The 112159-nt window shown below is 63.1% G+C and carries 112 protein-coding genes, 1 tRNA gene and 1 pseudogene (2 of these 114 running past the window's edge); 67 read left to right on the top strand and 47 right to left on the bottom strand.

Annotated elements, in window-relative coordinates; genetic code table 11:
- A protein-coding gene (locus NKI96_RS09995; RefSeq protein ID WP_023733350.1) for an AraC family transcriptional regulator crosses the window boundary here: on the bottom strand, positions 1–551 show its 5' portion. 322 nt of this gene lie to the left of the window's left edge; 551 of the gene's 873 nt are visible here — the first part of the coding sequence; the start codon lies at positions 549–551; its stop codon lies beyond the left edge, outside the window.
- Between the two features lie 203 nt (positions 552–754).
- Here NKI96_RS09995 and NKI96_RS10000 point away from each other — a divergent pair, with 203 nt between their 5' ends.
- Together NKI96_RS10000 and NKI96_RS10005 are read left to right on the top strand one after the other, a co-directional pair.
- Positions 755–1999 carry an MFS transporter gene (locus tag NKI96_RS10000; RefSeq protein WP_023744301.1) on the top strand — a complete coding sequence of 415 codons (1245 nt, stop codon included), beginning with the start codon at positions 755–757 and terminating at the stop codon, positions 1997–1999.
- 142 nt (positions 2000–2141) lie between these two features.
- Complete coding sequence (locus NKI96_RS10005) at positions 2142–3056, top strand: alpha/beta fold hydrolase (protein ID WP_023817450.1); 915 nt, start codon at positions 2142–2144, stop codon at positions 3054–3056.
- Between the two features lie 98 nt (positions 3057–3154).
- On the opposite strand, the gene NKI96_RS10010 is transcribed toward NKI96_RS10005, so the two are convergent.
- Positions 3155–3997 (bottom strand): alpha/beta fold hydrolase, encoded by an 843-nt coding sequence (locus NKI96_RS10010; protein WP_156933371.1) that lies wholly within the window; start codon positions 3995–3997, stop codon positions 3155–3157.
- A 150-nt stretch (positions 3998–4147) separates the two neighbouring features.
- Between NKI96_RS10010 and NKI96_RS10015 the strand changes: the two genes are divergently transcribed.
- A complete protein-coding gene (locus tag NKI96_RS10015) occupies positions 4148–4579 on the top strand; it encodes a MarR family winged helix-turn-helix transcriptional regulator (RefSeq protein WP_023670043.1) in 432 nt (143 codons plus the stop codon).
- A gap of 22 nt (positions 4580–4601) precedes the next feature.
- On the opposite strand, the gene NKI96_RS10020 is transcribed toward NKI96_RS10015, so the two are convergent.
- The 4 genes from NKI96_RS10020 to NKI96_RS10035 all read right to left on the bottom strand — a co-directional run bounded on the left by NKI96_RS10020 (position 4602) and on the right by NKI96_RS10035 (position 10137).
- The gene (locus tag NKI96_RS10020; protein ID WP_023701577.1) at positions 4602–5363 is read right to left on the bottom strand and encodes a glutamine amidotransferase; all 762 of its coding nucleotides are present in this window, start codon (positions 5361–5363) and stop codon (positions 4602–4604) included.
- A gap of 178 nt (positions 5364–5541) precedes the next feature.
- Positions 5542–6543: a rhamnose ABC transporter substrate-binding protein gene (locus NKI96_RS10025; RefSeq protein ID WP_352803967.1), complete on the bottom strand. Its 1002-nt coding sequence runs from the start codon at positions 6541–6543 to the stop codon at positions 5542–5544.
- 46 nt (positions 6544–6589) lie between these two features.
- Positions 6590–7579: an ABC transporter permease gene (locus NKI96_RS10030; protein WP_023724955.1), complete on the bottom strand. Its 990-nt coding sequence runs from the start codon at positions 7577–7579 to the stop codon at positions 6590–6592.
- Positions 7576–10137, bottom strand: a complete 2562-nt coding sequence (locus NKI96_RS10035; protein WP_352803970.1) for an ATP-binding cassette domain-containing protein — start codon at positions 10135–10137, stop codon at positions 7576–7578. Before NKI96_RS10035 ends, NKI96_RS10030 begins: the two co-directional genes overlap by 4 nt.
- 241 nt (positions 10138–10378) lie before the next feature.
- On the opposite strand from NKI96_RS10035, the gene NKI96_RS10040 reads away from it, so the two are divergent.
- The 7 genes from NKI96_RS10040 to NKI96_RS10070 all read left to right on the top strand — a co-directional run bounded on the left by NKI96_RS10040 (position 10379) and on the right by NKI96_RS10070 (position 16656).
- Complete coding sequence (locus tag NKI96_RS10040; protein WP_352536634.1) at positions 10379–11611, top strand: ROK family transcriptional regulator; 1233 nt, start codon at positions 10379–10381, stop codon at positions 11609–11611.
- Between the two features lie 262 nt (positions 11612–11873).
- Positions 11874–12518 (top strand): 50S ribosomal protein L25/general stress protein Ctc, encoded by a 645-nt coding sequence (locus NKI96_RS10045; protein ID WP_023686131.1) that lies wholly within the window; start codon positions 11874–11876, stop codon positions 12516–12518.
- Positions 12519–12539: 21 nt separating this feature from the next.
- Entirely contained in the window at positions 12540–13280 is a 741-nt protein-coding gene (pth, locus tag NKI96_RS10050) for an aminoacyl-tRNA hydrolase (protein ID WP_352803973.1), read from the top strand.
- A 95-nt stretch (positions 13281–13375) separates the two neighbouring features.
- Entirely contained in the window at positions 13376–14479 is a 1104-nt protein-coding gene (gene ychF, locus NKI96_RS10055; RefSeq protein WP_352803976.1) for a redox-regulated ATPase YchF, read from the top strand.
- Between the two features lie 202 nt (positions 14480–14681).
- On the top strand, positions 14682–15656 hold the full coding sequence (corA, locus tag NKI96_RS10060) for a magnesium/cobalt transporter CorA (RefSeq protein ID WP_023806004.1): 975 nt from the start codon (positions 14682–14684) through the stop codon (positions 15654–15656).
- Positions 15657–15733: 77 nt separating this feature from the next.
- Positions 15734–16195 carry a MaoC family dehydratase gene (locus NKI96_RS10065; RefSeq protein WP_023670033.1) on the top strand — a complete coding sequence of 154 codons (462 nt, stop codon included), beginning with the start codon at positions 15734–15736 and terminating at the stop codon, positions 16193–16195.
- Positions 16192–16656, top strand: coding sequence for a MaoC family dehydratase (locus tag NKI96_RS10070; RefSeq protein WP_023733357.1), 465 nt, complete (start codon positions 16192–16194; stop codon positions 16654–16656). Before NKI96_RS10065 ends, NKI96_RS10070 begins: the two co-directional genes overlap by 4 nt.
- A 115-nt stretch (positions 16657–16771) precedes the next feature.
- Here NKI96_RS10070 and NKI96_RS10075 read toward each other — a convergent pair whose 3' ends face one another.
- From NKI96_RS10075 to petA, 5 genes are all read right to left on the bottom strand, one after another.
- Positions 16772–17317 (bottom strand): adenine phosphoribosyltransferase, encoded by a 546-nt coding sequence (locus NKI96_RS10075; RefSeq protein WP_013529989.1) that lies wholly within the window; start codon positions 17315–17317, stop codon positions 16772–16774.
- A 9-nt stretch (positions 17318–17326) separates the two neighbouring features.
- A complete protein-coding gene (locus NKI96_RS10080) occupies positions 17327–18472 on the bottom strand; it encodes an alpha-hydroxy acid oxidase (protein ID WP_023686136.1) in 1146 nt (381 codons plus the stop codon).
- 186 nt (positions 18473–18658) lie between these two features.
- Positions 18659–19531 (bottom strand): cytochrome c1, encoded by an 873-nt coding sequence (locus NKI96_RS10085; protein WP_023670029.1) that lies wholly within the window; start codon positions 19529–19531, stop codon positions 18659–18661.
- A gap of 23 nt (positions 19532–19554) precedes the next feature.
- On the bottom strand, positions 19555–20898 hold the full coding sequence (locus tag NKI96_RS10090; RefSeq protein ID WP_023733359.1) for a cytochrome b: 1344 nt from the start codon (positions 20896–20898) through the stop codon (positions 19555–19557).
- 16 nt (positions 20899–20914) lie between these two features.
- Entirely contained in the window at positions 20915–21475 is a 561-nt protein-coding gene (gene petA / locus NKI96_RS10095) for a ubiquinol-cytochrome c reductase iron-sulfur subunit (protein ID WP_023733360.1), read from the bottom strand.
- Positions 21476–21734: 259 nt separating this feature from the next.
- Here petA and NKI96_RS10100 point away from each other — a divergent pair, with 259 nt between their 5' ends.
- From NKI96_RS10100 to NKI96_RS10110, 3 genes are read left to right on the top strand one after another with little or no spacing between them, the layout of a single operon-like run.
- Positions 21735–22010 carry a type II toxin-antitoxin system Phd/YefM family antitoxin gene (locus NKI96_RS10100; RefSeq protein WP_031199226.1) on the top strand — a complete coding sequence of 92 codons (276 nt, stop codon included), beginning with the start codon at positions 21735–21737 and terminating at the stop codon, positions 22008–22010.
- On the top strand, positions 22010–22432 hold the full coding sequence (locus tag NKI96_RS10105) for a type II toxin-antitoxin system VapC family toxin (protein WP_023670025.1): 423 nt from the start codon (positions 22010–22012) through the stop codon (positions 22430–22432). Before NKI96_RS10100 ends, NKI96_RS10105 begins: the two co-directional genes overlap by 1 nt.
- A gap of 5 nt (positions 22433–22437) precedes the next feature.
- A complete protein-coding gene (locus NKI96_RS10110; RefSeq protein ID WP_023683696.1) occupies positions 22438–22782 on the top strand; it encodes a cupin domain-containing protein in 345 nt (114 codons plus the stop codon).
- A 20-nt stretch (positions 22783–22802) separates the two neighbouring features.
- Here NKI96_RS10110 and NKI96_RS10115 read toward each other — a convergent pair whose 3' ends face one another.
- From NKI96_RS10115 to NKI96_RS10135, 5 genes are read right to left on the bottom strand one after another with little or no spacing between them, the layout of a single operon-like run.
- Positions 22803–23111, bottom strand: a complete 309-nt coding sequence (locus NKI96_RS10115; protein WP_023670023.1) for a DUF6665 family protein — start codon at positions 23109–23111, stop codon at positions 22803–22805.
- Position 23112: 1 nt separating this feature from the next.
- Positions 23113–23589 carry a GNAT family N-acetyltransferase gene (locus tag NKI96_RS10120; protein ID WP_023733361.1) on the bottom strand — a complete coding sequence of 159 codons (477 nt, stop codon included), beginning with the start codon at positions 23587–23589 and terminating at the stop codon, positions 23113–23115.
- Positions 23590–23592: 3 nt separating this feature from the next.
- Positions 23593–25476, bottom strand: coding sequence for an ABC transporter ATP-binding protein (locus NKI96_RS10125; protein WP_352803980.1), 1884 nt, complete (start codon positions 25474–25476; stop codon positions 23593–23595).
- Between the two features lie 10 nt (positions 25477–25486).
- The gene (locus NKI96_RS10130) at positions 25487–27382 is read right to left on the bottom strand and encodes an ABC transporter ATP-binding protein (protein ID WP_352803983.1); all 1896 of its coding nucleotides are present in this window, start codon (positions 27380–27382) and stop codon (positions 25487–25489) included.
- A 27-nt stretch (positions 27383–27409) separates the two neighbouring features.
- Complete coding sequence (locus NKI96_RS10135) at positions 27410–27817, bottom strand: hypothetical protein (RefSeq protein ID WP_023705916.1); 408 nt, start codon at positions 27815–27817, stop codon at positions 27410–27412.
- Between the two features lie 445 nt (positions 27818–28262).
- Here NKI96_RS10135 and NKI96_RS10140 point away from each other — a divergent pair, with 445 nt between their 5' ends.
- Together NKI96_RS10140 and soxR are read left to right on the top strand one after the other, a co-directional pair.
- Positions 28263–28721 (top strand): tRNA (cytidine(34)-2'-O)-methyltransferase, encoded by a 459-nt coding sequence (locus NKI96_RS10140; protein ID WP_023751254.1) that lies wholly within the window; start codon positions 28263–28265, stop codon positions 28719–28721.
- Positions 28722–28885: 164 nt separating this feature from the next.
- The gene (gene soxR, locus NKI96_RS10145; protein WP_023691595.1) at positions 28886–29332 is read left to right on the top strand and encodes a redox-sensitive transcriptional activator SoxR; all 447 of its coding nucleotides are present in this window, start codon (positions 28886–28888) and stop codon (positions 29330–29332) included.
- Here soxR and NKI96_RS10150 read toward each other — a convergent pair.
- Positions 29329–29586: a hypothetical protein gene (locus NKI96_RS10150; RefSeq protein WP_023683688.1), complete on the bottom strand. Its 258-nt coding sequence runs from the start codon at positions 29584–29586 to the stop codon at positions 29329–29331. The two genes, soxR and NKI96_RS10150, sit on opposite strands and share 4 nt — an antisense overlap.
- 275 nt (positions 29587–29861) lie before the next feature.
- Here NKI96_RS10150 and hemF point away from each other — a divergent pair, with 275 nt between their 5' ends.
- The 3 genes from hemF to NKI96_RS10165 all read left to right on the top strand — a co-directional run bounded on the left by hemF (position 29862) and on the right by NKI96_RS10165 (position 31692).
- A complete protein-coding gene (gene hemF, locus NKI96_RS10155) occupies positions 29862–30776 on the top strand; it encodes an oxygen-dependent coproporphyrinogen oxidase (protein WP_352594773.1) in 915 nt (304 codons plus the stop codon).
- Between the two features lie 238 nt (positions 30777–31014).
- On the top strand, positions 31015–31275 hold the full coding sequence (locus NKI96_RS10160) for a DUF1344 domain-containing protein (protein WP_023691597.1): 261 nt from the start codon (positions 31015–31017) through the stop codon (positions 31273–31275).
- A 231-nt stretch (positions 31276–31506) separates the two neighbouring features.
- A complete protein-coding gene (locus NKI96_RS10165) occupies positions 31507–31692 on the top strand; it encodes a DUF1059 domain-containing protein (protein WP_023670013.1) in 186 nt (61 codons plus the stop codon).
- A 6-nt stretch (positions 31693–31698) separates the two neighbouring features.
- On the opposite strand, the gene NKI96_RS10170 is transcribed toward NKI96_RS10165, so the two are convergent.
- The 3 genes from NKI96_RS10170 to NKI96_RS10180 are packed head-to-tail and all read right to left on the bottom strand — an operon-like array spanning position 31699 to position 34228.
- Positions 31699–32970, bottom strand: a complete 1272-nt coding sequence (locus tag NKI96_RS10170; RefSeq protein ID WP_023691598.1) for a CCA tRNA nucleotidyltransferase — start codon at positions 32968–32970, stop codon at positions 31699–31701.
- A complete protein-coding gene (locus NKI96_RS10175) occupies positions 32967–33599 on the bottom strand; it encodes a CoA pyrophosphatase (protein ID WP_023691599.1) in 633 nt (210 codons plus the stop codon). Before NKI96_RS10175 ends, NKI96_RS10170 begins: the two co-directional genes overlap by 4 nt.
- Positions 33599–34228, bottom strand: coding sequence for a DUF1285 domain-containing protein (locus tag NKI96_RS10180; protein ID WP_023670010.1), 630 nt, complete (start codon positions 34226–34228; stop codon positions 33599–33601). Before NKI96_RS10180 ends, NKI96_RS10175 begins: the two co-directional genes overlap by 1 nt.
- A gap of 144 nt (positions 34229–34372) precedes the next feature.
- Here NKI96_RS10180 and NKI96_RS10185 point away from each other — a divergent pair, with 144 nt between their 5' ends.
- The 4 genes from NKI96_RS10185 (at position 34373) to NKI96_RS10200 (ending at position 41405) form a co-directional block, all read left to right on the top strand.
- Positions 34373–35377 carry an AAA family ATPase gene (locus NKI96_RS10185; RefSeq protein WP_023670009.1) on the top strand — a complete coding sequence of 335 codons (1005 nt, stop codon included), beginning with the start codon at positions 34373–34375 and terminating at the stop codon, positions 35375–35377.
- Complete coding sequence (locus NKI96_RS10190) at positions 35377–36291, top strand: DUF58 domain-containing protein (protein ID WP_023683683.1); 915 nt, start codon at positions 35377–35379, stop codon at positions 36289–36291. Before NKI96_RS10185 ends, NKI96_RS10190 begins: the two co-directional genes overlap by 1 nt.
- Positions 36288–39113 carry a DUF4159 domain-containing protein gene (locus NKI96_RS10195; protein WP_352803987.1) on the top strand — a complete coding sequence of 942 codons (2826 nt, stop codon included), beginning with the start codon at positions 36288–36290 and terminating at the stop codon, positions 39111–39113. Before NKI96_RS10190 ends, NKI96_RS10195 begins: the two co-directional genes overlap by 4 nt.
- Before the next feature lie 207 nt (positions 39114–39320).
- A complete protein-coding gene (locus NKI96_RS10200; RefSeq protein WP_023748150.1) occupies positions 39321–41405 on the top strand; it encodes a membrane protein in 2085 nt (694 codons plus the stop codon).
- A gap of 22 nt (positions 41406–41427) precedes the next feature.
- Here the strand turns inward: NKI96_RS10200 and NKI96_RS10205 are convergent, their stop codons facing one another.
- The 5 genes from NKI96_RS10205 to NKI96_RS10225 form a co-directional block, all read right to left on the bottom strand.
- Positions 41428–41556 carry a hypothetical protein gene (locus tag NKI96_RS10205; RefSeq protein ID WP_280802373.1) on the bottom strand — a complete coding sequence of 43 codons (129 nt, stop codon included), beginning with the start codon at positions 41554–41556 and terminating at the stop codon, positions 41428–41430.
- Positions 41557–41593: 37 nt separating this feature from the next.
- On the bottom strand, positions 41594–41899 hold the full coding sequence (clpS, locus tag NKI96_RS10210; protein WP_023683679.1) for an ATP-dependent Clp protease adapter ClpS: 306 nt from the start codon (positions 41897–41899) through the stop codon (positions 41594–41596).
- A gap of 133 nt (positions 41900–42032) precedes the next feature.
- Positions 42033–42380, bottom strand: coding sequence for a hypothetical protein (locus tag NKI96_RS10215; protein ID WP_023705924.1), 348 nt, complete (start codon positions 42378–42380; stop codon positions 42033–42035).
- A gap of 153 nt (positions 42381–42533) precedes the next feature.
- Positions 42534–42764: a hypothetical protein gene (locus NKI96_RS10220; protein ID WP_352803990.1), complete on the bottom strand. Its 231-nt coding sequence runs from the start codon at positions 42762–42764 to the stop codon at positions 42534–42536.
- Positions 42765–42803: 39 nt separating this feature from the next.
- Entirely contained in the window at positions 42804–43106 is a 303-nt protein-coding gene (locus NKI96_RS10225; protein WP_023705925.1) for a hypothetical protein, read from the bottom strand.
- 258 nt (positions 43107–43364) lie between these two features.
- Between NKI96_RS10225 and NKI96_RS10230 the strand changes: the two genes are divergently transcribed.
- The 3 genes from NKI96_RS10230 (at position 43365) to NKI96_RS10240 (ending at position 45985) form a co-directional block, all read left to right on the top strand.
- Positions 43365–44081: a response regulator gene (locus tag NKI96_RS10230; RefSeq protein ID WP_023670002.1), complete on the top strand. Its 717-nt coding sequence runs from the start codon at positions 43365–43367 to the stop codon at positions 44079–44081.
- Positions 44078–45487: an ATP-binding protein gene (locus NKI96_RS10235; protein ID WP_023670001.1), complete on the top strand. Its 1410-nt coding sequence runs from the start codon at positions 44078–44080 to the stop codon at positions 45485–45487. The genes NKI96_RS10230 and NKI96_RS10235 overlap by 4 nt, the downstream gene beginning before the upstream one ends.
- A gap of 93 nt (positions 45488–45580) precedes the next feature.
- The gene (locus NKI96_RS10240; RefSeq protein WP_352803992.1) at positions 45581–45985 is read left to right on the top strand and encodes a YciI family protein; all 405 of its coding nucleotides are present in this window, start codon (positions 45581–45583) and stop codon (positions 45983–45985) included.
- Between the two features lie 27 nt (positions 45986–46012).
- On the opposite strand, the gene NKI96_RS10245 is transcribed toward NKI96_RS10240, so the two are convergent.
- Both NKI96_RS10245 and NKI96_RS10250 read right to left on the bottom strand, forming a co-directional pair.
- Positions 46013–47488, bottom strand: coding sequence for a pyridoxal phosphate-dependent decarboxylase family protein (locus NKI96_RS10245; protein WP_352803995.1), 1476 nt, complete (start codon positions 47486–47488; stop codon positions 46013–46015).
- A 19-nt stretch (positions 47489–47507) separates the two neighbouring features.
- Positions 47508–48593: a PLP-dependent cysteine synthase family protein gene (locus NKI96_RS10250; RefSeq protein ID WP_352803998.1), complete on the bottom strand. Its 1086-nt coding sequence runs from the start codon at positions 48591–48593 to the stop codon at positions 47508–47510.
- Between the two features lie 202 nt (positions 48594–48795).
- Here NKI96_RS10250 and NKI96_RS10255 point away from each other — a divergent pair.
- Positions 48796–50825 (top strand): annotated as a pseudogene (locus NKI96_RS10255) (transcriptional regulator).
- A 92-nt stretch (positions 50826–50917) separates the two neighbouring features.
- Here the strand turns inward: NKI96_RS10255 and choV are convergent.
- From choV to NKI96_RS10270, 3 genes are all read right to left on the bottom strand, one after another.
- Complete coding sequence (gene choV / locus NKI96_RS10260) at positions 50918–52099, bottom strand: choline ABC transporter ATP-binding protein (protein ID WP_023669996.1); 1182 nt, start codon at positions 52097–52099, stop codon at positions 50918–50920.
- A complete protein-coding gene (choW, locus tag NKI96_RS10265) occupies positions 52096–52950 on the bottom strand; it encodes a choline ABC transporter permease subunit (protein WP_023669995.1) in 855 nt (284 codons plus the stop codon). The genes choV and choW overlap by 4 nt, the downstream gene beginning before the upstream one ends.
- Before the next feature lie 137 nt (positions 52951–53087).
- A complete protein-coding gene (locus tag NKI96_RS10270; protein WP_023686157.1) occupies positions 53088–54023 on the bottom strand; it encodes a choline ABC transporter substrate-binding protein in 936 nt (311 codons plus the stop codon).
- Between the two features lie 237 nt (positions 54024–54260).
- Between NKI96_RS10270 and NKI96_RS10275 the strand changes: the two genes are divergently transcribed.
- The 10 genes from NKI96_RS10275 to NKI96_RS10320 all read left to right on the top strand — a co-directional run bounded on the left by NKI96_RS10275 (position 54261) and on the right by NKI96_RS10320 (position 66744).
- Positions 54261–54872, top strand: a complete 612-nt coding sequence (locus NKI96_RS10275; protein ID WP_023683669.1) for a thymidine kinase — start codon at positions 54261–54263, stop codon at positions 54870–54872.
- Positions 54873–54886: 14 nt separating this feature from the next.
- Entirely contained in the window at positions 54887–56065 is a 1179-nt protein-coding gene (locus NKI96_RS10280; protein ID WP_352804000.1) for a glycosyltransferase, read from the top strand.
- 84 nt (positions 56066–56149) lie between these two features.
- A complete protein-coding gene (locus NKI96_RS10285; protein ID WP_023669991.1) occupies positions 56150–56533 on the top strand; it encodes a c-type cytochrome in 384 nt (127 codons plus the stop codon).
- A 321-nt stretch (positions 56534–56854) separates the two neighbouring features.
- The gene (locus NKI96_RS10290; protein ID WP_023669990.1) at positions 56855–57943 is read left to right on the top strand and encodes a hypothetical protein; all 1089 of its coding nucleotides are present in this window, start codon (positions 56855–56857) and stop codon (positions 57941–57943) included.
- Between the two features lie 27 nt (positions 57944–57970).
- Complete coding sequence (locus NKI96_RS10295; protein WP_023823388.1) at positions 57971–59116, top strand: hypothetical protein; 1146 nt, start codon at positions 57971–57973, stop codon at positions 59114–59116.
- A gap of 59 nt (positions 59117–59175) precedes the next feature.
- A complete protein-coding gene (locus NKI96_RS10300; protein WP_155923211.1) occupies positions 59176–60042 on the top strand; it encodes a hypothetical protein in 867 nt (288 codons plus the stop codon).
- A 21-nt stretch (positions 60043–60063) separates the two neighbouring features.
- A complete protein-coding gene (locus tag NKI96_RS10305; protein WP_352804004.1) occupies positions 60064–61974 on the top strand; it encodes an ATP-binding protein in 1911 nt (636 codons plus the stop codon).
- 332 nt (positions 61975–62306) lie between these two features.
- Entirely contained in the window at positions 62307–63611 is a 1305-nt protein-coding gene (locus tag NKI96_RS10310) for a DUF6638 family protein (RefSeq protein WP_023823386.1), read from the top strand.
- 16 nt (positions 63612–63627) lie between these two features.
- Complete coding sequence (locus NKI96_RS10315; protein WP_023686165.1) at positions 63628–64752, top strand: DUF2333 family protein; 1125 nt, start codon at positions 63628–63630, stop codon at positions 64750–64752.
- A gap of 312 nt (positions 64753–65064) precedes the next feature.
- Positions 65065–66744 (top strand): formate--tetrahydrofolate ligase, encoded by a 1680-nt coding sequence (locus NKI96_RS10320; RefSeq protein WP_023669985.1) that lies wholly within the window; start codon positions 65065–65067, stop codon positions 66742–66744.
- Between the two features lie 74 nt (positions 66745–66818).
- Here the strand turns inward: NKI96_RS10320 and NKI96_RS10325 are convergent, their stop codons facing one another.
- The gene (locus tag NKI96_RS10325) at positions 66819–67457 is read right to left on the bottom strand and encodes a cysteine hydrolase family protein (protein ID WP_023823385.1); all 639 of its coding nucleotides are present in this window, start codon (positions 67455–67457) and stop codon (positions 66819–66821) included.
- 127 nt (positions 67458–67584) lie between these two features.
- Here NKI96_RS10325 and NKI96_RS10330 point away from each other — a divergent pair, with 127 nt between their 5' ends.
- On the top strand, positions 67585–68580 hold the full coding sequence (locus NKI96_RS10330; RefSeq protein ID WP_023823384.1) for a helix-turn-helix domain-containing protein: 996 nt from the start codon (positions 67585–67587) through the stop codon (positions 68578–68580).
- A gap of 15 nt (positions 68581–68595) precedes the next feature.
- On the opposite strand, the gene NKI96_RS10335 is transcribed toward NKI96_RS10330, so the two are convergent.
- A complete protein-coding gene (locus NKI96_RS10335; RefSeq protein WP_023669982.1) occupies positions 68596–69153 on the bottom strand; it encodes a sugar O-acetyltransferase in 558 nt (185 codons plus the stop codon).
- A gap of 154 nt (positions 69154–69307) precedes the next feature.
- On the opposite strand from NKI96_RS10335, the gene NKI96_RS10340 reads away from it, so the two are divergent.
- The 4 genes from NKI96_RS10340 (at position 69308) to NKI96_RS10355 (ending at position 73598) form a co-directional block, all read left to right on the top strand.
- Complete coding sequence (locus NKI96_RS10340) at positions 69308–69769, top strand: membrane protein (RefSeq protein WP_023669981.1); 462 nt, start codon at positions 69308–69310, stop codon at positions 69767–69769.
- Positions 69766–71157: an FAD-containing oxidoreductase gene (locus NKI96_RS10345; RefSeq protein WP_352804010.1), complete on the top strand. Its 1392-nt coding sequence runs from the start codon at positions 69766–69768 to the stop codon at positions 71155–71157. The genes NKI96_RS10340 and NKI96_RS10345 overlap by 4 nt, the downstream gene beginning before the upstream one ends.
- A gap of 115 nt (positions 71158–71272) precedes the next feature.
- Entirely contained in the window at positions 71273–72451 is a 1179-nt protein-coding gene (locus tag NKI96_RS10350) for an MFS transporter (protein ID WP_352804013.1), read from the top strand.
- A gap of 91 nt (positions 72452–72542) precedes the next feature.
- Positions 72543–73598 (top strand): M14 family metallopeptidase, encoded by a 1056-nt coding sequence (locus NKI96_RS10355; RefSeq protein WP_352804015.1) that lies wholly within the window; start codon positions 72543–72545, stop codon positions 73596–73598.
- 1 nt (position 73599) lies between these two features.
- On the opposite strand, the gene NKI96_RS10360 is transcribed toward NKI96_RS10355, so the two are convergent.
- The gene (locus NKI96_RS10360; protein WP_352804018.1) at positions 73600–74370 is read right to left on the bottom strand and encodes an isocitrate lyase/PEP mutase family protein; all 771 of its coding nucleotides are present in this window, start codon (positions 74368–74370) and stop codon (positions 73600–73602) included.
- 321 nt (positions 74371–74691) lie between these two features.
- On the opposite strand from NKI96_RS10360, the gene NKI96_RS10365 reads away from it, so the two are divergent.
- Together NKI96_RS10365 and NKI96_RS10370 are read left to right on the top strand one after the other, a co-directional pair.
- On the top strand, positions 74692–76881 hold the full coding sequence (locus NKI96_RS10365) for an anthranilate synthase (RefSeq protein ID WP_023741042.1): 2190 nt from the start codon (positions 74692–74694) through the stop codon (positions 76879–76881).
- Between the two features lie 23 nt (positions 76882–76904).
- Positions 76905–77834 carry a cation diffusion facilitator family transporter gene (locus tag NKI96_RS10370; RefSeq protein WP_196813681.1) on the top strand — a complete coding sequence of 310 codons (930 nt, stop codon included), beginning with the start codon at positions 76905–76907 and terminating at the stop codon, positions 77832–77834.
- Positions 77835–78093: 259 nt separating this feature from the next.
- On the opposite strand, the gene NKI96_RS10375 is transcribed toward NKI96_RS10370, so the two are convergent.
- Both NKI96_RS10375 and NKI96_RS10380 read right to left on the bottom strand, forming a co-directional pair.
- Positions 78094–78798 (bottom strand): DUF4272 domain-containing protein, encoded by a 705-nt coding sequence (locus tag NKI96_RS10375; RefSeq protein WP_352804020.1) that lies wholly within the window; start codon positions 78796–78798, stop codon positions 78094–78096.
- A gap of 28 nt (positions 78799–78826) precedes the next feature.
- Positions 78827–79921: a hypothetical protein gene (locus NKI96_RS10380; RefSeq protein WP_352804022.1), complete on the bottom strand. Its 1095-nt coding sequence runs from the start codon at positions 79919–79921 to the stop codon at positions 78827–78829.
- Positions 79922–80021: 100 nt separating this feature from the next.
- On the opposite strand from NKI96_RS10380, the gene NKI96_RS10385 reads away from it, so the two are divergent.
- The 5 genes from NKI96_RS10385 to NKI96_RS10405 all read left to right on the top strand — a co-directional run bounded on the left by NKI96_RS10385 (position 80022) and on the right by NKI96_RS10405 (position 83657).
- Positions 80022–80450 (top strand): DsrE family protein, encoded by a 429-nt coding sequence (locus NKI96_RS10385; protein ID WP_023686179.1) that lies wholly within the window; start codon positions 80022–80024, stop codon positions 80448–80450.
- A gap of 73 nt (positions 80451–80523) precedes the next feature.
- On the top strand, positions 80524–81303 hold the full coding sequence (locus NKI96_RS10390; RefSeq protein WP_352804025.1) for an SDR family NAD(P)-dependent oxidoreductase: 780 nt from the start codon (positions 80524–80526) through the stop codon (positions 81301–81303).
- Between the two features lie 78 nt (positions 81304–81381).
- Entirely contained in the window at positions 81382–81690 is a 309-nt protein-coding gene (locus NKI96_RS10395; protein WP_023686181.1) for a putative quinol monooxygenase, read from the top strand.
- Positions 81691–81770: 80 nt separating this feature from the next.
- A complete protein-coding gene (locus tag NKI96_RS10400) occupies positions 81771–82859 on the top strand; it encodes an AbrB family transcriptional regulator (RefSeq protein WP_023751272.1) in 1089 nt (362 codons plus the stop codon).
- Between the two features lie 45 nt (positions 82860–82904).
- Positions 82905–83657 (top strand): SDR family NAD(P)-dependent oxidoreductase, encoded by a 753-nt coding sequence (locus NKI96_RS10405; protein WP_023669968.1) that lies wholly within the window; start codon positions 82905–82907, stop codon positions 83655–83657.
- A 56-nt stretch (positions 83658–83713) separates the two neighbouring features.
- Here NKI96_RS10405 and NKI96_RS10410 read toward each other — a convergent pair whose 3' ends face one another.
- On the bottom strand, positions 83714–84610 hold the full coding sequence (locus tag NKI96_RS10410; protein ID WP_352804028.1) for a LysR family transcriptional regulator: 897 nt from the start codon (positions 84608–84610) through the stop codon (positions 83714–83716).
- A 146-nt stretch (positions 84611–84756) separates the two neighbouring features.
- Between NKI96_RS10410 and NKI96_RS10415 the strand changes: the two genes are divergently transcribed.
- A complete protein-coding gene (locus tag NKI96_RS10415) occupies positions 84757–86292 on the top strand; it encodes an MFS transporter (protein ID WP_023724998.1) in 1536 nt (511 codons plus the stop codon).
- Positions 86293–86302: 10 nt separating this feature from the next.
- On the opposite strand, the gene NKI96_RS10420 is transcribed toward NKI96_RS10415, so the two are convergent.
- Genes NKI96_RS10420 through NKI96_RS10430 form a run of 3 tightly spaced genes read right to left on the bottom strand, consistent with a single transcriptional unit; the run spans position 86303 to position 88565 of the window.
- On the bottom strand, positions 86303–86617 hold the full coding sequence (locus NKI96_RS10420) for a nuclear transport factor 2 family protein (protein WP_031192978.1): 315 nt from the start codon (positions 86615–86617) through the stop codon (positions 86303–86305).
- Entirely contained in the window at positions 86617–87393 is a 777-nt protein-coding gene (locus NKI96_RS10425) for an esterase family protein (protein WP_023724999.1), read from the bottom strand. Before NKI96_RS10425 ends, NKI96_RS10420 begins: the two co-directional genes overlap by 1 nt.
- Positions 87394–87398: 5 nt before the next feature.
- Entirely contained in the window at positions 87399–88565 is a 1167-nt protein-coding gene (locus NKI96_RS10430; RefSeq protein ID WP_023754961.1) for an ATP-grasp domain-containing protein, read from the bottom strand.
- 482 nt (positions 88566–89047) lie between these two features.
- On the opposite strand from NKI96_RS10430, the gene leuA reads away from it, so the two are divergent.
- From leuA to NKI96_RS10450, 4 genes are all read left to right on the top strand, one after another.
- Positions 89048–90724: a 2-isopropylmalate synthase gene (leuA, locus tag NKI96_RS10435; RefSeq protein ID WP_023725000.1), complete on the top strand. Its 1677-nt coding sequence runs from the start codon at positions 89048–89050 to the stop codon at positions 90722–90724.
- 191 nt (positions 90725–90915) lie between these two features.
- Positions 90916–92685, top strand: a complete 1770-nt coding sequence (locus NKI96_RS10440; RefSeq protein ID WP_023669961.1) for a tetratricopeptide repeat protein — start codon at positions 90916–90918, stop codon at positions 92683–92685.
- A gap of 103 nt (positions 92686–92788) precedes the next feature.
- Entirely contained in the window at positions 92789–93592 is an 804-nt protein-coding gene (locus NKI96_RS10445) for an alpha/beta fold hydrolase (protein WP_023686188.1), read from the top strand.
- An 84-nt stretch (positions 93593–93676) separates the two neighbouring features.
- Positions 93677–94294, top strand: coding sequence for a hypothetical protein (locus NKI96_RS10450; protein ID WP_023669959.1), 618 nt, complete (start codon positions 93677–93679; stop codon positions 94292–94294).
- On the opposite strand, the gene NKI96_RS10455 is transcribed toward NKI96_RS10450, so the two are convergent.
- The gene (locus NKI96_RS10455; protein ID WP_023683636.1) at positions 94295–95221 is read right to left on the bottom strand and encodes a metallophosphoesterase family protein; all 927 of its coding nucleotides are present in this window, start codon (positions 95219–95221) and stop codon (positions 94295–94297) included. It lies immediately after the preceding gene.
- Between the two features lie 71 nt (positions 95222–95292).
- Between NKI96_RS10455 and NKI96_RS10460 the strand changes: the two genes are divergently transcribed.
- Positions 95293–95793: an NUDIX domain-containing protein gene (locus tag NKI96_RS10460; protein ID WP_031195394.1), complete on the top strand. Its 501-nt coding sequence runs from the start codon at positions 95293–95295 to the stop codon at positions 95791–95793.
- Positions 95794–95809: 16 nt separating this feature from the next.
- Here the strand turns inward: NKI96_RS10460 and NKI96_RS10465 are convergent, their stop codons facing one another.
- Entirely contained in the window at positions 95810–96796 is a 987-nt protein-coding gene (locus tag NKI96_RS10465) for a glutathione S-transferase family protein (protein WP_023699707.1), read from the bottom strand.
- Positions 96797–97067: 271 nt separating this feature from the next.
- Between NKI96_RS10465 and NKI96_RS10470 the strand changes: the two genes are divergently transcribed.
- From NKI96_RS10470 to NKI96_RS10495, 6 genes are all read left to right on the top strand, one after another.
- Positions 97068–97604 (top strand): GNAT family N-acetyltransferase, encoded by a 537-nt coding sequence (locus NKI96_RS10470; RefSeq protein ID WP_023686191.1) that lies wholly within the window; start codon positions 97068–97070, stop codon positions 97602–97604.
- Between the two features lie 106 nt (positions 97605–97710).
- Entirely contained in the window at positions 97711–98472 is a 762-nt protein-coding gene (locus NKI96_RS10475; protein ID WP_023683632.1) for a 3-hydroxyacyl-CoA dehydrogenase, read from the top strand.
- A 121-nt stretch (positions 98473–98593) separates the two neighbouring features.
- Entirely contained in the window at positions 98594–99646 is a 1053-nt protein-coding gene (locus NKI96_RS10480; RefSeq protein WP_245271336.1) for a CaiB/BaiF CoA transferase family protein, read from the top strand.
- Between the two features lie 35 nt (positions 99647–99681).
- The gene (locus tag NKI96_RS10485; protein WP_023699709.1) at positions 99682–100452 is read left to right on the top strand and encodes a HugZ family pyridoxamine 5'-phosphate oxidase; all 771 of its coding nucleotides are present in this window, start codon (positions 99682–99684) and stop codon (positions 100450–100452) included.
- A gap of 153 nt (positions 100453–100605) precedes the next feature.
- The gene (locus tag NKI96_RS10490; RefSeq protein ID WP_023669951.1) at positions 100606–100944 is read left to right on the top strand and encodes an ArsR/SmtB family transcription factor; all 339 of its coding nucleotides are present in this window, start codon (positions 100606–100608) and stop codon (positions 100942–100944) included.
- A gap of 71 nt (positions 100945–101015) precedes the next feature.
- Complete coding sequence (locus NKI96_RS10495) at positions 101016–101810, top strand: TrmH family RNA methyltransferase (RefSeq protein WP_023669950.1); 795 nt, start codon at positions 101016–101018, stop codon at positions 101808–101810.
- Positions 101811–101848: 38 nt separating this feature from the next.
- Here the strand turns inward: NKI96_RS10495 and NKI96_RS10500 are convergent, their stop codons facing one another.
- Both NKI96_RS10500 and NKI96_RS10505 read right to left on the bottom strand, forming a co-directional pair.
- Complete coding sequence (locus NKI96_RS10500; RefSeq protein ID WP_023669949.1) at positions 101849–103009, bottom strand: coiled-coil domain-containing protein; 1161 nt, start codon at positions 103007–103009, stop codon at positions 101849–101851.
- A 155-nt stretch (positions 103010–103164) separates the two neighbouring features.
- Positions 103165–103701, bottom strand: coding sequence for a DUF1134 domain-containing protein (locus tag NKI96_RS10505; protein ID WP_245275028.1), 537 nt, complete (start codon positions 103699–103701; stop codon positions 103165–103167).
- A gap of 392 nt (positions 103702–104093) precedes the next feature.
- On the opposite strand from NKI96_RS10505, the gene chpT reads away from it, so the two are divergent.
- Positions 104094–104723: a histidine phosphotransferase ChpT gene (chpT, locus tag NKI96_RS10510; RefSeq protein ID WP_023669947.1), complete on the top strand. Its 630-nt coding sequence runs from the start codon at positions 104094–104096 to the stop codon at positions 104721–104723.
- Between the two features lie 243 nt (positions 104724–104966).
- Entirely contained in the window at positions 104967–105335 is a 369-nt protein-coding gene (locus NKI96_RS10515; protein ID WP_023669946.1) for a response regulator transcription factor, read from the top strand.
- A gap of 85 nt (positions 105336–105420) precedes the next feature.
- Here the strand turns inward: NKI96_RS10515 and ctrA are convergent, their stop codons facing one another.
- Positions 105421–106116, bottom strand: a complete 696-nt coding sequence (gene ctrA / locus NKI96_RS10520) for a response regulator transcription factor CtrA (protein WP_006203583.1) — start codon at positions 106114–106116, stop codon at positions 105421–105423.
- 449 nt (positions 106117–106565) lie between these two features.
- Between ctrA and NKI96_RS10525 the strand changes: the two genes are divergently transcribed.
- A complete protein-coding gene (locus tag NKI96_RS10525; RefSeq protein WP_023669945.1) occupies positions 106566–106943 on the top strand; it encodes a flagellar export protein FliJ in 378 nt (125 codons plus the stop codon).
- 108 nt (positions 106944–107051) lie between these two features.
- Here the strand turns inward: NKI96_RS10525 and NKI96_RS10530 are convergent, their stop codons facing one another.
- On the bottom strand, positions 107052–107453 hold the full coding sequence (locus NKI96_RS10530; RefSeq protein WP_023669944.1) for a winged helix-turn-helix transcriptional regulator: 402 nt from the start codon (positions 107451–107453) through the stop codon (positions 107052–107054).
- Between the two features lie 92 nt (positions 107454–107545).
- On the opposite strand from NKI96_RS10530, the gene NKI96_RS10535 reads away from it, so the two are divergent.
- On the top strand, positions 107546–108475 hold the full coding sequence (locus tag NKI96_RS10535; RefSeq protein WP_352804033.1) for an NADP-dependent oxidoreductase: 930 nt from the start codon (positions 107546–107548) through the stop codon (positions 108473–108475).
- 64 nt (positions 108476–108539) lie between these two features.
- Here the strand turns inward: NKI96_RS10535 and sciP are convergent, their stop codons facing one another.
- A complete protein-coding gene (gene sciP, locus NKI96_RS10540) occupies positions 108540–108815 on the bottom strand; it encodes a CtrA inhibitor SciP (RefSeq protein WP_013529904.1) in 276 nt (91 codons plus the stop codon).
- Between the two features lie 257 nt (positions 108816–109072).
- On the opposite strand from sciP, the gene mnmA reads away from it, so the two are divergent.
- A complete protein-coding gene (mnmA, locus tag NKI96_RS10545; protein ID WP_023683624.1) occupies positions 109073–110263 on the top strand; it encodes a tRNA 2-thiouridine(34) synthase MnmA in 1191 nt (396 codons plus the stop codon).
- A gap of 64 nt (positions 110264–110327) precedes the next feature.
- On the opposite strand, the gene NKI96_RS10550 is transcribed toward mnmA, so the two are convergent.
- The gene (locus NKI96_RS10550; protein ID WP_023669941.1) at positions 110328–111287 is read right to left on the bottom strand and encodes a Gfo/Idh/MocA family protein; all 960 of its coding nucleotides are present in this window, start codon (positions 111285–111287) and stop codon (positions 110328–110330) included.
- Between the two features lie 236 nt (positions 111288–111523).
- On the opposite strand from NKI96_RS10550, the gene NKI96_RS10555 reads away from it, so the two are divergent.
- Positions 111524–111600: transfer RNA gene (locus NKI96_RS10555), tRNA-Met, on the top strand.
- 104 nt (positions 111601–111704) lie between these two features.
- Positions 111705–112159, top strand: partial view of a tyrosine-type recombinase/integrase gene (locus NKI96_RS10560; RefSeq protein WP_352804292.1) — the start only. It continues 778 nt past the right edge of the window; only the first 455 of its 1233 coding nucleotides appear in the window; its start codon is at positions 111705–111707; the stop codon falls past the right edge of the window.

Below are 112159 nucleotides of genomic sequence, written 5' to 3' on the forward strand. Positions count from 1 at the left end.
GCCGCGACAAAGCGTCGGCAGAGCGCCGCCAGCTTCGGGTCGGACGGGAACGGCAGCCCGAGCGGCCGTTCCGGCAAGGTCGGGATCTCGTGCAGCAACAGGTTCATGATCAGCCCGCCGCGGCCTTCCAGTTCGCCGCCTTGCGGCAGCTTTTCCGATTCGACGATCAGGCTGTGCATCAGCTCGGTGATGCCGACGACGCGCAAACCTTCCGGCAGGCCGGGGATAGCGCCCGGCATGACATAGACCGAGCGCATCGAGACGTCGCCCAGCATTTCGACAGAATGCTCGGTGCCGGCCGGTATCCACATTGCGTGGTCGGGCGGCACCATCCAGCGCCCGTACCTGGTCGTCACCAGCACGACACCGACCAGCGCATGCAGCAGCTGGCTGCGGCTGTGGCGGTGTTGCGGCACGAGGTAACCGTCGGGATATTCGGTCGGCAAAGCCACCGCCGGCCCGGAAACCTCCTCCAGCCACTGCCAGCGGCTTTCGTGCAATCGGCCGAGATCGGCATTGCCGGCGCGGAAGATGTCCCTGCCATGTGGCATCGGCTATGGCCCACTTGCGAAACTATTGGACCAAACCACGAAAGAAGTCGCCTCGCAAGCGGCTTATAAGGCAGCCATCCCCAAGGCGCTCCGCAGGGGCGTCGCCCAAGCGCTTCAGACGAGCGTCCTTAAGGCGGTCCGCGGGAGCGGCCGCCAAGCCTGCCCGCGGGCAAACACCCGCCAAAAAGACCTCGGAGCCTGCCTTGACCGATACGACAGCCACCAGCATTGCACCGCAGCCAAGCGCCAGCCTTCCTTCAGCCCAGGCGACCGCCTTCACCGTCATCCTGGCGGTGAGCTTTTGCCACGGCATCAACGACATCATGCAATCGCTGCTGCCGGCGATCTATCCGCTGCTGAAAGAGAATTACGGTCTCGATTTCTGGCAGATCGGTCTTCTGACCTTCACCTTCCAGGTCACGGCGTCGCTGCTGCAGCCGGTCATCGGCATGATCACCGACAAGCGGCCAATGCCCTATTCGCTGCCCTACGGCATGGCGTCCTCGCTGATTGGCCTGATCGTTCTGGCCTATGCCGGCCACTATGCGCTGCTTCTGGTCGGCGCCTCGCTGATCGGAATCGGCTCGGCGATCTTCCATCCGGAATCCTCGCGCATTGCCCGCTTTGCCTCCGGCGGCCGCTTTGGCCTGGCGCAATCTTTGTTCCAGGTCGGCGGCAATTTCGGCCAGTCGATGGGGCCGCTGCTCGCTGCCTTCATCGTTGTGCCCTTCGGCCAGACCAGCATTTCATGGTTCGCCGTCGGGTCTCTGACCGGCATCATCGTTTTGTCGCGGGTCGGCGGCTGGTACAGCCGGATGCGCGCCGCGCAGGGCAATCGCAAGGCGGCAAGCTTCGTCTCCCCCTTCCCGCGCAAGAAGGTGATGGGAGCGCTGGCGGTGCTGACGCTGCTGGTGCTGACCAAGAACGCCTACATCGCCTCGCTCTCCAGCTACTACACCTTTTATTCCATCCATAAGTTCGGCGTGTCGGTGCAGATGAGCCAGGTCATGCTGTTCCTGTTCCTCGGCGCCTCGGCGCTGGGCATCCTGCTCGGCGGACCGTTCGGCGACCGCTACGGCCAGAAGGCGATGATCTGGTTCTCGATCGTCGGCGTGCTGCCGTTCACGCTGGCGCTGCCCTACGCCAATTTCGAATGGACGATGGTGCTGACGGTGCTGATCGGCCTGATCCTGTCCTCGGCCTTCTCCAACATCGTCGTGTTTGCGCAGGAGTTGGTGCCGGGACGTGTCGGCACCATCGCCGGGATCTTCTTCGGCTTCGCCTTCGGCATGGGCGGCATTGCAGCCGCCGTGCTCGGCGTCGTCGCCGACATGAAGGGCATCGATTTCGTCTTCCAGATCTGCTCGTATCTGCCGCTGCTCGGCCTGCTGACGGTGTTCCTGCCCAACATGAAGGAAGCCAGGAAGGCGCAAGCGGCGGCCAGATAAAAACCGGTCGATTTTGCGGATTTGAAGCAGGGCGCGGCATTGCTGCGCCCTCTGTGATTCTTTCACCATGCGCTGGTTGAAAAGCCTGCTAGAGATAGTCATCAACGAAGGCTTGGGGCCTTCGACGTCTCTGGGGGATGACATGCGCAAGATCGTATTGGCCGTATTGGGTGTGCTTCTTGTTACCTTGCCGGCGACGGCACGCATCGTTCCCTTTCCGCCGGGTTTCAAGACGCAGTCCGTCGAAACCAACGGCACCAAACTCTATGTGCGCGTTGGCGGCAAGGGTCCCGCCGTCGTGCTGCTGCACGGCTTTGCCGATACCGGAGACATGTGGGGCGCCGCGGCCATCGCCCTCGCAAAGGACCACACCGTCATCGTGCCGGACCTGCGCGGCATGGGTCTGTCGGCCCACCCGGAAGCGGGCTACGCCAAGAAGAACCAGGCCGTCGACATCGCCGGCGTGTTGGATGCCCTGAAGATCGACAAGGCAGATCTCGTCACCCACGACATCGGCAACATGGTCGGCTATGCGCTCGCCGCTCAGTATCCCAAGCGCATCACCAAATGGGTTATCATCGACGCGCCGCTGCCCGGCATAGGCGACTGGGAAAAGATCAAGCAAAGCCCGCTGCTTTGGCACTTCAACTTCCGCGGCCCTGATATGGAGCGGCTGGTCGCGGGGCGCGAGCGCATCTATCTCGACCGCTTCTACAACGAGTTGTCGGCTGACCCCAAGAAGATCGACGAGGCGACGCGCAGGCACTACGCCAAACTCTATGCCCGCCCGCATGCGATGCATGACGCCTTCGAGCAGTTCAAGGCGTTTGACCAGGACGCGATCGACAACCAGGCGATGCTTGCCGCCGGCGGCAAACTGACCATGCCGGTACTGGCTGTCGGCGGTGAAAAATCCGCTGGCACTACGCAGGCCGATCTCCTGCGGCTTGTTGCGACCGATGTCACGGGCGGCATCGTGCCCGCTTCCGGACACTGGATCATGGAGGAAAACCCCGACGACACCGTCAAACTGATCACTGGTTTTCTCGATAAATAGGCACTGTCCCGCTGACATTTCGACGAAAGCAAATGCACCCGCCCGGCGGCGGGTGCCTTGCCTATCCAACTGGACGATGTCTATTCAACTGAACGATTCTACGCCTTGAAGAACGCCAGCAGGTCGGCGTTGATCACATCGGCGTGGGTGGTCGCCATGCCGTGCGGAAAACCCTTGTAGACCTTGAGCTCGCCCTTCGTGAGGAGCTTGACAGCCAGCAGCGCGGAGTCGGTGATCGGAACGATCTGGTCGTCGTCGCCATGCATGACCAGCACCGGCACGTCGATGGCCTTCAGATCGTCGGTGAAGTCGGTTTCCGAGAACGCCTTGATGCAATCATAATGCGCCTTGGTGCCGCCCATCATGCCCTGGCGCCACCAATTCTCGACGACAGCCTGCGACACCTGGGCGCCGGGGCGATTGAAGCCGTAGAACGGGCCGGCCGCGACGTCGTGGAAAAACTGGGCGCGGTTGGCTGCCTGGGCGGAGCGGAAACCGTCGAACACCTCGATCGGCAGGCCGCCGGGATTGGACGCCGTCTTCAGCATGATCGGCGGCACCGCGCCGAGCAATGCGGCCTTGGCGACACGGCCGCCGGAGCCGTACTTCGCGACATAACGGGCCACTTCGCCGCCACCGGTGGAATGGCCGACATGGATGGCGTTCTTGAGGTCGAGATGCGCTGCAAGCTCCGCGACATCGGCGGCGTAGGTGTCCATCTCGTTGCCGGTATCGGTCTGGGTCGAGCGGCCATGGCCGCGCCGGTCATGGGCAATGACGCGGTAGCCCTTGGACAGGAAGAACAGCATCTGGGCGTCCCAGTCGTCGCTGCTCAGCGGCCAGCCGTGATGGAAGACGATGGGTTGTCCCGTTCCCCAATCCTTGTAGAAAATTTCGGTGCCGTCCTTGGTGGTGATCGTGCTGCTGCCGGGCTTGGTCATCTCGCTCTCCATTGATTGCTTCCGCGATAATCAATATCGCGATAACCATACGACTAGCGCAGGTCCAAATCCTTGTCTACAGAAAATATGTATCGCGATATCATTTTTCGTGGTACATATTGATGTGCTCAGTCGGCAAAGGAATGCCTCGTGCCTCTCCCGTTGGACAACCAGCTCTGCTTCACGCTTTACGCCACCAGCATGGCAATCAATCGCACCTACAAGCCCATGCTGGACGAGATGGGCATCACCTATCCGCAATATCTCGTGCTGAACGCACTTGCCGAAGCCGGCGGGATGTCGGTCGGCTCGATTGCGCACAGGCTCGCTTTGGAATCGAGCACCATCACGCCGCTGGTGAAGCGCATGGAACAGGCCGGTCTCGTCACCCGCCAGCGCAGCCAGACGGACGAGCGCCAAGTGCAGGTCGACCTGACGCCTGCCGGCCGCGCGCTGCTCGTCCAGTGCAACTGCCTCAACGAAACCCTGATCGAACGCTCGGGCATGACGATGGCTGATCTCGATGCCTTGAATCGGCGGATCCAGGCGCTGCGCGAAGCGTTGAGCAGCAAGCCGGACTAGCTGCCCTACAAACACGCCAGGCTTAATCCTTGCCGGCCAGCCAGCGCACGACGTTGCCCATCAGCTTGCCGTAGAGCGGCCAGCCGAGAAAGTCCTGCGACAGCCAGTGCGGGCCGATATCCGTCGCCCAGGCGACAGTGCGGCCACGGCCATGCTCACGAACCGCAAGCAGCGGCCAGTCCGTGCCGCGATACTGGCAAGTCGCCAGAAGCTGGGACGAGCCGTCGCGCCTGAAATCGAGTTTGTTCATGCCGAGGATCGGCGGCAACGGACCCGCGACACCGGCAAGGATCGGATGCGACGCCTGAAGGATCGACGGCTGCAGGCCTTGCGGCACTTCCAGCCCGTCCGAGAATGGCAGGCAGCGCACGGGCAGCACGTCCTCGACCGGGGTGTCGTGGAAACGCGCCGTGCCGAACATGCCTTGGAACCCCATATAGCCGCCGGCCAGCATCAGCCCGCCGCCGCCTTCGACATAGGCCTTGAGGACGTCGAGGCGGTTGACGCCGATGCGCCCGGCGCGGGCCTCCGGCGTGACCAGCAAGGTCAGCGCGCCGACATCGGAGATCACCACCGCCTGGTATTCGGCCAGCGCGTCGAGGTCATACGGAAATTCGGCCGCACAGCGATCGCCACCGATCTGCGTCACCGCTATGCCCTCTGCGGCAAGGGCGGCATTGAAGGCCGTCGCGCCATTCACCCATGTCGCACTTGTCAGAACGTCGCCGCCGGCAGCGACCGACGTCGTCGCCGCGAAGGTCTCGCCTGCCAGCAAAAGTTTCATCGTCGCCCTCACGCTTTTCGACTGAGGATTGAAAGGCGAGCGCCGGCTCGAGCCGGCGCCCGCAAAGCCTTGGGAGGCTTAGAGCAATTCCAGGAAAAGTGTGACCGGTTTTCCGTCCGGAATTGCGTAAAACAAAGGGATAGAGCGGTTCGCCGTTTCCGTGAAACGGTGAAACGCTCTAGAACTTAAACTCGGCCAGATTTTCCGGCGTCACGATCTTGGCCGGGCCGAGGATCAGTTCGCCGCTGGCCCCGATCGTGTATTCGCCGAGCCTGCCCGCCGTGAACTTCTCACCTTCCTTGCCGGTGATCTTGCACTGCGCCAGCGCCTGGGCCGCCTGATAGGTCAGGTAGCCGAGATCGGTGACATTCCACCAGATGTCCTGGGCGGCGCCGTCCTTGATGTATTTCGAAATCAGAGTGGCCGGCGCAAGGCCGGTCAGCTTGACCTTGCCGATCATGCCGGCTTCCTCGAGTGCGCGCGCGGCCGCCGGAAGGCCTATGCCTGCCGGCACGATGATCACCTTGAGATCCGGAAACGCCTGCACCAGCGCCAAGGCCTGCTGCTGGTTGACCTGCTCGCTCTCCTCGCCATAGGCGACCTGCACCAGTTTCATCTTGGCGTATTTCGGCTCTGCCGCCATCTTCGCCTTCATGAAGTCGATCCAGGCGTTCTGGTTGGTCGCCGTCGGCGTCGACGACAGGATGGCGAACTCGCCTTCGCCGCCGCTGAGGTTGAATGCGCTTTCCAGCATCATTTCGGCCAGACTGTCGCCCTTCACCTGGTTCACGAACACCGCGCGCGCATCGGCCGCGACGTCGGAATCGTACGATATCACCCGGACGCCTTGCTGAACGGCGCGCTTCAGCGCAGGCGCAACCGCATTGGCGTCGTTGCCGGCAATAGCGATGCCCCCGACCTTCTGCGACACAAGGCTGTTGATAAATTCGATCTGTGCCTCGGCCGTCGCCTGCGACGGGGCGACCTGGGTGGCGGTGCCGCCAATTTCCTTCGCAGCCTCCTCGGCGCCGCCGAAAGCCACCTTGAAGTAGGGATCGGTGTCGAGCTTGGGCAGGAAGCCGACCGTTACAGGTTCCTTGGCGCATTCCTGGCTGTATGCCAGCGAGGCCGGCGCAAGCAGAACCGCGGATGCGAGCAGGGCTATTCTAAACGCTTTCATTGTGTCTCCTCCGTCAGAATTCGGGCTTGAAGAAAGGGGCCCGAGATCACCCCTTGGTTTCGCGCAGGACGCGCGATCTTGACAGCCGCTCCTCCAGGGAGCGCCAGTAGTTGGAGACCAGCAGCGAGCCGATCAGGAGCAGGCCGATGATCATGCCTTGGGCGTCGCCGCCGATCTGGTTGAGCGCCAGCACGTTGCGGATGATGGCAATCAAGAGCAGCGCCAGCATGACGCCGGTGAGCCGCCCCTTGCCGCCAAAGACACTGACGCCGCCGAGCAGCACGATGGTGATGACGTCGAGCTCCATGCCGAGCGCATTGTTGGCGCGGGCATTGGAAAGGCGCGCGGTGTAGACGATGCCGGCGATGGCCGCGACGACACCGGAGACGACGAATAGCCTCAGCACCATCTTGCGCGTGTCGATGCCGGAATAGCGCGCCACTTCCGGACTGCCGCCGAGCGCGTAGATGCGCTTGCCGGTCGGCGTCTTCTGCAGCACCACCGCGAAGATCGGCGCCAGCAGCAGGAACGGCACGATGGTCCACGGGATTTGTGTGCCCGGCAGATTGCTGATGCCGAAATCGACAACCGCCGGCGGCAATATGTTGACCGAACCGGTGCCGAGCAGGATGTAGCCAATGCCCCGATACAGCGCCATGGTGCCGAGCGTCACCACCAGCGACTGCAACCCGAGGCCCGACACCAGATAGCCGTTGAAGGCGCCGAGCAGGCCGCCGAAGACGAGCGTCAGCGGAATGGCGGCCAGCGTCGGCACGCCAGCCTGGACAAGCAGGCCAAAAATCACGGATGTCAACGCCAGCACCGAGGCGATCGACAGGTCGATCTCGCGGGTGATGATGAGCAGCGTCATCGGCAGGATCAGCAACGCCTTTTCCGAGGCGCTTGCGGCCAATTGCGAGAGGTTGAAGCCGGAGACGAAATTCGGCACGAAGACCGCCGCATAGATAAAGACGGCGAGGCAGGCGGTCGCCAGCAGCAGATCCCAGAAGTCGATCGAGCGGATAAACTTTCTCATCTCGCCCTCGCCTGTCTTGCCTGTTCGGCACGCCGCACGATGAAGGTGTCGATGCCGATGGCAACCAGGATCACCAGGCCATAGACGCCCTGCAGCCAGAGCGGGTCGACACGCACCAGCGTCAGCCCGTTCTTGATGACCAAGAGAGTGAGCGCGCCAAGGATGATGCCGAGCAGCGTGCCCGAGCCGCCGCGGATGGCGACGCCGCCGACCACTGCCGAGGCGATCACCGTGAGTTCGAAGCCGAGCGCGACGCGGGCATCGATGGTGGCATAGCGCGATGCCCACAGCGCCCCGCACAGACCGCCGAGCAGGCCGGCCATGCCGAAGGCCAGCAGAATGCGCCGGTCGACCGGGATGCCGATCAGCCGTGCGCCGTCGGGGTTGGAGCCGGTGGCAAACAGCTCGCGCCCGGTTGCGGTGCGATAGAGCAGCACATAGCCGGCGCACAGGATGACAATAGCGATGATGACGATCAGCGGCACGCCTGCGATCTTCAGCCCGGTCATGTCGAGCCAGGCTTGCGTGACTTCGTCGGCGCTGACCTGGTCGCCCGCCGCCCAGATCGAGTTGAAACCGCGGAAGATCGACATCGAAGCCAGCGTAACGACGATGGCCGGGATCTTTCCCCAGGTAACGACAAGGCCGTTGAGCAGTCCGGCAAAGCCGCCGACCGCGCAGGCGGTGATCAGGCCGATGCCGATGTCCAATCCGGGATAGGCCTGAACCATGCTGGCCGCCATATAGGCGGAGAGGCCGATCACAGCTGCGATCGACAGGTCGATGTTGCGGGTGATCAGCACCAGCATCTGCGCCAGTGCGGCGACAATCAGCAAGGCCGCGTCCATCGACACAGCGGTGAGGTTCGCCGCGCTCACCATGCGCGGGTTGATGATGGTAACCGGGATGGCGACGGCGAGCATCGCGGCGAGCAGCCCGAACTCCCGCCGCTTCAGAAAATCGAACGGTCCTTTTGCCTTTTCCTCCCGGGCGGCGCGTTCTATCTGCGCTGCCTGGCCGGCGCGTTCATCGGTCCTGGTCGCCGCTTCCAGTACTTTTTCCTGCGTGGCTTGCCCGCGCGAAAACTCGGCAGTCTGGCGGCCTTCGCGCAGCACGACAATGCGGTCGCACATGCCGATCAGCTCGGGCATCTCTGACGAGATCAAAAGGATCGCCATGCCTTGCGCGGCAAGGTCCGCGATCATTGCATGCACTTCCGCCTTGGTGCCGACATCGATGCCTTGCGTCGGCTCGTCGAGGATGAGCACGCGCGGCTCGGTGCGCAGCCACTTGGCCAGCACCACCTTCTGCTGGTTGCCGCCGGATAACTCTTTCACCGGCTGCCCGTAGCCGGAAAAGCGCAGCTTCATGCGCTTCAGCCAGTCCGCCACCAGACCGATGGCGCGGTCGGTGCCGTAGAGACCGCGTTGTGCGGCCTTGTCGAGAACAGGTAGCACCGCATTGTCGAGGATGGAGAAATCCATCACCAGGCTCTGGCCCATGCGATCTTCCGACACATAGGCGATGCGCGCATCCATGGCGTCGCGCGCCGAGGCGAACTGCACGGGCTTGCCGTCGATCAGGATTTCGCCGGCGTCGGGCCGGTCGATACCGAACAGCACGCGCGCAATCTCGGTGCGTCCGCTGCCGACCAGGCCGCCAAGCCCCAGCAGCTCGCCGGCGTGAAGCTTGAGGTCGATACCGGTAAAGCCGCCGGCGCGCGAAAGTCCCTTCCCCTCCAGCACCAGCGCGCCTGAGGCATGGCGCCGTTCGGGATAGAGGTCGGTGACTTCACGCCCGACCATCATGCTGATGGCGGCAGCACGGCCAAGCTCGGCCTTCGGCTTGACGCCGATCAGGCGCCCGTCGCGCAGCACCGCGATGCGGTCGGCGATGCGGAAGACCTCGTCCATACGGTGGCCGACGAACATCATCGCCACGCCGTGCAGCCTGAGATCGGCAACGACGGAAAACAGCCGCTCGACCTCGCGCTGCGACAGCGCCGCCGTCGGTTCGTCCATGATCAGCACGCGCGCATCCAGCGATAGCGCCCGGGCTATTTCGACCAGTTGCTGTTCTGAGGTACGCAGGGTTCCCAGCCGCGTTGCCGCCGGCACGTCGAGGCCGACGGTCGCCAGCACCTTGCGGGCGCCGGCCAGCATGGCGGCATTGTCGATGCCGCCAAAGCGGTCGCGCGGCATGTGGCCGAGATAGATGTTCTCCGCCACCGACAGATCGGGAAACAGGCCAGGATGCTGGTGCATGACCGCAATGCCGGCCGCCTGCGCGTCATGCGGCGAATGGAAGACGGCTGATTTGCCGTCAACCTCGACATGACCGCTGGTGGGAGAATGCACACCGGCCAGAAGCTTCACGCAGGTGCTCTTGCCGGCGCCGTTTTCGCCAAGCAGCGCCAGCACCTCGCCGGAGCGCAATTCGAAGGAGGCGTCCTTGAGCGCAATCGTGCCGCCGAAAGCCTTCGTCGCCTGAACCAGGGCAACAGGAACAGCCCGCACCACCGCAGCGTCGGCTTCGCTTTGTGTGCTCGAGTGCAGCACGTCTCCTCCCTGATCAGTTATTTTTTCAATTTGCTATATTAAATAGCGCAAAGGCGCAACGGCAAAATTGACTTCCATGGTTCCGACGCGCACTGTCGCCGCCAACATAGGCACCGCAGGGTGCGCTCGGCCGCAGGTGGTTTGCGGGCTTCGCGCCGGGAACGGGACATTTGGGGAGTGTGCGGGTTTGTCAGGGAAAGGCAGCAATTCTGTCAAAGTTCGGCACTATAATGAGCGTTTCGTGCTCGACGCCATCCGTCGCCTCAAGGAAGCCTCCAAGTCCGATCTGGCGCGCGCGGCAAGCCTGACGCCGGCGGCCGTCGCTGCCATCGTCGACGGCCTGGAATCTTCCGGATTCGTAAAGCAAGTGGGAAAAAGGTTCGGGCAACGCGGATCGCCCTCCACGCTGTACCGGCTGACACCGGAACGCATCTACAGCGTCGGCATCAAGATCGGCCGGCGTGCGCTTGAAGCCGTTCTGGTCGACTTCGCCGGTGAAATCCGCGCAAGAGAGTCGCACGAATACCGCTTCCCCGATCCTGATCTGGTGCTGAAGGCCGGCAACATGGCGCTGGCCACCTTCGAAAAGCTGGTGGATGGGCTTGGCGATGCCAGCATCGTCGGCGTCGGCATTGCCTCACCCTATTTCCTCGGCGGCTGGAGCGAGGAACTCGGCTTTCCCGACGATCTCGGCAGCCGCTGGGAAGCGATCGACCTGACGACTTGCTTTGCCACGCCGGCGAAGACGCCGGTGTTCGTGGAAAACGACGCCACGTCGGCGGCGCTGGCCGAACTTGTCCAGGGCGCCGGCGCCCGCTTCCGCGATTTCATGCACATCTCGATCGACACTTTTGTCGGCGGCGGCCTGGTGCAAGGCGGCAGGGTCCACACCGGGCCGCATGGCAACAGCGCTGCCCTCGGACCCTTGCCGGTCTCGCCCTCAAGCCTCGATTCGGTGGCGGCGAAGCCTGCGCGCTACCAGAGCCTGCTGCATCGCGCCTCGATCTATGTGCTGGTCAATCACCTGAGGTCGCGCGGCGTGGTGATTAATCGTGTGCGGGAACTCGATCCGTTGCCAGCCGAAGCGCGCGTGCCGCTGTTCGAATGGATCGACGATTGTGCGAGCGCGCTGGTCGAGGCGATCATCGCCATCACCTCCATCATCGACATCGAGGCCATCGTTCTCGACTCGATCCTGCCCAGGCCGATCCATCTCGAACTGCTGGCAAGGGTGCAGGCCCAGTTCAACCAGGCCAGCGCCATCGGCATCGTGGCGCCGGAGATCGTGCCGGGGCAATTCGGCCCCGAAGCGTCCTCGATCGGCGCCGCCATGCTGCCGTTCTCGGCGCTGCTGGCGCCCGACAGCGGCGTGCTGATGATCGGCAAGGACCGGACTAAACTGCTGAGCGCGCTGTCCACGCTGGGTGGCGCCAAGGGAAACGGATCAAATCCGCCCGCCGACCTGCCGGCCTGAGCGCAATGCGGCGCCCAACGCAGGCATCGGCCGCCCTTGCCCGCCATGGCTTGCACCCTTTCCCGCCTTCCGCTATAGAGCCGCCACCGCGTAGACACCCTTGGAGGCAACGCGGCGGAAGGCTGCCTTCCCTTGTGATCCCGAACAAAGCTCCGCGTATGCGGTTTCTGGCATTCGGACATCCAGGCCTGGCGGCTTTCGACGTTTACGGTCCAGGCACACTGCCACCGCAAACGCTCCATAAAACGCGAAAGGAAATGCCATGAGCCACGATACTTACGAGCTCAAGGCCGAAGCGCGCGAACAGGTCGGTAAGGGGTCCGCCCGTGCAGTTCGCCGCAACGGTAAAGTGCCTGCAGTTATCTACGGCGACAGACAGCCTCCCCTGGCGATTGCGCTGAACTACAAGGACGTCTTCTACAAGATCCATGGCGGCGGGTTTTTGACCACGATCGCCACGATCGATGTCGACGGCAAGAAAATCCAGGTTCTGCCCAAGGATTTCCAGCTCGACCCGGTCAAGGATTTCCCGGTCCATGTCGACTTCCTGCGCATCGGCAAGGACACCGAGGTCAACGTCGACGTGCCTGTCCACTTCATCAATGAAGACAAGTCGCCCGGCATCAAGCGCGGCGGCGTGCTCAACATCGTGCGTCACGAAGTCGAGTTCCACTGCCCGGCCAATGCGATCCCGGAATTCATCACCGTCGATCTCACCGGCGCCGACATTGGCGATTCGATCCACATCTCGGCGGTTACCTTGCCGGCCGGCGTCAAGCCGGTGATCTCCGATCGCGACTTCACCATCGCGACCATTGCCGGTTCCTCGGCGATGAAGCCGGAGACGGAAGAGACGGCGGAAGCGGCAGCCCCCGAAGCAGCGGCTCCTGCTGCCGAAGAGAAGTAATTTTCGAGCCCGGAGCGCACGATGCTTGTCTTTGCAGGCCTCGGCAATCCGGGCGCGAAATACGCTGATAACCGGCACAATGTCGGCTTCATGGCGGCGGACGCAATTGCCCGCCGCCATTCGTTTTCGCCCTGGTCGAAGAAGTTCCAGGGCCTGATCGCCGAAGGCACGATTGCCGGCGAAAAGATTCTTCTGATCAAGCCGCAGACCTTCATGAACCTGTCGGGACAGCCGGTCGGCGAAGCCCTGCGCTTCTACAAGCTCGGCCCCGAGGCGCTGACCGTCTTTTACGACGAGATCGACCTGCCGGCCGGCAAATTGCGGGTCAAAGTCGGCGGCGGCGCCGGCGGCCACAACGGCATCCGCTCGCTCGACCAGCATGTCGGCAAGAATTTTCGACGCGTGCGCATCGGCGTCGGACACCCCGGCGTCCGGGAAATGGTGCAGTCCCATGTTCTCGGCGACTTCGCCAAGGCCGATCGCGAGTGGCTGGACGTGCTGCTCGACACCATCGCCGACGATGCCGGGCTGCTGGCCAAGGGCGACGACAGTTCCTTCATGAACCGCATTACTCTGGCCCTGCGTGACAAGCTGGTGCCGACCAGCGACGACGACCGGCCGCCGCCCAAGGCGCCGAAAACTGAAGGTCCAAAGGCTCAAAGCCACATCCGCCAGGCACGGCCACAGCAGGCGCCGGCCAAGCTGCCGGAAAGCGGCCCTATGGCCGCCATGCTGAAGAAACTGTTCGGCAAGAAGGACTGAGCGTCGATAGGATCGGGACCGCGGGGCTTGACGTTGCTCACCCCTATCGCCCATAGCCCTCATCAAATTTCTAGTTTCCCGATAGGACCGGACACATGGGTTTCAAATGCGGCATCGTTGGTTTGCCCAACGTCGGCAAGTCGACGCTTTTCAACGCGTTGACCAGGACGGCGGCGGCGCAGGCCGCCAACTATCCGTTCTGCACCATCGAACCGAACACCGGCGAGGTGGCGGTGCCTGATCCGCGGCTGCAGAAGATCGCCGCAATCGCCAAGTCTAAGGAGATCATCCCGACCCGCATCTCCTTCGTCGACATCGCCGGCCTGGTGCGCGGCGCCTCCAAGGGCGAAGGGCTGGGCAACCAGTTCCTCGCCAACATCCGTGAGGTCGACGCCATCGTGCATGTGCTGCGCTGTTTCGAGGATGACGACATCACCCATGTCGAGGGCAAGATCGACCCTGTCGCCGACGCCGATACGGTCGAGACCGAGCTGATGCTCGCCGACCTCGACAGCCTCGAGCGCCGCATCGTGCAGATCCGCAAGCGCGCCGGCAGCAAGGACAAGGAAGCAACCACCGTGCTGCCGATGATGGAGGCCGCACTCGAGCTCCTCCAGGCCGGCAAGCCGACCCGCATCCTGCTCAACGGCATTTCAGCGGAGGATTTGCGCATCCTGCAGGGACTGAACCTCTTGACCTCGCACCCCGTGCTCTATGTCTGCAACGTCGCCGAAGCCGACGCCGCCACCGGCAACGAGCACACCAAGGCCGTGGAAAAGATGGCGACAGCGCAGGGCGCCGGCACCGTCGTAATCTCGGCCGCGATCGAGGCCGAAGTCGCCCAGCTCTCGGACGAAGAAGAGATGGAGTTCCTGTCGTCGCTCGGTCTCGACGAACCCGGCCTCAACAAGGTCATCCGCGCCGGCTATGAACTGTTGCATCTCATCACCTATTTCACCGCCGGGCCGAAAGAGACGCGCGCCTGGACCATCCACAAGGGCGACAAGGCCCCGCAGGCCGCCGGCGTCATCCACACCGACTTCGAGCGCGGCTTCATCCGCGCCCAGACCATCGCCTATAACGACTACGTCACGCTGGGCGGCGAAGTGGCGGCCAAGGAGGCCGGCAAGGCGCGCGACGAAGGCAAGGAATATGTCGTCCAGGATGGCGATGTCCTGCTGTTCAAGTTCAACACCTGAGGCGCCGCGGCTGGCGCGCTGACCGCGGCCGATCACGGCTTCGTCAAGTGGAGAGCCGGCATGCCGCGTCGCTTGACTGCCCTTGGCACCGGGTCTATGGCCGTTTGCATGCGACTTGGCCGTCCCCGTGGGAGCGGCGGAGCGTGCAAGACCCATCGCTATCAAACGAAACCTCTTGGGCTCAACCAACGGAGATTCGGCGATGATCAAGGCCTTCGTCGTCGACAATGATCGCCTGCGCCTCGCCGACGATCTCGTGGCCAATGGCGATCACGTCGTCTGGGCCGACCTTCTCAACCCGACCAAGGAAGAAGAAACGACGATCGAGACCTGGCTCGGCGTTGCCATCCCGACGCGCGAGGAGATGGAGGAGATCGAGATTTCGAGCCGCCTCTACATCGAGGACGGCGCCTATTTCATGACCGCCACCCTGCCGGCGCAGACCGAAATCGATGATCCCTTGATGTCGCCGGTTACCTTTGTGCTTGCCGGCCCGAGACTGGTCACCATCCGCTATCATGAGCCGAAGGCGTTCAAGACCTTTCCGCTGCGCGCCGAGAAGGTGGCGACCGGCTGCACCACCGGCAACACCATCCTGATCGGCCTGCTGGAGGCGATCGTCGACCGGCTGGCCGACATTCTCGAACGCGCCGGCCGCGACATCGAGACGATCTCGCGCGATATCTTCGAAGCGCGCTCGACCAAGGTGAACAAGCGCAACCGCGATTTCCAGGAACTGCTCAAGGCCATCGGCCGCAAGGAGGACATCGCCTCCTCGATCCGCGACAGCCTGATCTCGTTGCAGCGCCTCACTGGCTTCCTCGCCCATGTCGCGACCCAGATCAAGATGAGCAAGGACATCCGCGCCCGCATCAAGACCGTGTCGCGCGACGTGCTGTCGCTCGCCGACCACGCCACCTTCCTGTCGCAGAAGATCTCGTTCCTTCTCGACGCCACGCTGGGCATGATCTCGATCGAGCAGAACGCCATCATCAAGATCTTCTCGGTCGCCGCCGTCATCTTCCTGCCGCCGACGCTGGTGGCCTCGATCTACGGCATGAATTTCGACATCATCCCGGAGCTGAAATGGGAGCTCGGCTATCCCTTCGCCATCGGCCTGATGATCCTGTCGGCGATCCTGCCGTTCTGGTATTTCCGCCGCCGCGGCTGGTTGTAGGCCCAATAGAATTCGCTTGACCAAACGCCGCCCGGACGGCATCCGGATGCCCGGTGATCGACAACCGGATTGGGATCATGACCGCAAAAAGCTGGGCCTACGAGGATTTCACCGAGGGCGCATCGATCGACCTCGGCGCCAAGCAGGTGAGTGCGGCCGAAATCATCGAATTCGCCACCGAATTCGACCCGCAGCCGATGCATCTCGACGAAGCCGCCGGCAAGGCCAGCATCCTTGGCGGCTTGGCCGCCTCCGGCTGGCACACCTGCGCGATCTTCATGCGCATGCTGTGCGACGCCTTCCTGCTCGACTCGACCGCGCAAGGCGCGCCCGGCATCGACCAGGTCAAATGGAAGAAGCCGGTGCTGGCCGGCGACACGCTGGCCGGCAGCACCAGCGTGCTCGCCAGGCGCCTGTCGAAATCCAGGCCTCAGCTCGGCCTCGTCACCTTGCGCAGCGAACTGTTCAACCAGCGCGGTGAAAGCGTCTTCGAACTTGAGAACACTGTCATGTTCTTGACCCGCGAGGCCGGCGCATGAGCCTCGACGCGTTCTTCCGCATCGGCGATACCATCAACCTCGGTTCGCACACATTCGAAGCCGAGGCGATCAAGGCGTTCGCCTGCAAATACGATCCACAGGTCTTTCATGTCGACGAGGAGGCGGCGAAGAAAAGCGTGTTCGGCCGCCTCTGCGCCTCAGGCTGGCACACCGCGGCCACGTGGATGAAGCTCAATCTCAAAAATCCTATGGACGCTTCTCAATGGACCGGACCCGGCCCGGTACCAGAATTCGGCCCCTCCCCCGGCTTCAGGAACCTGAAATGGCCAAAGCCGGTCTATGCCGGAGAAACCGTCACCTTCATGCGCACGGCCCTGTCCCACCGCCCGCTTGCCACCCGCCCCGGCTGGCGCCTGCTGGCGCTGCGCTCGGAAGGTTCCGATTCGGCAGGCGACAAGGTGCTGGAGTTCGACAGCGCGGTGCTGGTGAAGGCTGGGTAGGGCTAGGGTTTAGGCAGTAGGGATTAGGCAGCAGTGGGTGCTGCGCCTTGCACGGAATGCGGAGCTTCCCTCCCTACTCCCTACTCCCTACTCCCTACTCCCTTCTCCCTACTCTCTAATGCCCCTCAAACCCGATCAACGTCCGCACCGGCACGCCCAGCGCTTCGAGCTTCGCCCGTCCGCCGAGATCCGGCAGGTCGATGACGAAGCACGCGGCAAGAATATCGGCGCCGATCTGCCTCAGCAGCTTGACCGCCGCCTCCGCCGTGCCGCCGGTCGCGATCAGGTCGTCAACCAGGATCACCTTCTCGCCCGGCGCAACGCCGTCCTTGTGCATCTCCATCTCGTCCAGCCCGTATTCCAGGCTGTAGGCGACGCGTACCGTCTCGTAAGGCAGCTTGCCCTTCTTGCGGATCGGCACGAAGCCGGCCGAAAGCTGGTGCGCGACCGCACCGCCGAGGATGAAGCCGCGTGCCTCGATGCCGGCGATCTTGTCGATCTTCTGCCCGGCATAGGGATGCACCAGCTCGTCGATGGCGCGGCGAAAGGCGCGCGCATTGCCGAGCAAAGTGGTGATGTCGCGAAACAGGATGCCGGGCTTGGGGTAGTCCGGAATGGTGCGGATCGCGGCGAGCAGCGTGTCTTCGAGCGAGGATTTCATGGGTCGAGATTACCTGAAACGGAGGTTGTTGCGCGACAATTGTTCGATCGAACTGCAGCCCATCAGCTTCATGCCGCGCTCGATCTCGATCCGCATCTGCTCCAGCGCCCGCTCGACGCCCGGCTGTCCGGCCGCCGCCAGGGGGAACAGATAATAGCGGCCGACGCCAACAGCCTTGGCGCCGAGCGACAGCGCCTTCAGCACATGGGTGCCGCGCTGCACGCCGCCATCCATGATGATGTCTATTCTGTCGCCGACGGCATCTACGATCTCGGCCAGCTGGTCGAACGCCGCCCGCGAGCCGTCCAGCTGCCGGCCGCCGTGGTTGGACAGCACAATGCCGCTGCAGCCGATCTCGACGGCGCGCTTGGCATCCTCCACCGACATGACGCCCTTGAGGCAGAACGGACCTCCCCACAGTCTGACCATCTCGGCAACATCGTCCCAGGTCATCGACGGATCGAGCATCTCGGTGAAGTAGCGGCTGATCGACATCGTGCCGCCGCCCATGTCGACATGCTCGTCGAGCTGCGGCAGCTTGAATCCCTCATGGGTGAAATAGTTGATCGCCCAGCCCGGCTTCAGCGCGAACTGCAGCATGCCGGCAAGGTTGAGCTTGAAGGGGATGGCAAAGCCGGTGCGCTTGTCGCGCTCGCGGTTGCCTCCGGTGATGCTGTCGACGGTCAGCATCATCACTTCGACTCCAACCGCTTTCGCCCGCTGCATCATCGCCCGGTTGAGGCCGCGATCCCGGTGGAAATAGAACTGGTAGACCTGCGGGCTGCTGCTGATCTTGCGCGCTTCCTCAAGACTGACGGTGCCGAGCGAGGACACGCCAAACATCGTGCCGAATTTGGCCGAAGCCTTGGCCACCGCGCGCTCGCCTTGATGATGGAACAGCCGCTGCAAGGCGGTCGGCGAGCAATAGACGGGCATGGCCAGCTTCTGGCCCATCACCGTCACCGACATGTCGATCTCGCTTACCCCGCGCAGCACGTTGGGAACGAGGTCGCAGCGCTCGAAGCTCTCGGTGTTGCGGCGGTAGGTGACCTCGTCGTCGGCCGCGCCATCGATGTAGTTGAAGATTGGCCCCGGCAACCGCTGCTGGGCCATGCGCCGGAAATCGGAAAAGTTGTGACAGTCGCGTAGCCGCATCATCGATCCCAAATGCCCCTTTAGCCGGCGATCCGCCGGGCGCGCGTGCAATACCAATCGCATGGCGGCGTGCCAACGGACTTCTTACTGGACGGCTGCTGCGCCAAGATGCGAACCATGTCCGGTTTGGCAAGCAAAAAGGGCGTCCGAAGACGCCCTTTCCATTTCCGAGGAATAAGATGCGGCTTAGTGCGCCACGCCTTCCCACACCTTGCGCTTGGTCAGATACATCAGCGCCCCGAACAGAAGCAGAAACACCAGCACGCGGAAGCCGGTCTTCTTGCGGTCTTCCATATGCGGCTCGGCCGCCCACATCAGGAACGCCGAGACGTCGCGCGAATACTGGTCGATCGTCTGCGGCGAACCGTCATCGTAGGTCACCTGGCCGTCGGAGAGCGGCTTGGGCATCTTCAGCGACACGCCGGACATGAAGTATGGATTGTAGTGGGTGCCTTCGGGGATCACCATGCCGGCAGGTGGCGTCTCGTCGTAGCCTGTCAGCAGAGAATGGATGTAGTCCGGGCCGCCCTGCGCATATTGCGTGAAGATGTCGAAGACGAAGCGCGGGAAGCCGCGCTCGACGCCGCGCGCCTTGGCCAGCAGCGACATATCCGGTGGGGCAGCGCCGCCGTTGGAAGCGGCAGCCGCCTCCTCATTGGCGAACGGCGCCGGGAAATGGTCTGACGGCTTGCCCGGCCGGTCGAACATGTCGCCGGCATCGTTGGGTCCATCATGGATGGTGTACTCGGCCGACAGGGACTTGATCTGCGCTTCAGAATAGCCGAGGTCCTCCAGCGTGCGGAACGCCACCAGATTCATCGAGTGGCAGGCCGAGCAGACTTCCTTGTAGACCTTCAAGCCACGCTGCAGCTGCGCCTTGTCGTAGGTGCCGAACGGACCGGCAAAAGTCCAGTCCATCTCCTTCGGCTCGTGGATCGGGAAATGCGTCGGTGCCGCCGCGTTGTGCGCCTCTTCAGCGGCGATCGCCACACTGCCGACGGCTCCGATGCCAGCGGCAAACACGCCTAGCAGGGCGAGCGAGGTGAGAATCTTTTTCATGCCAAATCCCCTTAGATTCTCACTCAGCCTTTGGTTTCCGGCGCCGCGGTCGCACCGGCCGGATGTCCCCCTCCGGCACCCTTGTTCTTCTCCAGCACCGCCTCGGTGATCGAATTCGGCAGTCTGCGTGGCGTCTCGATCAGGCCAAGCACCGGCAGGATGACGAGGAAGAAGGCGAAGTAGAACAGTGTCGCCGCTTGAGCGTAGCCAACGTAGTTGCCCGAGACCTCACCTATCAGGAGGGTCAACAGACCGCCGCCTTCCGCCGGCTGCGAGCCAAGCCAGCCAAGCAGGACAGCGTCTGCGACGAACAGCCAGAAGAACAGCTTGTACCAGGGCCGGTAGACCGCCGAGCGCACCTTGGAGGTGTCGAGCCACGGCACCAGGAACAGCATGACGATGGCGCCGAACATGCACAGCACGCCACCGAGCTTGGAGTTGATCGGCCCGATGTTGAAGGTGATCGCGCGCAGGATCGCGTAGAACGGCAGGAAGTACCATTCCGGCACGATGTGGGCCGGCGTCTTCAGCGGGTTGGCGATCGTGTAATTGTCCGGATGGCCGAGAAAGTTCGGCAGGTAGAAGACGAAATAGGCGAAGAAGAACAGGAACACGATCATGCCGAATGCATCCTTGATGGTCGCATAGGGCGTAAAGGCAACGGTGTCGGTCTTCGATTTCACCTCGATGCCGGTCGGGTTCGACTGGCCGACCACGTGCAGCGCCCAGACGTGCAGCACGACGACGCCGGCAATCATGAACGGCAGCAAATAGTGCAGCGCAAAGAAGCGGTTGAGCGTCGGGTTGTCGACGGCGAAACCGCCGAGCAGCAGTTCCTGGATCCAGTTTCCGACCAGCGGAATGGCGCTGAAGAAGCCGGTGATGACGGTGGCGCCCCAGAAGCTCATCTGACCCCAGGGCAGCACATAGCCCATGAAGCCGGTCGCCATCATCAGCAGATAGATGATGCAGCCGAGGATCCACAGCAGCTCGCGCGGCGCCTTGTAGGAGCCGTAATAAAGCCCGCGGAAGATGTGGATGTAGACGGCGACGAAGAAGAACGAGGCGCCGTTGGAATGCATGTAGCGCAACAGCCAACCGGAATTGACGTCGCGCATGATCTTCTCGACCGAATTGAAGGCGAGATTGGTGTCGGCGGTATAGTGCATGGCGAGCACGATACCGGTCAGGATCTGCGCCACCAGCATGATCGTGAGGATGCCGCCGAAGGTCCACGCATAGTTGAGGTTGCGCGGCACCGGATAAGCGATGAAGCTGTCATAGAGCATGCGCGGCAGCGGCATGCGGGCGTCGAACCAGCGTTCGATACCGGTCTTGGGCGTATAGGTCGAGTGTCCCTCGCTCATCGAAATATCCCCTGCCTCAACCGATAAGGATTTTGGTATCGGAAATGAACTTGAATACCGGCACGGCCATGTTTTCCGGCGCCGGGCCTTTGCGGATGCGGCCGGCGGTATCGTACACCGAACCGTGGCACGGGCAGAACCAGCCGCCGAAATCCCCTTCCTGGCCAAGCGGAATGCAGCCCAGATGCGTGCAAACCTGCACCATCACCATCCAGGTTTCCTTGCCGGGCGTGGTGCGGTTGGCGTCGGTCGCCGGCGCATCGGCGGGCAGATTGGCGTTGCGGGCAATAGGATCCTTGAGGTCGGCAAGGTTCACGGCCTCGCCGTCCTTCATCTCCTGCTCGGTGCGGTTGCGCACCACGACCGGCTTGCCGCGCCATTTGACGATCAGCGACATGCCAGGCGTCAGCGAGGCGACGTCGACCTCGACCGAGGCCAGCGCCAGCGTCGAGGCATCGGGGCGCATCTGGTCGATGAAGGGCCAGGCAACGGCGCCTGCGCCAACCACTGCGGCCATGCCGGTGGCGACGTAGAGAAAATCACGACGGTTGGGATCCTGGGTGTCGGTTGCGCTCACGGGTGCCTGATCCTTTCGCCTCTTCCGAGCCGGCGGCCGAGCTTTGTCCCCGCTCCATCGCGCCGGCCCGACAGCGCATGGCGAACAAGCTAGCGAATTCCTCCGGCATTTGGATTTCGGTTTATGCGTGAAGCCCGTTTTTGTCCAGCGGGCTGAAGCCACAAGGGCAGATTGTCGCGGGCGTTCCGCACGAAGAGAAATTTGACGAGCTTGGCCGAATGTAGCAATATGTCTACATCTTCCGGATGGAGGTGTTGATATGAATATCTCGACGAAGACGATAACCATCATGTCGAGCCGTGAATTCAACCAGGACACGGCGCATGCCAAAAGGGCAGCCAAGAACGGGCCGGTCATCATTACCGACCGCGGCAAGCCCTCCCATGTGCTGATGTCGATGGAGGAATATGAGCGTTTAGGGAAGAAGCCGAGAAGCCTCGCGGACGCGATTGCCGATGATCGCCCCGAAGCAGATTTCGACTGGGAACCACCTCGCCTGGAAGGACCGTTTTTCAAGATTCCCGAACTCGACTGATGTTCATTCTTGACACCAATGTCGTTTCGAATCTGCGTCGTCGGGACAAGGCCGATCGCAACGTTTTGGCCTGGTCAGAGACCCACGACATCGCCAGCTTTTTCATGTCGGTCATTTCGATCCTGGAACTCGAAATCGGAACTTTGCTCTTGTCGAGGAAGGATACTCGCCAGGCCACCATGTACCGTGAGTGGTTGGATCAGACACTCATTCCACAGTTTGACGACCGGATATTGAGCATAGACACGGCTGTTGTCGTGCGTTGCGCAAACCTCCACGTTCCCGATCCAAAGCCGGAGCGCGACGCCCTCATAGCCGCTACCGCGCTCGTCAAAAACTTGACAGTCGTGACCCGCAACACCAAGGATTTTGAAGGCACCGGCGTGAAGCTTTTCAACCCCTGGATACCGACGAAGGGTTAGAGGCTATGGCACACATCATCGACCGCGAGACCTGGACCAGGACGCCCGGCCGCTGGCAGGGCGAACTGCAATGCGGCGCCTACGACTCCAACTCCTGCCTGATTTTCAACTATCAGGAAGAGATTGGCGGCGGCCCGCGCCTGCACACGCATCCCTATTGTGAAATCTTCATCATCCGGCAAGGCACCGGCCTGTTCACGATCGGCGACCAGCAGATAGAGGCCACGGCCGGCCAGATCCTGATCGTGCCGCCCGATACGCCGCACAAATTCACCAATCTTGGCCCAGGCCCGCTCGAAACGACCGACATCCACGAAAACGGCAGCTTCATCACCGAATGGCTGGAATGATTGTTGCCGGCTGGTGACCTCTAGCTTGCACCGAGCCTGACCAGCACGGCCCTTGGGATATCGTATTCGCGGATGGCCGACTCATGCCGGCGCAGGCCGCAGAGTTCACGCTGGATGAAATAGGCGTGCACCGCCGCGGCAGCCTCCTTGAGCAGCCGCGGTCGCTGCTCCTCGTCGCCGTTGTTCTGACGGAGCTTGGCCAGCGTTTCCTCGACCCGTTGGCCGGCACGGCCGAGCGCTGCGGCCTTTTCAGCCAGTATCTCATGGCCGAGGGCGTCGAACGCGGCTTCGGCAGCCGAGGCGCCTAGGGATGGCGGACGCAGTGACATCTCAGCCTCCTTTTATGTCTTGAGAGAGCATCATGCGGTGCGTGACGAATTCTTCGCTCACCACCGGCTGGAAACCAAGCCGTTCATAGAACCCAAAGGCTTCTTGTGGCGCGCGGGTGTTCAGCACGGCAAAATGCTGACGTGCCCTGTCAATGACGGTCTCGACCAGCATGCGGCCAATGCCGCTGCGGCGATGACGCGCGCTGACGAACAGGTGCCTGACCCGGCCGTGGTCCCTGCCTTCGAAATAAGGATCGATGTTCAACCCGCACACACCAGCGAGTTCTCGGCCATGCCATGCACCAAACAGCGCCTCGCCTCGTTTCAGGAACTTGTTGCGGCCGCCCGCCCAGCCATCCGCCAGCCGCACCAGCATCCAGTAGCCTTCCAGCCGGCTCTCCTCCTTCAGCGCATCGAAGGCCGGCGCGGTTGGCCGCAGCCGCTTGAGGACGTAGCCGATATCAGGCGACGCTGCCATGCCCTACTCCGCCGGCCGTGTCTCTTCCAGCACGCTTTCCTCGTGGTAGAGGAAGCCGCCGGACTGCCGCTTCCACAGCCGCGCATAGAGCCCGTCGAGCGCCACCAGCTCGTCATGCGTGCCCTGTTCGACGATGCGGCCTCCGTCCAGCACCACAAGACGGTCGAGCGCGGCGATGGTCGACAGCCGGTGCGCTACGGCGATGACCGTCTTGTTCTCCATCAGCCTGGCCAGATTCTCCTGGATCGCCGCCTCGATGTCGGAATCGAGCGCCGAGGTCGCCTCGTCGAGGATCAGGATCGGCGCATCCTTGAGGAAGACGCGGGCGATCGCGACGCGCTGGCGCTGGCCGCCCGACAGTTTCACGCCGCGCTCGCCGACAAAAGCCTCGTAGCCGGTACGGTCCCGGTTGTCGCGCAGGCCCAATATGAACTCGTGCGCCTCGGCCTTCTTCGCCGCCGCGATCACCTCGGCGTCAGTTGCATCCGGCATGCCGAGCTTGATGTTGTCGCGTAGCGAGCGGTGGAACAGCGCCGTGTCCTGGCTGACCACGCCGATATTGGCGCGCAGCGAGTTCTGCGTCACCTCGGCGACGTCTTGCCCGTCGATCAGGATTTTCCCGCTCTCGAGGTCGTAGAGGCGCAGGATGAGATTGGCTAAGGTCGTCTTGCCCGCACCGGACGGCCCGACCAGCCCGACCTTCTCGCCAGGCTTGACCACAAGGTCGATGCCATTCAGCACGCCAAAACCCTTGCCGTAGTGGAACTCGACATTCTTCACCTCGATGCGGCCGCCGGCGACGACAAGCTCTTTCGCATCCGGCGCATCGACAAGGCCAAGCGGCTGCGAGATCAGCGCCTTGGAGTTTTCCAGGACGCCGAGATTTCGCAATATGCCGTTGAGCTGCATCATCACGCGCCCGAGCAGCATGTTGAGCCGCAAGACCAGCGACAGCGTGAACGCGACGGCGCCGACGGTGATCGACCCTTCGACCCAGAGATAGACGGCAAAGCAGCCAATCGCGGTGATCATGATGCCCGACAGCGTCGTCAGCGCCATGCGCACGCCGGTCAGCCGGCGGGTGAAGGGCCGTAGTGCATCGAGATAGATGTCGAAGCCGTTCTTGATGTAGCGGTCGTCGCCGTCGGCCGAGAATAGCTTCAGCGTCTGCACGTTGGAATAGGAATCGATGATGCGCCCATTGATCATCGAGCCAGCTTCAGCCGTGGCCTCGGCATGCCTGCGGATCGAGGGCAGATAGAGCTTGGCCAGCCAGGCGAACGCGAGGATCCAGATCACCACCAGCACGGCCAGGCGCAGATCCAGCCCGGCGACCAGCGCCAAGGTCGTCACCGTATAGATGAGCATGAACCAGATGACCTCGATGAAGCTCTCCATCAGGTCGCCGGTCGCCTGCCCGGCCTGCCAGACTTTTGTCGCGATACGGCCGGCGAAATCGTTCTGGAAGAAGGTGTAGGACTGCCGCGACACATGCCGGTGCGCCTGCCAGCGCACCAGATTGTAGAAGCCCGGCGTGATCGTCTGTTCGTTGACCAGCGCCGACAGGCCGACGACGACTGTGCGGATGACCGCCACCACGACGATCATGAACACCAGTTCAGGACCGGCGGCGGTCCACAGCGCATTCCAGCTGCGCTCGCCAGGAAGCTGGTCGAGAATATCGACCAGCCGCCCGACGAAGTAGAACAGCCCGGCCTCGATCAGCGGCGCGATGCCGCCGATGACCAGCATGGCGAAGAAGGCGAACTTCGCCTGGCCGACATAGTGCCAGAGGAAGCCGCCGACGCTTGACGGTGGCCGAAGGTCCGCCGGCTCCCTGAACGGATAGACCCAGTCCTCGAACCAGCGATAGACGGCTGTCATCATGCTGACGTCATCACTCTGCGGCTTCACCCTTCACGCCGATGTCGTTGGCAACAGCGTCATTGGCGGCATCGACCGGACCGTCATCGAGCAGGAACCCGCCCGACTGGCGCTGCCAGAGCTGCGCGTAGAGCCCGCCGCTGGCGACGAGTTCCTCGTGCGACCCCTCCTCGATGACACGGCCCTTGTCGAGGACGACGAGCCTGTCCATCGCCGCGATGGTCGACAGCCGGTGCGCAATGGCGATGACGGTCTTGCCTTGCATGAGCTTGTAGAGATTCTCCTGGATGGCGGCCTCGGCTTCGGAATCCAGCGCCGACGTCGCTTCGTCAAGGATAAGTATCGGTGCGTCCTTCAACATAACGCGAGCAATGGCGATGCGTTGCCGCTGGCCGCCGGACAATTTGACGCCGCGGTCGCCGACATGAGCGTCGAGCCCTTTACGTCCGGTGTGATCCGAAAGCCTGCCGATAAACTCCAGCGCCTCGGCCCGCCCGGCTGCCTCGACAAGCATTTCCTCCGTCGCATCGGGCCGCCCGTAAAGAATGTTGTCGCGCACGGAACGATGCAGCAGCGAAGTGTCCTGCGTCACCATGCCGATCTGCGCGCGCAGCGAATCCTGCGTCACCGAAGCGATCTCCTGGCCGTCGATCAGGATCCGGCCGTTCTCGAGGTCGTAGAACCGCAACAGGAGATTGACCAGCGTCGACTTGCCCGCACCCGAGCGCCCGACAATGCCGACTTTCTCGCCGGGCTTCACCGTCAGCGACAGGTTCTCGATGACGCCCTTCTGCTTGCCATAGTGGAAACGAATGTCGTCGAAGCGGATCTCGCCCTTGGTGACGGCAATGTCCTTCGCCCCCGGCCGGTCTTCGACCAGGCGCGGCAGCGAGATCGAGGCGATGCCGTCTTGCACCGTGCCGATGTTCTCGAACAGGCTCGACATTTCCCACATGATCCACTGCGACATGCCCCACATACGGAGCACGAGGCCGATGACCACGGCGACGGCGCCGATCGTCACCGCCTGGCCGAGCCACAGCCACAGCGCCAGCGCCGTCACCGAAAACAGGAGCAGCGCGTTGAGGATATAGAGCAGCCCGTAAAGCACCGTCACCAGCCGCATCGACCGGTAGACCGTGTCGAGGAAGCCTGCCATGCCTTCTTTGGCGAACGTTGCTTCGCGCCGTGCATGGGAAAACAACTTGACCGTCTGGATGTTGGTGTAGCTGTCGACGACGCGGCCGGTCATCGTCGAGCGCGCATTGGCCTGCGCCTCCCCGACCTTGCCCAGCTTCGGGATGATATAGCGCAACAACCCGATATAGCCGAGCAGCCAGACGCCGAGAGGTGCCGCCAGCCGCAAGTCGGCCGAGCCGACGATGAACAGCATGCCGAGGAAATAGACGATGACGTAATTGAGCACCTCGATCACCTTGATGACGCATTCGCGCACGGCGAGTGCCGTCTGCATCAGCTTGGTGGCGATGCGGCCGGCAAATTCGTCCTGGTAGAAGCTCATCGACTGCTTCAAGAGATAACGATGCACCTGCCATCGGATGCGCATGGGGTAGTTGCCCATCAGCGTCTGCTGGTTGAGCGAAGAATGCAGCCATACCGTACCCGGCAGCGCGAACAGCACGACGAAGGCCATGCCGGCAAGCTTCCAGCTCTCGGTCTGCAGGAAGGTTTCGCGGTTCTGCCCGGACAGCCAGTCGACGATGTGGCCCATGAAGCCGAACATCCACACTTCCGCGATGGCAATCGCCGTCACCAGCACCGCGTCGACGATGATGTATGGCCAGGCGCCGCGCGTATAATGCACGCAGAAGGCAACCAGCGTCTTCGGCGGCTCGACCGGTTCCGCTGCGGGGAACGGATCGAGCCTTCTTTCAAACCAGCTAAACATAGTGATGCTCACAAAACTGTTGTCCGCTCATGCGGCGCGGGAAAAATCCCCGGGGCGCTCCGCGTCCCCAGACCGTACGTCGGCGGGGACTGACGGCCCGGAATCACCCGGGCCATCGGTCCTGCTTCGCGCAATATAGGGACTTGCGGGCTTTTCACCGACAGAAGCCTTCGACTGAGCTGACGGCACGCCGCCGCCAGTCCGGTTTTTCGCGCCCGGCCGGATCAGCCGGATGATCCGGCGCACCAGCGACGGCCGGCTGTGGTCGGGAACCGCACGCGAGAAATCGACATCCGGCAACATGCCGCGATGCGGACGCCGGCGCGTCTCGGCATGAACCGCCGACGAATAGGTCTCGCCGACTAGCAACGCCCAGGTCGCCGTCTTGCGTTCGTGCAGGCTTCTTGAACCAGGTATCTTATAGGGATCGAACATCGGTCCGTCCTCCGTGTGAAAATAGACATAAAAAGGCGAAGCAATGTCGTGCGCCGGCCTTCGGCCGGAGGCACGGATTGCATCCGTCGGGACACGAGGATAGGCCTCGGTCGCGACATGCTCAGCTGGGGCTCTAGGCCCCTTTAACCGGTTGAAAAACATCGCAGGATTCCTTCAAGAGCCGAAAATTGGGTTCGGCGGGAATCGGTGCGATCAGATCTAAGAAATCAGGTAAATCGTCGTACCGAAACCGCCGGCAGGCAGGTAAGCCGACGGGAGGGGCGCAGGATGTGCATGGTCAGCATGAAATACCCCTCCATCGGTTCGGGTTGACAATGCGTGCGGTATAATCGACTTCGCAGAAAATGGCCACCCGCAGGTCCAGCAATTTCCAAAACCAGCCACCCGCTGTGGCCGATCTGCCACTTATTAGAAAGACGCGGAAATGAACCACCGTCTCCGCATCGCCCTCTACCAGCCTGACATCTCCGGCAACACCGGAACTATCCTGCGCTTCGCCGCCTGCCTCGGCCTTGGCGTCGACATCATCGAACCAGCCGGGTTTCCGCTCTCCGACAAAGCGCTCAAGCGCGCCGGGATGGACTACCTCGAAATGGCTGCCCTGACCCGGCATGTCGACTGGAACGCCTTCGAGGATTGGCGCAAGGGCCAAGCCTGCCGGCTGGTGCTGCTCACCACCAAAGCCGCGACCCCCTATACGGGCTTCAGCTTCGCCCAAGGCGACATCCTGCTGTTCGGCCGCGAATCCGCCGGCGTGCCGGATCCTGTCCATCAGGCGGCGGATGCGCGGCTGACGATCCCGATGCAGCCGGGCACGCGCAGCATCAACGTCGCGCTGTCCGTCGCCATGGTCGCCGGTGAAGCCATCCGGCAACTCGGCTAGAACCTTCAACGCGTTGTCGTCATCGCCAACGGCCCTTGCGTCTTGCATCATTCTCACCCAGGCGCACATCGCCTTCTCCTCAATTGCCCTATCGACATTTCCTGGCTACAAGCTCAACTTAAGTTGAGGTCAAGCGGAAAATCGAGATGGCTCCGGTAATCGAGATGGCTCCGGTAAAGGAATTGACGGTCGGCCAGTTGGCCATGCGTAGCGGCGTGGCGGTGTCGGCGCTGCATTTCTACGAGGCGCGCGGGCTGATCCGCAGCCACCGCACGTCGGGCAACCAGCGGCGCTATGGCCGCGACGTGCTGCGGCGGGTGGCGATCATCCGGATCGCCCAGGAGGTCGGCATCTCGCTGGCCGAGATCGGCGCCGCACTTGAATCGCTGCCAGAAGGCCGTACCCCGACGCGCGAGGACTGGAACCTGTTGTCGACCGGCTGGCGCGACGACCTCGATCGCAAGATCACTCAGCTAAAGAAGCTGCGCGACGGCCTTACCGACTGCATCGGCTGCGGCTGCATGTCGATCGACAAATGCCCGCTGCGAAACAGGGAAGATCGCTTGAGTGCGCAAGGGCCGGGCGCAAGGCGACTGCTTGTGGAATCCTAATCCGCCGCGGGCAGCCGCCGTATGGTGAATTCGATTACGTCGCCCGGCCGCTCGAACCAGCTTTCGATCTCGGTCCAGTAGGCCTGCTTGGGAAAACGCTCGAACCATTCCTTGGCCTTGAGCCGCGCATCCGGGCGCGGCAGGACGAAGGTCTCGCGCAAAAACCCGTCACGCGGCATGCGCTCGCGCTCGGCGCGTGAACGATCGAGCCTTTTCTTCAGGCCATGCAGCGGCGGTCTTGCCGGCGTGCGCATGAAAGAACTCCTGGGCCGAACCAGATGACACTTGACCCTTGCCCCTAAGAGATTAGGGATCGCGCCCGGAAAAGGCTAGTGGTCCGATTCCAACATTCGCCTCCCTAATCCCCAGGCGCCGTTGCGAATGTTGGAATCACAAGGACCGCTAGCAAGTTTATGTTTCTGGTGGAGTTTTCGAATTTGACATTTGCATCGTGCCCTGCGCCACGCTGTGTGCAAATGTCAAATTCACTCCACTAGGTCCTTTGTCGGCCGCGACCGGAGACAGCATTTTGGAACGACCAGAAATACCGGCAGGCCTGCCACCCGACATCGAACAGAAGAAAATGAAGGCCAGGCTCTGGTTCGAGACGCTGCGGGAGCGCATCTGCACCACCTTCGAGCAGATCGAGCAGGACTTGACCGGTCCGCTGGCCGAATGGTCGCCCGGCCGCTTCGAAAAGACGCCGTGGGAACGAGACCATGGCAAGGGCGGCGGCGGCGCCATGTCGATGATGCGCGGCCGCGTCTTCGAGAAGGTCGGCGTCCATACTTCGACCGTCTATGGCGAATTCTCGCCCGAATTCAGGAAGCAGATGCCCGGCGCCGAGGAAGACCCGAGCTTCTGGGCATCAGGCATTTCGTTGATCGCGCATCCCTGGAACCCCAACGTGCCGGCCGTGCACATGAACACCCGCATGGTCGTGACGTCGCGCCACTGGTTTGGCGGCGGCGCCGATCTGACGCCGGTGCTCGACCGCAACCGCACGGAAGATCACCCCGACACGGTCGCCTTCCATCGAGCCATGCAGTTCGCCTGCGAGAAGAACGCTGCGATCGCCGACCACCCCAAATTCAAGGCCTGGTGCGACGAGTATTTCTATCTGCCGCACCGCCACGAGCCGCGCGGCGTCGGCGGCATCTTTTTCGACTGGCTGCATTCGGGGGAGGAGAAAGGCGGCTGGAATGCCGATTTGAACTTCGTCCAGGATGTCGGGCGTTCTTTCCTTGTCGTCTACGGACACCTGGTTCGCGCCCATTTCAACGAGAACTGGACCGACGACGACCGCGACGAGCAGCTCATTCGCCGCGGCCGTTACGTCGAATTCAACCTTCTTCACGATCGCGGCACCATCTTCGGCCTGAAGACCGGCGGCAATGTCGCTTCGATCCTGTCCAGCCTGCCGCCGGAGGTCAGGTGGCCGTAAAAAATCGGTGAGCGAAACGTGAGCCGCATTGACGTCCCATTCGCCGAATCTGGGCAGCCAATGTGGCATCGCCATTATCTTTTTCGTCTAATAGGCAATTGAAATAAAACGACTATTTGTCGTTTCGGGCCGGGAAGCGCCGGCGGTTCAGTCCCGAACCGCGACACGACGCTACCGGACGGCCCTGAACAAGGCGGAGCATTTTCCAAACGGATGCCCGCATTTCCAGGAGTATTACATGCGAAAGCTCATTGTTTCGGCAGCCGCCGCTGCCCTTCTCGCTTCCGGCTCGATTGCCTTTGCCGCGGTCAAGCACACCACGGGCACGGTCAAGACCTATGATGGCACGGCCATGAGCCTCGTTCTGGACGATGGATCCACCTTCACGCTGCCCCAGACCTTCAAGGATCCAGGCTTGAAGGCCGGCGAAAAGGTCCGCGTTTCCTGGGACATGAGCGGCAAGAACAAGGTTGCCGAGTCCGTCAAGATCGTGAAGTGATGGGGACAAGACCGAACGGTCTTGCCTTGGCTTAGCCTGACAAGAGGGGGCGGAGCAGCGCTGCTCCGCCTTTTCGCACCCACGGCAACCAAAACCGTCGAACCGTGTTATGCTAGCTCCCCCGTGCGTGCCCCCGAAACCGACTGCTGTGACAGGGCGCGGAACAGAGATGGCGGAGCTTCGTGTGCCCATGAGAGGCACAGGCTCCAAGGAGGAAAAGGAGAAAACCCCATGAAGGAATTCCATTGCGGCTCGCTGGTTCCCGGCTGTGAGTGGCACACCCGTGCCGGTGAGGAAGCCGAGGTCATGCGCCGCGCCGTCGACCATATGCGCGAGACACATGGCGAAACGGTCATTCGCGAGACGATGATCGAGGCGATCCGCTCGCGCATCGAGAAAGTTCGCGACGCGGCCTGAGCAGTCCTATCTGGCCTTCAGGGCTTCCGCGGCGCGCTCCAGCAGCGCGTCGCGATCGAGCGCAAAGCCGGACCCGATCCATTCCTTTTCCAGGTTTTTCAGAATCGCACCGAGTATTGGCCCCGGCGACGCGCCAAGCGCCGTCAGATCGCCGCCCTTGACTGGGAACACCGGTTTTTCCCATTTCAGCGCAAAAGCGAGCAGGCGCGAAAACCCGCCGGCCTGAACCAGCGCGTCATTGTCCTCGAGAGCCCGCGCTCGCGCCGACGCCAGCGACAGCCGCAGGCGATCGAGAAAACCCTGGCGCTCGCCGGAATAGAGTTTCTTGGCCAGTTCCGCTTCGCTTGTCTTGGGCTCGACGGCAGCCGTCAGCGCCCAGTGGCGCAGGCGCTCCGCCTCAGTGGTCGAAAGTTTCAGCCGCTCGGCCAGTGTCTTCATCCTCTCCGCATCGGGCGGCACGATCGCCTCCAGCCTGAGCAGCGGGTCCGGCGCCCAGCCCAGATCCTTTTCTGTCTTGGTCAGCCCATGAATGGCATCGATGCCCCATTTCTCGCTTTCCGGCAGGGCGCTGGTGAGCACGCCGGCCTGGCGCATCCACAGCAAGGCGCGCGACGGATCTGGGGCCGATAACAACTTCTTCAGCTCGGACCAGATGCGTTCGGCCGAGAGATGGGCGAGACCGTCCTTGAGCCGGGCGCAGGCCTTCAATCCCTCGGCATCGGGCCGACCCTCGCCATACCAGGCGAAAAAGCGGAAGAAACGCAGGATGCGCAGATAGTCTTCGCGGATCCGCTGCTCCGCATCGCCAATGAAGCGCAGCCTTCGTGCCTCGATATCGCCGACGCCGCCAACCAGGTCGACCACCGTCCCGTCAGCCTCCGCATAGAGCGCGTTGATGGTGAAATCGCGCCGTTCGGCGTCGGCCTTCCAGTCGCGGCCGAACGACACTTTGGCGCGGCGGCCATCGGTCTCGATGTCGGCGCGCAGCGTGGTGACCTCATAGGGCGCGCCGCCGGCAATCACCGTGATCGTGCCGTGCTCGATGCCGGTCGGCACCGCCTTGAAGCCCGCCGCCTCGGCCCGGCGAACGGTTTCCTCGGGCAGGCAAGTGGTAGCAACATCGATATCGGCGACCGGCTGCCCAATCAGCGCATTGCGCACCGCGCCGCCCGCGATGCGGGCTTCCTCGCCGCCCTGCGCCAGCACGGCAAGCAGCCGCTGCAGATGCTTTTCACCCAGCCAGTCGGCTCTGCCCGCCAGCGATACCGGATCACTCAAGCATAGAGCCTTTCATAGAGGGTGCGGATGATGCCGGCGGTGACGCCCCAGATGCGCTGGCCGCCATAGGGCATATCGTAGAAGAACCATTCCAGATCGTTCCACATGCGGCTGTCCCTGGTGTGGTTGGCCGGATCCATCAGGAACGAGAGCGGCACTTCGAAGGCGGCATCGACCTCGTCGGCATTGAGCGACAGCGTAAAACCGGGCTGCACGACCGCCAGCACCGGGGCGATGCGATAGCCGCTGCCGGCGACATAATCGGGCATGCGGCCGATGATCTCGATGCGGTCATGGCCGAGGCCGATCTCCTCGAATGTCTCGCGCAAGGCCGCTGCTTCCGGGGTCGCATCGGTGGGATCAATGGTGCCGCCGGAAAAAGCCACCTGCCCCGAATGGCTGCGCAGTTTTTCCGCCCGCTTGGTCAAAAGCACGGTCGCATCGCGTCCATGATCGACGACCGGGATCAGCACTGCGGCGTCGCGCAGCGCTTTGAGCTGCGTCAACCGTGGATGGCCGGGGTTGAAGCGATGATCGCCATAATCGTCGCCGGCATGGGCTTCAGCTTGCGCCGCGACCCGCGCGCGAAAATCCGCTGTGGAAAACGGCGGCGGCCTCACCTGATCCATCATGCGCTCAGCCGCTTCAGTTTTTCCGCCGGCATGATCGGATAGATTTCGCCTTTCGAGCGTACGGCAAACATCGTCTTGCCGCCGATATCGATCTCCTCGCCATGCTCGACCAGTTCGTACATCACCGGCCGCGCCACCAGCGCTTCCAGCCTCCCGCGCACCAGCACATAGGGCTTCAGGCCGCCGGTCTCGTTCTCGTCGACGAAGCGCAGCGGATGGCCAGGTCCGGCCTCGACGACATCGCCGACATTGGTGCGGAAAGTGATGGTCTGCTCGGCGCCGGCGCCGGAAACATCCATTTCAACCGCGATGAAAGGCGCGTCCACGACGCGGATGCCGACCCGTTCGACCGGCGTCACCAGATAGGTCCTGCCATCCTCGTCCTTGCGCAGCACGCTGGAAAACAGCTGCACCAGCGGCATGCGGCCGATCGGCGTGCCGAGATAGAACCACGTTCCGTCTTGTTTGATCTCCATGTCGAGATCGCCGCAAAAGTCGGGATTCCAGCGCTCCACCGGCGCCGCGCCCTTGCCGGCGCGAGCCGCACGCGAGATCAACGCTTCGAGACCGCGCGCCTCGGTTGCGGCAGCAAGGCTGTGTTCGCGATGTTCGGAGCGTTCCGTCATGGTCACGAAATAGTCACTGTTGTTCCGCTTGTCAGCCTAAGTCTGTGATTTAAATTCATTCGTAGGCGCCAGGCGAAGCCGAATCGCGGCATTCTAAGGCACTACAGTGCAAGCCGGTACTTCCAGCACAAGGATCGATGCGGCATGAGCGTAATGGTCAAGGAAAGCCCAATCAGCGAAAAGGACATGATCGCCCAGGCCGAGACGGCGCTGGCCGATATTTCCAGGGTACGCGACGGCGTCGGCCGTGTCATTTTCGGCCAGGAAGTGGTGGTCGAGCGCACGCTGGTGGCGCTGCTTGCCGGCGGCCATGCGCTGCTGGTCGGCGTGCCCGGCCTTGCCAAGACCAAGCTGGTCGAAACGCTCGGTGTCGTGCTCGGCCTCGATTCGCGCCGCATCCAGTTCACACCCGACCTGATGCCGTCGGACATTCTCGGCTCAGAGGTGATGGAACAGGACGAGGCCGGCAAGCGCTCCTTCCGCTTCATCTCCGGCCCGATCTTCGCGCAATTGCTGATGGCCGACGAGATCAACCGCGCCTCGCCGCGCACCCAGTCGGCGCTGCTGCAGGCGATGCAGGAATATCACGTCACCATCGCCGGCATTCGCCACGACCTGCCCGCGCCCTTCCATGTACTGGCGACGCAAAACCCGCTGGAGCAGGAAGGCACCTATCCCCTGCCCGAAGCGCAGCTCGACCGCTTCCTGATGCAGGTCGACATCCTTTATCCCGAAATCGAGGCCGAGCGGCGCATTCTGCTGGAGACCACCGGCATCGAGGACGCCAAGGCGCAAAACGTGCTGCAGCCGGCGCGGCTGAGGGAAATCCAGACGCTGATCCGCCGTATGCCGGTGCCCGAAAGCGTCGTCGACGCCATCCTCAAACTGGTGCGTTCGGCGCGTCCCGGCCAGGGCAATGCCGAGACCGACAAGCATGTCGCCTGGGGTCCCGGCCCGCGCGCCAGCCAGGCGCTGACGCTGTGCGCCCGTGCGCGCGCGCTTTATGACGGGCGGCTGGCGCCGTCGGTCGACGATATCCGCGCGCTGGCCGAACCAGTGCTGCAGCACCGCATGGCGCTGACCTTTGCCGCGCGCGCCGAGGGCACGACCGTGCGCGACGTGGTGGCGAAACTGGCCAAAGGAATCTGATGGCGCGTATCGGCGAAGTCCAGGCACCGGCAGCGACGCGCGACGCGCTCGCCAGGGGCCGGTTGCGGGCTTCGCTGGTGCCGGACCTGCTGGTCGAGGCGCGCCGTATCGTCAATACGGTAATTGCCGGCTGGCATGGCCGCCGCAAGCGCGGCATCGGCGAGAATTTCTGGCAGTTCCGCCCCTATGTCGAAGGCGATTCCTCGCGCATCGACTGGCGCCGTTCGGCCCGGGACGACCACACCTATGTGCGCGACCGCGAATGGGAAGCAGCCCACACGGTGTGGCTTTGGGCCGACCCCTCGCCCTCCATGCTCTACAAATCGACTGGCGCCAGCGTTTCCAAGGAATCGCGCGCGCTGGTGCTGGCACTGGCCATGGCCGAATTGCTATCTCGCAGCGGCGAGCGCATCGCATGGCCCGGCCTGACAGATCCGTTCACCGCCCGCAACGGCGCCGAGCGCATCGCAGCGCAATTGATGCACGCCGCGGACCTGCCAGCAAAGCCTGACCTGTCCGCCATCCGCCGCTTCTGCGACATCGTCGTCGTGAGCGATTTCCTCGACCCGGTCGAGGAGACCATGGAATGGCTCGATGTGCTGGCGCGGCATGGCGTGCGTGCGCATCTGATCGAGGTTGCCGATCCGGCGGAGGAGACCTTTCCTTATGCCGGCCGCACCGAATTCACCGATCCCGAGACCGGCGACAAGTTGACCGCCGGCCGCGCCGAAATGCTCGGCGACGAATACCGCCTGCTCTACACCGCCCGCCGCCAGGAGATGGCCAGCTGGTGCAAGCGCCTCGGCTGGAGCTACACCGTCAACCACACTGATCGCCTCGCTTCCGAGGCGCTGGTGCGCATCCACATGGCGATGACCGCCGATGGCGCATTCGTGGGAAGGGCCGGCGCATGAGCTGGCTGCCGCTCTCCTTTGGCGCTCCCATGGTGTTGTGGGGCCTGCTCGCGCTGCCGGTGATCTGGTGGCTGCTCAGGCTCACACCGCCCAAGCCGCAGTCCGAAATGTTTCCGCCGCTGAAGATCCTCGCTCGCGTGCTGAAGCGCGAGGAAACGCCGCAGCAGAGCCCGTGGTGGCTGACGCTGCTGCGGCTGTTGATGGCAGCCCTTGTTGTCGCGGCATTAGCCGAACCCGTTTTCAATCCGCGCGAAAAATTGCCGGCCGAGGGCGCCGCCCTGGCGCTCGTCATCGACAATGACTGGGCGAGTGCCGCCGACTGGGGCAAGCGCGTCGCCACCGCCCAGCGGCTGATCGCCGATGCCGGTTCGAACGGCGTACCGGTCGTCATCGCCTTCACCGCCGAAAAGCCGAACGCCGAGATCGGCCCCTTCGATGCGGCGGCTGCCCTCGACCGGCTGCGCGCCGCCAAGCCGAGGCCGATCCCGACCGACCGACCCGCTGTCTATGCCCGCGTCGCCGGCGTGCTGGAAACCTTGCCCGGCGCCAGCGTTGCCGTTCTCGCCGACGGCCTTGCGGCAAAGGGCGACGAGGCCGCCTTCAACACACTGCTGTCGAAAAACGCCGCCCGTGTCGTCTGGGCCAATTCCGACCGGCTGGCGCTGACTGGGCTCACTGGCGCCGAAAATCAGGTCGACGGCTTCGCCCTGACCGCCATCCGCGCGCCCGGCGATCCGGCGCCGGCACAAGTCACCGCCGGCGCCTTCGACGATAAGGGCCGCCGCATCGCCGACGCGACGCTGACCTTCGCGCCGGGTGAGACTACTGCCACCGGCACGATGGCGGTGCCGTTCGAACTGCGCAACGACTTCGCCTCGATCGCGCTCGACGGCGAACGCCAGGCAGGTGCGGTGCGCGTGCTCGACGAAAGCTCCAAGCGCCGCCGCGTCGGACTTTTATCGCAGGCCGAGGCCGACCAGGCGCAGCCGCTTCTGTCGCCGCTCTATTACATCAGGCGCGCGCTGCAGCCTTTCGCCGATCTGGTCGAACCGTCGAGCGTCGATCTCGCCGACGCCATCCCGCAGCTTCTCGACCAGAAGCCGGCGATGATCGTCATGGCCGATATCGGTACCATTCCGCCGCAGGTCCATCAGCGGCTGGTCGACTGGGTCGACAATGGCGGCACGCTGGTGCGCTTCGCCGGTTCGCGGCTGGCCGCCGCCGGCAATGACGACGACCTTCTGCCGGTCAGGCTGCGCACCGGCGAGCGCTCGCTTGGCGGCGCGCTGTCATGGACGACGCCGCAAGCGGTGACCGAATTCCCGAAGAACGGCCCGTTCGCCGACCTCGCACCGCCGGCCGAGGTCACGGTGAGCCGGCAGGTGTTGGCCGAACCGACGCCGGACATCGTCGAGCGCACCTGGGCAACCCTTGCCGATGGCACCCCGCTGGTGACCGGGTTGAAGAAGGGCAAGGGCACGCTGGTGCTGTTCCATATCACCCCGGAAGCGACATGGTCGACGCTGCCGATCTCCGGCAGCTTCGTCGAGATGCTGCGGCGCATCGTGCAGCTGTCGCGCAACCAGGGTGCGGCGGTTGCCAACGCCGAAGCCGCTGCTACGTCGCTGGCGCCTTATCGCATGATAGCCGCCGACGGCACTTTGGTGCCGCCGACGCCGGACGCACGACCGCTGGTCCCTGGCGCCGGCTCGCTGCCGGTGACGTTCGAGAACCCGCCCGGCCTCTATGGCTCGGAAACCGGCGTTTTCGCCCACAATCTGCTCGACCCGGCCACCGCCTTCGCGCCGCTGGTGCGCCCGCAATTCACAGTGCCGGTGACCAATATCCAGTACGCTTTCGATGAATCGCGCGACCTCAAGGGATCGCTGGTCACAGGGGCCCTTGTGCTTATGCTGCTCGACACGCTGGCGGTGTTCTGGATGGGCGGGCTGATGTCGCGCCGACCGCGCCGCGCCCGATCGGCCGCGGCAACGACGGCTGCGCTGCTGCTTGGCCTCGGCATGCTGTTTGGCCATGCCGACCTCGCCCGCGCCGACGACGCCAAGCCCGGCGATGCCGCCGCTATAGAGGACATTGCCAAGACCCGCATCGCCTATGTGCTGACCGGTGTGCCCGGTGACGATTCGATCAGCCGCGCAGGGCTCGAAGGCTTGACCCGCTTCCTGATCGAGAAGACCGCGCTCGAGCCGGGCGCGCCGGCGGGCGTCGATATCTCGAAGGACGAGCTTTCCTTTTATCCGCTGATCTACTGGCCGATCGATCCCTCCGCGCCGATGCCGAGCCAAGCCGCGATCGCTCGCATCGACGCCTATATGCAGCAGGGCGGCACGGTGCTGTTCGACACGCGCGACCAGTTCGCCAACGGCATCGGTGCGGATTCGGCGAGCCCGGCGACGGAACGGTTGCGCGACATTCTCGGCAATCTCAACGTGCCGCCGCTGGAGCCGGTGCCCGCCGACCATGTGCTGACCAAATCCTTCTTCATCCTGCCCGAATTTCCCGGCCGCTTCTCCGGCAGCCCGCTCTGGGTGGAAGCCTCGCTCGAGGCCAGCAATGCCGAGAATCGGCCGGTACGCGTCGGCGACGGCGTCTCGCCGATCCTGATCACCGCCAATGATTTTGCCGGCGCCTGGGCCGTCGACGAGAATGGTGACCCGCTTTTGCCGACCGTGCCATCGGATCCGATGCAGCGCATCTATGCGCTGCGCGCCGGCGTCAACATCATGATGTACATGCTGACCGGCAACTACAAATCCGACCAGGTGCACGTGCCGATCCTGCTCGAACGGCTGGGGCAGTAGGATGGCAGTATTGGCTAATTTCGTCTCGATCCTGTCTGGCGCCGGCGGCGCAGCCTCACCCTCCCCCTTTTGGGGAGGGTTGGCTCGCTGTCGCAGCGAAGCGAAGACAGTGAGCCGGGGTGGGGGTGCAGCGCCAGCGCTCTGTCGCCTACCCCCACCCCACTCCGCTACGCGGATCGACCCTCTCCACAAGGGGGAGGGTAACCCATGAACTGGTCGATTTCCTTCGAACCGCTGCTGTCCTGGCCCTTGCTGGCTTTGGTGCTCGCACCGCTGCTGGTGCTGGCGGCTGTCGGCTTGTGGTTTCGCCAGCGCGGCGCGATCTTCCGCTTCGCGGCGCTGATTGCGCTGGGCGCAGCACTCCTCAATCCGGTCTTCCTCGATGAGGAGCGCGAGGCGCTGAAGAGCGTCGTTGCCGTCATCGTCGACCGCAGCCAGAGCCAGGATATCGGCGACCGGACCAAACAGACCGACGAAGCGCTTGCCGGTTTGCAGCAGCGCCTTGGCCGCTTCAAGCAGTTCGACGTCCGCGTCGTCGAGGCCGGCAAGTCGGAAGCCGCCGACGAGCGCACCGAGACCAAGCTTTTTGCAGCGCTTGAAGGCGCCTTCCGCGACGTGCCGCCCTCGCGCATCGGTGGCGCCATCATGATCACCGATGGCGAGGTGCATGACGCACCGGCCGCCCCCGACTTCAATGCGCCGCTGCACGCGCTGATCACCGGCAACGAGCACGAGAAGGACCGCCGCATCCGCTTCGAGAACGCGCCGCGCTTCGGCCTCGTCGGCAAGCCGCTCGACATGACCTACCGCGTCATCGCCACCGACGGCGAAACCGGCCCGGTCGATGTTCGCGTCTCGGTCAATGGCGAGCAGGTCGCGGTCGAAGAGGCGACCATCGGCCAGGCGATGCCGCTGCAGGTGACCATCCCCGGCGCCGGCCGGAACATCGTTGAACTCTCCATCGACCGCGAGCCGGGCGAACTGACCGACGCCAACAACCGCGCCATCGCGCTGATCGACGGCATCCGCGAGAACTTGCGCGTGCTTTTGGTTTCCGGCGAACCGCATGCCGGCGAGCGCACGTGGCGCAATCTGCTGAAATCCGACGCCTCGGTCGATCTCGTCCATTTCACCATTTTGCGGCCGCCGGAAAAGCAGGACGGCACGCCGATCAACGAACTGTCGCTGATCGCCTTCCCGACCCGCGAGTTGTTCGTCGAGAAGATCAAGGATTTCGATCTCATCATCTTCGACCGCTACCAGCACCGCGACGTGCTGCCGATCCTCTATTACGACTACATCTCCGAATATGTCGAAAAGGGCGGCGCGCTGCTGATTGCCGCCGGGCCGGAATATGCCGGCGACGCCTCGATCGCCCGCACCCCGCTAATGTCGTCGCTGCCGGCAATGCCGACCGGCGAAGTCATCGACAAGGCCTTCTATCCGCGCCTCACCGATCTCGGCCAGCGCCATCCGGTGACGCGCGGCCTCGACGGCTCGGCGACCGAGCCGCCGCGCTGGAGCCGCTGGTTCCGCACCATCGGCGTGCAGAACCCCGAAGGCGAAGTGGTGATGAAGGGCGCCGACAACCGCCCGCTGCTTCTGCTCGATCATAAGGGCGAAGGCCGCGTCGGCATGCTTCTGTCCGATCAGGGCTGGCTATGGGCGCGCGGCTTCGAGGGTGGCGGGCCGCATGTCCAGCTTTACCGCCGCATCGCCCACTGGCTGATGAAGGAACCTGAACTCGAGGAAGAGCGGCTGACCGCCGACGGCCGCGGCATGATGCTGGAAATCCGCCGCCAGACGATGAGCGACGATCCCGGCCCGGCGCAGGTGATCACCCCTTCGGGCAAGGCGCTGATCGTCAAGCTGGAGAAGTCCGAACCCGGCGTTTTCCTGGGCAGCATCGAGACCAAGGAGATCGGCCTCTACCAGATCGGCAATGGTGACCTGACCGCACTCGCCCATGTCGGCCCGGTCAACGCGCCGGAATTCTCCGACGTCGTCTCCACCGAGGACCGGTTGAAGGCTCCGACTGAGGCCACCGGCGGCAGCGTGCGCCGGCTGGCGGCCTCCTCCACCCTTGGCCAGATCACCGGCAGTGTCGCCCTGCCCTCCATCGTCCCGGTCCGCGCCTCCGGTGCGGCCTCGGGCGCAGACTGGATCGGCCTGCGCAGCACCGACGACAGCGTGCTCAAAGCCGTCTCGCGCGTACCCCTGTTCGGCGGCTTCCTCGGCCTTTGCCTGCTGCTGCTGGCCATGGGCGCGATGTGGTACAGAGAGGGACGGTAGCACCGCTTATCCTTCTCCCGGTTCACGGGGAGAAGGTGCCCGAAGGGCGGATGAGGGGCAGCGCGAGCCTGAGGTTGTTGGCAATCTCCTCGGCCCGCGCAAGCGAACTGTCATCGACCTCGGCGCTGCCCCTCATTGTCCTGCCGGACATTTCTCCCCGTATAGTGACGGGGAGAAAGACGCTCAACCTACTCCTCCGGCTCCGTCGTAAACAGCAGCGGGTACCCCTTGGCCTTGGCCGCGTCGATGGCCCGTGTCGCCTTGGTCTCGGCGACATCCCTGGTGAAGACGGCAACGACGCAAACGCCGAGCCGGTGCGCGGTGATCATCACCCGGTTCGCCTGGTCTTCGCTGAGCTTGAACTCGCCCTTCAGCACCGTCACCACGAATTCGCGCGGCGTAAAATCGTCATTGATGAGGATGACCTTGTAGAGCTTCGGTCGCTCGGTCTGCGGCTTGGTCTTGGTCCGGGGTTTGGAGCTGATTTCAGGCATCGGGAACCGGTATCGCGCGAGGGGTCGCTCTCACTTTGTCATGGGGGAAAGCCGTCGTCCATTTTGATCGGCGCGCCAAACCGGCTTCCCGGAAGTGCTGCCGTTCACAAATTTAGGAACTGTGCGCTGCGGTTCAACGGCCCTGGCGGTCGGCGACGCGACGAGCCTGGAATTGCCGTGCGCTGGATGCCGCATCGGGCCTTGATCCGGCCGCCTTGTATTCGACCCAGGCGACCGCGAGCCAGCCGAAGAAGCAGGCCAGCGCCGCGCCGGTGATCACGGTCAGCAGCAGGCTTTGCCATGGTGTGATGTATTGCCAGCTGCTGGAGATTGCCGGTGCAAACAGCGACGGCTCCGTGCGCCCGCTCACCGGATCGGGCACCGGGCTGGCGGTGAACTGGATCAGCACCCTGACCATGGCCGAGGCCACAAGGCCGCCGATGGCCATCGAGCGCAGAATGGATGAAAGCCGCTTCTTCATGCGGGCTGTCCTACCGGACCGGCATTGCAAACGGGTTAAAGTCCTGGGTGGCCGGCACCCATCAACGGGTAATCATGCTCACACGACAAGGCCGCTCCAGCCGGGGGGGTGCTGGAGCGGCCTTGTTACAGACAAGCCTGTTGGCTGTCTGGATCAGGCCTTCGGGGCGTCCGTCTTGACGACCTTCTTCACCTTCTTGTGCTTCTTGACGGGCTTCTTGGCGACGACCTTCTTCACCGGGGGCTTGGCGGTCGTGGTCGCCGGAGCGGTGGTCGTGGAAGCAGCCGGAGCAGCGGTCGTGGTGGCAGCGGCATTGCCCAGAGCCGGCATTGCGAAAGCGAGAACGACAGCGAGACCGGTGGCGGAGAGGATGGACTTTTTCATGGCTTCATTTCCTTCTTTGTGCGGGTCGACTTTCGAGTGTCACTGAACCGGGTCGATCGGTGTCACTCCAAGCAGCTTCAAAGCGTTCGCGAGCATCCGGATACCCTGTGCCTGTTTCTTGTTGGCGCAGAACCGGTTTCCCTTTCTTTGCAGTGCTTTCGCCGCGGTGACCTGCGTTGCCGCGGCATGGGTTTCGAGGGCTTCGTCTACCTGGCGATTGAGATCGATGCAGCGCTCGCTCCTTGTGATCGGCGTCACCTTTGCGGTTGTGGCTCCGATCGCGGCTGTGACGAGCGGAATGCTGAGCAGCGCACCCATCAAGCTGATCGTGAACCTGTGCATCGGTAATGTCCGTTACTCCGGAGACTTCGCGTCGCAGCCGATGTCCTGACCGCCACGGCACCCTTTATGCCCTTGATTCTTTTCGGGAGTTTTTCCGGACTATAGAATTTTGTTTCTGGACTGTTTCTGGCAAATCGGCTTTGCGGGCGATCATCGCCGCTGGCCAACATGTGGCCAGAATTCTATCGTGTGGGTGACGCCACAGAAGCAGACTCAGAAGGCAGCCGCCGACCGGCCGCCAGCAATGACAGGATCGCCGTGAAATCCGATGCGCACATACTGATCGTCGACGACGACAAGGGCATTCGCGACCTGCTTCAGGAATTCTTCCAGAAGCGGGGCCTGCGCACCACGGTTGCCGCCGACGGCGTCGAGATGGAAGACATACTGCGCCGCACGCAGGTAGACCTGATCGTGCTTGATGTGATGCTGCCGGGAAAGAGCGGGCTGGAGCTCTGCCGCGACCTGCGCGCCAGCTACTCGACGCCGATCATCATGCTGACGGCGGTGACCGAGACCACCGACCGCGTCGTCGGCCTGGAAATGGGCGCCGACGATTATGTGCCCAAACCCTTCGATCCGCGCGAGCTGCTGGCCCGCATCCGCGCCGTTTTGAGGCGCAATGGTGCTGCTGAGCCGAAGCGCGCCACCACCAAGCAGATCTATCATTTCGCCGGCTGGACGATGGACTGCTCGCGCCGCCGGCTGATGGCGCCGGGCGACGTCAGGGTCGAGCTGACGATGGCGGAGTTCAACCTGTTGCAGACCTTCGTTAAAAGCGCGCAGCGAGTGCTCACCCGTGACCAGCTCATCGAGCTTTCCGGCGGCGACAGCGACTATTCCTTCGATCGCAGCATCGACATCCTGGTCAGCCGCCTCAGGCGCAAGATGGAAGACGACCCCAAGACGCCGAAACTGATCCTGACCGTGCGCAGCGGAGGCTACCAGTTTCTGCCCGAGACCACCTCCGAATGAGACGTTTCCTGCCGCAAACCCTGCCGGTCTGGGTTTTGCTCATCGTCATTGCCGGCCTGCTGATCAGCCAGGTCGCTACGCTCTATATCGTCTCGCGCGATCGCGCCGTCGCCAATGACGAGGTCGATCTCTACCGACTTAACGACCGCGCCTATTCGCTGGTGCAGCTGATGCATGACGACACGCCGGAGCAGCGCAAGCTGACGGCCTCCGGTCTGTTCAACGCCACCTATGCGCTCACCGTTTCGGACACGCCCGCGGTCACCTCGTCGATCGCCGGCGACGACGAACTGGCCGAACTCGAGGACATCCTGGTCGGGCGGCTGTCGAAATTCGGCATCACCGACGCCCGCGTCCGGCGCGATCCGGCAACCCAGGCAGCCAACGCGCCTGGCGGTGTGGCCGTGACCAAGGATGTCGGCGCGGTGGAGCGCGACCTGTTATCGCTGGCGGCCAGCTTCGCCCAGAGCGACAAGCTGACGGCATCTGTCCGCTTCGCCGACGGCCAATGGCTGAATTTCACCGAGCCCAACACGCCGGTCGGACCGATATTGAGCTTCGACAGCCTGCCGCTCTATTCGCTGATCGCGGCCCTGGTGGTGATCATGTCGATCTGGTCGCTGCGCCGGCTGACGGCGCCCTATCGGATGATGGAAACGGCGGTCAACCGGATCGGCACGGATCTGAAGAGCCCGCCGATCGCCGAGACCGGCAGCCGCGAAATCCGCGCCGCGGCCAAAGCCGTCAACGCCATGCAGGTCCGGCTGCGCGACTATGTCGAGGACCGCGAACATCTGGCCGCCGCGCTCGCCCACGATCTGCGCACGCCGCTGACCCGCATGCGGCTGCGCCTCGAACTGTTGCGCAGATCGACGGCGCGCGAGGCGCTCGCCCACGACCTCGCCGACATCGAGAGCATCGCCAGCTCCGTCATCGACTTCGCCACCTTCGAAGTCACCGAGGAGAAGAGCGAGCGGATCGATTTCTGGTCGCTGGTGGAATCGATCGCCGACAGTTTCGAGGACGTCACGTTCGACCATGACGGCGCCAGGCCGCGTGGCATGATCTGCATGGCGCGGCCGGTGGCGCTCAAGCGCTGCGTCAACAATCTGGTCCAGAATGCCGTGACCTACGGCAAGAAAGCCCATGTCAGCCTGCGGCAGTCGGACGGCACGGTCACGCTGGTTATCCGCGACGAGGGGCCGGGCATACCGCAGGCGCAGCTCGACCAGGTGTTCGGTTCCTTCGTGCGGCTGGAGCAATCGCGCAACCGCCAGACCGGCGGTCTCGGGCTAGGCCTGACCATTGCCCGCAACATTGCGCGTGCCGCCGGCGGCGATGTCAACCTGTCCAACCATCCTCGCGGCGGCCTGCTGACGGAGCTCAGCCTGCCGCTGGCGGCATAAGGCAGCAGACTAGCGTCTCGATGGGCACCGGGGGTGGATCAACCAACCCAACCTTGCAATAGTGCGGCCGCTCGAAGAGGAGGAGATCGCCGCATGCTTTACGCCATCCTGGCCTATCACGTCGAACAGACCATCCAGTCCCTGACGCCGCAGCAGGACGCGGCGCTGATGCACGACCTGCTCGAGGTCAATGCCAGATTGACCCGCGAAGGCAAGCTCGGGCCGGCGGCAAGACTGGGCGCGACCGCCGACGCCGTCACGCTGCGTGGTCCGGGAGACGGCATCGTCATCGACGGGCCGTTTGCCGAGACCAAGGAACAATTGCTGGGTCTTTATGTCCTCGACTGCGCCACGCAGGAGGCGGCGATTGCGGCTGCGCGCGACTTGCGCCGCGTGAACCCCTCGGCGGTGTACGAGATCCGGCCGACCACATTTTACCTTCCCGGCCTGGCGTTCCCCGTGACGAAGGGCGATTTCCAGGAGGCCGCCAGCGGCTGAGAGCCGCTTGCCCTACCCCATGGCCGGTCAGGCAGAAGCGATCTCGTTGCCCAGGCGGACCGTTTCGGCGACGAGAAGGTCGAGATCCTCGCGCCGGGTCCGGTGGTTGTTGATCGCCACCCTCAGGCAATGCTGGCCTTGCACCGTGGTATCGGAAATGGCGGCGATGCCTTCTTCCTGCAGCCTCAGCATGATCTCGGTGTTGAGCGCTTTCGCGCGCTCGCCATCGAGACCATCCGCGCGATAGCGGAAGCAGACGATGTTGATGCTGGTCGGCGCCGTCAGTTCGAGCGCTGGTTCGGCCGCGATCAGCCCTGAGAGATACTGCCCCTGCGCAATGTTCTGGTCGATCAGGCGGCCGAATTTTTCGACGCCGTGTTCTCGCAACGCCATCCACACTTTGAGTGCCTTGAAGCCGCGTGACGTCTGCAGGCCGTAATCGTGCAGCCATTGGCCGGAGGCGAGGCCGCGCGGTGTCGATTCCAGATATTCCGGCGTCACCGCGAAGGTCTTGCGATGCGCCGAGGCATCCCGCACCAGCGCGCAGCCTGCCTCGAAAGGCGCATGCAGCCATTTGTGCGGATCGAGCGCGATGGAATCGGCCCATTCGATGCCGGCGACGCGATGTGCATTCTCAGGCGCGATCGCGATCAGCGCGCCGATGCAGCCGTCGACATGGAACCAGAGGTCCTCCTCATGCGCCAGCTTGGCCAGCGCCTGCAGATCGTCGATGGCGCCGGTGTTGACAGTGCCGGCGTTGCCGATGATGCAGGCCGGCTTGAACCCGGCCGCGCGATCTTCCGATATCGCAGTCCTCAAACCTTCAATGTCGATGCGCAGGCCGGCGTCGCTGGCAATGCGGCGCAGCGCCTTGTTGCCGAGACCGAGCGCTTCCATCCCCTTGCGGTGACAGGAATGGACCTGGTCCGAGCCATAGAAACGCAAAGGCTTTTCGATTGCTCCAACGCCGTGCTCGCGCACGTCGATGCCGGCCTTGGTGTTGCGCGCCACGGTGAGCCCGATGATGTTGGCCATCGAGCCGCCGCTGACCAGCGTGCCGCTGGCCGAAGCCGGCATGCCCATCATCTGCTTGCACCAGTCGACCACCTGGCCGTCCATCAGGGCGGCGGCATGGTTGCCGCCGCCGAGATTGGAGCCCTGGATTGCCGCCAGGAAATCGCCGATCGCGCCGGTAAAATTGCTCGACCCCATATACCAGGACCAGAAGCGCGGATGGATGTTGCCCATCGGATAGGGCATCACCTTGTCCACGACATCGCCATAGATGTCGGCGAGCGGGGTCGGCGATTGCGGCAGCGAGGCGGTGAAGAAATCCCTCACATCTCCAGGCATCTCCTGCCACACCGGCCGTTGCCTGACATCGCGCAGGTAAGCGACGGCATCGTCAACGATCCGATGCGACAGGCTTTGCACATCGGCCCAGTCCGAGGGGTCAAGCGTTTCCTCGGTACTGGTAGCCGAGTGTCCAGGCATCGCGTCCATGCAATTGGCTCCCGCGTCATCATGCCGGGAACTGGCAACCGGGCGTCGACCGCGAGAGAGCAAGCTCTTCCGCATTCATCTCGGCCTCGATGCCGTCGAACAAAGGCGTGGTCATGTAGCGTTCACCGGTATCGGGAAGCATGCACAGGATCACCGATCCGGCCGGTGCCGTGCCGGCGATCTGGCGCGCCACGGCAAAAGCCGAACCGCCGGAAATGCCGGTGAAGATGCCTTCCTGCTGCGCCAGCGCCTTGGCCCATTTCATGCCCTCCGGCCCGGCGATCGGCATCACCTCGTCATAGAAGTTGCCATCGATGGCCTCCTGCAGGACGTGCGGGATGAAATCCGGCGTCCAGCCCTGGATCGGGTGCGGTTCGAAAGCCGGATGGCTGGCGGCCGGCGCTCCGCCGGCGCCACGCATCTGCGGCTTGCCGCTGCCGACAAGCTGCGCGTTGGCCGGTTCGGTGAGCACGATCCGGGTCTCAGGCCGCTCGCGGCGCAGCACCCGCGCCACGCCGGCGACGGTGCCGCCGGTGCCGTAGCCGGTGACGAAATAGTCGAGCCGCGAGCCGGCGAAATCGTTGACGATCTCGCGTCCCGTGGTTGCTTCATGGATGTCGGCGTTGGCCTCGGTCTCGAACTGGCGGGCCAGGAACCAGCCATTGGCTTCGGCCAGTTCCACCGCCTTCTTGTACATGCCGAAGCCTTTCTCGGCGCGCGGCGTCAGCACCACCTTGGCGCCCAGCATCCGCATCAGCTTGCGGCGCTCGACCGAGAAACTGTCGGCCATCGTCACCACCAGCTTGTAGCCCTTCTGCGCACAGACCATGGCAAGACCGATGCCCGTGTTGCCGCTGGTCGCCTCGACGATGGTCTGTCCCGGCTTGAGCGCGCCGGTGCGTTCACCTTCCTCGATGATGTTGAGCGCCAGCCGGTCCTTCACCGACGCAGCCGGATTGAAGAACTCGGCCTTGACGTAGATGGTGGCGTGCGCCGGTCCGAGATTATTGACGCGGATGACCGGCGTGTCGCCGATGGTGTCGAGAATGCTGTCGAACAGGCGGCCGCGGCCGGCCGTGGTTCTGATTTTCTGCTGATGCAACATGGTAGACTCCTGGTTCTTGCTCACGGGCCGGTTACACACCGGCGGTTTGAGCGGCGAGATTTCGACACCTTGCCGCACTACAGGTCCTTGACGTGCGGCAGTGTGGTAAACACCACATTCGGCGCACAAATTTTGCCAGCCGGGTGCACTTTGTCGTGCTCGGTGGTAAAGCAGGGGCCGGCAGGTCAGCGTGGGAGCAGGCGTGGTATCTGGCGTGGAATCGAGCCTGGCGAGCAGCCATCAAGGTGTTGTCGTGCGCCTGTTTGGGCCGCCGACAATTGCGCGCGACGGCGTCCCGGTGGTCTTGCCGGCATCGCGCAAGCTGCGCGCGCTGCTGGCCTATCTGGCGCTGGCGCCCCATCCGGTCGGACGTGGCAAGCTCTGCGAGTTGCTGTGGGATGTTCCAAATGATCCCAAGGGTGAGCTGCGCTGGTGCCTGAGCAAGCTGCGGGCCGCGCTCGACGAACCGGGCCGCCGCAGGATCGAAACATCGGGCGATACGATCGCGCTCGATCTCGACGGCATCTCAGTCGACGTTCTGGATGTCGCGGCGGCGGCTGCCGCAGGCATCGAAACGCTCGAGCCGACGCGACTGCAGTTGCTCTCCGGCCTGTTCGTCGGCGACTTCCTCGAAGGGCTGAGATCGACCGCTGCCCTCTCTTCAACAGCTGGCTGACCGCGCAGCGCCGCCGTTTCGGTTCCTGCCACGCGGCTATACTGGAATGTCTGGTCAAGACGCTCCCGGCCGATTCCGAAGACGTCTCCGCTCATCTCGAAAAATGGCTGGAATTGACCCCGTTCGACAGCAGCGCCCATGTCGCACTCCTGGTGAGGCTGGCGCGGCGCGGCCAGTTCCGTGCCTGCGAGGACCATCTTGCCGCAGCAGCATCGCTCTTCCAATCGGAAGAGCTGGATTTCGGCCCCGTGCGCCAGGCGTGGCTTGCCATTCGCGCGGAACGTCACTGCGCCACTTTGCCGGCACAACCGGCAGCTCCGCCCGGGCCGAACAAGGCGTCAATCATGCTTGCCGGTTCAGAAGCCGCGACGCCGCACAAGGCTTCGCTGGCCGTGATGCCATTTGCCGAAGACGCCGCTAGCGGCGTTCGTGGCGGGCTGGCCGATGGCTTGACCCACGACATCATCACCCGCCTCGCCAAGCTCAGGGACTTCTTTGTCATCGCCCGGGGCTCGGTCTTTGCGCTGGCGGAAAAGGACATCGCGCCGGAAGATGCCGGCCGAAGGCTGAATGTCGACTATGTCGCCACCGGCACGGTGCGCAGCCTGACCGGCCGCCTGATCGTCACCGTCGAGCTCGTCGAGGTCCGCACAGCCAGGATCGTCTGGGCCGAGACCTTCGAGCGCAAGCCCGACGATCTTTTCGCCGTGCTTGACGATATCGGCAACAGCATCGTGGCCTCGGTCTCATCCGAGATCGAGACCGTCGAGCGCAATCGCGCCATGCTGAAAGCGCCCAATTCACTTAACGCCTGGGAGGCCTACCATCGCGGCCTCTGGCACATGTATCGCTTCACCCGCAGCGAGAACGACCTCGCACGGCATTTCTTCGACATTGCTGTCAGGCAGGATCCGACCTTCACCCGCGCCTATGCCGGCCTCTCCTTCACCCACTGGCAGAGCGCCTTCCAGCGCTGGGGCGACCGCGACCAGGACAGCGTGCTTGCCTTTGAGGCGGCCGGCCAGAGCCTTTTGGTCGACGATCATAATCCCGCCGCGCACTGGGCGATGGGCCGGGCGCTGTGGCTGCGCGGCGAGGGTGACGCGTCCGTGCTCGAACTGCAAAGAGCCGTCGACCTCAGCCCGAACTTCGCGCTTGGCCACTATGCGCTGTCCTTCGTGCATTCGCAGTCGGGCGACCCGCACGCGGCGATCGGATCGTCGGATCATTCGCGCCATCTGTCGCCGTTCGACCCGATGCTGTTCGGCATGCTGGGCGCACGCGCCATGGCGCATGTCCGCCTCGGCCAGTTCGACGAGGCAGCCGAATGGGCGCTGAAAGCGGCTGCCCGCCCCAACGCCCATGTCATCATCCTGTCGATCGCCGCTCACTGCCTGGCGCTGGCGGGGCGACTGGACGAGGCGAAAACTTTCGCCGCCGCCATCCGCAAGACGCTTCCGGACTACCGTGCGGACGACTTCATCCACACCTTCCGCTTCGACCGGGATGCCACAGCCCTGTTCAAGCTCGGCGCCACGCGCATCGGGCTGGCTTAGAGCATGATCCCAAAAAGTGGGTACCGGGGAAAAGATCATGCTCCAACAAAGGGTTAGATCATGATGAGATTTCAACCAAATCTCATCATGATCTAGCGCCGCAACACCGCGCTCAGCACGTCGCGTATGCCGATCGCCCCGACAAAGCGCGACTGGTCGTCGAACAGCGCCACGGGTGCCGTCTGCGAGCGGTGCATGGCCAGCATCACCGTCTTCAGCGAGGTCCCGGGATTGGCCCAGAATACTTGCGCCGTCTCCTCCGGCTGCGCCTCGACATCGGCGCATGAAACCCATACCGCCGGTTTGCCGTCGCGTTCCGCCGCCGCCACCAGCCCGTGCTCGTCGATCTTGAAGCGCGTCGTCTTGCGCCGGTCGAGCCACACCCAGCCATTATCGCCGTGCTCGAGGTCGCGGCTGTCGCGCATGACGTTCCAGGCGGTCAGCACCGACAACGGATTCACATTGGCGATGAAGTCGCGGACATAGTCATTGGCGGGCTTGAGCACGATGTCTTCCGGCGCCCCGGTCTGCACGATGCGCCCGCCTTCCATGATGGTGATATGGGTGCCGATCTTCAGCGCCTCTTCCAGATCATGGCTGACGAAGATGATGGTCTTCTTCAGCTCCGCCTGCAGCTGCAGCAATTCGTCCTGCAGCTTGGTGCGGATCAGCGGATCGAGCGCCGAGAACGGCTCGTCCATCAGCAGGATCGGCGCCTCGGTGGCGAAGGCACGGGCCAGGCCGACGCGCTGCTGCATGCCGCCGGACAGCTCATGCGCGTATTTCTTCGACCACTGGTCGAGATTGACCAGTTTCAGCTGGCGTTGCACGCGCTCCTTGCGCTCTTGCTCCGGCACGCCGGCGAGTTCGAGGCCAAGGCCGACATTCTCCTCCACCGTACGCCAAGGCAGCAGGCCGAACTGCTGGAACACCATCGCCACCTGCTTCTGGCGCAGCCGCCGCAGCGTCGCCTGATCGCAGGTCACGACATCGACGATATTGTCGCCGTCCTTGACCAGCACCTGGCCGCGCGACACCACGTTGAGCCGGTTGACGGCCCGCAGCAGCGTCGACTTGCCCGAGCCGGACAGGCCCATCAGCACCGAGATTTCGCCCTCATGCACGGTCAGGCTGGCGCCGGCGCAACCCAGCACATTGCCGGTCTTTTCGAGGATTTCGGCGCGCGTGGCGCCGCCGTCGATCAGCGCCAGCGAACCGGCCTGGTCGGACCCGAAGACGATATCGACATTTTTGAAATCGACGGCGACGGTCATTTCTTGCCTCCAACGCCGATACGCGTCATCCGGTCGAGCACGATGGCGAGTACGACAATCGCCAGGCCCGCCTCGAGCCCGAGATCGATGCGGCGCGAGCCGAGCGCGCGGTTGATTTCAGTGCCGAGGCCGCCGGCGCCGATCAGTGCTGCAAACACCACCATCGACAGCGACAGCATGATCGATTGCGTCAGCCCGGCCATGATGGTCGGCAAGGCCGAGGGCAGCTCGACCTTCCACAGCAGCTGCTGCTTGGTGGCGCCGAACGCCTCGCCGGCCTCGATGATCGACTTCGGCACCGAGACGACGCCGAGATGGGTGAGCCGGACCGCGGTCGGGATGACAAAGATGATGGTGACGATGAGGCCGGGCGCGTTGCCGAGACCGAACAGGGTCAGAACCGGGATCAGGTAGACGAAGGTCGGCAGCGTTTGCATCAGGTCGAGCACCGGCAGCATGATGCGGTAGACCTTCGGCTTGTGCGCGGCCCAGATGCCGAGCGGCACGCCGATGGCCATCGCCATGGCGGCGGCGGCCACGACCAGCACCAGCGTCTGCACCGTCTGCTTCCAGAGGTTCTGGTTGATGATGAAGATCAGGCCGAGAAAGACGCCTATGGCCAGCGGGCGCGAGCGCTGCAGCAGCCAGGCGATGATGGCGATGATCAGCGCCAGCAGCACCGGCGGCACCATCAAAAGGATGCCAACCAGCCCGTCGAGCAGGAAATTGAGGCCATTCGAGAAGGCCCTGAACACAGTGTCGAAATTGTCAGTGAGGAAACCGAAGAACGCCTTTCCCCAGGCGCCGATCGGTATCTTGTGATCGACCATGAATTTCGAAATCGGATCCATATCGCCCCTCTCATGCGAGAGACCGCCTGCTTCCGGCCTCCGCTGTCGTTAGGTCATCTTCTCACAGGATATGAAAAAGGGCAGCCCTTTCTAGATTGGCTGCCCTTCCTGGTTCGGCTTTGCCGAATTCAGTCGGCTCAGCTTCCGAGCGCGGTCTTGACCGCCGCTGCCGCATCGCCGCCATCGAAGGTGGTGACGCCGGCAATCCACGGCGCAACCGCGTCAGGGTGCTTCTTCAGCCAGTCGGCTGCGACCGTGTTGGCGTCGCCGCCCTTCAGGATCGCGTCCATCATCTCGCCTTCCATGTCCAGGTTGAACTTCAGGTTGGCGATGAACTTGCCGGCATTCGGGCATTCGGTGGTGTAGCCCTTGCGCACATTGGTGTAGACGGTGGCGGCGCCGAAGCCGCTGTCGCCCATGCCGTCGAGATAGGTGAGCTTCATGGCGCCCATCACCGGATGCGGCGTCCAGCCGAGGAACGCGATCCACTCATTGTTCTTGATCGACTGCTCGGCCTGCGTCAGCATGCCGGCTTCCGAGGACTCGACCAGCTCGAAGCCTTCGAGATTGTCCTTCGGGTTCTTGATCATGTCGAGGATGATGCGGTTGCCGTCATTGCCCGCCTCGATGCCGTAAATCTTGCCGTTGAACTTGTCCTTGAACTTGCCGATGTCGGTCAGCGACTTGACGCCGGCCTCCGCGACATAGGTCGGTACGACGATGCCGTAGCCGGCGCCGGTCAGGTTGGTGCCGATCGTCTCGACCGAACCATCGGCGGTGTAGTCCTTGATGTCGTTGGTCATCGAGGGCATCCAGTTGCCGAGGAAGACGTCGAGATCCTTGTTTTTCAGCGACGCCATGGTCACCGGTACCGATAGCTGGATCGTCTGCGGCTCGTAGCCGAGCGCGGTGAGCAGCACCGAAGCGACGCCGGTGGTTGCCTGGATGTCGGTCCAGCCGACATCGGAAAGGCGCACCGCCTTGCAGCTCTCCGGATCGCCGGCAAGTGCAGCGCTCGTGGACAGAAAAGTCGCCAGGCCGAGGCCGGCGACGAAGGTGTTCATACGCGACATTGGCAGTCTCCCATTGTGATTCTTTGGCGAAGCTTAGTTACGGTTTCTCTGCCCGCCTTGTTTCGTCAGCCAAACACCATTCTGGTGTGGTTTCAAGCGCTAAGACAATCACGATCAACGGCGCGGACTGGCCAAACAGCGACACGCCCGCCGCTTTTTGGATTGCAGACGGCTTTTCCCATGAAATGCAGCGGTGCCCTCTCCCCGCGCCGCGCCAACTCGGCTTAAAAGGACGGCATGGCCAAGCTCTACTTCCACTATGCGACGATGAATGCCGGCAAAACGACAATGCTGCTGCAGGCGTCCTACAATTATCGCGAACGCGGTATGACGACGATGCTGTTCGTCGCCGGCCACTACAGAAAGGGCGACACCGGGCTGATCTCGTCGCGCATCGGCCTGGAGACGGAGGCCGAGATGTTCCGCGACGGCGACGATCTCTACGCTCGCGTCGCCGAGCATCACGAACATACGACGGTGCATTGCATCTTTGTCGACGAGGCGCAATTTCTCGAGGAAGAGCAGGTCTGGCAGCTCGCCCGTATCGCCGACCGGCTGAACATCCCTGTGATGTGCTACGGCCTGCGCACCGATTTCCAGGGCAATCTGTTTTCCGGTTCGCGAGCGCTTCTGGCCATCGCAGACGATCTGCGCGAAGTGCGCACCATCTGCCGCTGCGGCCGCAAGGCGACGATGGTCGTGCGTCTCGGCGCTGACGGCAAGGTGGCCAGACAAGGCGAACAGGTGGCGATCGGCAAGGACGTCTATATCTCGCTCTGCCGCCGCCACTGGGAAGAGGAAATGGGCCGCGCCGCGCCCGACGATTTCATTGGCTTCACCAGAGGCTGAACGGCCGGGACAACATGAAAATTCTGCAGTTCACAGTTGATTGCCCGTTTCCGCCGGTCTCCGGCGGAGAGATCCGGAACGCCGCCAATGCACGCGCCCTGGCATCGATGGGCGAGGTCCTGACGGTAAGCCTGACTGGCGCCCCGGCACCCTCCACACCGCCGAACATCCGTCACCGGATCATCGAGGCAGCGCGCGGCAGGGCGCCCTGGGGCAGGCGCAGCCCGCACCCGACCGTGCATATGATGCCGGACGACGAGCTGGCCGAAGCCGACGTCATCTGGAGGGAATTCGCGCCCGATCTCGTGGTGATCGAGGAGATCGTGCTTTCGCAGCTGCTGACGCTGGCGCCGAAGCATCGCGCGCGCACCGTCCTTGACCAGCACAACATTGATTCCCGGACGGTGTCCGACCGGATCGCCGGCCTGACGCTGTGGCAGCAAATTCGAGACTGGCGCCAAAACAGGCGAAGGAAGGCAGAGGCGCGCGAAGCCGACAGGTGTGCGGCTGCCCTGGCCGACCAGGTCTGGGTTTGTTCGCGGGCCGACGAAGCGCTTCTGTCCGCTCTCGGCCCCGTCAACGACATCAGGTTCGTCGCCAACCCCATTCCAGACGAGAGCGTGCTCTCCCTGCCAATTGCTGCCGAGCGCTTCAGTGAGCTCAGCCTGTGCTTCATCGGGCATCTCGGCTATTTTCCCAACATCGACGCCGTCAAGCAGATCGGCCGCGCGATGGCGCCGTGCCTCGCCGCCTCCGGCCGGCCCTGGTCGATCACCGTCGCCGGCAGAAACCCGCGCGATGTCGTACGCGGTCTATGCACCAGGCATGGTCTGCGGTTGATCGAGAACCCGCCGCATCTGCCGGAATTGCTTGGCCGCGCCGGCTATGCGCCGATCCCGCTGCGCTTCGGCGGCGGAACCCGCATCAAGGTGCTGGAGGCGATGGCGGCGGGCCTGGTCGTCGCCGCCACCGAAAAGGCCGTCGAAGGGCTTGGCCTGCAGGCGGGCAGGCATTTCCTGTCCAGCGACGATGCCGGCAAGTTGGCATTGAAAATCATCGATCTCGCGACACGCCCGCAAGCGGCCGCCGAGATGGCGGAGATCGGCCGCGCTTTCGTGCGCGACAATCATTCGTCGGCGGCGATTGAAAAGCAGGTCAAGCAGGCGGTCGCAGCGATCCCGCGCACGGATTGAGCCCGGCTGCTATCCACCGGCATACGGCGTTTGTTAAGGCCTGCAGCCTATTTTGCCCTCAGCCAGAGCCAGCCGGGAACCGCCATGCTTCGAGCCATTTCATCAGGCCTTGTCATTTACTTGGCCGGTATCCTCGCCGCGCTGGCCGACGGCGATGCAGCACTTGGCAAGAAAGTGTTCTACCGCTGCATGGCCTGTCACGAGGCGGCAAGCGACCGCGACAAGGTCGGCCCGCATCTCCTCGGTATCGTCGGCCGCACCGCCGGCACCGCCCAGAATTTCAACTATTCGCAGGCCATGAAGGACGCCGGCGCGGCCGGCCTCGTTTGGGACGAAGCCAACCTCAAAGCCTATCTCGGCGCTCCCAAGCTGAAAGTACCCGGCAACAGGATGGGCTTCTCCGGCCTGAGCAGCGACGAGGACATCGCCAACGTCATCGCCTATCTGAAGGCCGATCCGAAGCCTTGAACGGCGCGATGCGTAGCGTGATGGCGACGGCTTCCGCCAGCTGTCTCGCGCTTGCAACTCATTGAGCCCTCTGTCGAATTCAGCACACCCACACTGTCCGAGATCGACTTCTTCGCAGCCGTCAAAGTTCAATGACAATTGAACAATACTTGGCCGGCTGGTTAATCACGCCATGACCCCGCCTTCATTGCCTTTCAAGACGACCAGGCATTTTTTTGTTTTCGGGGCGGGTCTTGTCTTGCGTCTTCCAATCCCCTGATACCCCACATATATTCGCCGCTGTTCGCAGCCAGCGACCGGAAGCCGAAGCGGGAGGCCCCTATGGCGACATTGCAGAATTTCGATGCCGAAATTGCCAAGACCAGGCAGGTCGTGCAGGACATGCGCTCCAAGATCGAGCAGTCGGGCACGGTGCTTGATACGCTGGCCACCGCCGACAAGAAGATCGGCGACGCCAATTTCGACATCGAGAATGCCCGCATCGAGGACGTGCTGAAGCAGCAGAAGGTGATGGAAGGCAACATTGCCGACCTGATCATCGGGCTGGAAGACGCCACCAACGTCTTCGGCACCGAATTCGAGAGCATGAAGAACTACACCGGCTGGGAAAGCTTCGTCGGCGTCTTCTCGGCGCAACGCAAGCAGCGCATGCGCACCGACCGCGTCCGCAACATGTCGCTGGCCGGCAATCTGCAGGAGCTTCTGGTCAAGTCCGACACCATCGTCGGCATCCTGAAAGCGCAGAAAGAGGTCCTCGACCAGCGCTACAAGACCTCGGAAAATAGCCTGTCGCAGGTGATCGAGCGCCGCAAGGTCACCATGACCAACCTCGAGGCGGTGCAGAAGCGCATCGAGGAGGTCAATCCGCTGCTGCTCGACATCGAAAACAAGATCGCCGCTTCTACCAGTCAGAAGGAGCGCACGCAGCTTGAGGGCGAGCGCTCGAAACTGGCGACCGAATACAATGAAAAGCAGGCCAAGGAGCAGGAGCTTCTGGCCGAAAGCCAGACGCTGGAACGCTACACCTCGATGTTCCAGACCTTCGTCGATTCGCTCAACAATCAGATCGCAGCGCAGTCGACGCTTATCAACAAGCTGACCATCGATACCGAGCAGCGCATCGTGCTCTACAAGGCACTGGAAGATTCCTTGAAGACCGCCGCCCAGCAGGATGTCGCCCACAAGATCAACACGCTGGGCAGCCAGGTCGACAACACCGCCGAAGAGACCATGGCCGGCATTGGCGCCGCCTCGCAAAAGCACATCGGCGATCTTCTCGAAATGCACGAGAAGAACATGGTCGCCAGCTCCGACATCCAGCGCCGCAAGAAGCTCGCCGACGACGCCTTCGCCCGCCGTTTCGACGACGTGATGAAGAAGCACAATTCGGCCAACTACGTGCAGTCGTAAGGAGCGGCTGCACGCGGGCACACCGGCATGACTCCCGAAAACGAAGCGGCGGCGCGCTATTTTTCCGCCATCACGGCGGCACTCAGCGGCCTTGAAGTGTTCATGCGCGACGACCGCTCGCCGCTTTACCGGCACGGCATCGTCGCCAAGATTGTCGCCGAATACATTGCCCGGCTGGACAAATCGTTTTCCTGCTGGCGCAACCGGCTCGGCTTCATGGACACGTTCCGCATTTCGCGCGCCGACAGCGGCTATCCCGTCTTCCAGAACCTGCTCGAACTGGAAAACGACCGCCGCCAGGCCGAGGCGCGGCTGGCCAACATTCCGCTGGCCGGCGAATTGCGCGAGGAAATGGCCGACTTCATCCTGCGCCACAAGGAATTCCCCGAAGCGCTGCAGAAGTCGATGGCCGAGCGGCTCTATCTCGAGGACGTCAAGAGCGAACAGACTTTTGGCCCGTTCTCGCTGGCGCAGACGGCCAAGGTCTCGGTCAATCCAAAGACCGGGCGCCCCTATTACCTCGTGCACTGGGCGAGCTTCGACGGCAGCGCCAACCTGCCGCTGGTCTACATGGTGACGGTGGAGGATTCCTCCGAAAGCATGATCCGGCAGCTCGTTGACAGCAGCGGCAAGCTCAATGGACGGGTCGACATCCCGCTGCCGGTAGACGGTCTGCTCAACCCCGAACTCGCCCATCGTTTCGACGATTTCACCGAGAAGAATTCCGCCTACACGCTTTCGCCCGCAACGATTGCGGTCAATCTCGACAAGGATTTCGAGCCGCTGCACCCCAAGCAGCTGCGCCGCGTCGTGCTCGGCCCCTTCTATTCCGCGGGCATTACCGACAACAATTCGACGGTGGCCGAAGTGCTGGCCAAGGTGCGCAAGCCGGAAAATGCCTGGCTGCTCACCTGGACCATCCAGGAGATCTACTCCAAGGGCGAGAAGCCCGGCCGCAAGGGGCTGTTTTCGAGCGATAAGACGACGCAGGAATTCTTTATCAACACCGACGATCTCGAAGCCGCGCGCCAGGGTGTGTCGAGCTACGAGAACCACGCCCTGATCCCGCACGAAGCCTATCAAGCACTCTACGCCGCCGGCGAAGCTCAAAAGATCTTTTCCGGCTACAAGGTCCATATTCTGTCCAACGGACAGGTGATCAGCGATGTGTGAGGTGGCATTTTTGGTGGGCCTGACAATCTCCGGGGCGCGGTCAGGGGCAGAAGGCGATTGTGATCGAAACGGATAACCTTGCTTCCCGCAGTAATGAATCGCCCTACCGGGTTCTCGCTTGGTGGGATGTCGATATGCATATCGGTGCTTACAAGAAACACAAACTGACCGCCCGACCATTGCGTAACCTTGAGCGCATTCTCGGACACCGGGTTCACGTTGAAAGTCGGTGGCGTCATCGAGGATTACCGGATGGGGTGCGGAAGCTTGAAGCTTTCAATTATATCGATGTTGCAGACCCGGCGCTTGCCGCGTTTTTTGTTCTTCAACAAATTTCCGGCTTATCCGAATGGTTTTCCGGGTTCGGCTACAGACCGGTTACTTCGCGGTCTGAAGATGAAAATACAGACGGTGACACGATCTGTACTTTCTATTGGTACGAATTGGATCAATATGAAGCATACCGTCACATTCGATCCGGAGGCGTCATGCTCGTTCTGGTCGAAAAATTACCTGTCCGAACACGTAATTCATCCCGTCCGATCATTGGAATAAGACAGAGTCGGCAACCAAGATATAGCTACAATGTAAAAATCGTGATTCAGTTCTTTTGCGGCAATAGACAAAAGCTCGTCGAATATCACTGGCCAAGATTGATGAAAAGATATGCATTTGAGCCAGAAGACCGTGTTGAATTCGGACCGCCATCTAACAACGGAAAACCGAATCAGATTTGCGTTAGCGCGATGTTAGCGGACCTAACTGAGTACCAGGCTGTCGCTTATTGTCTTGCACGGACTGAGCGTTGCCGTTTCAAGCTTGGAGGGCCGGGAGAGGCCATCTTTCAAGCCGAACGCTTTCCCGATCACGAACCCTTTGACGGGATGTTTTCAATTTTGCTCACGCGAGGGCAGGCACAAGAGTGAGTCGCGAGGAGGATTGATACGATGGACACCGGCCTGACCACCATCCCGGAAGCCGCAATCGAAAAGCACCGCGCCACGGCGCAGAGCTTCATCACCCGCGTCGTGGTTCTGGAAGACCCTGCGCGCGAATCCGGCACAGCACTTGCCGGCACCAATCGCCGCTTTGTCTCGACAGTCTCGGTCGGCTCGGTGCGCCGTACCCGCGAGGTCGAGCTTACCAAGACCGTCGCCGCGATCCATCCCGACGACCAGTTGATGAGCATCCCGCAGCACACGCTGCTGTTCCGCGCCCGCCGCGGCCTGGCGATAGCGCTCGCCATCTCCGACGTCTTCGCCGAGGGCTCCGACCTCGAAAGCCTCCAGGCCAAGAACACCCGTGCGCCTCTTGAGGGCGATGAGGCGGCGACCTTCAAGAAGCTTCTGTCAGCCTCGGCTTACGTTTCAGCCTTCAGCCTCGCCTCTTACCTGTTCCAGCTGATCGACAGCGACGGCGAGGCTCCCAACGATATCCCCGAACCGGACTTCCTGTTCGACACGCCGCAGGACGCGGTGAAGTCGATCGTCGCCGGGTTGGACAAGGCGATTGCAGGCTCCAAGGACGATGGCGACCTGACGGCGCGCGCGCGAGCTTTTGCACGGGTCGCCATTGATGGGCTGCTGGCCCGCAAAGGCCGCTTCGACGGCATCGGTCCGTTCGAGAACGCCCATATCCGCATCGACGCCGACGATTTCACCCTCGACGGCTTCGACGTCGCGCCCGGCAAGCGTTCGAAACCGCTGGTGATGACCTTCAAGAAGCCCGAAGAGGTCGTCGGCAACCACATCGCCAAATACCAGTCGGTTAAGCTCGCCAAGATGCTGATGGCCTATGATTTCGAGCGCGAGCTGAACCCGTTCGTCGAGCTCGGCGGCTTCCTCTTCACCTTCATCGGCGATGGCGCGCCGGGCACCGGCAAGACGACGCTGATCCAGATGATCGCCGGCCTCGTCAACAATTATTGCCAGGTTGCCGGCTATCCCTTCGCCTATGAGAATTTCGGCGTCGACCAGATCTCGTCCTACCAAGGCAAATCCGGCCAGAATTGCCGCCAGTTCATCAACAATGTCTTGAACCCACGTGTCATCGGTTTCGGCACCGTCGACGACATCGACCAGGTGGCGGCCCGCCGCTCCGACGACCGCGCCTCGGCCGGCCAACAGGAAATCACCGGCGTCTTGATGGACGCCTTTGCCGGCGCCGGCACGGTGGTGCGCGGCAATTGCTCGTTCGGCATGTTTTCCAACTATCCCGAAAATGTCGACGATGCGCTGCGCCAGCGCGCCGGGGCCCGCTGGCTGGTCGACGGCCCACAGAGCCGCGACGACTATATCGACATCTTCGTCCTGCTTGCCGGCAAGAACCACAAGATCCCACTCGGCGACCACAAGCTCTACGCCGCGCAGGAGATCCAGCGCGCGATGACCGAAGCCTATGAGGAGCACGAGAAGCCTCAGGAAGACGGGCTGATGAAGGTCTATGAGCGCTACATGAAGGAGAATGGCGCGCCGAAATCGATGGCCGACATCGGCACCTATCTGCACCTGATCAAGGATGCCGAGCCGCGCTTCACCGGCCGAGCCATCAAGAACGTCACCGACGCCATCAAGATGCGCGCCATGGACATCGAGCTGCCCGACGACTGGTTCGAGAAGCCGGAAGCCTTCATGCACAAGGGCTACGACGAGAAGAAAGCCATGATCGAGGAACTGCGTGGGCCGTTCTCGATGGACATGGTCATGCAGGAGATCAACCGCTACGCCGACTCGGAGTTCCGCTATTCCGACAAATCCGACGACGCCGCGGTGGAGAAGCTGCTGCGCGACGCACGCCTGCGCGAACGGGCGGGGCGCGAGATGGAGGAGATGAAGAAGAAGGGGCTGTGGAATGCGTGAGCTTCCTTCGCTGCCCGCGGGTGCTGAAAGGCTTGGCGCTAACGCTGACGCCCCCCTCTCCCCGTCCTTCACGGGGCGAGGGCAAGGGTGAGGGGCGGCGCATGCGTGGACCAGAGATCGCTACGACCATACTGGCAGCTATCGAACAGCGCCTCGATCGGCACATCCGGACCAATGATCTTCGATTTTTGCCGCCAAAGGCCATGGGGAGACATGTCCTTGAATGCTAGCGCTGCCCCTCACCCTTGCCCTCTCCCCGTGCAGAACGGGGAGAGGGAGGCGTCAGCGTTGGCGCTTCGCCACAACAGGCAACGCCACTCGGAACGTTCTGCATGAGCCACGCCAAAAAGCCCGACCTTCTCCGCGACAATGAGCTGATCTACGGCCGCTTGCTCACCGTCGACGAGCCGCACCTCATCCAGCGTTACAACAAGGCGCTTGTCGCCTTCGGCCTCAAACCGACCAAGCTGAAGAGCTTCCAGATCGACCGCACCGGCTTCTCGCCCGAAGTGGCCGAGGAATGCGGCGACTACGACTATCTCGATCCCAACGAGGTCAACCGCCGCTTCGTCATTCTGACGCCGTCGCAGATCGATCTGCCGGTGGTGCACACCGCCTTTTCCAACACCTCGCAGCTGATGTTCGAGTTCATGTCCAAGAACCAGCGCGCCATCGATGCGCTGACCATCAAGGATGTCATCTACGGCGAGATCGAGGATTCCGTTCCCCTGGTCAACGACATCGAGGATCTGCTGTCGATCAGCCAGGTCGAGTTCAGGGTGCTTTCGGCCGAGGACGTGCTGGGCAAGGCCGCCGAACTCGGCAAGCTGGTCGACCGGCTGAAGCAGGAGCCCGATGCCTGGCGCGACAACACCATGCTGAGCCGTATGGTGGAGCTGGCGAAGGTCTGCGGCGATATCCGTGAGAATGCGCTGGTGCCCGACCAGGTGATCTTCCGCCACAACGCCTACTGGACCAGCCATTTCGGCGGCGTCTACGTCTTCGTCGATCCTGATATGACCACCGTCATCGGCGACCCGGCCGCCCCCGGCTTTCGCCGTTCGCGGCCCTGGCAGGTCAGCTATCTCTCGATCAACGATGCCGACAAGGTGTTCAAGTTCCTGGCCAGCACCGGCCGCATCGAACTGCCGCGCGCGTCATGGGTCGAAAGCTCGGGCTATCTCGAGCATCGCGCCGAGATGGTGGTGCGCGCTCTCATCCGCGACACAGAGCCGAACCGCAATTTGACCGAGGTCGACAAGGTCTGGCTGCAGACCTGGATCCATGGCCATGCCGATCTGATCACCAAGGACGGCAATTTCCCCTTTCTCAACGCCGCCAAGCGTGAGATCGCCCAGCTCGGCCATCTCAAGATCGAGGATGTGTTTCCGCAACAGCGCTTCCTGGTCGTGCGTGGCAAGCCCGACCATCCCGACGCCTGGCTGACCAACCAGCTGATCTCGGATTTCGTGCCGCAGGACTTTGTCTCGCGTTACGTCTTCAACAAGCCGGGCTTCTACAAGGACTATGACGGCTACAGCGACGCCTGGCGGTCGCATGTTGTGGACGTTCTGAAAACCACATATTTGAAAGACAAAGTGGCGTTTCGCACGCGCCTTTACGGCCTGACTGACTGAGGGGTGAACGAGAGCCATGCTTGATCCGATCGTGAATTTCTTCACCCGCATCTTCCAATGGATAGGCCGCGGCATCGGCCTCGTCATCGGCGCGATCCTGTGGCCGTTCCTCTGGGCTGGGCGCTGGTATACGCAGCGCGGCTGGATCCTGAAGGCTGTGGTCGGCCTCGCGCTTCTGGTGTTGATCGGCCTCTACGCCAATTTCTTCTACGCCACCCAGTGGTGGAACAAGTTCGATCCCAACTACGTCGACAAATACACCTTCGAGAACCGCAACATTTCCGCCGGCGAACAGGTCGCGGCCGGCGCCGGCACCGACACCGCCAAGACCTGCGGCAATTCGGGCATCGCCCAGGTGGCGGCCGACCTGACGGACTTCAACGTCAACCAGAATGCCTGGATCTCGTCGATGATCCTCTACAAACTCGGCCTGTTCGGCATCGACTGGGACAACACGCCGTTCATGGACAACAAGGCCTCGTTCCAGCGTGGCATCAACCAGGCGGTGCGGCGCACCGCCACCGAGCTTGCCGACAATCTCGGCCGTGTCCGCACCACATCGCAGATCGACGGCGACCTGCAGGATGCGCGCGGCAATCTGCAGTTCGACGAGGAGACCTGGTATTTCGGCCTCAACCCGTTCGGCCCCAAGACGCCGACGCCGAGCTATTATCGCGATGCCGTCACCAAGCTGCGCTCCTTCAACGCCCGCCTCGGCAGCTGCCAGGCGACGTTCGATGCCCGCGCCGACAATCTGAAGCAGTATATCGACCGCATCTCTTCCGACATCGGTTCGACATCGGCGATCCTCAAGGAGCGCGCCGAAAACCATAACAATGGCTGGTTCGACTTCCGCGCCGACGACCGCTTCTGGTTCGCCTATGGCCAGCTCTATGCCTATTACGGCCTGATGAAGGGCGCCCAGGCCGACTTCGAGGACGTCATCAAGGAAAAGCATCTCGGCAATCTGTGGGACACGATGGATGCGCAATTCGTCTCGGCCCTGCGCATCCAGCCCTTCATCATCGCCAATGGCCGCGAGGATGGCTGGATCATGCCGACGCACCTGACGACGATGGGTTTCTACGTGCTTCGCGTGCGCTCCAACATGGTCGAGATCAGCAACGTCCTGACTCAGTAGCGTTCACTGCTTTCCCGGCGAGCGATGGCGAATTTGCGCCGTCGCCTCTGTCGCATTCCGTGCATTGGGCGGCTGTTTTGAGACGGCGGAACGTCGCGTCCTCTGGCTTCTATACGGCGCGGCAACGGAGCCAGGAAGAACCGGCGACAGGTCGGCCGGCCGCGGAGACACTTTCTTCATAGGAAACATAGTTGCATGCAAGTTGACGCCGCGGGAGCGACAGGGTTAGAACATGCCCGCGCCCGGGTTCAACATGCCTGCGAGTGAGATCAAACCCGTCCCCTCCACCGTCCAATCCGAAGGAAAGCCGTCATGGCCGAAGTGAAGTCCGACATCGAGATCGCGCGCGGCGCCAAGAAAAAGCAAATCCAGGAGATCGGCGCCAAGATCGGCATCCCGACCGAGCACCTTTTGCCCTACGGCCACGACAAGGCGAAGATTTCGGCCGAATTCATCAAATCGGTGAAGGGCAACAAGGACGGCAAGCTGATCCTCGTCACCGCCATCAACCCGACGCCGGCCGGCGAAGGCAAGACGACCACCACCGTCGGCCTTGGTGACGGTCTGAACCGCATCGGCAAGAAGGCGATCGTCTGCATCCGCGAGGCTTCGCTCGGCCCGAATTTCGGCGTCAAGGGCGGTGCCGCCGGCGGCGGCTACGCGCAGGTCGTGCCGATGGAGGACATGAACCTCCACTTCACCGGCGACTTCCACGCCATCACCACGGCGCACAATCTTTTGTCGGCGCTGATCGACAACCACATCTACTGGGGCAATGAGCTCGGCATCGACACCCGCCGCGTCGCCTGGCGCCGCGTCATGGACATGAACGACCGGGCGCTGCGCGAAATCATCTGCTCGCTCGGCGGCGTCGCCAACGGTTATCCGCGCGAGGCAGGCTTCGACATCACCGTCGCCTCTGAAGTGATGGCGATCTTGTGCCTTTCCACCGACCTCAAGGATCTGGAAAAGCGCCTCGGCGACATCATCGTCGCCTACCGCCGCGACAAGAGCCCGGTCTATGCCCGCGACTTGAAGGCCGACGGCGCCATGGCGGTGCTGCTGAAGGACGCCATGCAGCCAAACCTGGTGCAGACGCTGGAGAACAACCCTGCCTTCGTGCATGGCGGCCCGTTCGCCAACATCGCGCATGGCTGCAACTCGGTGGTCGCCACCACCACGGCGCTGAAGCTCGCCGACTACGTCGTCACCGAAGCCGGCTTCGGCGCCGACCTCGGAGCCGAAAAATTCTTCGACATCAAGTGCCGCAAGGCGGGTTTGAAGCCGGCGGCTGCCGTCATCGTCGCCACCGTGCGCGCCATGAAGATGAATGGCGGCGTCAAGAAGGAAGACCTCGGCAAGGAAAACATCGAGGCAGTCAAGAAGGGCTGCCTCAATCTGGGCCGCCACATCGAGAATGTGAAACAGTTCGGCGTGCCTGCGATCGTGGCGATCAATCATTTCACCACCGATACCGAGGTGGAAATCCAGGCGATGAAGGATTTCGTCGCCTCGCTCGGCGCCGAGGCGATCCTGTGCAAGCATTGGGCCAATGGCTCTGCCGGCATTGAGGAGTTGGCGCGCAAGGTCGTCGAGATCGCCGAATCCGGCGCCTCGCAGTTCGCGCCGCTCTATCCCGACGCAATGCCGCTGTTCGAGAAGATCAACACCATCGTCCAGCGCATCTATCGCGGCGACGAGGCGATCGCCGACAAGTCGGTGCGCGACCAGCTGCATGCCTGGGAGCAGGCCGGCTACGGGCACCTGCCGGTCTGCATGGCCAAGACCCAATATTCCTTCTCGACCGACCCGAACCTGCGTGGCGCGCCGACCGGCCACACCGTGCCGGTGCGCGAGGTCAGGCTTTCGGCGGGCGCCGGCTTCGTCGTCGTCATCTGCGGTGAGGTCATGACCATGCCCGGCCTGCCCAAGGCGCCGTCCTCGGAAAAAATCTTCCTCAACGAGATCGGCCAGATCGAAGGCCTGTTTTGAAAATTTCGAGATCGTTGCGAGATCCAAGAAGGGCGGCCACTGGCCGCCCTTTTGCTTTTCGGGGACAGATTTGCCTATGCAGCGTTGCGCGCCAGCGCGCGCTGGTTTGACGCATAGGGCGTGTCGCGTTCGGGCAAAGCACCGGTCTTCAGGCAATCGATCCATTCGGCGGTCTTGAGCACGGCCGCAAAGCGCGACTGCAGGATGATGGACACCACGCGGTGGATCTCCTCGGCCGAGGCGTAGCCGGCGCTGTTGGCGTAAGGCAGCGAACCGGTGGCGTCGGATAGGAACTCGACCGCAAAGCCGACATGCGCGGCGTGGATGATGGTCGACAGGTCGCAATTATGCGTCATGTAGCCGATCACCGTTATCGTATCGATAGTATTGGCGCGCAGCCACGCCTCGAGGTCGGTGCCGGCAAAGGCGCTAGGCAGTGACTTCTCGACATAGTGGTCGCGGCTTCGCCGGGCGATATCGGGATGCAGTTCGCCGCCATGGCTGCCCTTGGCGAAGACTGGCGAGGTCTCGGGCGCCATCTGCTTGACGACCACCACCTTCACGCCGGCCGCAGCGGCGGCATCCATAGCGCGCGCGACATTGACGACGCTGTCGCGGAACGGCGGACACTGGATGGCGAGGTTGCCGCCATCATAATCATTCTGGACATCGATGACGATGAGTGCGCGGCGCGGCGTGATATTGGCGGACATGGTGTTCTCCTTCGGGCTTGAATGGGACAGGTCGAAAATAGGCGAATCCCCCGACTGCCAAAAGTGGCCCGATTGACATCATTCGAAAGAATTGGGACAATCCGCTTTTCGCTTGCTGGAAACACGCATGGCCGACCCGATCATTGCCGTTCTCGCCTTTGACGGCATCAGCCCGTTCCACCTCTCCGTGCCGTGCGTGGTGTTCGGCACCGACCGCACCAAGCTTGGCCTGCCGCGTTTCGACTTTCGCGTCTGCGCGCTCGACGATGGAGCGATCCACACCGATGCCGGGCTGACCATCGCGGTGCCGTATGGCCTTTCCGCATTCGACGATGCCGACATTGTCATCATTCCGAGCTGGAAGGATCTCGAGGCCCCACTTCCGCCGCCGCTCCTGGCAGCGCTCACCCACGCGCACCGGCGCGGTGCGCTGATCGTTGGCCTCTGTCTCGGCACCTTCGCCATTGCCGCCGCCGGGCTGCTTGCGGGCCGGCGTGCGACGACACATTGGGCCTCCACCGACCGGCTGCAAACATTATACCCGGACATCGAAGTCGACGCCGACGTGCTCTATGTCGACGACGGCGACATCGTCACCTCGGCCGGCGTCGCCGCCGGGCTCGATTGCTGCCTGCACATTGTGCGCGCCCGCTATGGCGCAGAGGTAGCGCTGCGGCTGGCCAGGCACATCGTGCTGTCGCCGCACCGGCAGGGTGGGCAAGCGCAGTTCATCGAGCGCCCGCTGGCGAAAACCCCGGCCACCGACCGCTTCACCCTGGCGCTCGACACGGTGCGGGCAACGCTCGGACAAACGCACAACCTCGACCGCGTCGCGGAGGCCGCGGGCCTGACCCGGCGCACTTTCACCCGCCGTTTCCAGAAATCGATCGGCACCAGCTTTGGCGAATGGTTGGCCGGCCAACGCATCGAACTGGCGCAACAGCTGCTGGAGGCGACGGAAAAATCGATGGACATGGTGGCCTTCGAAGCCGGCTTCGGCAGCGCCACCTCGCTGCGCCAGCATTTCGCCGCACGGCTCAAGACGTCACCGGCCCAATACCGGCGTGAATTCTCGCGGCGAGCCGGTCCGGACGAGCGTATGGCACGCACGGCTTCATACTGACCGCCCACGACGAGTTCAGCCCCGCTTGACCGCCCGCGCCGGATTGCCGACCACCGTGGTGTTGTCAGGCACGTCGCGCGTCACCACCGCGCCGGCGCCGACTATGGCGCCATCGCCGATGCTGATGCCGCCGAGGATGATGGCGCTGCCGCCGATCCAGGCGTCATCGCCGATGGTGACCGGCCTGGCAATCTCCAGTCCCGACTGACGGCCAGCGGCCTCCTTGTGGTGCTCGGCGCAGTAGATCTGCACATTGGGGCCGAGAAGCGTCCGCCTGCCGATACGCACCGGCGCGGTGTCGAGGATGGTGCAGCCGGCATTGAGGAAGGCACCGTCGCCGAGATGGATGTTGAAACCGTAGGCGCAGTGGAACGGCGCCTCGATGCGGGAGCCTGCGCCCGCGCTGCCGAGCAGCGCCAATAGCGCCGGGCCGATATTGCCGCGTTGCTGGGGCCGTAGCGTATTATGCTCGAACACCGCATCGCGCGCGATCGCCCGCAGCGCCTCCAGTTCGTCGTCGATGCAGATGTACCATTCGCCTGCAATCATCCTTGTGCGTTCGCTTCCGGCCATCACAGCGACTCCGTCCCTTCGTCATGTTCGACTGGTTACCAAAGTACAATGCTCACTGATGGAAGAAGCACCATCGCCTACTCTCGTCAAACGCAGGACCTATGCTAGCTTGCCCTCGTGGGCCAGTCCCGGGCCTGCTTTCGAGGGGATCGACATGCTCTATTTGCTTGCACTTCTGATCGGCGTGATTGCCGGTCTTCGCGCCATGACCGCGCCGGGCGCGATCGCCTGGGGCGCGTATCTCGGCTGGCTGCCGGTGGCCGGCACCTGGGCAAGTTTCATGGGCCATTGGGCCGCCGTCGGTATCTTCACCATCCTCGCCATCGTCGAACTGGTCACCGACCAGCTGCCCTCGACGCCGAGCCGCAAGGTGCCGCAGCAATTCGGCGCCCGCATCCTGCTTGGCGCCTTCAGCGGCGCGGTGATCGGCGCCACTGCCGGTTCCACCATTGGCGGCCTGATTGCCGGCGCCATCGGCGCCGTCATCGGCACCTATGGCGGCGCCGAAGCGCGCGGCCGGTTGGCCGCCGCCTTCGGCAAGGATTTGCCTGCCGCCCTCATCGAGGACGCGGTGGCGATCATCGGCGGCCTGCTGATCGTGGCGGCGGTGGTATGACTGCCCAAGCCTCAGACGCCAAGACATACGACGCCATCATCATCGGCGCCGGACAGGCCGGCCCTCCTCTCGCCGGCCGGCTGACGTCAGCCGGCATGAGCGTGGCGCTGATCGAGCGCAAGCTGGTCGGCGGCACCTGCGTCAACACCGGCTGCATGCCGACCAAGACCATGGTCGCCAGCGCCTATGCCGCGCATCTGGCGCGGCGTGCCGCGGACTACGGCGTGACGTTCTCAGGCCCTGTCGGCGTGAACTACAAGAGGATCAAGGCGCGCAAGGACAAGGTCACAAACGACTCCCGCAGCAATCTGGAGACGTGGATCGCCGGCATGAAGGGCTGCACGCTTTATCGCGGCCATGCCCGCTTCGAATCCGCCAACACCGTGCGTATCGGCGACGACCTTCTGACCGCCGAAAAGATCTTCCTCAACACCGGCGGCCGCGCCTCGGTGCCCGACCTGCCCGGCGTCAACGGCGTCGACTACCTCACCAACTCCTCGATGATGGACCTCAACATTTTGCCGCGCCATCTCATCGTCGTCGGCGGCAGCTACATCTCTCTTGAATTCGCGCAGATGTTTCGCCGCTTCGGCTCTGAAGTCACCGTCATCGAGAAGAGTTCGCGCCTGACCGGCCGCGAGGACGAGGACGTGTCGGCGGCCATCCTATCGATCCTCGAAAACGAAGCCATAGAAGTCCATGTCGGCGCCGACGACATCCGCTTTGCCAGACAGGGCAAGGACATCGCCGTGACCTTCTCATCCGGCAAGCCGCCGGCGGTCGGCTCGCATGTGCTTCTGGCACTCGGCCGCACCCCCAACACCGACGATCTCGGCCTCGACAAGGCTGGCATCGCGGTCGATCTGCGCGGCTTCGTCACCGTCGACGACCAGTTGCGCACCAGCGTGCCCGGCGTCTGGGCAATGGGCGACTGCAACGGCAAGGGCGCCTTCACCCACACCTCCTACAACGATTATGAGATCGTCGCCGCCAATCTGCTCGACGACGATCCGCGCAAGGTCAGCGACCGCATCGAGGCCTATGCGCTCTACATCGATCCGCCGCTCGGCCGCTGCGGCATGACCGAGGCGGCGGTGAAGAAATCCGGGCGCAAGGCGCTGGTCGGCCAGCGGCCGATGACCCGCGTCGGCCGCGCCATCGAAAAGGGCGAGACGCAAGGTTTCATGAAGATCCTGGTCGATGCCGACACCAGGCAAATCCTCGGCTGCTCCGTGCTCGGCCCCGGCGGCGACGAGGCGGTGCACTGCGTGCTCGACCTGATGTACGCCAAGGCGCCGGTCGATACGCTGGCGCGCGCCGTGCATATCCACCCCAACGTCTCGGAGCTGTTGCCAACCATCGCCCAGGAGCTGAAGCCGCTCGCCTGACATGACTCCGCGTCAAGCTCAGCGCTTTCTGCATTGGTGCGTTGCAGCAATGTGCATTGCGCGCGGCAAGGCTTCTCGTTCAGTCTGAATTGAACCGATTCAGTCTGGATTTTCCATGCCTTTGCCGATCCTTGCGCTTGCCATTGCGTCCTTTTGCATCGGCACCACCGAATTCGTCATCATGGGCCTGTTGCCGGAGGTTGCGGCCGATCTCGGCGTGTCGATCCCCTCGGCCGGCCTGCTGGTCACCGGCTATGCGCTGGGCGTCGTCTTCGGCGCACCCATCGTCGCCATGGCCACCGCGCATCTGCCGCGCAAGCCGGTGCTGGTCGCGCTGACGGCGATGTTCGTCGTCGGAAATCTGCTCTGCGCCATTGCGCCCAATTACTGGCTTCTGATGGCCGCGCGCGTCTTCACCGCGTTCGGTCATGGCGCCTTTTTCGGCATTGGTTCCGTCGTTGCCGCCAGCCTGGTGCCGCGCAACAAGCGCGCCAGCGCCATGGCGATGATGTTCGCGGGATTGACGCTCTCCAACATTCTCGGCGTTCCTGCCGGCACCGCGCTTGGCCAAGCCTTCGGCTGGCGCTCCACCTTCTTCGCCGTCGTCGGCATCGGCCTGATCTCTGTTGCCGCCATCGCCTGGCTGGTGCCATCCAATGTCGTCGAACCGAGCGGCGGCGGCCTGCGCAGCGAACTGCGCGTGCTGGGCAAGCTGCAGGTCTGGCTCGCCATGCTGATCGCCTCGCTGGCCTCGGCCAGCCTGTTTGCCGTCTTCACCTACATCAAGCCCTACCTTACCGATGTCTCCGGCCTGTCGACCTCCGCGGTCACCTGGGTCCTGCTGCTGTTCGGCGCCGGCATGACCATAGGCAACATCATCGGCGGCCGGCTGGCCGACTGGAAATTGATGCCGACGGTCATCGGCACGCTGCTTTTGATGGCAGTTCTGTTTGTCGGCTTCATGCAGTACGGCGCGATCGCCAGCGTCGCCATCGGCATCGTCTTCTTGTGGGGACTGCTGATCTTCGTCGTCGTGCCGCCGCTGCAGATCCGCGTCGTCGAAACGGCTTCGGAAGGGCCGAACCTCGCCGCCACGCTCAACCAGGGCGCATTCAATATCGGCAATGCCAGCGGCGCCTGGATCGGCGGCGTGGCTCTGTCGGCCGGCGTTTCCTATGCTCATTTGCCGCTGGTCGGCGCGGTGCTGGCCCTGCTGGCGGTCAGCGTAGCCGTTGTCTCGCAGGCGCTCGAAGGATCGGCGCCGATGACGACGGTTCCGACCGCCGCCGAATAATTCCATTGCGCCCATGGCGGCGCGAACTGGACCAATCGACAGCCCTTCGGCAAAAGTGCATGTGTTCTGCCTCTTATCCTGGAGGCATCCCATGCAGAAATCGATCGAACGCATCGCCGGCGATACCGAAGGCGTTTCCTACGAATTCCCGGTGTTCCGCTTCGCCGGCGCCGACAAGGCAGCACCTTCGGCCTACCTGCAGGCAGCGCTCCACGCCGGTGAATTGCCTGGTGTCGTCGCCATCGACGCGCTGATGCCGGCGCTGAACAAGGCCGAAGCGGAAGGCCGCATCAAGGGCAGCATCACGGTCGTGCCCTGGGCCAATCCGATCGGCCGCGCGCAATATCATTTCGGCGAGCACCAGGGCCGCTTTCATCTCGGCACCCGCAACAATTTCAACCGCGGCTTTCCGTTGCTCGCAGCACCGGACGCCAAGCTTTTGCCCGACACCACGCTTGGCACCCCCGACCAGCGATTGAAGACCCGTCTGGTGCAGCTGTCGCTCGGCCACGACATCGTGCTCGACCTGCATTGCGACGACGAGGGCCTTGCCTATCTCTACGTCCACGCCAGCCTGTGGCCGGCGATGGCCGATTGCGCCGCCGCCATGGGTATCGACGCCGTGGTGTTGTGGAGCGAGGACGCCGACGGCACCTTCGAGGGCGCCACGATCATGCCCTACCAGAACGTCCCCGCCAACGTGGCGAAGCTCGACCGCCGTGTTGCCACCACGGTAGAATACCGTGGCATGCTGGATGTCGACGGCACGCTGGCAAATTCCGATGCCGCAGGCCTCTACCGGCTGCTGGTGGCGCGCGGCGTCATCGCCGACACCGCCCTTCCCCCGCCCAGCCCGTTCAAGGGCCTCGTCGCGCCGCTCGAAAACATCGACATGATGCCGGCGCCCAGGGCCGGCGCCATCCTCTACGACGTCAGGCCCGGTGACCGCGTCGCGAAGGGCGCGCGCCTCGCCACCATCGTCCACACACCGGGCGAGGCCGGCGGCCGCACCGAGGTGCTGGCACCGCAGGACGGCGTCATCCTGACCCGCCGCTCGCGCCGCATCATCCGCGCCGGCGAGGATCTCTTGAAGCTGGTCGGCGACAAGAAGAGCGCCGACGCGAGGTCAGGCACGCTGGAGGACTGAGCTAACCCGAAATCGCCAGCCGCGCTTTGGCCTCGAGCCATTCGGCCATCTGCCGGTACGGCACCGGGCCGTGGCTGACACGGGCGACACCAAGCTCGGCCAGGCGCTGGCGCGGCGGCACATGCGCCAGCGCGATGATGTTGACCGGCAGCACGGTGGCCTTGCACAGCGCCTCGATCAGACCCTCGTCGCCGAGCCCCGGCGCAAAGAAGCCGCTAGCTCCTGCCTTTTCATAAGCGTGCGCCCGCTCGATGGCCTGGTCGAGCAGCACGCTGTCATGCGCATCCGGCTTGGCCTTGAGGAAAATGTCGGTACGGGCGTTGATGTAGGCGGGAATGCCGGAAGCCTTCACCGCCGCCGCTGCCGCCACGATCCGCTTCACCTGTACCGCGATGTCGTGCAGACCAGCGCCGCCGACGATCTGGTCCTCGAAATTGAAACCGATGGCGCCGGCCTGCAGGGCACGTGTCACCGTCTGGGCGACAGTCTCCGGCTCGACGCCGTAGCCGCCTTCGAGGTCCATGGTCACCGGCAGGTCGACTGCCGCCACGATGCGCCTGATGTTGTCCAGCGCTAGCTCCAGCGGAATTTTCTCGCCATCGGCATAACCAAAAGCAGCCGCGACCGGCCAGCTTCCGGTGGCGATCGCCTTGGCGCCCGCCCTCTCGACGATCTTGGCCGAGCCCGGATCCCAGGCATTGTAGAGAACGATCGGGTTGCCCTTGACATGAAGGGCATGGAACGTGCGTGCGCGCTCGATCTGCTCGGTCATTGCTGTCTTCCCGTCTTTCCGATGTTGGACGAACAGTCTAGGCAGGACCCCAAGCCTTGGCGATGTGCCATGGGCTGCAGAAGCGGCGGCCACAAACAGGCCTTTCAAACCTGTTGCGCATCCGGCTTTTCGCCGCTATGGATTTCGCCCATGAACATGCGCTCGATCAAGACCATTTGGTGGTGGGCTCGCTGACAGCGGCCTGTTCGAACGCGTGCGCGTGAAAATAGAGGGTGGCCGCAACGGAATGTCCGGGCGGCCATTTGTTTTTTCAAAGCCATTCCCGGGTCCGTTGCCCCAACAAGCCATATGGAGACGGCAATGACGATGAAGGCTCTGGAAAACGGCGCGGAAAGCTTCGTGACCGCAGGTGGTGTCACCATCACCCGCGAACGCCACGACAAGCCTTACGCCGGTGCGATCGATGCTTATGTCGACGGCTTGAACTCGCGCCGTGGTGCGGTGTTTTCCTCGAATTACGAATATCCGGGCCGCTACACACGCTGGGATACGGCCATCATCGATCCGCCGCTGGTGATTTCCGCGCGTGGCCGCGCCATGCGCATCGAGGCGCTGAATGGCCGTGGCGAAGTGCTGCTGCCGGTGATCGGCAAGACGCTGGCCGGCATTGCCGAGGTGACGATTGCTGAAACCTCGAAAAAGCTGATCCGCCTCGATGTCGCCAAGCCCGGCCGCGTCTTCACCGAGGAAGAGCGCAGCCGCGTCCCCTCTGTGTTTACTGTGCTGCGCGCCATCACCGCTTTGTTCAAGACCGATGAAGACGCCAATCTCGGCCTTTACGGCGCCTTCGGTTACGACCTCGCCTTCCAGTTCGATCCAGTCGACTACAAGCTCGAGCGCAAACAGAGCCAGCGCGATCTCGTGCTGTTCCTGCCTGACGAGATCCTGGTCGTCGACCATTATTCGACCAAGGCCTGGACCGACCGCTACGACTATTCCGGCGACGGTTTTTCAACCGAGGGGCTGCCGCGGGACGAAATTGCCGAACCGTTCAAGACCGCCGACCGCATCCCGCCGCGCGGCGACCATGAGCCGGGCGAATATGCCAATCTGGTGCGCAAGGCGATGGACAGTTTCAAGCGCGGCGACCTGTTCGAGGTCGTGCCCGGGCAGATGTTCTACGAACGCTGCGAGACGCAGCCTTCCGAAATCTCGCGCAAGCTGAAGTCGATCAACCCGTCGCCCTATTCCTTCTTCATCAATCTCGGCGAAAACGAGTATCTGATCGGCGCCTCGCCCGAAATGTTCGTGCGCGTCAATGGCCGCCGCGTCGAGACCTGCCCGATATCCGGCACCATCAAGCGCGGCGACGACGCCATTTCCGATAGCGAGCAGATCCTGAAGCTGCTCAACTCCAAGAAGGATGAATCCGAGCTGACAATGTGCTCGGACGTCGACCGCAACGACAAGTCCAGGGTCTGCGATCCGGGCTCGGTGCGCGTCATCGGCCGCCGCCAGATCGAAATGTATTCACGCCTGATCCACACCGTCGATCACATCGAAGGGCGCCTGCGCGAAGGCATGGATGCCTTCGACGCCTTCCTGTCGCATGCCTGGGCGGTCACCGTCACCGGTGCGCCGAAACTGTGGGCGATGCGCTTCATCGAGCAGAACGAAAAGAGCCCGCGTGCCTGGTATGGCGGCGCCATCGGCATGGTCAATTTCAACGGCGACATGAACACCGGCCTGACGCTCCGCACCATCCGCATCAAGGACGGCATTGCCGAGGTGCGAGCCGGCGCCACATTGCTCTTCGACAGCATCCCCGAGGAAGAAGAAGCCGAAACCGAACTGAAGGCATCCGCCATGCTCTCCGCCATTCGCGACGCCAAATTGGGCAATGCCGCAGGCGCCGAACGCACCACCGCGCGCGTCGGCGACGGCGTCAACATCCTGCTCGTCGACCACGAGGACTCCTTTGTCCACACACTGGCCAACTATTTCCGCCAGACCGGTGCCAATGTCTCGACCGTGCGTTCGCCGGTGCCGGAAGAAGTCTTCGAACGGCTGAAGCCCGATCTCGTCGTGCTGTCGCCCGGACCGGGCACGCCGAAGGATTTCGACTGCGCCGCGACCATCAAGAACGCCCGCGCCCGCGACCTGCCGATCTTCGGCGTCTGCCTTGGCCTGCAGGCGCTGGCCGAGGCCTATGGCGGCGAACTCAGGCAGTTGCACGTGCCGATGCACGGCAAGCCGTCGCGCATCCGCGTCTCCAAGCCCGGAATCATCTTCTCCGGCCTGCCCAAGGAAGTGACCGTCGGCCGCTACCACTCGATCTTTGCCGATCCGGTGCGGCTGCCCGACGATTTCATCGTCACCGCCGAGACCGAGGATGGCATCATCATGGCCTTCGAACACCGCAAGGAGCCGATCGCCGCCGTCCAGTTCCATCCGGAATCGATCATGACGCTCGGCCACAATGCCGGCATGCGCATCATCGAAAACATCGTTGCGCATCTGCCGCGCAAGGCCAAGGAAAAGGCCGCTTAGAAACGATGGCGGCGACGGACAACATGGCGGCGATCGCAGCGAAGGCAGCGGCCAGGCAAAGGATCGCCAGCCTTGCCTTCTGGTCGATTGTCATCGCCTGCGTGGTGCTCGCGCTCAAGCTTGCCGCATGGTACGTCACCGGCTCCGTTGCGCTCTATTCGGATGCGCTGGAGTCGATCGTCAACGTCATAGCCTCGGCCGCCGCCTATTGGGCGGTCCTGGTCAGCTACAAGCCGGCCGACCAGGACCATCCGTTCGGCCACCACAAGGCCGAGTATTTTTCGGCGGTGCTGGAAGGCGTGCTGATCGTGCTCGCCGCGCTTTTGATCCTCAACGAGGTCTGGCGCTCCTGGCAGACGCCGACCCCGCTCGAACAACCCTGGGAGGGCCTGGCGATCAACGGCGTCGCCACCGTCATCAACGCCTTCTGGGCCTGGACGCTGATCCGCGCCGGGCGCAGCGCAAAATCACCGGCGCTGGTCGCCGACGGCCGGCACATCATGACCGACGTCGTGACCTCGGTCGGCGTCTTCGGCGGCCTCGTCGGCGCTATCCTGACCGGTTGGCAGATCCTTGATCCGGCGCTTGCCGTCATCGTCGCGCTCAACATCCTGTGGCAGGGCTGGCACGTCATCGGCTCGTCGATGAACGGGCTGATGGACCGCGCAGTGGACACGACCGAACACATGCACATTCGCGACATCATCTCGGCCAATTGCAAGGGCGCGCTGGAGGTTCATGACCTCAAGACCCGCATCGCCGGCCGCGCCACCTTCATTGAGTTCCACCTGGTCGTCGACGCCGACATGACGGTCGGCGCCAGCCACGTCATTTGCGACCGCATCGAGGACGCGCTGAAGGCCGAAATCCCCTCGGTGCGCGTCACCATCCATGTCGAACCGGACGACGAGGCGAAGCTGCCGAAAGGCACGACGGCGGTGCCGTTCGCGTGAGGAAAAACTCAGGGCATCATCCTCGGGCGAGGATCTGCCGACCTCGCCGGATCGATTGCGCCATTACCGCCATGTGGGGTAGCCCGCCAATGGCTACATCCAGGCGTTGATTGCCTCCAAATCGGGCAGCGCCTGCTGCTCAAGCGCGCGCCAGCTCGGCCTCGGCAAAAGCGTAGTCAGGCGAACCGTCTAAGTTCGTCAAATCCAAACTCGGCAAGCGAAGTCCGATCCAAGGTAGCACCCGCTTGCGATCGGCTCATCATGTGTCGGTCGACATGTCATCCCATTCCTGCCCCATATACCCAATCAGCCAATTGAGCGCGTAATGACGTTCGACAACCACGTCTCGTTCCAATCCTGCCGGCGCGGCTTTCCCATTCACCCGCGCATCCATCACAGCCCAATTGTACCGATAGATCAGATCGGCAGCATCGAGAAGCTCGCTTTGCGGGCGCAAATTGGCCCGCTTGAGCAGCCCTTCCGTGTCGAGGTCACGCAACACCGAAACCATACGCGACACATCGCAAGGCTTGTCTGGACGCCCAAGGTTTTTGAAGACTTGCAACGCCCACAACATTACGAAAGCCCCTTCATAGCGCCCGCTAAAATTTGCGCGATCTTGCTCGGTTGCAACGGGGTTACCGACAAACGCTTGCTCTTTGGGCGTAAAAAACCCTTCGGCTCCAAACTGGCTGATCAAGTTGCTTAAAAGATTTCGATCATTGGTCTCCGCTGTGACGGCCACGATCACCAGTGCGATGGCGCGTTTAACCACTTCGTCCTTCGTTCGTCGCCGACTTTCGGCTTCGGTTTCGATCGTCGGCAAATGGTCGATGAACGGCACGCCCTCCTTCTTCAACTGTGCTGTTGAGGCCGCCTTGCGAGCCTCAGCCTCGCCTTCAGCGTTGGCGGAACCGATGAAAGCCAAGGAAGTCAGAAAACCAAGAAAGCTGCGACGCATCATATTCATTTCCAAATGGCTGCTAAAGTGACTAAGGCGCACACGCCGACTGCGGCATGGCCTCCAACCGGTAAACCTTGTCGTCCGACTTCGTCTTGCCATCCGCCGTCTTCGAGCACAAATCGACGATCGCCAGGCTGCTATTGGGGTTGGCCAGCATCAGGGTGCCGTTGGCGCCGCGCTTGAGGAAGATTTCCTTTTGCGCGATATCGCAGGAAAAGTTGCTCATCTTCGAACTGGCCGCGCAGCGCCATTGATCCGCTTCGCCCTGGCAGGAATAGGTCTGCGTGACCTTCGTCCCGTTCTTCCTGGTGGTCACCGAAACGGCGACATCGGAGCCGTCGGGCCAGTTGGCGACATCGCCTGAGGCAAAGGAGGCGAGTTCGGCCGGCCCGCGGAAGACCCGGATCGACTGCGTCACCTGGTCGGGATGCGAGGAGAGATGCGCGGCATCGTAGTCTCGCCCGAAACAGAAAGGCTGGTCCGGCTTCAGTCGCTCGCGCAAGGGAGCCCCAAGCGCCGGATCGATCGGGTCGATCTTGGCGAATTCAGCCTGGCAGGTTGCGGCCGGCATCGGGTCGAGGTGGAAATTGTTGTCCTCCGAGCCCAGAGCCTGCCGGTCATATTCGGCTTCGCCCAGTTCGTCTTCCGATCCGGCGTCGAGATAGAGATCGGACGAGACGTCGGTGAGGATCAGGCGGCCTTTGTCATCGAGCTTCAGCGACGCCATGGTGCGGTCGCAGTCCATGCCGCAGCGGATCGGACCTGACTTGCCGTCCTCGGACTCGTGATTGCACCAGCCGCCGGCCCATTGCGGCGCCTTGGCGCCGCGCACCATGGTGGTGAGAAAACCGTTGTAGGAGGTGTCGGCGTTTGCCATCGGCTCCTCGTTCGGATGGCTCACCGGATCATGGCCATAGAGGAAGAAGATCCGCGCCACCTTCTGCTTTGGATGCGCCTTGAGGTGCGCCGCATCATAGACGCGGCCGAAACAGGCATCGGCGCCATTCGGGCTGAGTTCGGGTAATTTAAGCACATCGTCGGCCGCGGCCGAACCCGCAAGCGCGCCGAGCAGCACGGCGCCAAATCCAGCGCTGGCAACAACCTTCCACTTCCTGAACGCCATGTGACCCCCTCCTCGCATCGACAGGACGTAACGTGAATTTATGCTAGTATCATGGCCGCAGCCACGCAATTTGCGGGGAGCGCCAAGCCGAGAGGATGCCATGCGTCGACGCGACATGTTCCGGGCCAGCCTTGCCGGTGCCGCCGGCCTGTTCGGGCTGAGCCGGGCCGCCGCCGCTGAAGACAGACCGAAGGTCGCCTATCACCTCAGCGACCTCGATAAGGTCAACTTCGTGCTCGGCAACATCAAGAACCACTATGAAGGCACCGGCGGCAATGTCGACATCGTGTTGGTCGTGCATGGTCCGGCCCTCGCCGGCTTCAAGTCGAAAGGCATATCGGCGGCGATCTCGGGACGCTTTGCCGGCCTTGTCCAGCAGGGCCTTGAGCCGCATGCCTGCGGCAACACCATGCAAGGCATGGAGATCACGCTTGCCGACCTGCTCGAGGGCTTCCACGCCGCCGACAAGGGCGGCGTCGTCAAGCTCGCCGAACTGCAGCGCCAGGGCTACGCCTATCTCCGGCCCTGAGCCGCCACGGGCTTGAACGTGAAGGCCATGAGAGCCTACGAAGGGTGGCCAAACAGCCCGAAGGAAAGTGCTCATGACCGCGACCACCCTCGTCATCCCCGATCTTGCCGGCAAGGCGGTGCTGGTCACCGGCGCTTCGACCGGCATCGGTGCCGCCCTTGCACTGGCCTACGCCGCCCAGAAATGCCGGGTCGCCCTGCACTACAATTCGAGCCGGGAGGCCGCAGAAACGCTGGCCAAAAACATCCGCGACAGCGGCGGTGAGGTGTTCCTGACACAGGGCGACTTCTCACAGGCAGCCGATGTCGAGCGGGTAGTCGAGGAGAGCGCCGAAACATTCGGGCGGCTCGACGGGCTGATCAACAATGCCGGCGGCATGCTCGGCCGCGTACCTTATGCGGAGCAGACCGAGGCGCACTACGACGCGGTGATGGACCTCAACGCCCGCTCGGTGCTGACGGCCTCGCGCAAGGCGATGCCATGGCTGAAGAAGCAGGGCGGCTTCATCGTCAACACCTCGTCGATCGCGGCGCGCAATGGCGCTGGCGGCGGCGCCGGGCTGTACGGTTCGGCCAAGGCCTTTGTCTCCAATGTGACGCGCGGCATGGCCAAGGAACTGATCGGCTTCGGCATCCGCGTCAACGCGGTGGCGCCGGGCACCATCGCGACACCCTTCCATGAGCGCTATTCCACCGACGAGCAGATGAAGGGCATGGTCGCCACCATTCCTCAAGGGCGTGCCGGCACGGCCGAAGACTGCGTCGGCGCCTTTCTCTTCCTGTCCTCCGATCTCCTGAGTGGTTACATCACCGGCCAGGTGATCGAGGTGAACGGTGGCCAGTTGATGCCGTGAGCCGGCAATTGCATACTGCGTCTCGCAACCATGCATGTCGTGCGCACGTTTGCTGAGGTTGGAAGAAGGGGAGAGGCAATGTACGGATTGATCGGAAAGATGCGGGCGTCGCGCGGCCAGCGCGACGCGATCATGGATGTGCTGCTCGCCTCGACCGGCGCCATGCCGGGTTGCCTGAGTTATGTCATCGCCCGCGACCCGGCCGATGCCGACGCGATCTGGGTGACCGAAGTGTGGACCGACGCCGCAAGCCACAAGGCTTCGCTGCAGCTGCCGGAGGTCCAGGCAGCGATCGCCAAGGCCCGGCCGATCATCGCCGGCTTCGAATTCCAGGTCGAGACCCATCCGGCCGGCGGTTTCGGCCTGCCCGCCATCAAGAACGAGTGACATCCCAACGCGGGGTCGGGGTCGTGAATTTCGTCCGAGACAGCGTTCGCATTTTTCTCTTCCAGGTCTAAGACCCAAACATGGACTCTTCGCCAGACCAACCGGCCGTCGAACGCATGGCGCGCATGCGTCCGGTTCGGCAGTGGGTGGTGCTGCTGATCGTCTCGCTGCTGTTCGCCGGCGCGCTGGAATACGCCGCACTGCCGGCGGCGCTGCTGATCGGCCCGATGCTGGCGGCGATCCTTGCCGGCACCAATGGCGCCACGGTGCGCGTGCCGCGGCCGCTGTTCGCCGCCGCCCAGGCCTTGGTCGGCTGTCTGGTCGCGGCGTCGATCTCCACCGACATTTTTTCGGTGTTCTACAAGGAATGGCCGCTGGTCCTTGTCGTGGTGCTGGCGACCCTTGCGGCGTCCAGCCTGCTTGGCTGGTTGATCAGCCGCTGGCGCATCCTGCCCGGCACCACCGCGGTCTGGGGCTCGTCGCCGGGTGCTGCCACTGCCATGGTGCTGATGGCCGGTGCCTTCGGCGCCGATCAGCGCCTCGTCGCCTTCATGCAGTATCTGCGCGTCATCTTCGTCTCGATGACGGCAGCACTCGTCGCCAAGATGTGGGTCGACACTTCGGGCATCGAGGTACCAGCCATCGTCTGGTTCCCGCCGATCGAACCGGCAGCCTTTGCCGCCACGCTCGGCGTGGCGCTGGTCGGCGGCCTGCTCGGCCGGTTGTGCCGGCTGCCGTCACCCTTCTTCCTCGGCACCTTCATCATCGGCACCATCGTCCATCTCGGCTTCGGCGTGGCGATGCAATTGCCGCCATGGCTGCTGGCGCTCTCCTATGCGATGGTCGGCTGGTCGATAGGGCTGAATTTTACCCGGGCGATCCTGCGTCATGCGACACGGGCGCTGCCGCAGATCGTCGGCTCTATCGTCGTGCTGATCGCCTTTTGCGGCGGGCTAGCCTGGCTGATCAGCCACGTCCTTGGTATCGATCCGCTGACCGCCTATCTCGCGACCAGCCCCGGCGGCATGGACAGCGTCGCCATCATTGCCGCCGCCGCCCAGAACGTCGACATATCCTTCGTCATGGCCTTGCAGTCGGCCCGCTTCCTGGTCGTGCTCATCGCCGGGCCGAGCATAGCGCGGCTGATGGCGAGAGCCGTCAGGGACTGAGATTCAAATATCCAGGGAAGAGGAAAAGTGCCCATGAAACGTCGTGTGAATGCCGTCGATCTCTCAGGCCGGGTCGCCGTGGTGACCGGCGGCGCGCAAGGCATCGGCCTTGCTGTCGCCCGGCGACTGCTGTCATCGGGCGCCAGCGTCGCCATCTGGGATGTGGACGAGACCGCCATGGCGAAGGCCGTTTCCGAACTCGCCCCGCTCGGCCGGGTCGAGGGTTTGCTGTGCGATCAATCGCTGATGGAGGCCGTCGACAGCGCCGCGACCGAAACCGAGCGCTCGCTTGGTCCGGTCGATCTGCTGGTAAACAATGCCGGCATCGCCGGACCGGCAGCGACGGTGGCGGATTATGATCCTGCCGCCTGGCGCCAGATAATCGACATCGACCTCAACGGCGTCTTCTACTGCTGCAAGCGCCTGGTGCCCGGCATGATCGCGCGCAGCTACGGCCGCATCGTCAACATCGCCTCGGTCGCAGGCAAGGAAGGCAATCCGAATGCCGCCGCCTATTCCGCCGCCAAGGCCGGCGTGCTCGCGCTGACAAAATCGCTCGGTAAGGAACTGGCCGGCCACGACATCGCCGTCAACGCGCTGACCCCATCGCCCGCCCGCACCCGCATCCTCGAACAGCTCACTGAGGCCCAGGTCGCCTACATGCTGGGCAAGGTGCCGCGAGGCCGGTTCGTCGAAGTCGAAGAGGCGGCTGCGATGATCGCCTTCATGCTATCGGACGAAAATTCCTTCACCACCGGCGCGACCTTCGACCTGTCCGGCGGCCGCGCCACCTACTGAGAAGCAGAGCTATTCCTCGCTGTCTTCGTTATCGCCGTCGGCCGCGAAGGACTAATTCAAGAGCCGCTCAGCGTCGCGGCAAGCCGGTCGGGAAGGAAATCGACGAAGGCGCGAACCTTCGGCGACAAATGGCGATTGGACGGCCAAAGCAACCGGAACTGGCCGCGGCCGTCGACATGGTCGTCCAGCACCGTGCGCAGCAGGCCGTCACGCAGCGCCTCGCGGACCAAGAAATCGGGCATCGAGCTGATGCCGAGCCCGGCCATCGTGGCGCCCTTCAGCGCCTCCGTGTTGTTGCAGGTCAGCATCGAGCGGACCTGCGGCTCGGCGCTGCCGCCGATGAACGGCCAGCCTTGCAGCTTGCCGCTGTTGGGAAAGCGGAAGCGGATGCCGTAATGGTTCACGAGATCGTCCGGGCGGCTCGGGTTGCCGTGCTGCTCGATATAGGAGGGTGCCGCACACAACAGCAGCCGGAAGGGTGCAAGCGGCCGCGCCACCAGGCGCGAATCCGGCAGGTCGCCGCTGCGGATCGCGATGTCGACGCCTTCGTCGATGAGGTCGACGATGCGGTCGTTAAAGTCGATGTCGAGTTCGATTTCGGGATAGCGCGCCATGAACTCGGACAGCACCGGGAACAGCAAATGATAGGTCACGATCGGCGTCGAAACGCGCAGCCGCCCATGCGGTGTTTCGCGGCTCCGCGACAGCATCGCCTCGGCATCGTCGATGTCGTCGAGGATGCGCCGCACCCGCTCGTTGAACAGCTTGCCCTCTTCGGTCAGGCCGATGCGGCGCGTGCTGCGCTGAAGCAACCTTACGCCGAGATCCTGCTCGAGCCTGGCGATGCTCTTGCCGACGGCCGATGCCGAGATGCCGAGCGTGCGGCCCGCAGCGATGAAGCTGCCGAACTCAGCCGTGCGGGCAAAGGCCAGGAGCCCATTGAGGCGTTCCATCGCATCTCTCCATTCGAGCGTTTCAGTCCGGTATATCTGGAGATCTAACACTATTTTTCTCGAAGTGTCGCGAGCCTATCTTCCCGTTACGACCGGCGCAGCAAGCTTGCGGCAGGCCGGCGGATCCTGGTTCAGATAGGAAATCCATGACCTCGAAGACCACAAACGGCGCGGTCGCGCCATGGCTTGTCCTGTTGTCGGTATGCCTTGCCGCCATGACAATGCCCTTGACCTTCACCGGCCCGGCCGTCGCGCTTTCCCGCATTGCGGCCGACCTCGGCGGCAGCCCGATCGCGCTCAACTGGGTGACCAACGCCTTCATGCTGACCTTCGCCGCCACCTTGATGGCATCAGGCGCGCTGGCCGACAATCATGGCCGCAAGCGGCTCTTCCTTGTTGGCCTCGCCACCTATGTGCTGGCATCGCTGGGATCGATGTTTGCCCCTGATATCGTCTGGTTCGATGTGCTCAGGGCTGCGCAAGGGCTCGGCAGTGCCGCCGCCTTTGCCGGCGGCGCCTCCGCTCTTGCCCAGGAATTCGATGGGCCATTGCGGCTGCGCGCCTTCTCCTTCCTCGGCACCAGTTTCGGCATCGGCCTCGCTTTTGGGCCGATCGCGTCGGGCCTGCTCATAGATGCTTTCGGCTGGCGATCGATCTTCGTCTTGGTGGCCGTGCTCGCGATTGCAGCCGCTTTGCTCGGCCTGCGCACCATCAGGGAATCGCGCGATCCGGATGCGACCGGCCTCGACTGGGCGGGAGCCGGCACCTTTACGATCGCGCTGGCATCGCTGACCTACGGCGTGCTGCAAGCGCCGCAGAGCGGCTGGACCGATCCCCTGGTGATCGCGCTTCTCGTGGCGGCCGCCCTTTGCTTTGCCGCTTTCGTCGTCGTCGAGCGGCGCGTGCGCCGGCCGATGCTTGATCTCTCGCTGTTCCGCTTTCCCCGCTTCGTCGGCGCCCAGTTCCTGGCGGCCGCTCCCGCCTATGGCTTCGTCGTCCTGCTGGTGCTGTTGCCGATCCGCTTCATCGGCATCGAGAGGATGAGCGAGATCAAGGGGGGGCAGTTGATGATCTGCCTGTCGGGACCGCTGTTGATCCTGCCACTGCTCGCCGGCCAGGTAGCGCGCTGGATCGCTCCGGCAACGATCTGCGGTGTCGGCCTGCTTGTGGCCGCCGGCGGCCTTGTCTGGCTGAGCCTGACACCGCCTGTCGTCGCAGCGCTGGTGGCGCCGCTGATCCTCATAGGCGTCGGCATCGCCTTGCCCTGGGGGCTGATGGACGGACTTGCCGTCGGCGTCGTGCCGAAAGAGCGTGCCGGCATGGCGGTCGGCATCTTCAACACCACCCGCGTCGCTTGCGAAGGCGTGGCGCTGGCGATCGTCATGGCAGTCCTGTCGGGTTTCACGGCAGCCCAACTGGCGGCTCAGGGAACGGCGTCTTCCCTGGATGCAACCGCCGCCGCGCAGCTGCTGGTGACCGGCAACATCGGCGAAGCGGCAGCCCGCTTGCCGGGTGCCGGAGCCACGGTCCTGGTCCAGGCCTATGAGATCGCGTTCGACAGGCTGCTGATCGTGCTGGCGGCAATCACCATCGTCACCGCCCTTGTCGTCTTTCTCGGCTTGCGCCGTGGATCGGCGGTGGAACACGAGACCATTGCTCTGCCGGTTTGCCAGGAAGGGTAGCTGAGCCGCGTCAGGAGATGACGAGGCTCGCTATGCGGTGGCCGTCCAGCACGAAGGTCATGTCACCCTCGCCGTTGAAGCCATTGCCTTTCACGGCAATGCGGACGCGGTAGCTGCCCTCGACCTCGGCGATGCGGACAATGCGAAGATTGGACTTCACGCCGATATTGTCCGACTGGTTCCAGCGCGCGATCTGCTGGCGGCCTTGGAAGGACCGCCCCCAGTCGGTCAGGGACGCGTCGGCTGTGAACGTGTGGAGAACGGCTTCGCTATCACCCGCATTGGTGGCCTCGATAAAGCGGCGGATAGGTTCGGGTGTGGTCATCAATCGAGCCGGTGCATCAGATCATCATCCAGCCAGCGGCCGAAGAAATAGACCAGCTGCTTGTGCCACCATGGCCAGTCATGACTGACATCGCCGCCCCAATAGTCGACCCAGGCGGGAATGGATTTGTCGCGCAGGATCTGTTCCAGCCTGCGGGTCTCGACCAGCATCCGCTCTTCCCAGGCGCCCTGCCCGCAGCAGAAGATCATCCTCAGCGACTTCAGCCGGGCAAGCAGCTTTGGGTCTACGGTGCCGGGCAGATAGTCGAGCGGTGAATTGTAGAAGATATCACCTTCCAGCGCCTTGCCGAAGAAGTCGCCCGCCGAATAGACGCCCGACAGCGCGATGACGCCGCTGGCGAGTTCGGGAAAGCGAAAGACGAAGTTCGTGGAATGATAACCGCCCATCGAACAGCCGGTGAACAGCGGCTTTAATTTGCGCCCGCCATTGGCTTGCTCAGCGGTCGCCAGAAACTCCGGCAGCGCCTCCTCGCGCACATATCGGAAATAAGCCTCGTGGCGACCGATGCGGTGGGCGGCGCCGGCATGCTTGTTGAAGAACGATTCCGAATCGACGCCGTCGACCGCGAACAGCTGGATGCGGCCGGTGTCGATGAATTCGGCCAGCGCTCCTACCCCGCCGGAATCCTCGAACTGGTAGAACCGCCCCTGCGACGTCGGGAACACCACCACCGGCCGGCCGGCATGGCCGTAGCGCTTGTATTCCATGTCGCGGCCGAGATTGCCGGAGAAATGCTTGTGATAGGAGATGTCCATCGCGTTCAAGCCTTTTCCGCGTGGATGTAGGCGACGGCCGCGCGCAGTGCTGCTTCGTCTTTCGAGCGCATCTGGTAGGCGTAATTTCCCATGGCGCGGCTGAAAACCTCTTCAATTGGCTGATGATGGACGATCTTGTCGCGATGCGCGGCTAGCACGTCCTCATGGCTGTGCAAATAGTGGAGGTGCTGCTTGCGGCTGGCATAAGCGGTGAAATACTTGCCCTCATAAGGACCACCGGTGGCATCCTTCACCACCATGTCCGCCCAGGCCGCGTAGACGTCGATGTCGAACGTGTAGTTGATCGCATCGGTCATCCAGGCGCCGGGCGGCCGCATGTTGACCTCAAGCGCGATGACGCGGTCGTCCTTGGTTTCGAACAGCTCGATGTGGAAGAAGCGCTCGCGCACGTCGAACGCCTTGAGGATTTTGCGGCCGGCCTCTTCGATCGCCCGTCGGACCTTGGGAAAGCAGGTGTAGCTCATGTGGCGATCCTTGTTGACCACTTCCATGATGCTCTGGTCGTAGCGGTGGCTGGCCGCCAGCACCACCTCGCCGTCACGGTTGACCAGCCCATCGAAGGTCACCACCAGCCCCTCGATGAACTGCTCCATGACGAAGGTCACGTCCTCGGGCTTGTCTCTGAAAAACTGGTCAAGCTCCCTGGCGTTGGAAATCTTGAAGGTGTTCGAGGCGCCGGACCCGGAATCGGGCTTCACCACCACGGGATAGCCGACGCGGCGGATGAAGGTCATGGCGCCGGCCCGGTCGGAGCATTTGCGCTGGGCGATGGTGTCGACGCCGCTCTTGCGGAAGAATGCACGCATGCGGCTCTTGCGCTTCAAATTCTTCACGAAATCGAGCTTGGTGCCGTAGATGTTGAAGTCGGTGCGGATATTGGCCTCCAGCTCCAGCCAATGCTCGTTGAGGGACTCGAAGCGCTCGATCCGGCCCCATTTGTGGATGAAATGACCCATCGCCCGGAACACCGGATCGTAGTCCTCCATGTCGGCGATGCGGTAATATTCCGACAGGGCCGCCTTCAGCTTGCCGTCCAGCGCCTCATAAGGCGCATCGCCAATGCCCAGCACCGTAGCGCCGGCCTTTTTCAGCCGGTCGCAGAAATCGGCGCCGTTGGCGGGAAAATGCGGCGAGAAGAAAACAAAATTCACGGATGACCCCTCCGACGGCGAAGCATTGCGGCCCCGGCTACACGCAAGTCTGGCGCATTTGCCGCGCATGGGGAAGAGTGCTCGCGAGTGGTGGAATGGCAGCCCACTTGCCTGTCCATGGCGGCTCCTGTATGAACCCCGCCATGAACACGCGCGTCTCCTCCGTCGCTTCCCGTCCGACCGGCTTTGCCGGCGAGACCGTGCGCGCGCTGGCATCGACCCTGCTTCTTCTCGGCCTTATCGGCGATCGCCGGGTTCGCTGAAGGAGCGCCCGGCGGTCGAACCGCCGCTTACGCGCACGCTCCTTGGCCAGTTCAGAAATTGGCAATTCACATCAAGCGAACGAAAATCTGATAAGGCGCTGCTCGCCCTGGAATCCGTCCGAAGACCGATCCGCGAGCCGCCGGGAGAACAAGACGATGAACGCACGAGAAGACATCCGCGCCGGCGAAGCCGAAAGCGTAAAACGCGCGGCCGGCCACATGCCGGGCGCGGCCCGAAAATACCAGCCCTACCCGACGGTCGGTCTCACCGACCGCACCTGGCCCAACAAGGTCATCGACAAGGCACCGGTCTGGTGCTCGGTCGATTTGCGCGACGGCAACCAGGCGCTGATCGATCCGATGGGTCATGAGCGCAAGGCGCGCATGTTCGCCCTGCTGCTCGACATGGGTTTCAAGGAGATCGAGATAGGTTTCCCCTCGGCCTCGCAGACCGATTTCGATTTCGCCCGCTGGTGCATCGAGGAAGGCAATGTGCCGGCTGATGTTTCGCTACAGGTGCTGGTGCAGTGCCGTCCCGAACTCATCACCCGCACCTTCGAATCTCTGAAGGGCGCCACCAACCCGATCGTGCATTTCTACAATTCGACCAGCGAGTTGCAGCGTCGCGTCGTCTTCGAGAAGGATGTCGGCGGTATCAAGCGCATCGCCACCGACGCGGCCAAGATGATCACCGACATGGCGGCCAAGGCCGGCGGCGGTTATCGCTTCGAATATTCGCCCGAAAGCTTTACCGGCACCGAGCTCGAAGTCGCGCTGGAGATATGCAACGCCGTCACCGAGATCGTGAAGCCGACAGCCGACAACAAGCTGATCATCAACCTGCCGTCGACGGTCGAGATGTCGACGCCCAACATCTATGCCGACCGGATCGAATGGATGTGCCGCAACCTGGACGACCGCGAGAACCTGCTGATCTCGCTGCACCCCCACAACGATCGCGGCACCGGCATCGCCACCACCGAGCTCGGCCTGATGGCGAGTGCGGACCGCGTCGAAGGCACGCTGTTCGGCAATGGCGAGCGCACCGGAAATGTCGACATCGTGACGCTGGCGCTCAACATGTACACGCAAGGCGTCGATCCCCATCTGGATTGCTCCGACATCAACCGGATGAAGGACGTCTACGAATATTCCAACCAGCTGAAGATCTCCGAGCGCCATCCCTATGTCGGCGAACTCGTCTACACCGCCTTTTCCGGCTCGCACCAGGACGCCATCAACAAGGGCATGAAGGCCTTGAAGAAGGCCAACACGCCGGTCTGGGAAGTGCCCTATCTGCCGATCGATCCGGCAGATGTCGGACGCAGCTACGAGGCGATCATCCGCATCAACTCGCAGTCGGGCAAAGGCGGCATCGCCTATGTACTGCAGGCCGATTACGGCCTCAATCTGCCGCGCAACCTGCAGATCGAGTTCAGCCAGGAGATCCAGGCGATCACCGACGCCGAAGGCAAGGAAGTGCCGGCAAAACGCATCCATGACCGCTTTATTGAAACCTATGTCGACCAGCCCGGCGCACGACTGAAGTTCCTCGACCATCACACCTATCCCGATACCGAGAAAAAGGGCCGGCGCGTGGTCGAGGCGGTGATCCTCGACAACGGCAAGGAGACGACAATCGCCGGCTCCGGCACCGGCCCGATCGACGGCTTCGTCGATGCGCTGTCGCGTCATGTTGGCGTCGACATGTCGGTGCTTGATTATTCCGAACATTCGCTCCAGCGCGGCTCGAACGCCTCGGCGATTTCCTATGTCGAGATGGAATATCCCGGCGGCAAGCTGTTCGGCGCCGGCATCAACACCAACATCGTCGCCGCCTCGCTGGAAGCCGTTGTTTCGGCCGCCAACCGGATAATCGGCCGCAAGGCCGGCTGATATTCCCGGGCGCCGAATGTCCGCGGCGCCCGGAAATCCCCCATTTGCCGAGGGAAATTCCGGTCTTTTGTGTCAACCACCGGCAACTATCCGGTGTGTTACGCGATCGCATAACATAAGCATGCTTGTATGGAAGTGCAGGCTCTATATGATTGCGCCTCAACCTGTGCCGACTTCGAGAGGATCGACACTTGCAGCATGCCACGCCTGCCGCCCCCGCAGTGCGCGAGACACTGGAGCGACTGCTCGCCAGCGAAACGTTCGGACGTTCCGAGCGCGCGCGCAAGTTGCTGCGCTATCTTGTTGAGCGCGAGCAGGCCGGCGAAGCCGACAGGCTCAAGGGTTTCTCCATCGCCATGGACGTCTTCGGCAAGGACGGCGATTTCGATTCGTCGACCGACGCCGTTGTCCGGGTGCAGGCAGGCCGGCTGCGCGAACTTCTCCAGCATTATTTCGCCAATGAAGGCATAGCCGAACCGGTTCGCATTGCCATTCCGCGCGGCGGCTACGTGCCGTCCTATGAGCTCAACGCCATACGCCTGCCGGTTGGGCAGGAGCCGCTTGCGGCGGCGGTAGCCGCCTTGCCCGGATCGCCCGACCAGGCGGCTCTTGACGCCGTTCCCGCTGCCGCGACAGCTTCGGGGGTTACAGAACCTGGGCCTTCGCTGGCGCGCCATCTCCAGTTCTTCTGGGTCGCCATGACGCTGGTCATTCTCATGCTGGGCGTGCTCATCCTGCGCCAGGGCAGCGGCGCATTGCTAGCCAGCAGCGATCCTACCGCGGTGGTCGAGACCGCGGGCGTAACGAGCAGCATCGCATCGCCGTCGATGGAGGCCCTGCCCCTCGTCTACATCGCGGTGAAGGCCACCGGCCCCGAGGCCGGCCGCGTCGCCGCTTCGCTGCGCGCCGGCCTTGCCGGTTTCGACACGATCGACTTCATCGGCCGCGACGCCGACAGCAAGCGCGATCCGAGCACCGACCCGACCAGCTTCGTTTTCGATGTCCTGCCGGGACCAATGGCAGGTGACGTGACGCTCGAACTGCAGAGCGTGGCGACCGGCCGCGTGCTTTTGTCCCGCAGTCTGACGGCCGCCGACAGCGCACCTGGCACCGTCGAGGATCGTATCGCCGCCATCCTCAGCTCGACCGTTCCCGCCTCCGGCCCGCTCTACAGCTACATCGAACAGAACGGCATTCAGACCGGGCTGACGAGCTGCCTGATCCTCAACGACAGATACTATCTCGACCAGAGCACCAGGACGCACGAGGCCGCCTATCGCTGCCTGGACAACCTCGCCGGCCAGGGTGCGAAATCGTCGTTGGTCTATTCGGAACTGGCCTCCCTGACCCTTGAGGCCGCCACCGATCATTACGCCTATCCGCCTGGCGCGACGGTCGAACAAGCAATGTCTTTCGCCCATCGCGCCATCCAGATGGGACCGACCAGCCCCTATGCGCACCGCGCCTATGGCTACCTCAATTCGCGCCTCGGCAACACCGAGGAATCGATCCGCTGGATGCGCAAGGCCTATGAGCTCAACCCCTACGACCTCGGCATGGCTGCCGCTTACGGCTATGGCCTGATCTTTGCCGGCAAATATGCCGAGGGAACACCCATCCTGACCCATGCCGTCGAGACGTTCAGCGGCCATCCGACATGGTGGGATTTTGGGCTTTTCGCCGGGCAATTCATGCTGGGCGACATGAACAAGGCCGCGATAGCCAGCGAGTCGCTGCGCACGACGGCGATGAAATCGCATTATCTGGCGGCGCGGCTGATCGGCGCCAAGGCTGCCGGCCGCGAACAGCTGGCAGCCAAGCTTCTGGATGAGCTGACCACCAAATTCCCGAAATTCGCCGCCGATCCGCGCGCGGCCTTCGCCGAGCGCAAATATCCCGCCGATCTGACCGACCGGCTGGTTGAGGCGCTGCGCGCCGCGGGCCTCGGCAACGCCAGCTAGTCTTTCCGGATCGCGAAAACTTTACTGGCCATCGGTCTGGACTGGGAGCAATCCAGCCTCGATTCGAATTTCCTCTCCAGTCTTGCAATAATCGCACATTTTCATGGTCTCATCCCTCTATGTTGCCGAGCGGGGCGCCGGGCCGAAGACGGTCGTCCTGCTGCATGGCTTCGGTGGTTGCCATGATATCTGGCGCGAGGTGACCGCGTCGCTAGGGCCCGATGTCAGGACCTTGGCCTACGATCTTCCGGGACACGGACTGTCTCTCGAATTTCCTGGCAGCGGCCCGGCCAAAACAGCGGCGCGAGCGGTTCTCGCCGATATCGCCGCACGCGGGATAGCAAGGGTGCATGTCGCCGGTCATTCGATGGGCGGCGCGGTCGCCTCCCTGATGGCGCTTGCCGAGCCTGAAAGGATAGGCTCGCTGACGCTTCTGGCGCCGGGCGGTGTTGGCCCCGAGATCAACGGACCGCTGTTGCGCCGCTACGCCGCGGCCGCCGACAGACGGGAAATCCGCGCCTGCCTTGCCGCCATGTCGGGACCGCGAAGCCCGCCGCCCGAACGCATCGTTGGCGTCCTGGCGGACCTACGCCGTCGCCCCGGCCAGTTGCGCAAGCTGATTGAGATATCGGCCGTCATGACCAGGAACGAGCGGCAGGGGGTCATACCCCGCGAACAGCTGGACACCCTCGACATGCCGGTGATGGTGGTTTGGGGAACGGACGATCCGGTGCTGCCCTTTACCCAGGCTGATTGTCTGCCGGCGCATTTTCATATTCATCACGTGCTCGATGCCGGCCATATGCTGGTCGAGGAAGTGCCTGATGTGGTCGCCCAGGCCGTGCGCCGAAACATGGCACGCCGCGGCAGGCGCCTGCGTCCGACATTCGAGGCCGCGGCGAGCTAACTTACTTGCGCCCCGCATCTCGCCAGTGCATTTTGCCGCCGCCTGTGTTAACTCGCAATTAACCATATCAGCGAGGCGACGCCGATGAAGGACACTGGCGAAAACATCACCCCCATCGACACCTCCCGCAAACTGTCCGACGCCGTTCGCGATGTGAAAAATGCCTTCGCCGATCGCGACGATGTCGTGGTCGACATGCGCGAGGCGCACCGGATGCGGCTTGATCTGCTCGCCGCCGAGCTCGCCCCGGTCTTTGCCGACGTGCCCGCCGACATGGACAATTTCGACTTCGTCGTCTCCTCCGGCCTGCAGCCCCGCCTGTGGATCGACGCCATCAGCCATGTCGCCATGGGGCGCGACCGCCGCACCTACCGCTTTCTCAGGGATACCCGCATCGGCCGCGTCGTGCTCGCCGAATCGACCGATATGAAACCGGTCGCCGATCAGGTCACGCGCTATGTGGCGGAGCGTATCGTCGAGCGTCAGCGCATGATGGAGGGCGGTGTCGAGCCGGCCGTCGCCGACCTGAAACGCGCCGCCGTGCCGGAAGCTGAGCCGCCCTTGCAAGCAGCCGTGCCCCGCAGGGGCTGGTCGACGTTCCTTTCCGGTCTCGGCTTGGTCGCCGCCGGCGCGCTTGTTGGCCTGGCGGTGGCGGCCGCGCTGTTTTGGGATCGCCTGATGGCGATGAAGATCAGCTTCTGATCAACGATCTGGAGGCCTCGGTGTCTGCGCGCCGAGTTCAATGACCTGCAGGTCCGATGGCGGCAAGGCCGGCCCGGTCAGGCCGCGCCGCGTCAGGCGAATCAGCCAATTGCCCTTCTCCCCGTCAATATCGAGCAGATTGTACTGTGCCGCCGGGTTCTTGCTGCCTGGCGACTGCCCGGCGGCGGCGACGCCGACGACCGGAATCCTGGCGCCGCGCCCGCCGATGAAGAACAGCGACGGCAGATGCGAATGGCCGTGCAGCACGAGTTCGGCGCCATGCCTATGAACGGTCTTGTGGAAGCGGGAGATGCCGAACAGGCGCTTTTGCTGGGCGACGGCGCCGCGCACCGGCGGATGATGGATCATGATCACCCGCAACAGGCCGCGTTTGTTCGTTGCGTCGAGCACTGTCGCCAGCCTTTGCGCCTGACCTTCGAGGAAGAAGCCGTTGGCCATGAACGGCGCCGTGGCGCGCGCCGTCGAAACGCCGATCAGCGCGACATTGCCGCGTACGCGCAGATAGGGAAAAGCGTTGCGGTCGATCGGCGCAGTCACGCCGTCGCCGCTCATCCACGCCGCCCAGGAGCGGCAGACCTTGTCGAAGGCGCCCGGCACATAGGCGTCGTGGTTGCCCGGCACCACCGAGACATCCTCCGGCGAACCCAGCGTCTCAAGCCAGTGCTTGGCCATCTCGATCTCGCCGTCGAGCGCCAGATTGACCAGATCGCCGGTAACGGTGAGGTGGTCGGGTGTGCTCGCCTTCATGTCGGCGACGATGGTGTCGATGACGGCATCGTGCATATGGCGGCGGCGGTTGCGCTGCCAGTTGACGTAGCCGACGACGCGCTTGGACGCGAGTTCGCGATAGGTTACACCGGGAAGCGGCCCCAGATGGACATCGGAAATATGCGCGAGCCTGAACATCCTTCCTTCATAGGCGACGCGCTCCCCGCTTTCCACTCACTGTTTCCTGCCCATCCACGGTTTCGCTAGTCATGGCTATATCGGACCCGGAGCAGGCGTTTCGCCAGACCGGCTGGGCAGGCCTCAGGGCAAGGCTGTTCCATCTCTATTTCCTGCTGCGGCGGCCGATGACGCTGGGCGTGCGCGGCCTGATCCACGATCGCGCCTCAAACACTGTCTTCCTCATCCGCCACACCTACGTTCCCGGCTGGCAATTGCCGGGCGGGGGCGTCGAAGTCGGCGAGACGCTCGGTGAGGCGCTGGTGCGCGAACTGGCCGAGGAAGGCAACATCGCGCTGACAGCCCAGCCGGTGCTGAAATCGATGCATTTCAACCGCCGCTCCAGCCGCCGCGACCATGTCGGCCTCTATCTCATCGAAACCTTCAACCAGACCGCGCCGAAACTGCCGGACCACGAGATCGCCGAAGCAGGCTTCTTTCCGCTCGACCGCTTGCCGCATGGCACGACGCCGGCGACGCTGCGGCGGCTTGCCGAGGTTTTTGAAGGCGAGCCGGTATCGCCGTACTGGTAGGCTGTCAATCCGATGCTCACGCCGCCTGCCTGAACCGCGCCCGGTCGTGCGGCGCGCCATAGTCGAGCCCAGGCCCGACCGGCACGATGCGCGTCGGGTTGATGCTCTCGTGGCTGCCGTAATAGTGCATTTTGATGTGGTGCAGGTTCACCGTGCCGGCGATACCGGGCACCTGGTAGAGGTCGCGCAGATAGTTCGAAAGGTTCGGATAGTCGGCGATGCGGCGCAGATTGCATTTGAAATGGCCGACATAGACCGGGTCGAAACGCACCAGCGTGGTGAACAGCCGCCAATCGGCCTCGGTGACACGCTCGCCAGTGAGATAGCGCTGTTTTGACAGTCGGCCCTCCAGCGTGTCGAGCGCCGCGAACAGCTCGCCGAACGCCTCTTCATAGGCCGCTTGCGTGGTGGCAAAGCCGGCGCGGTAGACGCCGTTGTTTACGGCGGGAAAGACCAGCGCATTGACCTTGTCGATCTCGCCGCGCAGGCCTGGCGGATAGGAATCGAGAGCGGCATCGCCCCACTCGTCGAACGCCGAATTGAGCATGCGGATGATTTCGGCGGATTCGTTGGAGACGATGGTCTCTTCCTTCTTGTCCCACAGCACCGGCACCGAAACCCGGCCCGAATAGGCTGGATCGGCCTTGGTGTAGATTTGGTGCAGGAAGTCGAGGCCGTAGAGCGTGTCGCCGGTGGCGCCATCCTCGGCCAAAAACGTCCAGCCCTCAGCACCGAGGAAATGATGCACGACTGAAACCGGGATGATGTCTTCTAGCTTCTTCAGCGCGCGAAAGATCAGCGTGCGGTGCGCCCACGGACAGGCGAGCGAGACATAAAGATGGTAGCGTCCGGGCTCGGCCTTGAAGCCGCGCGTACGACCTTGCGCCGGCGCGCCGTCGCGCGTGATCCAGTCACGCCACTGCGTCTCGGCGCGGATGAACCTGCCGCTGCTATCGACATTGGCCGGACGGTCCTGCCATTTGCCTTCGACCAGCAATCCCATACGAAATCTCCTTGCGTGCCTTGGCCAATGTAGTCGCAAGGCGGCAATGCCGAAGCCGTCATCTGCTGAACAGAGCGTCACTCGTATGAAACGCCGGATGAAAACAGCCGATTGCAGCCGCCGGAAATTGATGCTAGCGGACACTCCGCATGTTCGATCTTGGCTTGATCCGGTTTGACCGACGACGAAAGGGCGCCCGCGCTTAGAAAGCGCTGACTGGCGAACGCTGCCGCTTGCAGCAACCTTTCCTCTTTATCGGACCGCGAAGACCATGAGCCTTGCCGACGTGAAATACCTGCCGGAAACTCCGGCGCATGATCCCGAAATCGAAGCCATCAACGACGAAGCCTTTGGCCCCGGCCGTTTCGTGCTGGCCGCCTACAAGATTCGCGAGACCGGCGGCCACGAGCGCTCGCTATCCTTTGTCGCCATGGATGGCGACATCGTCGTTGCTTCGGTGCGCATGACCCGCATCGCCGCCGGCGCCGGACGCGCGCTGATGCTCGGGCCGCTCGCCGTGCGGCCCGCCTTCAAGAATCTCGGTATCGGCCGCCGGCTCGTGGCGATCGCGCTGGAGGCGGCCGCCAAGGCCGGCGCGCCGGCGGTGATCCTTGTCGGCGACGAGCCTTATTACGGCCCGCTCGGCTTCAGAAAGATCCCCCGCGGCCAGATCTCCATGCCGCGCCCGGTCGACCTCGACCGGCTGCTGTCGCACGAGATCGTGCCCGGTGCCGTGGCGCGGCTCTCCGGCGAGGTCGGCCATGCCAGCCTTGCCAGGATCGCGGAGCAGGCACCAGTGATGGCCTGAGCTCCAGGATCGGTCGCGGCACCGGTCGCGATGGATCCCCATTGGTCAGGTTGCACCATGGCGGCGACCTCCGTAGCATGACCTGGAACAGCACGGAGCATGCAGCATGAACCCGAACGGCCAGATTGCGATCGTAACCGGCGGCGGCTCCGGCCTCGGCGAGGCAACCGCCCGCGCGCTGGCCGACAAGGGCGCGCGCGTCGCCATTTTCGATATCGGCATCGACCGGGCATCGAAGGTGGCGGGCGACATTGGCGGCGCCGCCATCCAGTGCGATGTGAGCAGCGCCGACAGCGGTGCGGCCGCGGTCGCCGAGGTGGAAAAGAGACTTGGGCCAGCGCGCATCCTGGTCAATTGCGCGGGCATTGCCATCGGCGTGAAGACGATCGGCAAGGATGGTCCACATCCGCTCGACCAGTACCGCAAGGTGATCGAGATCAATTTGATCGGCACCTTCAACATGATCCGCCTCGTCGCCGACCGTGCCGCCAAACTCGAACCGCTGCAGGGCGGCGAGCGCGGCGTCATCGTCAACACCGCGTCGGTGGCCGCCTATGATGGCCAGATCGGCCAGGCCGCCTATGCCGCATCCAAGGGCGGCGTCGTCGGCATGACGCTGCCGGTTGCCCGCGACCTGGCGCGCTCCGGCATTCGCGTCTGCACCATCGCGCCCGGCATCTTCAAGACGCCAATGATGGCCGGCATGCCGCAGGAGGTGCAGGATTCGCTCGGCGCGGCCGTGCCCTTCCCGTCCCGCCTCGGCGAGCCGTCCGAATATGCCGCGCTCGCCCTGCATATCGTCGAAAACCAGATGCTGAACGGCGAAACCATCCGCCTCGATGGGGCAATCCGCATGGCGCCGAAATAGACGGCCATGGCGGCCGGCGCAGTGAAGACCGGTCCGCTGGCCGGCCTGAAAGTCATCGAGATGGCTGGGCTCGGCCCGGTGCCTCTGGCCGGGCTGATGCTGTCGGAGATGGGGCGCCGAGGTGCTGCGCATCGAGCGCACCGGTTCGGACCAACCCCTGCTGCCGCTCTCCGATGCGTACAATCTCGACCGTCACGGCCGCTCCATCCTGCGCGTCGACCTCAAGCAGGCCAAAGGAACGGAACTGCTGCTGCGCCTTGCCGAAAAGGCCGATCTGTTTGTCGAAGGCTTTCGCCCCGGTGTGATGGAGCGGCTTGGTCTCGGCCCGGATGCTGCATTGGCGCGCAATCCGGCGCTGATTTACGGCCGCATGACCGGCTTCGGCCAGGACGGGCCGCTCGCAGGTCGTGCCGGCCACGACATCACCTACCTCGCCTATTCGGGTGTGTTGCATGCCATCGGCCGGGAGGAAGGTCGGCCGGTGCCGCCGCTGAATCTGATCGCCGACAATGGCGGCGGCGCCATGATGCTGATCGCCGGGGTGCTTGCAGCGCTGTTCGAGCGCTCGCGCTCCGGCAAAGGCCAGGTGATCGACGCGGCGATGGTCGAGGGCGCTTCGATGCTGGCGGCCCCCATACACGCCTTCATGTCGGCAGGTCTGTGGAGCGACCGGCGCGGCGCCAACCTGCTCGATTCCGGTGCGCCCTTCTACGACACCTATGAGACGGCGGACGCACGCCACGTTGCGGTCGGCTGCCTTGAGCCGTGCTTCTTCGCCGCATTCGCAAAGCTGCTGCCGCTCGGCGAGGATTTTGTCCGCGGCCAATACGACAAGGCGTTGTGGCCGGACATGCGCGCGGCCATTGCCGACCGGTTCCGGCAGAAGACACGCGACGACTGGGACGCGCTGTTTGCCGCAAGCGATGCCTGCGTGGCGCCGGTTCTGTCGCTGGCCGAAGCCAGGGATCATCCGCACAACCGGGCGCGTCACGCATTTGTGAAGGCCGGTGCGCTCGAGCGCCCCGCGCCCGCGCCACGCTTCTCGGCCTCGCAGCCGGCGCTTGCCGGCATGTCTGAAGATGACGATCAGCTGCCCCAGACTGTGCTGGCGCGCTTCGGCTTTTCGACAGCCGAGATCAAAGCGCTTGTCAAAGCCGGCATGATTGGCCAATAACTGGATTTAGAAAATCAACTTACCTGGTGGGCATTTTGGACCAGCCGAAGAAGGACGTCATTCGCGCGACGGACGCCGAGGCGATCAGGCTGGCCGCAACGCTGATCCGCAGCGCCCGTTTCGGCGCCCTCGCGGTGATCGAGCCGTCGACCGGCGCACCGCTGGCCTCCAGGGTCGGAGTCGCCACCGACATCGATGGCACGCCTCTGATCCTTGTCTCGGCGCTGTCAGCCCATACCGGCGCCATCCTTGCCGAGCCGCGCTGCTCGCTGCTTGCCGGCGAACCCGGCAAGGGCGATCCGCTGGCGCATCCCAGGATAACGCTGGTCTGCCGGGCGCAGCCGCTGGAACGCGGGTCGAGCGCGCATACCCGCGCCGAGCGGCGCTATCTCAACCGCAATCCCAAGGCAAAGCTCTATGCCGGGCTCGGCGATTTCTCGATCTTTCGCCTCGAGCCGGAGCGCGCCAGCCTGAATGGCGGCTTCGGCAAGGCCTACCTGCTCGACCGTGCCGATCTCATCACCGAGGGGTTGATCGTCGACGAGCTGGCCGCCAGCGAACAATCCGCTCTCGACCACATGAATGCCGACCATCTCGACGCCATCGCCGTCTATGCCCATCATTTCGCCAGGGTTGAAGGTGATGGTTGGACCATGACCGGCTTCGATGCCGATGGCATGGACCTGGCATCGGGCGACACCGTTTGCAGGGTCTATTTTCCGCAGCCATTGAAGACCGCGCGCGACCTGCGGCCGGTTCTGGTCGACATGGCCAAAGCCGGTCGTGCGCCAGCTACGCAAGGATAATCGTCATGAATCAAAAGCACGTCTTGAGATTTGGGCGAAATGATCTACGATTCAGGCGACGCTGAATCAGCAGCGTGATCCATAGCTGAATTATAGCAGCCAACGCTATTTGCCCCCATAGCGTTTGGATGAGCAGGAAAACATGGGGCATCGATGGTCTCGACCAAACTAATCGCCAATGCCGAATCGGCGGCGACATTTCTGACCCTTATGGGCAACGAAAAGCGGCTCTTGATCATGAGCTATCTGGCCGACGGTGAAATGTCGGTCGGCGCCATCGCCGAAAAGGTGATGCTCAGCCAGTCCGCTTTGTCGCAACATCTGGCCAAGCTCAGGGCGCTCGATCTTGTCGAGACCCGCCGCGACCGGCAGATGATCTACTATTCCTGCAAGTCCGAAGCGGTGCGCGAACTGTTGCGCATGCTGGACGGCATTTTCGGGATAGGCGACTTGTCCCAGATGGCAACGCGTCTGCGCCGCGCCGGGACTTGACCTGCAGGGCTTGACTGGCGACTCCGATCGCTCCTTACCTCGCTGACGATTTTTCGCCGGCCGAGGTATTGATGGATCCGATCCAGATCGACGACGCGCGCGATCCGCGGGTCGCCGCCTATCTCGACATCCGCGAGCGCGATCTCACCGGCCGCCATGGCCGGTTCGTTGCCGAAGGCAAGGTGGTGCTGGACGTCCTGCTGTCAGCCGGACGCTTTGCTGCGGAGTCGGTCCTGGTCCTCGAAAACCGGCTGGCCGGGCTCGACGACATCCTGCGCAAGGCCCCTGCCGACCTGCCGGTCTACGTTGCGGCAAGCGCCGTCATGGACAGGATCGCCGGCTTCCACGTGCATCGCGGTATATTGGCGATCGGCAGCAAGGGCACGCCACAGCCCGCCGAGGCCTTGCTCGACACCTTGCCTGCCGAAGCGTTGATCGTCGTTCTCATCGGCATCGCCAACCATGACAATATCGGATCGATCTTCCGCAATGCCGCCGCCTTCGGCGCCGATGCCGTCTTCGTCGACGCCACCTGTTGCGACCCACTGTATCGCAAGGCGATCCGCGTCTCCGTCGGCGCCGCGTTGAAGGTGCCCTTTGCGTCCTTCGGCGACACTGAAGCTTTCATCGCGAAGCTCGGCGAGTTGGGCTTCGGCCAGGTCGCTTTGTCGCCGCGTGGTGAGGCTGACATTCGTGATGCCGCGCGACCGAAACGACTGGCGCTCTATCTCGGCACCGAAGGCGAGGGCCTCCCGGAGAGCCTGCTTGCCCGCCTGCGGACGGTGCGGATCGCGATGTCGGAAGGGTTCGACAGCCTGAATGTTGCTGCCGCGTCAGCCATTGCGCTGCACCATTTTTCGCCCTGATAGGCGTAGTCAGGCAATTCCAAGCCGGGGCTTGAAACTCAGCTCGGCAAATCTGCCTTCTGCAACGCCCGCACGCGATCGGCCAGGCTGGTGGTTCCTGACCGCGTTTCCTGCGGCGCCGCCAGCGCCTTGGCGATCGGTGAATCGGGTCCTTCGAGCTTGGCCGTCAAATGGACGACCTCAGCCGCCAGATTGTTCATCTGTTCGCGCAAGGCAGAACCGGCATCATTGCCATTGCCGGGGCCATTCCCGGGCTTCGCGGATCCAGAACCGCCAAGCTCCGCCTTCATCCGCTTGTTTTCGCGGGCCAGCGTCGTCAGCCTGGCTTCGAGCCGCTCTCGGTCGCCTTCGAGCTTGGCGAGCGTCTTGTCGATGTCCTCGTTCCTGGCGCGGGCACTGTCTTGCGCACCAACCAGGCCAGCAGCCACGGCGCCTCCTGTAGCCTCGCCCTTCACCCGCTCGCGAAGCCGGGCCAGTTCCTTTTCGCGGCGATCGAGCTTGTCCTCGCGATCGGCCAGCGTGGCGAGCAGGCGCTCGAGCTTTCTGTCGAGGTCGGCGGTTCTTTTCTTTTCGGCCTTCAAGGCATCGCGCGTGGCCTTGCCTTCGGCGACGACTTCCTGATGGCGCTTGTCGGCCTCCTTCCGCTGGCCGCGCAGCACTGAAATGTCGTTGGCAAGTTTTTCCAGCTCGGATTCGCGAGCCACCAGTTCGATCTGACGATTGCTGGAGGAGAAGGACGCGTCGTCGTACATATGTTCGAGCTTTTCCAGCTCGAGCGCGCGCTTTTCCATCATGCGCTCTGTTTGTGCAAGCCTGTCCGACAGCTGTTGTATCTGCTGCTCGCGATGCAGCAGCAATTCGTTTTTTTCCCCGAGCTCCGAAAGCGCCTGCTTCTTGTCCTTGCGCTCGACCGCCAGGCCCTTCAGCGCCTCGCGGCCGCGATTGATTTCGACGAGTTGCTCATTCGCCTGCTCACGCAGCGTCTTGATGCTGATTTCGAGCCGGCGCGTCGTCATGGCGAACTCGGCCCGCAAGCTGTCCTTGTCGGCCTGGATCTCGGCCAGCGTTCGCGGCACCGACGCCTCGACACGCTTGCGTGTCAGCGCGACCGCCCGCCGCCAGATGGCCGGCGCGACCAGCAGCGCCAGAAAGCCTGCGCACAGAAAGCCGAGGGCGAAGAACAGGATCGACTGAACCAAGGTGACTACCCGTTACGGGCGGGCCGCTATCCGGCAACCGCCAAGTCTGGACTTTGCCATGTTCGCATGACGCAAATCCAGCGCTGCGGCAAGGGTTTGCCGCAGCTGCACCGGGTCAGAATCTGTTGATCGGGTCGAAGTGTGGTCGGAATCGCTCAGAAAGGATTCCAGGTCGGCCTCTGCGTCAGCTTCAGATAGCCGAGATTGACGCCAAGCCGCGCGCCGACGCCGGTGCGGATCGGCACCAGCAGCACCCTGTTGTTCTGCAGCACGTTGAAGCCGACGCCGGCCACGACATAGGCCGAACCGGCAACGCCGCCGAACCGATTGTAGAGATTGCTGACGTCGTCGAGGTTATAGACGAGCATCATCACCCGCGATCCCTCGCCGCCGAAATCCCAACCGAGCGAAGGCCCTTGCCAGAACACCTTATGGTCGCCGGCATTCTTGGTGTAGAGCGTACCTTCGCCATAGGTCAGGCCCCCGATCAGCGCGCCGGATCCCTCTTCGCCGAGCAGATAGCCATTGGGCAGGCCGTAGGAGGCAAAAATCTTCTCGACGACGGTTGCGAGACCGCCCGACGTCGCGCCGAAGAACTTGTGACCGGAATCGACGATCTCCTGAGCGGTGTATTCCTGTGCCCGCGACGCAGAGGCTGAGAAAGCGAGAGCGCCCATGAGGGCAATCGCCATGAAGAAGACGCGGACAAACGTCCGGTCGTAGAATCGGGAAACCATGCTTCCAATCTCCGTCAGGGAGCACTTTCGCCGACGCCTCGCACCCCGTCCGGCTCTTTAGGCGGCCGTTAAGGATGACTGTTACGGGCAAACTATGCCGTAATCCTTTTTCAACCATTAACCTCCCACATGAACATGGCGGTTCGAAGGCTGTTTCTGACTGTCTGCGCGGGCTCCCATCCTGTGCAAAGATGCCGTTTTTTCTCACGAGAATTGTGGATTGTTGCTGCACGCTCGGGCGCTGTGTATTCAGAATGCCTGGGGGGAGAGAGCGTGATTCGGGTGGTGAGCGTGGCTGTCGGCCGCGCGGCCACCAGGAAGTGAATTTTAGCAGGGATTTTTCGCCGATGGCTGAGCTTTTCTCTCTCTCCGCACCCGATCTCGCAGCCTTGTTGTGCAGCCGAGTCTGCCACGACATCATTTCGCCGGTCGGCGCCATCAACAACGGCCTTGAACTCCTGGACGAGGGCGGCGCCGACGAAGACGCCATGAAACTGATCCGGCAGAGCGCCAGAAACGCTTCGGCCCGCCTGCAATTCGCCCGCATCGCCTTCGGCGCCGCCGGTTCGGCCGGCATGATGATCGACACCGGCGATGCCGAGTCCGTCGCCATCGCCTTCCTGAAGAACGAGAAGCCGGAATTGATCTGGAACGGGGTTCGCGCCCTGCTGCCCAAGAACAAGGTCAAGCTGCTGCTCAATTTGCTGCTCGTCGCCAATGCTGCCATCCCGCGCGGTGGCAGATTGGTGGTCACGCTGGAAAACCTCGACACCGAGCCGCGCTTTGCGCTTGCCGCAAGCGGCCCGATGCTGCGCGTGCCGCCGAAATTCCTCGAGCTCCATTCCGGCAACAAGCCCGAGGAGCCTATCGACGCCCATACCGTCCAGCCCTACTACACGCTGCTGCTGGCGCGTGAGGCCAACATGACGATCTCGATTCATGCGACCGCCGAAGAGATCGTGCTGTCCGCGGCTTGAGCGAAGCCGTTCGGCAGGACGCCGAGCATCAAGAACAATCAAGTATCTTTTCCCGCTGATATTTGCGGCAATTCAGAACAGGCAAGTTTCACCGCCGGCAACGCCCCTGCCGAATGGGGCTGCAAACGACATGTTTGTAAAAACTTTACCTAACGGCTTTTCTGCTTCTTTACCAGATCGGCCTAGTGTGCATCCCGATACCCGGATGCCGCCGGTTCGCCCCATGGCAAAGAGGACCCGGAAATGAAGCGCTGCATGTTTGTCGACGATTCGAGCGTCATCAGAAAGGTTGCAAAACGGATTCTTGGCGGCTCCGACATGGTGGTGATCGAAGCGGCAACTGGACTTGATGCTGTCGAGATGTGCGCTGCCGAGATGCCTGATGTGATTGTCGTCGACGGCGCCCTGCCGGACATGCAAGCGGTCGACGTCATTCGCCAGGTTCGCGCCATGGAGAGCACGATCAAACCGCAGATTCTGATCTCACTGGTCGAGGTGGATGTTGCCTCGATCATGAAGGCAAAGCGCGCCGGCGCCCAGGGTTATCTGTTGAAGCCGTTCAACCGGCCGCAACTGCTCGAACGTTTTCGTACCTTGAAGGTTGCCGCCTGACTCGGCACGTCCTCGGCCAAGAAGGACAGCAAAAAACCCGGCCTGAGCCGGGTTTTTTGCGTTGATTCAATTGGATGATGTTCGCTCAGGCGCTGACGCGGATGTCTTCCGGCTCGCGCAGCACATAGCCGCGACCCCAGACCGTCTCGATGTAGTTCTGGCCACCGGATGCTGCGTCGAGCTTCTTGCGCAGCTTGCAAATGAAGACGTCGATGATCTTCAGTTCCGGTTCGTCCATGCCGCCATAAAGGTGGTTGAGGAACATTTCCTTGGTCAGCGTGGTGCCCTTGCGCAGCGAGAGCAACTCCAGCATCTGGTATTCCTTGCCGGTCAGATGCACGCGCTGGCCGCCGACTTCGACGGTCTTGGCGTCGAGATTGACCACCAGATCGCCGGTGGTGATGACCGACTGGGCATGGCCCTTGGAACGGCGCACGATGGCATGAATGCGGGCGACCAGCTCGTCCTTGTGGAACGGCTTGGTCATATAGTCGTCGGCGCCGAAGCCCAGGCCGCGCACCTTGTCCTCTATACCGGCCATGCCGGACAGGATCAGGATCGGCGTCTTCACCTTGGACAGGCGAAGTGTCCGCAAGACTTCGTAGCCGGACATATCGGGAAGGTTGAGGTCGAGAAGAATGATATCGTAATCATAAAGTTTACCGAGATCGACACCTTCTTCGCCGAGGTCGGTCGTGTAAACATTAAAACTTTCAGATTTGAGCATCAGCTCGATGCTCTGAGCGGTTGCACTGTCGTCTTCTATCAGCAGAACGCGCATTTCATTCCCCTTTTCTGCCGCCGGACCATGTCACGACCCATCCGGGACCGGAGCAGTGATTGCCTGAACAGAGGCTGCCATCGAATGGTTAACAAAACCTAATTCCGCACCAAGGACGGTACCAGATTTTTTAACCCCTTTCTACACCCTCTTGAATCTAATGATGAATCACAGAACCAAATCGCTAATGCAACACATTAATAAGTCGGACTAAGTGACTCAAGGGACTCGCTGGCCGGCTTCCGTATCGGGAGCCGGAATTTTTACCCGGCCTTAAGTCCTCGCCCTTATGATTAACAATGCGCGTAAACGAATGGTTACCGCCGGCAAAAAACTTTAGGGATTTGTTTCCCATAGTTCGGGGAATGCCGGTGGATACGGGCGACGCCAGGCCCTGGCGGGCGGATTGGACGATATGTGCAGGTGTGCGTTTCCGGGAGTACCGAATCATGAAGTCACGTGAAAACCTCGTTCGGCTGAAGCAATTTCAGGTGAATGAGAAGCGGCGGCAGCTGCTGCAGCTCGACATGATGATCGCCGAGTTCGAGCGCATGGCCGTTGAACTGGAGCTTCAGATCACCGCCGAGGAGAAGAAGGCCGGCATCACCGACATCAATCATTTTGCCTATCCGACCTTCGCCAAGGCGGCGCGTCTGCGCCGTGATAACCTCAGAAACTCTCAAAGCGACCTCGCCCAGCAGCGAAGCGCTGCCGAATCATTACTCGGCGAAGCTGAAGCGGAGCTTTCCAAGGCCGAGATGCTGGAATCGCGCGACACCAAGATCCGCGACGCGGAACTCGGCGGTCGCAGCGCCATGATCGGCTGACGGCAGGGTTTTAACCCGACCGGCGCCGCCTGACGCCGCGCTTTGCTTTGCGTGTAGCGCGCCAAAAGGCTCCGGCGCTGCTGACCTGGCCGCAAGGCGGCCGCAGCTTCAGGCCCGTGTCAAATCCCCGTCCTGGTTCGCCGCCGCCCTCGCCCGCGCTTGCTTGATGTCAGGCACATGCTCTTCCGACCAGGAGCGTATCTGGGTGAGCAGCCCCGCCAGGTTCTGGCCAAGTTCGGTCAATTCATATTCGACCCGCGGCGGGATCACCGGAAAGATTTCGCGCCGCACCAGCCCGTCGCGCTCGAGGACGCGCAGGGTCTGCGTCAGCATTTTGGGTGTGATGCCTTCGAGCTTACGCGCCAGTTCCCCATTGCGCATCCGGCCACGGCGCAGCGCACAAACCGTCAGATAGACCCATTTGCTGGCCAGCATCTCGAGCACGGCGTGCGAAGGACACGTCCGCTGGAAGGCGTCATAGCCGGAGCCGCAATCATTATCACTATCCATGAGGTGCCTATATATGGAAAAGGTACATACTGGACAAGGGAATGTTACTATCCAAATAATAGTTGCTCAGAAAACCCCAGCAGGAGCCTCCCATGCGTGCCGTTATCCAGAATTCCGTCGGCGGGCCCGACGTCCTCGTCATCGCCGATCGCCCCGCGCCCTCGCCCAAGTCCGGCGAAGTGCTCGTGCGCGTGCATGCTGCCGGCATCAATCCGGTCGATGGCTCGGTGCGCGCCGGCTACTATCCATTGCTGGGCGAACCGCCCTTCACTTTGGGCTGGGATATTTCAGGTACGGTCGAGGCGGTAGGCCCAGGCGTCGATGGCGGCCTCAGGGTCGGTGACGCCGTGTTCGGCATGCCGCGTTTTCCCAAGCAGGCCGCGGCCTATGCGGAACTCGCTGTCACCCCGGCCGATGAAATCGCACCGAAGCCGCAAGGCATTGACCACAGTCATGCCGGCGCGCTGCCGCTGGCCGGTCTGACCGCCTGGCAAGGCCTTGTCCGCCATGGCGGCCTGAAGCGCGGCCAGCGCGTGTTGATCCATGCTGCGGCCGGCGGCGTCGGGCATCTGGCGGTGCAGATCGCCAAGGCGCACGGCGCTTATGTCATCGCCACCGCCAGCCCGAAGAAACTCGATTTCGTCCGCTCGCTCGGCGCCGATGAAGTGATCGACTACACCAAGGGAGATTTCGCCGCCGAGGTCAGCGACATCGACCTGGTGCTGGAGCCGATGGGCGGCGACCATGCCGACCAATCGCTGACAGTCCTGAAGGACGGTGGCGCCCTGGTGTCGCTGCTCAATGTCCACGACACCACCCGAGCCAAGGCTGCTGCGCGTGGGATCCGCGTCGAGCGCATGTCCGTCGTGCCCGACCGTGAAGGCCTCGTCGAACTTGGCAAACTGGTCGATGCGGGAAAGCTTGCGGTCCATGTGGCAAAGAGCTTTCCGCTCGAACAGGCGGGCGCCGCGCACGCTTTTCTCGCCACCAGGCCGATCGGCAAGGTGGTGCTGACGGTCTGAAGCAGGCATTACCGACAGGCAAAAGGGCGCGGTTACCGCGCCCTTTTCTGTTGTGGTCCTGGCTCTAGTGCCGGTATTGCTGGATGCGCGTCGTGCGCAGCCCGGCAAGGCCATATTCGTCGATCGACGCTTGCCAGGACAGGAATTCCTCGGTGGTCAGCTTGTAGCGCTGGCATGCCTCGTCGAGGCTCAAAAGCCCGCCGCGCACCGCAGCAACCACTTCCGCCTTGCGCCGGATAACCCAGCGACGTGTATTCGTCGGCGGAAGATCGGCAATCGTAAGAGGGCTGCCGTCAGGCCCAATAACATATTTGACTCGCGGTCTAACAAGATCGGTCATCGTACTCTCTACTAAAAACTCAAAGACCCAATCCCCACCACATTACCGCCACAGCTTTAAAAATTGCCTAAGCGAACCCTAATGAGTAGGTAAGGATCATGAACGCCGCGTTAGTCTTTTCGTCGGCATTTGAGGCAACGGCGGGCAGGCGCGCAATTTTCCCGCAAAATCGGCACCGCCGCAAAGCTGGCGCCGCTGGTGTGGTTGACCTATATTCGCGCCACTGCCATTGAAGCGCCGCGCAGAACGAAAGAACCATGAACAGCCTCGACCTTCCCGCCAGCCCGCAAAACACCCGCATCGTCGTCGCCATGTCGGGCGGTGTGGATTCGTCTGTCGTTGCCGGCCTTTTGAAGCGCGAAGGCTATGATGTCGTCGGCGTCACGCTGCAGCTCTACGACCATGGCGCCGCAACGCACCGGGCCGGGTCGTGCTGCGCCGGCCAGGACATTGACGATGCCCGCCGCGTTTCCGAGACACTGGGCATTCCGCATTACGTGCTCGACTATGAGGAGCGCTTCCGCAAGGCGGTCATCGACCCGTTTGCCGAGAGCTACGTTGCCGGCGAAACGCCCATTCCGTGCGTCTCTTGCAATCAGACGGTGAAGTTCGCCGACCTTTTGGCCACCGCCAAGGACCTTGGCGCCGATGCGCTCGCCACCGGCCATTATATCCGCTCCGGGGCCAATGGCGCCCACCGCGCGCTGTTCCGGCCCGTCGATGCCGACCGCGACCAGAGCTATTTCCTGTTTGCCACCACGCAGGCGCAGATCGACTATCTGCGCTTTCCGCTGGGTGGGCTGTCCAAGCCTGCGGTGCGGGCCATCGCCGAAGAAATGGGGCTGACCGTTGCCGCCAAGCAGGACAGTCAGGACATCTGCTTCGTGCCGCAGGGCAAATATTCCGACATCATCGCCAAGCTGAAGCCAGCTGCCGCCAACCCAGGCGACATCGTCCATATCGACGGCCGCGTGCTCGGTCGCCATGACGGCATCCTGCGCTATACGATCGGCCAGCGCCGCGGCATCGGCATCGCCTCGGGCGAGCCGCTTTACGTCGTCCATCTCGACGCCGACCGGGCCCGTGTCATCGTCGGCCCGCGCGAGGCGCTGGAGACCCACAAGATCTATCTGCGCAACATGAACTGGCTGGGCGATCGCGCGCTGTCCGACATTCCGGCCGCCGGCATGGAGCTGTTCGCCAAGGTGCGCTCGACGCGGCCGCCGCGCCCGGCCGTGCTGCATCACCGCGCCGGCAGCACCTTTGTCGAACTGGTCGACGGCGAGTCCGGCATCGCGCCGGGACAGGCCTGCGTGCTCTATTCCGACGACGGCAACGAAGCCCGCGTTTTCGGCGGCGGCTTCATTGAGCGCTCCGAGCGCGGCGCCGAGGCCGAAGCCATGCTCAGCCGGCTCGCAGCCAGGCCGGCGCAGATTCCCGCAGAGTAAACACTACCCTCTCGGAGACAGTTTTAGTTTCGATCTGCCTTAAGGGCAGAGTTTCGAAACGGTCTCAGGACTTTGTGTGCGTGACTGTACCCGCCGTCAGGATGCGCAGCACCCTGATGGCTTCCTCGCCGCTGGTGCGCGGCTCGGCCCGCGTCTCGATACACTGGATAAAGTGCTCGAGCTCGCGCGTCAGCGGCATCCCCTGGCCGACCGCGACATAGGACGGCTCGTTGGTGGTGAAGGCCCACTGGCCGCTGTCCTGCCACACCGCGTGGCGGTAGACGGCCAGCTTGCGCTCCCAGGGCTCGACATCGTCGAACACCGCCATTGCCTTGGTGCCGACCACGGTCAGCCGCCGCTCGCGATAGGGATTGAGCCGCGAGGTGAAGAGATGGCTGCGCAGCCCGTTGGGAAAACGCATGTGCAGATGCGCGAAATCGCTGAGATTGTCGAGGAGTGCCGCCCCCTCGCCCCTGACCTCGATCGGCTCGGTGCCGGTGATGGCCAGGATCATCGACAGATCGTGCGGCGCCAGATCCCAAAGTGCGTCGTTCTCGGTGTGGAATTTGCCGAGGCCGAGCCGGTGCGAGTGGATGTAGCGGACCTCGCCGAGCTCGCCATTGTCGATCAGCGCCTTCAGCGTCTCGAAGGCGGGATGGAAGCGCAAGACATGGCCGACCATGAACACGCGGCCATTGTCCCTGGCCGCCTGCACGGCGCGTTCGGCGTCGGGCACGGTCAACGCAATCGGCTTTTCCACCAGCACGTCCTTGCCGGCCTCAGCGGCGCGCACGGCAAGATCGGCATGGAACTGCGGCGGCAGCGCCATGACGATGGCGTCGATATCATCACGCACGAACAGCTGGTCGGGCTCGATCGCCAGGCAGTCCTGCTCGCTGGCAAAGCCTTCGGCCCGCGCCCGATTGGCATCGGAAACCGCATGCAGCGCGCCGAGCGCCTTGAGGGTGCGGATGTGGTTGCTGCCCCAGTATCCGCAACCGAGGACTGCAATGCGCGGCTTCATCAGCTTCAAACTCTAATTTCTTGGCCGAGACATAGCGGCGTGCCCCGTCGAACTCAACCCCGGTGGCTTACCGGAGATGCCAGCCCGGCAAAGCTTTTACCGGCGACAATATGCCGGCGCCCCTCGCGCATCGATGCTTGACAGGCTCGCCCTCCCAACCTTATATCCGCGCGACCTTGGCGAACGCCTCGAAATGCCTTTCGATTTAAGGCGGATTTCGGGCCTTTCGCCGCCCTGGCGGGGTAGCTCAGTTGGTTAGAGCACGGGAATCATAATCCTGGGGTCGGGGGTTCAAGTCCCTCTCCCGCTACCAGTCATCCTTTCGAACGCAAAAAACGTAATAAAATCAATAGGCCGTGTTGGCGTTGTGTCCCGATACGTCCCAATGCATCCCTTGATGTGGAGTCAAATGTGGGTATGTTGGCCCGATCGCGACTCCACACTCTAGTAGGTTCCATCTTGCCGCTGACGGATATCCAGTGCCGCAATGCCAAGCCCAAGCCTGACGGCTCACCCGTGAAGCTCGCCGATGGCGGCGGACTGTTCCTGGCCGTTACGGCAGCGGGCGGCAAATACTGGCGAATGAACTACCGCTTTGAGGGCAAGCAGAAACTGCTTTCCATGGGCGAGTACCCTGCCACGTCGCTTGCGGATGCCCGCGCCCTGCTGCTGAGCAACAAGCGACTACTCAAGGCGAACAAAGACCCTGCCCTGCACAAGGCAGACGCGGCGACAGGTGGCCCTGATGCCTTCGAGACCGTGGCTCGCGAATGGCTCGAAGCGCAGAAGGAAGCATGGGTGCCCGAGCACTGGCAGCGCGTACTGAGCCGCTTCGAGAAGGACGTGTTTCCGGTCATTGGCAAGATGCGGTT

Origin of the sequence: Mesorhizobium sp. M0292 (assembly GCF_040321695.1) — a bacterium.
GTDB lineage: Bacteria > Pseudomonadota > Alphaproteobacteria > Rhizobiales > Rhizobiaceae > Mesorhizobium.

Bases quoted from the DNA above. Each gene is read 5' to 3' on its own strand.
- NKI96_RS10005 (WP_023817450.1), top strand. From the start codon at position 2,142: ATGCGCAAGATCGTATTGGCCGTATTGGGTGTGCTTCTTGTTACCTTG.
- NKI96_RS10010 (WP_156933371.1), bottom strand. From the start codon at position 3,997: ATGACCAAGCCCGGCAGCAGCACGATCACCACCAAGGACGGCACCGAA.
- NKI96_RS10020 (WP_023701577.1), bottom strand. From the start codon at position 5,363: ATGAAACTTTTGCTGGCAGGCGAGACCTTCGCGGCGACGACGTCGGTC.
- NKI96_RS10025 (WP_352803967.1), bottom strand. From the start codon at position 6,543: ATGAAAGCGTTTAGAATAGCCCTGCTCGCATCCGCGGTTCTGCTTGCG.
- NKI96_RS10030 (WP_023724955.1), bottom strand. From the start codon at position 7,579: ATGAGAAAGTTTATCCGCTCGATCGACTTCTGGGATCTGCTGCTGGCG.
- NKI96_RS10045 (WP_023686131.1), top strand. From the start codon at position 11,874: ATGAGCCACGATACTTACGAGCTCAAGGCCGAAGCGCGCGAACAGGTC.
- pth (WP_352803973.1), top strand. From the start codon at position 12,540: ATGCTTGTCTTTGCAGGCCTCGGCAATCCGGGCGCGAAATACGCTGAT.
- ychF (WP_352803976.1), top strand. From the start codon at position 13,376: ATGGGTTTCAAATGCGGCATCGTTGGTTTGCCCAACGTCGGCAAGTCG.
- corA (WP_023806004.1), top strand. From the start codon at position 14,682: ATGATCAAGGCCTTCGTCGTCGACAATGATCGCCTGCGCCTCGCCGAC.
- NKI96_RS10065 (WP_023670033.1), top strand. From the start codon at position 15,734: ATGACCGCAAAAAGCTGGGCCTACGAGGATTTCACCGAGGGCGCATCG.
- NKI96_RS10070 (WP_023733357.1), top strand. From the start codon at position 16,192: ATGAGCCTCGACGCGTTCTTCCGCATCGGCGATACCATCAACCTCGGT.
- NKI96_RS10075 (WP_013529989.1), bottom strand. From the start codon at position 17,317: ATGAAATCCTCGCTCGAAGACACGCTGCTCGCCGCGATCCGCACCATT.
- NKI96_RS10080 (WP_023686136.1), bottom strand. From the start codon at position 18,472: ATGCGGCTACGCGACTGTCACAACTTTTCCGATTTCCGGCGCATGGCC.
- NKI96_RS10085 (WP_023670029.1), bottom strand. From the start codon at position 19,531: ATGAAAAAGATTCTCACCTCGCTCGCCCTGCTAGGCGTGTTTGCCGCT.
- NKI96_RS10090 (WP_023733359.1), bottom strand. From the start codon at position 20,898: ATGAGCGAGGGACACTCGACCTATACGCCCAAGACCGGTATCGAACGC.
- NKI96_RS10100 (WP_031199226.1), top strand. From the start codon at position 21,735: ATGAATATCTCGACGAAGACGATAACCATCATGTCGAGCCGTGAATTC.
- NKI96_RS10105 (WP_023670025.1), top strand. From the start codon at position 22,010: ATGTTCATTCTTGACACCAATGTCGTTTCGAATCTGCGTCGTCGGGAC.
- NKI96_RS10110 (WP_023683696.1), top strand. From the start codon at position 22,438: ATGGCACACATCATCGACCGCGAGACCTGGACCAGGACGCCCGGCCGC.
- NKI96_RS10115 (WP_023670023.1), bottom strand. From the start codon at position 23,111: ATGTCACTGCGTCCGCCATCCCTAGGCGCCTCGGCTGCCGAAGCCGCG.
- NKI96_RS10120 (WP_023733361.1), bottom strand. From the start codon at position 23,589: ATGGCAGCGTCGCCTGATATCGGCTACGTCCTCAAGCGGCTGCGGCCA.
- NKI96_RS10125 (WP_352803980.1), bottom strand. From the start codon at position 25,476: ATGATGACAGCCGTCTATCGCTGGTTCGAGGACTGGGTCTATCCGTTC.
- NKI96_RS10130 (WP_352803983.1), bottom strand. From the start codon at position 27,382: ATGTTTAGCTGGTTTGAAAGAAGGCTCGATCCGTTCCCCGCAGCGGAA.
- NKI96_RS10135 (WP_023705916.1), bottom strand. From the start codon at position 27,817: ATGTTCGATCCCTATAAGATACCTGGTTCAAGAAGCCTGCACGAACGC.
- NKI96_RS10140 (WP_023751254.1), top strand. From the start codon at position 28,263: ATGAACCACCGTCTCCGCATCGCCCTCTACCAGCCTGACATCTCCGGC.
- soxR (WP_023691595.1), top strand. From the start codon at position 28,886: ATGGCTCCGGTAAAGGAATTGACGGTCGGCCAGTTGGCCATGCGTAGC.
- NKI96_RS10150 (WP_023683688.1), bottom strand. From the start codon at position 29,586: ATGCGCACGCCGGCAAGACCGCCGCTGCATGGCCTGAAGAAAAGGCTC.
- NKI96_RS10160 (WP_023691597.1), top strand. From the start codon at position 31,015: ATGCGAAAGCTCATTGTTTCGGCAGCCGCCGCTGCCCTTCTCGCTTCC.
- NKI96_RS10165 (WP_023670013.1), top strand. From the start codon at position 31,507: ATGAAGGAATTCCATTGCGGCTCGCTGGTTCCCGGCTGTGAGTGGCAC.
- NKI96_RS10175 (WP_023691599.1), bottom strand. From the start codon at position 33,599: ATGGATCAGGTGAGGCCGCCGCCGTTTTCCACAGCGGATTTTCGCGCG.
- NKI96_RS10180 (WP_023670010.1), bottom strand. From the start codon at position 34,228: ATGACGGAACGCTCCGAACATCGCGAACACAGCCTTGCTGCCGCAACC.
- NKI96_RS10185 (WP_023670009.1), top strand. From the start codon at position 34,373: ATGAGCGTAATGGTCAAGGAAAGCCCAATCAGCGAAAAGGACATGATC.
- NKI96_RS10190 (WP_023683683.1), top strand. From the start codon at position 35,377: ATGGCGCGTATCGGCGAAGTCCAGGCACCGGCAGCGACGCGCGACGCG.
- NKI96_RS10195 (WP_352803987.1), top strand. From the start codon at position 36,288: ATGAGCTGGCTGCCGCTCTCCTTTGGCGCTCCCATGGTGTTGTGGGGC.
- NKI96_RS10200 (WP_023748150.1), top strand. From the start codon at position 39,321: ATGAACTGGTCGATTTCCTTCGAACCGCTGCTGTCCTGGCCCTTGCTG.
- NKI96_RS10205 (WP_280802373.1), bottom strand. From the start codon at position 41,556: ATGTCCGGCAGGACAATGAGGGGCAGCGCCGAGGTCGATGACAGTTCG.
- clpS (WP_023683679.1), bottom strand. From the start codon at position 41,899: ATGCCTGAAATCAGCTCCAAACCCCGGACCAAGACCAAGCCGCAGACC.
- NKI96_RS10215 (WP_023705924.1), bottom strand. From the start codon at position 42,380: ATGAAGAAGCGGCTTTCATCCATTCTGCGCTCGATGGCCATCGGCGGC.
- NKI96_RS10220 (WP_352803990.1), bottom strand. From the start codon at position 42,764: ATGAAAAAGTCCATCCTCTCCGCCACCGGTCTCGCTGTCGTTCTCGCT.
- NKI96_RS10225 (WP_023705925.1), bottom strand. From the start codon at position 43,106: ATGCACAGGTTCACGATCAGCTTGATGGGTGCGCTGCTCAGCATTCCG.
- NKI96_RS10235 (WP_023670001.1), top strand. From the start codon at position 44,078: ATGAGACGTTTCCTGCCGCAAACCCTGCCGGTCTGGGTTTTGCTCATC.
- NKI96_RS10240 (WP_352803992.1), top strand. From the start codon at position 45,581: ATGCTTTACGCCATCCTGGCCTATCACGTCGAACAGACCATCCAGTCC.
- NKI96_RS10245 (WP_352803995.1), bottom strand. From the start codon at position 47,488: ATGGACGCGATGCCTGGACACTCGGCTACCAGTACCGAGGAAACGCTT.
- NKI96_RS10250 (WP_352803998.1), bottom strand. From the start codon at position 48,593: ATGTTGCATCAGCAGAAAATCAGAACCACGGCCGGCCGCGGCCGCCTG.
- choV (WP_023669996.1), bottom strand. From the start codon at position 52,099: ATGACCGTCGCCGTCGATTTCAAAAATGTCGATATCGTCTTCGGGTCC.
- choW (WP_023669995.1), bottom strand. From the start codon at position 52,950: ATGGATCCGATTTCGAAATTCATGGTCGATCACAAGATACCGATCGGC.
- NKI96_RS10270 (WP_023686157.1), bottom strand. From the start codon at position 54,023: ATGTCGCGTATGAACACCTTCGTCGCCGGCCTCGGCCTGGCGACTTTT.
- NKI96_RS10275 (WP_023683669.1), top strand. From the start codon at position 54,261: ATGGCCAAGCTCTACTTCCACTATGCGACGATGAATGCCGGCAAAACG.
- NKI96_RS10280 (WP_352804000.1), top strand. From the start codon at position 54,887: ATGAAAATTCTGCAGTTCACAGTTGATTGCCCGTTTCCGCCGGTCTCC.
- NKI96_RS10285 (WP_023669991.1), top strand. From the start codon at position 56,150: ATGCTTCGAGCCATTTCATCAGGCCTTGTCATTTACTTGGCCGGTATC.
- NKI96_RS10290 (WP_023669990.1), top strand. From the start codon at position 56,855: ATGGCGACATTGCAGAATTTCGATGCCGAAATTGCCAAGACCAGGCAG.
- NKI96_RS10295 (WP_023823388.1), top strand. From the start codon at position 57,971: ATGACTCCCGAAAACGAAGCGGCGGCGCGCTATTTTTCCGCCATCACG.
- NKI96_RS10305 (WP_352804004.1), top strand. From the start codon at position 60,064: ATGGACACCGGCCTGACCACCATCCCGGAAGCCGCAATCGAAAAGCAC.
- NKI96_RS10310 (WP_023823386.1), top strand. From the start codon at position 62,307: ATGAGCCACGCCAAAAAGCCCGACCTTCTCCGCGACAATGAGCTGATC.
- NKI96_RS10315 (WP_023686165.1), top strand. From the start codon at position 63,628: ATGCTTGATCCGATCGTGAATTTCTTCACCCGCATCTTCCAATGGATA.
- NKI96_RS10320 (WP_023669985.1), top strand. From the start codon at position 65,065: ATGGCCGAAGTGAAGTCCGACATCGAGATCGCGCGCGGCGCCAAGAAA.
- NKI96_RS10325 (WP_023823385.1), bottom strand. From the start codon at position 67,457: ATGTCCGCCAATATCACGCCGCGCCGCGCACTCATCGTCATCGATGTC.
- NKI96_RS10330 (WP_023823384.1), top strand. From the start codon at position 67,585: ATGGCCGACCCGATCATTGCCGTTCTCGCCTTTGACGGCATCAGCCCG.
- NKI96_RS10335 (WP_023669982.1), bottom strand. From the start codon at position 69,153: ATGGCCGGAAGCGAACGCACAAGGATGATTGCAGGCGAATGGTACATC.
- NKI96_RS10340 (WP_023669981.1), top strand. From the start codon at position 69,308: ATGCTCTATTTGCTTGCACTTCTGATCGGCGTGATTGCCGGTCTTCGC.
- NKI96_RS10345 (WP_352804010.1), top strand. From the start codon at position 69,766: ATGACTGCCCAAGCCTCAGACGCCAAGACATACGACGCCATCATCATC.
- NKI96_RS10350 (WP_352804013.1), top strand. From the start codon at position 71,273: ATGCCTTTGCCGATCCTTGCGCTTGCCATTGCGTCCTTTTGCATCGGC.
- NKI96_RS10355 (WP_352804015.1), top strand. From the start codon at position 72,543: ATGCAGAAATCGATCGAACGCATCGCCGGCGATACCGAAGGCGTTTCC.
- NKI96_RS10360 (WP_352804018.1), bottom strand. From the start codon at position 74,370: ATGACCGAGCAGATCGAGCGCGCACGCACGTTCCATGCCCTTCATGTC.
- NKI96_RS10365 (WP_023741042.1), top strand. From the start codon at position 74,692: ATGACGATGAAGGCTCTGGAAAACGGCGCGGAAAGCTTCGTGACCGCA.
- NKI96_RS10370 (WP_196813681.1), top strand. From the start codon at position 76,905: ATGGCGGCGATCGCAGCGAAGGCAGCGGCCAGGCAAAGGATCGCCAGC.
- NKI96_RS10375 (WP_352804020.1), bottom strand. From the start codon at position 78,798: ATGATGCGTCGCAGCTTTCTTGGTTTTCTGACTTCCTTGGCTTTCATC.
- NKI96_RS10380 (WP_352804022.1), bottom strand. From the start codon at position 79,921: ATGGCGTTCAGGAAGTGGAAGGTTGTTGCCAGCGCTGGATTTGGCGCC.
- NKI96_RS10385 (WP_023686179.1), top strand. From the start codon at position 80,022: ATGCGTCGACGCGACATGTTCCGGGCCAGCCTTGCCGGTGCCGCCGGC.
- NKI96_RS10390 (WP_352804025.1), top strand. From the start codon at position 80,524: ATGACCGCGACCACCCTCGTCATCCCCGATCTTGCCGGCAAGGCGGTG.
- NKI96_RS10395 (WP_023686181.1), top strand. From the start codon at position 81,382: ATGTACGGATTGATCGGAAAGATGCGGGCGTCGCGCGGCCAGCGCGAC.
- NKI96_RS10400 (WP_023751272.1), top strand. From the start codon at position 81,771: ATGGACTCTTCGCCAGACCAACCGGCCGTCGAACGCATGGCGCGCATG.
- NKI96_RS10410 (WP_352804028.1), bottom strand. From the start codon at position 84,610: ATGGAACGCCTCAATGGGCTCCTGGCCTTTGCCCGCACGGCTGAGTTC.
- NKI96_RS10415 (WP_023724998.1), top strand. From the start codon at position 84,757: ATGACCTCGAAGACCACAAACGGCGCGGTCGCGCCATGGCTTGTCCTG.
- NKI96_RS10420 (WP_031192978.1), bottom strand. From the start codon at position 86,617: ATGACCACACCCGAACCTATCCGCCGCTTTATCGAGGCCACCAATGCG.
- NKI96_RS10425 (WP_023724999.1), bottom strand. From the start codon at position 87,393: ATGGACATCTCCTATCACAAGCATTTCTCCGGCAATCTCGGCCGCGAC.
- leuA (WP_023725000.1), top strand. From the start codon at position 89,048: ATGCCGGGCGCGGCCCGAAAATACCAGCCCTACCCGACGGTCGGTCTC.
- NKI96_RS10445 (WP_023686188.1), top strand. From the start codon at position 92,789: ATGGTCTCATCCCTCTATGTTGCCGAGCGGGGCGCCGGGCCGAAGACG.
- NKI96_RS10450 (WP_023669959.1), top strand. From the start codon at position 93,677: ATGAAGGACACTGGCGAAAACATCACCCCCATCGACACCTCCCGCAAA.
- NKI96_RS10455 (WP_023683636.1), bottom strand. From the start codon at position 95,221: ATGTTCAGGCTCGCGCATATTTCCGATGTCCATCTGGGGCCGCTTCCC.
- NKI96_RS10460 (WP_031195394.1), top strand. From the start codon at position 95,293: ATGGCTATATCGGACCCGGAGCAGGCGTTTCGCCAGACCGGCTGGGCA.
- NKI96_RS10465 (WP_023699707.1), bottom strand. From the start codon at position 96,796: ATGGGATTGCTGGTCGAAGGCAAATGGCAGGACCGTCCGGCCAATGTC.
- NKI96_RS10470 (WP_023686191.1), top strand. From the start codon at position 97,068: ATGAGCCTTGCCGACGTGAAATACCTGCCGGAAACTCCGGCGCATGAT.
- NKI96_RS10475 (WP_023683632.1), top strand. From the start codon at position 97,711: ATGAACCCGAACGGCCAGATTGCGATCGTAACCGGCGGCGGCTCCGGC.
- NKI96_RS10490 (WP_023669951.1), top strand. From the start codon at position 100,606: ATGGTCTCGACCAAACTAATCGCCAATGCCGAATCGGCGGCGACATTT.
- NKI96_RS10495 (WP_023669950.1), top strand. From the start codon at position 101,016: ATGGATCCGATCCAGATCGACGACGCGCGCGATCCGCGGGTCGCCGCC.
- NKI96_RS10505 (WP_245275028.1), bottom strand. From the start codon at position 103,701: ATGGCGATTGCCCTCATGGGCGCTCTCGCTTTCTCAGCCTCTGCGTCG.
- chpT (WP_023669947.1), top strand. From the start codon at position 104,094: ATGGCTGAGCTTTTCTCTCTCTCCGCACCCGATCTCGCAGCCTTGTTG.
- NKI96_RS10515 (WP_023669946.1), top strand. From the start codon at position 104,967: ATGAAGCGCTGCATGTTTGTCGACGATTCGAGCGTCATCAGAAAGGTT.
- ctrA (WP_006203583.1), bottom strand. From the start codon at position 106,116: ATGCGCGTTCTGCTGATAGAAGACGACAGTGCAACCGCTCAGAGCATC.
- NKI96_RS10525 (WP_023669945.1), top strand. From the start codon at position 106,566: ATGAAGTCACGTGAAAACCTCGTTCGGCTGAAGCAATTTCAGGTGAAT.
- NKI96_RS10530 (WP_023669944.1), bottom strand. From the start codon at position 107,453: ATGGATAGTGATAATGATTGCGGCTCCGGCTATGACGCCTTCCAGCGG.
- NKI96_RS10535 (WP_352804033.1), top strand. From the start codon at position 107,546: ATGCGTGCCGTTATCCAGAATTCCGTCGGCGGGCCCGACGTCCTCGTC.
- sciP (WP_013529904.1), bottom strand. From the start codon at position 108,815: ATGACCGATCTTGTTAGACCGCGAGTCAAATATGTTATTGGGCCTGAC.
- mnmA (WP_023683624.1), top strand. From the start codon at position 109,073: ATGAACAGCCTCGACCTTCCCGCCAGCCCGCAAAACACCCGCATCGTC.
- NKI96_RS10550 (WP_023669941.1), bottom strand. From the start codon at position 111,287: ATGAAGCCGCGCATTGCAGTCCTCGGTTGCGGATACTGGGGCAGCAAC.